Below are 115,343 nucleotides of genomic sequence, written 5' to 3' on the forward strand. Positions count from 1 at the left end.
TTGCTCGCCGCTCCCCCACACCCCGGAGATCGACGAGAACACCACGAACGCGTCCAACGCCCGCTCACCGAGCACCGCATCCAGATTGTCCGCACCCAGCACCTTGGCCCGCATCACCCGGGCCAACTCCTCACCCGAAGTCTCCAACAGAGGCGCCGAGTCGGCGGTGCCGGCCGTGTGCACCACGGCGGTCAGGGGCGGGCCGTCGGCGTCGATGCGCTCGACGACAGCGGCGAGGGCGTCGGAATCGGTGACGTCGCAGGCCTCGACCCGCACCTGCGCGCCGAGCCCCTCCAGCTCCGCCACCACATCCCCTGCGCCCGGCGACGCCAACCCACGGCGGCCGAGCAGAACCACCCGCTCAGCACCCCGCTCCACCACCCACCGCGCCACCCGCACACCCAGACCACCAAGCCCACCCGTCACCAACACCGTCCCCGACGGCGACCAGTCACCACCCGCAACCGCGTCCCGGGCGCCCGGAACCAGCCGCCGCACAAAGACTCCCGACGACCGCACCGCGACCTGGTCCTCACTCCGCCGACCGAGGACCCCGCACAGCCGACCCCCCACACGCCCGTCCAGAACCTCCGGCAGATCCACCAACCCACCCCACAGAGCAGGCAGTTCAAGACCCACCACCCGCCCCAGACCCCACACCGCAGCCAACTCCGGCCGCACCACACCACCAACACCAGACGTAGACACCGCACCACGCGTCACACACCACACCCCACCGTCGACGGTGATGCCCGTGTCCGCCAGAGCCTGGATCGCGGTCAGCACGCTGCCGGTGACCTCCGCTGTCCCGGCAGCCGCGAGCAGCAGTACTCCACCCAGCGGGGTGTCTCCCACGGCGGTTGCGATCCGGTCGGCGAGGGCGGCTCGGCTCTCGTCCGAGAGGTCCAGCGACACGGTCTCGGCACCGGCCGAACCCAGCGTCCCGGCAAGCCAGGTCGACACATCGCGGTCGCTGTCGGTTCCCGTGGTGATCAGGAGCCAGCGGCCGGTGAGCAGGGTGTCCATGGCGGCGCCGAAGCCGGGCGCCGGGCGCCACATGACGCGGTACCGCCATCCGTCGGCCTGGGCTGCGGCGCGCCTGCGCTGCCACCAGTCCGCCAGGGCCGGCAGCACCGCACCGGCCCCCTCCAGCACCTCACCGGCGTCCACGCCGAGCACACGGCTGAACTCATCCACGTCACCGCGCTCGACGACCCGCCAGAAGGCAGCGTCGGCACCGGTGCCGCCGGTCTGCTGCGCCCCGGCTCCTTCCAGCCAGTACCGCTCGTGCTGGAAGGCATACGTCGGCAGCTCGACCCGGCGTCCGCCGGACGTCAGCACCGGCCACTCGACCGGCACTCCCCGTACGTACAGGGCAGCGACGGCCGCAAGCAGCGTGGCCACCTCGGTGTGGCCGCGCCGCAGCGACGGCACGGCGACCGTACGCTCCGCCTCGTCACCCGCCACCTCGACTGCCTCGTCCAGCGGTGCGGATGCGGTCAGGGCCATGCCGCTCAGCACACCGCCGGGACCGAGTTCGAGGAACGTACGGATGCCCGCGCGATGCAGCGCGGAGATGCCGTCGGCGAATCGGACGGTCCCTCGGACGTGGCGGACCCAGTACTCCGGCGAGCACAACTCCTCGGCGGTCGCCAGCTCGCCGGTCAGGTTGGAGACCACAGGGATACGCGGGGCGTCGTATGACAACCCCTCAGCCACGGCGCGGAAGTCGTCCAGCATCGGGTCCATCAACGGCGAATGGAACGCATGACTGACCGTCAGCTGCTTGACCCGCACGCCCTCTTCACGCCACCGCGCCTCCAACTCAGCCACCGCAACCGCGTCCCCGGAAACGACCACCGACGACGGACCGTTGACAGCTGCAACCGCCACCCGCTCGTCCAGCAGCGGCAACACCTCGGCCTCGGACGCCTCCACCGCCAGCATCGCGCCACCCACCGGCAACGCCCCCATCAACCGACCACGAGCCGCCACCAAAGCGCAGGCATCCTCCAGCGACCACACACCCGCCACATACGCCGCCGCGATCTCACCGATCGAATGACCAGCCATGAAATCAGGGACGACACCCCACGACTCCAACAACCGGAACAACGCCACCTCAAGGGCGAAGAGCGCCGGCTGCGTGAACTCCGTCCGATCAATACGACCGGACTCGTCGTCGAACAACACCTCCCGCAACCCATCAAAGTGCGCGCACACCTCATACAACGCAGCCGCGAACACCGGATACGCGCCGTACAACTCCCGCCCCGCACCAACCCTCTGACTCCCCTGTCCCGAGAACAGGAACGCGGTGCGCGGGTCGGTGATCGTCGCGCCGCGAACCACGCTCGTGGACGTGTCGCCCGCTGCGAACGCGCGCAGGGTCTCGGTGAAATCGGCGTGGTTCTGGCCGAGGAGGACCGCTCGGTGGTTGAGGGCTGAGCGGGTGGTCGTGAGGGCGTGGGCCGTGTCGAGGGCGGGCTGGGTGGGGCGGGCGTCCAGGTGGGTCGCCAGGCGGGCGGCCTGGGCGCGGAGGGCCGGTTCGGTGCGGGCGGTGAGCGGCCATGGGAGGAGCGTGGGGGTGGTGGCGGGTCCGGGAGCGGCCGACTCGGGCTCCTGGGGCGCCTGTTCGAGGATGGTGTGGGCGTTGGTGCCGCTGACGCCGAAGGACGACACCGCGACCCGGCGCGGACGGCCCGTCTCCGGCCAGTCCCGTGCCTCGGTCAGCAGTTCCACCGCGCCCGCCGACCAGTCCACGTGCGGGGAGGGGGCGTCGACGTGCAGGGTCTGCGGCAACAGCCCGTGCCGCATCGCCATCACCATCTTGATCACACCGGCCACACCCGAAGCGGCCTGCGTGTGACCGATGTTGGACTTCACCGAGCCGAGGAGCAGCGGCCGGTCGTCGGCGCGCTCCTTGCCGTACGTCGCCAGCAGCGCCTGCGCCTCGATCGGGTCACCGAGTGCCGTACCGGTGCCGTGGGCCTCCACGACGTCGATGTGGTCGGGGGTGAGGCGGGCGTTGCTGAGGGCGTCGCGGATGACGCGGATCTGGGAGGGACCGTTCGGGGCCGTCAGACCGTTGGAGGCGCCGTCCTGGTTGACCGCCGAGCCGCGCACCACGGCGAGCACGCGGTGGCCCAGGCGGCGGGCGGCGGAGAGGCGTTCGACCAGGAGGAGGCCGACGCCCTCGCCCCAGCCGGTGCCGTCGGCCGCGGCGGCGAACGGCTTGCAGCGGCCGTCGGCGGCGAGGCCGCGCTGGCGGGAGAACTCGACGAACGCGCCGGGCGTCGACATGACGGTCACGCCGCCGGCGACGGCCATCGTGCACTCACCGGAGCGCAGGGCGCGCACGGCCAGGTGCAGGGCGACCAGGGAGGAGGAGCACGCCGTGTCCACGGAGACGGCCGGCCCTTCCAGTCCGAAGGTGTAGGAGATACGGCCGGAGACGACACTGGCGGCGGTGGCGGTGGCCAGATAGCCCTCGCCGCCTTCCGGGGCGCCGGGGAGGAGGGCGGCGTAGTCCTGGCCGTTGGTGCCGACGAACACGCCGGTGCGGGAGCCGCGTGCGGTGGCCGGGTCGATGCCGGCGTGCTCGAAGACCTCCCAGGCGGTCTCCAGGAGCAGCCGCTGCTGCGGGTCCATGACGAGGGCCTCGCGCGGCGAGATGCCGAAGAAGCCGGGGTCGAACTCCCCGGCGTCGCGCAGGAATCCGCCCTCGCGGGCATAACTGGTGCCCTTGGCCGGGGAGTCGGGGTCGGGGTCGTAGAGGGAGTCGAGGTCCCAGCCGCGGTCCTCCGGGAAGCCGCCGATGGCGTCGGTGCCGTCGGCGACCAGCCGCCACAGATCCTCGGGGGAACGCACTCCACCGGGGAAACGGCAGGCCATGCCGACGATGGCGATGGGTTCGCCGTCGGCCTCCTCCACCTCGCGCAGGCGCTGGTGCGCGTCGTCCAGGTCGGCCACGACGCGCTTGAGGTATTCGCGGAGCTTTTCTTCGTTAGCCATTGCCTTTTTCACCTGGGGTCGGTCGTGAGCGCGAGGAGGAGGTGGTGCCGTGAGGAGCGGGACGAGGTCCCGGTCAGCCCTGGCCGAACTTTCTGTCGATGAGGTCGAAGAGGTCGTCGTCGCTGGCGTCGTCGAGCTCGTCGGCCAGAGTGGTGGCGCCGGCGCCGGTGGCCTCGTTCCAACGGGTGAGCAGGTCCTTGAGGCGGTGCCCGATCCGGGTGCGGGCCGCGTCGTCGGGAGCGATGGCGTCCAGGACGGAGGGGGTCACGGCCGTCAAAGTGGCCTCCAGCCGGTCGAGTTCGGCCATCAGCGGTACGGCGGGACCGTGGTCGTCACCGGTCAGGTCGGCGTCGACGCGTGCGGCGAGGTCGGTGGCGTTGGGGTGGTCGTACATCAGGCTGGTGGGGAGTTTCAGACCGGTCGCGGCGCTCACCCGGTCCCGGAGTTCGACGGCGGTGAGCGAGTCGAAGCCGAGGTCCTTGAAGGCCCGTCCGGGTTCGACGGCATCGGCGGAGGCGAATCCGAGGACGGCGGCGACCTGCGCGCGGACCAGGTCCAGCAGGGTCCGGCGCCGGTCGGCGGGCGACTGTCCGGCCAGGGTGCGGGCCAGTGCCCCGGCGGTGTGCCGTTCGTCGTCCCGGTCGGTCACCGGGGTGGTGACGGTGGTCTCGGGGAGAGCGGCGAGCAGGGGGCTGGGGCGTACGGCGGTGAAGGAGCGGGCGAAGGCCGCCCAGTCGACGTCGGCTACGACGGTGTCGGCGCCGGACGTGCCCAGGGCGGCGATCGCGGTGCGCGGCGGCAGAGCGCGCAGGCCCCGGCGGCGAAGCTGCTCCCGCGCCTCCTCGTCGCCGGCCATGCCGCCGTCGGCCCAGGGGCCCCAGGCGAGGGCGACGGCGTTCAGGCCACGGGCCCTGCGGTGCCGGGCGAGGGCGTCGAGATAGGCGTTGGCGGCCGCGTATCCGCCCTGTCCTGCGCTGCCCCAGACGCCGGCGATGGAGGAGAACAGCACGAACGCGTCCAGCGGCCGGTCGGCGAGGAGTTCGTCGAGGTGACGGGCGCCGAGGGTCTTCGCCGCGACCAGGTCGGCCAGTTCGGCGGCGCCGGTGGTGGCGATCGGGCTGCTCTGCGGCAGGCCGGCGGCGTGGACGACGGCGGTGAGCGTGTCGCCGTCCTTCTCCAACTGGTCGAGCAGTACTGCCAGTTGGCTACGATCAGCCGTGTCGCAGGCGGTGACGGTGACGCGGCAGCCGCGGGCAATGAGGTCGGCGGCCAGTTCTCGGGCACCGGGTGCGTCCGGGCCGCGGCGGCTGGTGAGGACTAGGCGCTCGGCACCGTTGTCGGCCAGCCAGCGGGCCACGTGACCGCCCAGCGCACCGGTCCCACCGGTGACCAGCACTGTGGCCCGGGGTGACCATGCCGGGGCGGACGCCGCGAGGCCGGACGCCGTAGAGCCGGACGTCGAAGGACCGGATGTCGTAGGGGCGTGCTCCAGGCGGCGGACGAACAGGCCGGCCGGCCGGACCGCGATCTGGTCCTCGGCGCCGTCCCCGATGCCGCCGAGTGCGGCGCGCAGGAGTTCCGCGGCACGTTCGTCGAGGTGGGCGGGGAGGTCCACGAGGCCACCCCAGCGTTCCGGGTGCTCCAGTGCGGCGACCCGGCCCAGGCCCCACACCTGCGCCTGCTCGGGCGCGGTGAGCGGATCGGATGCCCCGGTGGAGACCGCCCCGCTGGTGACGCACCACAGCGGGGCGGCGGTGCCAATGTCGCCGAGCGCCTGGATCAGTGCGCTGGTCAGGGCCAGTCCGGCGGTGAGCCCGGGGTGGGCGCGGCGGGCGTCACCGTCGAGGCCGAGGAGCGACAGCACTCCGGCCGGTTCACGATCGGCGACCGCTTCCCGGAGCCGTACGACGAGGGTGTCCCGTTCGTCGTCCGGGGCGACCCGGACGACGGTGACGTCGACTCCGTGCCCCGTCAGGGCCTGCTCGACGGCGTCGGCGAGACCGGGGTTCGCCGCAGGGCCGCCCTCCGGACGTACGAGCAACCACGCGCCGACCGGGCGCGGACGAGCCCCCGGGGCCGCAACGGGATGCCACGCCTCCCGGTAGCGGAGAGCGTCCAGGTGCGCTTGTACGGAGCTGCGGCGACGCCAGTCCGCCAGTGCGGGCAGCACCGTGCCGAGGGTTTCGCCTTCGGTGTCGGGGAGGTCCAGGGTCGCGGCGAGGCCTTCGAGATCCTCACGTTCCACGGCGTCCCAGAACCGAGCCTCCATGCTGTCGGGTGCCGTCGGTGCGGGGGCGGCGGCTCCGGCGGCTGCGAGCCAGTAGTGCTCCCGCTGGAACGGATACGTCGGGAGGTCCACCGCCCGCCCACGCCAACCGCCGTACACGGACTGCCAGTTCAGTCGGGTACCGCGCGTGTACAGGGCAGCGGCGGCGGTCATCGCGCTCCGAGTCTCGTCCCGACCTCGGCGCAGTACGGGGACACCGCTTCCGGCGGGTACCAGTGCCGACAGCACTGCATCCGGACCGAGTTCGACGAACGTCGCCACACCCCGCCCGACCAGCGCCTCGACACCATCCGCGAAACGGACGGTCTCCCGGACGTGCCGCACCCAGTACTCCGGCGAGCACAGTTCCCCGGCGGTGGCGACCTCACCGGTCAGGTTCGAGACGACCGGGATACGCGGGACGCCGTACTCCAGCTTCTCCACCACAGCACGGAAGTCGTCCAGCATCGGCTCCATCAACGGCGAGTGGAAGGCGTGACTGACCGTCAACCGCTTGACCCGCACTCCCTGTTCACGCCACCTCGCCTCCAGCTCCCGTACGGCCTCGGAGTCACCGGACACCACGACCGACGACGGCCCGTTGACCGCCGCCACGGAAACCCGCTCGTCCAGCAACGGCAGGACATCCGACTCCGCCGCCTCCACCGCCAGCATCGCGCCACCCTCCGGCAACGCACCCATCAACCGACCACGAGCCGCCACCAGAGCACACGCATCCTCCAGCGACCACACCCCCGCCACATAAGCGGCCGTGACTTCCCCGATCGAATGACCGGCTACGAAGTCAGGGGCGACACCCCACGACTCCAACAACCGGAACAACGCCACCTCAAGGGCGAACAGGGCGGGCTGGGTGTACTCGGTCCGGTCGATCAGACCGTCCCCGTCCACCTCCGCGAACAGCACCTCACGCAGGCCCTCGAAGTGCGCACACACCTCGTCCAAAGCCTCCGCGAACACCGGGAAGACGTCGTACAACTCCCGTCCCGTACCCGCACGTTGACTCCCCTGTCCCGAGAACAGGAACGCCTTGCCGCCCGGCGTGATCTGTCCGCGCACCACAGCCGGTGTCTCGCGAGCGTCGGCCAGGGCCTCAAGTGCCGACACGAGGGCCGTACGGTCCTCCGCCCCACCGAGGACGACCGCTCGGTGTTCCAACGGGGCGCGGGTGGTGGCGAGCGCATAGGCCGCGTCGGCCGTCGGCATGGCGGGGTCGCGCAGCAGGTCGGCGACGTGGCGAGCCTGGTCGCGCAGGGCCTTGGCGTCACGCGCGGACAGCGGCAGCAGGAGCTCGGCGGGGCTCGCCGTGTCGCCCGCCCTCGGTTCGACGGTGTCCGGTGCCTGTTCCAGGACGGTGTGGGCGTTGGTGCCGCTGATGCCGAAGGAGGACACCGCGGCACGGCGCGGACGGCCGGTGTCAGGCCAGGGCCGGGCCTCGGTCAACAGACGTACGGCGCCACGCGACCAGTCGACCTCGCCGGTGGGCCGGCCAGCGTGCAGCGTGCGCGGCAGCGAGCCGTGCCGCATGGCCAGGACCGTCTTGATGACACCGGCCATGCCCGCCGCCGACTGGGTGTGGCCGATGTTCGACTTCACCGAGCCCAGCAGCAGCGGCCGTTCGGGATCACGGTCCTGCCCGTAGGTCGCGAGCAGCGCCTGGGCCTCGATGGGGTCGCCGAGGGCCGTACCGGTGCCGTGCGCCTCGACGACGTCCACCTCCGACGGCTCCAGGCCCGCGTTCGCGAGCGCCTGTCGGATCACTCGCTGCTGGGACGGTCCGTTGGGCGCGGTCAGACCGTTGGACGCGCCGTCCTGGTTCACCGCGGAGCCGCGGATCACCGCGAGGACGGTGTGGCCACGGCGGCGGGCGTCACTGAGCCGCTCGACCAGGAGGACGCCGACGCCCTCACCCCAGCCGGTGCCGTCCGCCTCGTCCGCGAAGGACTTGCAGCGGCCGTCTGAGGCCAGGCCGCCCTGTCGGCTGAACTCGGTGAAGATGTCCGCCGTCGCCATCACGGTGGCACCTCCGACCAGCGCCATCTCGCACTCGCCGGTCCGCAGTGCCTGCCCGGCCAGGTGCAGGGCGACGAGCGAGGACGAGCACGCGGTGTCCACCGTCACGGCCGGGCCCTGAAGTCCGAGTGTGTACGCGATCCGGCCGGAGGCAACACTCCCTGTCGTACCGGTCAGCAGATGGCCCTCCAGTCCTTCCGGCTTGTCGGCCGACGACGTGCCGTAGCCGGAGTACGCGGCTCCCACGAAGACTCCGGTCACGCTGCCCCGTACGGACTGCGGATCGATCCCGGACCGCTCGAGTGCTTCCCAGGAGGTCTCCAGCAGGAGCCGCTGCTGGGGGTCCATGGCGAGCGCCTCGCGGGGTGAGATCCCGAAGAAGGGCGCGTCGAACTCCCCCGCGTCGTAAAGGAATCCGCCCTCGGCGGCGTGGGAGGCGCCGGCCCGGGTCCGGTCGCTGCCCAGCAGTCGCTCTACGTCCCAGCCTCGGTCCGAGGGGAACGGTCCGATGGCGTCCACCCCTTCGGACACCACTCGCCACAGGTCCTCGGGCGAGCGCACCCCGCCCGGGAAGCGGCAGGCCATACCGATCACGGCGATCGGTTCGTCCACCGACACGACCGGGGCGGACGGCTGTGTCTCGCCGACGGGATCGTCTATGCCGAAGAGTTCCGTGCCCAGATGACCGCTCAACGCGGCGGTGGTGGGGTGGTCGAAGACCAGGGTGGCCGACAGGCGCAGCCCGGTCGCCGTGTCCAGCCGGTTGCGCAGTTCGACGGCGGTCAGCGAGTCGAAGCCCAGGTCCTTGAACGCCCGCTCCGCATCGATGTCCTCCGGCGCCGCGTGCCCGAGTACCGCCGCGACCTGGGTACGCACCAGTTCCAGCAGCGCCTTGTCCCGCTCCCCCCGGCCCAGCGCGGCCAGGCGCTCGCGGAGATCCTCCCTGCCACCACCCAGCTCTGCCCTGACCCGTGTTCGCGGCGTGGTGACCAACCCCGCGAGCAGCGCGGGCAGCCCCCCGGCGGCGGCCTGGGTCCTGAGTGCGGCACGGTCCAGACGAACGGCGACCGGCACCGGCACGACGCCGTCCCGCGCCACGTCGAACAGCCTCAGCCCCTGAGCCGCGTCGAGCGGCAGCAGCCCACTACGGCTGACGCGCCGAATGTCGGCCTCGTCCAGGGCGCCGGTCATTCCGGTCGTCTGCGACCACGGTCCCCAGGCGACCGATGTGGCGGGCAGTCCGCTGATCCGGCGGTGGGCGGCGAGGGCGTCCAAGTAGGCGTTCGCGGCAGCGTAGTTGGCTTGTCCGGGCGCCCCGATGACTCCCGAGAGGGAGGAGAAGAGCACGAAGGCGGACAGGTCTTGATCGGCCGTCAGTTCGTGGAGGTGGTGGGCGGCTTCGGCCTTCGGCGCCCATACGATGTCCAGGCGCTCGGCAGTCAGCGACTCCACCAGGCCGTCGTCCAGGACACCGGCCGTGTGCACTACGGCGGTCAGCCGCTCACCCTCCAGCAACGCGGCGAGAGCGTTCCGGTCGGACACATCGCAGGCAGCGATACGGACCTCGGCACCGGCCTCGGTCAGGTCCCGGCGCAACTCCTGGGCACCCGGCGCTTCCGGGCCCCGGCGGGAGAGCAGCAGCAGCCGCCGTGCCCCGTGTTCGGCCACCACATGCCGGGCCACCAGCGCACCCAAGCCACCCGTACCACCGGTGATCAGCACCGTCCCAGCGGGGTCCAGCGGGGCCGGGACCGTCAGCACCACCTTGCCGGTGTGACGGGCCTGGCTCATGAACCGGAACGCATCCCGCGCCTGCCGCATGTCCCACGCCCGCAAAGGCAGCACAGACAGATCACCGGCGGCGAACAACTCCAGCAACTCTTCAAGGAGTTCAGCGATCCGGTCCGGACCCGCCTCGAACAGATCGAAAGCCGTGTAATCCACACCCGCCATCTCGCGGATGTCCGTCTTGCCCATCTCCAGGAACCGGCCACCCTCCGCCAGCACCCGCACCGACGCATCCACGAACTCACCCGCAAGCGAATTCAGCACCACATCCATACCGGAGAACTTCTCCGCAAACGACGTATCCCGCGAGGAAGCGATGTGATCGTCGTCCAACCCCAGAGCCCGCAGGGTGTCCCACTTACCGGGGCTGGCCGTTGCATACACCTCCGCACCCATGTGCCGAGCCAGCTGAATCGCGGCCATACCGACACCGCCCGCACCCGCATGCACCAACACCGACTCACCCGCCCGCAGACCAGCCAAGTCCCGCCACGCATACAGAGCGGTGAGGAACACAATCGGAACCGACGCAGCCTGCGCAAACGACCACCCCGCCGGCACCCGCGCCACCAACCGCCGATCCGACACCGCAACCGGCCCAAAGCAATCAGCGACCACCCCGAACACCCGGTCACCCACCGCCAGATCCGTGACCCCCGGACCGACTTCGGTCACCACACCAGCCGCCTCGATCCCCAACGGCACCACCTCCGGATACATCCCCAACGCATTGAGAACATCCCGGAAGTTCACCCCCGCAGCCCGCACCGCAACCCGCACCTGACCCTCGGCCAACTCACCCCCGGCCTCCGCACGCGCCACCAACTCCAGCGCGTCCAGACTCCCCCGCTCCACACTCTCCAGACGCCAGTCCGCGCCTTCACCGGGCACCATCAGCACATCCTGGCTACCGGCTCGCGCCAGTCGTGGGACGGACAACTCGCCGCCGCGAAGGCGCAGTTGTGGTTCACCCGTCGCCAGCGCCGCCGGAAGCGCGGACCACGACTGCGTCGAACCGTCCAACTCCGCGAGCACGAACCGCCCCGGATGCTCACTCTGCGCCGATCGCACCAACCCCCACACAGGTGCCGCGTCCAGCCCCTCCGCGTCACCGGTGGCGATGACCAGCCGCCCGCTGCCGGACCGGCTGAGCCACTCCTGCAGCAACGGCAGCACAGCGGCCGCCGAACCGGGGCCGTCGTCCAGGCGCAGTACGGCGTCGGCCTCCTTCGGCGCCCCGGCAAGGTCGGGTTGGGCTATCAGAACCGGGTCCGCGGCGGACACCGGGTCGGGCAGCGACCGACGGACCCACTGGACGTCGTAGAGCGCCTCCTCACGGCTGACGGGTGCCGCGGGGGCCTCACGCATCACGAGGGAGCCGACCGTCAGTACGGCCTGGCCGGAGCCGTCCACGGCGGTCAGCGAGATCGTGTCGACGCCATCGGCCACGATTCGCGCTCGCAGCAGGCCGGCGCCGACGGCGCTGACGCTGACGCGGCTCCAGCTGAAGGGCAGCCGCCCGCCTCCCTCGGCGAGCGCGTCACCGAGCCCGACGCCGTGCAGGACTCCGTCGAGCAACGCGGGGTGCACTCGGAAGTGCTCGGCGTCGGCACGTCCGTCCTCGGGGAGCTCGACCTCGACGAACGTCTCGCCGTCGCGCCGCCACGCGGCACGCAGCCCCTGGAACAGCGGGCCGTAGACGTACCCGGCGGTGGACAGACGCGAGTAGAGGTCGCCGACGGGCACGGGCTCCGCTCCGGTGGGCGGCCACGTGGTCAGCGTTTCCGGTACCGGGGCGGGTGCTTCCGGAACGGAGACCGCGCCGACCGCGTGGCACGTCCATTCCGTGTCGGGGTCGTCGGCGGTGCGAGCGTGGATGGACAGCCTGCGGCGACCCGTGTCGTCGCCTGAGTCGACCCGGACCTGTACCTGAACCGGCGTGTCAGCCGCGAGAGCGAGCGGCGCGGTCACGGTCAGGTCGTCGAGCATCGAGCAGCCAGCCTCCTCCGCGGCCACGACGGCCATCTCCACGAAGGCGGTACCGGGCAGCAGTACGGCGTCCATGACCTGGTGCTCGGCCAGCCAGGGCTGGGTGCGCGGCGAGAGCACCCCGGTCAGCAGCGTCGTCCCTTCGTCGGCCACCGTCACGCTGCCGCCGAGCAGTGGATGGGCGACCGGCGCCATACCGAACACCGAGGCGTCACCGCCCTTCCCGGCCCGCGGTCCCGACGGCGCCTCCGGCCAGAAGCGCCGTCGCTGGAACGCGTACGTCGGCAGTTCCACGCGACGGGGGTCGGAACCCTCGAAGTACGCCGACCAGTCGGGCTGCGTACCGCGCGCGTACAGCGTGGCCAAGGCCAGGTTGACCGACCGGGGTTCGTCCCGCCCCTGTCGCAGCGCCGGGGAACAGATGGCATCGGGCAGACACAGGGCTGCCATGGTGGTGAGCACGGCGTCCGGGCCGAGTTCGACGAACGTGCCGACGCCGTGGTCATGCAACGCACGCAGACCGTCCGCGAATCGGACGGTCTCCCGGACGTGGCGGACCCAGTACTCCGGCGAGCACAACTCCTCGGCGGTCGCCAGCTCACCGGTCAGGTTGGAGACCACAGGGATACGCGGGGCGTCGTACGACAACCCCTCCGCGACCGTGCGGAAGTCGTCCAGCATCGGGTCCATCAACGGCGAATGGAAGGCATGACTGACCGTCAGCTGCTTGACCCGCACGCCCTGTTCGCGCCATCGGGCCTCCAGCTCCCGTACGGCCTCGGTGTCCCCGGAGACGACCACCGACGACGGACCGTTCACCGCGGCCACGGAAACCCGCTCGTGCAGCAGCGGTAGTACCTCGGCTTCCGACGCCTCGACCGCGAGCATCGCGCCGCCCTCAGGCAGCGCGCCCATCAGACGGCCACGGGCAGCCACCAGCGCACAGGCGTCCTCAAGGGACCACACGCCCGCCACATACGCCGCCGCGATCTCACCGATCGAATGCCCGGCCACGAAATCAGGGGCGACACCCCACGACTCCACCAGCCGGAACAACGCCACCTCAAGGGCGAAGAGCGCCGGCTGCGTGAACTCCGTCCGATCAATACGACCGGACTCATCGTCGAACAACACCTCCCGCAACCCATCAAAGTGCGCGCACACCCCATCCAACGCAGCAGCGAACACCGGATACGCCTCGTACAACTCCCGCCCCGCACCCACCCGCTGACTCCCCTGCCCAGAGAACAGGAACGCGGTGCGCGCATCGACCGCAGCCTGGGCGTGATCCCCCGGCGCTGTCGCCAACTGCTCAAGCAGTGCGGCGAGTTCATGCTGGTCCGCGGCGACCAGTACCGCCCTGTGCTCCAGCGAGTCCCGGCCGGTCGCCAGGGTGTGGGCGATGTCGGTGGGCCGGAGCGGTTGGAACGCCAGGTGGTGTCGCAGTCGGTCCGCCTGGGCTGCCAGTGCGGCCGGGCCCCGGGCGGAGAGCGGGATCACGACCGGGAGCAGGGAAGTGGCCGAGGCATCCTCGTCCGGCGTCGGGGCAGGGGTGGTGGATACCTCCAGCACTACGTGTGCGTTGGTGCCGCTGACCCCGAACGACGACACCGCCGCACGGCGTGGGCGCTGGGTCTCCGGCCAGGTGACCGACTCCGTGAGCAGTTCGAGCGCGCCCGCCGACCAGTCCACGTGCGGGGAAGGGGCGTCGACGTGCAGGGTCCGCGGCAGCAGACCGTGCCGCATCGCCATCACCATCTTGATCACACCGGCGACACCCGAAGCAGCCTGCGTATGACCGATGTTCGACTTCAACGACCCCAACAGCGCGGGCTGGAGCCGCTTCTGACCGTACGTCGACAGCAGCGCCTGCGCCTCGATCGGATCGCCCAACGCCGTACCCGTGCCATGCGCCTCCACCGCGTCCACGTCGGCGGGCTCCAGCCCGGCGTCGGCCAACGCGGCGCGGATCACCCGCTGTTGGGAGGGACCGTTGGGGGCGGTCAGGCCGTTGGACGCGCCGTCCTGGTTCACTGCCGAGCCCCGTACGACCGCCAGCACCGGGTGGCCGAGGCGTTCGGCGTCGGAGAGCCGCTCGACGAGGAGCACACCGGCGCCCTCGCCCCAGCCGGTGCCGTCGGCCGCCGCTGCGAACGCCTTGCAGCGGCCGTCGGCGGCGAGGCCGCGCTGGTAGGAGAACTCGACGAAGGAATCCGGTGTTGCCATGGTGGTGACGCCGCCGGCGAGGGCCAGGTCGCACTCGCCCGCCCGTAGCGCGCGTACCGCCATGTGCAGGGCCACCAGCGACGACGAGCACGCCGTGTCCACCGTGACGGCGGGCCCCTCCAGGCCGAACACGTACGCCAGCCTGCCCGAGACGACACTGGCCGCGTTGCCGGTGACGAGGTGGCCCTCGGTAGGGGTGTCGGTGTCGCGGAGGAGGACGCCGTAGTCGAGGCTGTTGGTACCGATGAACACCCCGGTGCGGGAGCCGCGTACGGCGTCGGGCGCGATGCCCGCACGCTCGAAGGTCTCCCAGGAGGTCTCCAGGAGCAGCCGCTGCTGCGGGTCCATGGCGAGGGCTTCGCGCGGTGAGATGCCGAAGAAGTCGGCGTCGAAGTCGGCGACGCCGTCGAGGAAGCCGCCCTCGCGGGCGTAGCTGGTGCCGGGTCGGTCGGGGTCGGAGTCGTGGAGGGCGTCCAGGTCCCAGCCCCGGTCGGTGGGGAAGGGGCCCACGGCGTCCCGGCCGTCCGCCACCAGGTCCCACAGGTCTTCGGGTGATCGCACGCCGCCGGGGTAGCGGCAGCCGATGCCGACGACGGCGATCGGTTCGCCGTCGGCCGCCTCGGTGACCGCCGTCTCCGGTCGGCCGGTGGTGGGTTCGCCGTCGGGCAGCAGCTGTGCGAGCAGGTGATCGGTGAGAGCCTGGGACGTCGGGTGGTCGAAGACGAGGGTGGCGGGGAGCGCGAGACCGGTGCGAGCGGTGACGCGATCACGGAGTTCCACGGCCGTGAGGGAGTCGAAGCCGAGGTCTTTGAAGGCGCGCCGGGGTGCCACGGCGGCCGGAGAGGCGTGGCCGAGCAGCGCGGCCGTCTCGGCGCGGAGCAGGTCGAGCAGAACGGTGGCCCGGTCGGCGGCCCGGGTCCGGGTGAGGAGAGTCGTCCACGGCGCCCCGCTCTCCGGTACGGCCGTGCCCGCACCGCCGTCGAGGGCGGCCGACGCTGCCGGAACGGTGCTGATCAGCGGGCGTGGGCGGGCGAACGAATAGCCGGGGGCGAAGCGTTGCCAGTCCATGTCGGCCACTACTGTGTCGGCGGCCGTGGCGTGCTGGAGGGCGAGCAGGGCGCGCTGCGGGTCCATCGGGTTGAGGCCGCGGCGGCGTAGATGGGACCTCGCCTCCTCGGTGGCGGCCATGCCGTCGCCCGCCCAGGGACCCCAGGCGACCGCGGTCGCGGGCAGGCCCTGGCCGGTGCGGTGCCGGGCGAGGGAGTCGAGGTAGGCGTTGGCCGCCGCGTAGGCGGTCTGCTGGGCGCTGCCCCACACCCCGGCGACGGAGGAGAACAGGACGAACGCGTCGAGCGGCAGTTCCCTGGTCAGTTCGTGCAGGTGGGCCGCACCGAGCACCTTCGCGGCGGTGATGTCCGCCAGGTCCTGCAGGCTGGTCTCGGCCAGGGAGGCGTACTGGGGTTGTCCGGCTGCGTGGACGACGGCGGTGAGGGCGTGGCCGTCGGCGGCGAGGCCGTCCAGCAGGGCGGCGAGCTGCTGCCGGTCGGCGGTGTCGCAGGCGGCGAGGGTGACCTTGGCACCGAGTTCGGTGAGTTCCGCCGTGAGCCGTTCGGCGCCGGGGGCCTCGGGGCCGCGTCGGCTGACCAGGACGAGGTGCTCGGCTCCGGCCCGGGCGGCCCAGCGGGCGGTGTGCGCGCCGAGCCCGCCGGTGCCGCCGGTGATGAGGACGGTGCCGCGTGGCGTCCAGGCCGGGGCGCTCGAAGCGGGGGCGGGGACCAGGCGTCGGACGTGAACACCCGAGTCGCGTACGGCGAGTTGGTCCTCGGTGCCGAGAACGCCGTTCAGTACGGCGCACAGGTGGTCGGCGGCCGGTTCGTCGAGCCGGTCGGGCAGGTCAAGGAGTCCGCCCCAGTGGCCCGGTTCCTCCAGCGCGAGGGCCTGCCCGAAGCCCCACAGCTGCCCCTGTCCGGGTGCGGTGAGCTGTTCGTCGGGCGCGGTGCCGACGGCTCCGCGGGTCGCGAGCCACAGCGGTGCCGTGACTCCGGCCTCCCGCAGTCCCTTCACGAGAAGGACGGTGGCGGCCAAAGCGCCTGACAGGAGCGGCAGTTCGGGATGCGGGCGGTTCGCCAGGAGTGGGCCGAGGAGGGAGAGCACGCCGTCGGGGGCGCCGTCGGCGAGGGCCGCTCCCAGGCGGGCGGCGTCGGCGGTGGCCGTGGTGTCGGCGGGGTCGGCCGTGACGACGGCGCAGGTGTGGCCGCGTTCGGTCAGGGCGCGGGTGATGTCCTGGGCGAGCGTGTCCGTCGCCTGCCCGTGCGCCCCTTCGGGCTGATCGGGGACGACGAGCAGCCAATGGCGCCGCGCGACCTCCATCACCGGCTGACGGGCTTCCGCCGGTCGCCACTCCACCCGGTAGTACCAGCCGGTGACGGCGGCCCGGTCCCGGCGACGGCCGCGGTAGCCGGCCAGCACAGGCAGCAGACCATCGCCTACGGCGTCGTCGGCGGGGTCCAGCAGCAGCGCCCGCGCCACGGCCTCCGAGTCGCCCCTCTCTACGGCGTCCCACAGTTCCGCGTCGTCGGCGGGCTCCTGCACGGCGGGCGGCAACGCCCAGTAACGCCGGTGCTGGAACGCGTACGTCGGCAGGTCGACACGGCGGGCCCCGGTACCGTCGAAAACGGCCGACCAGTCGACGCCGACGCCACCCGCGTGCAGCGTGGCCAGGGCTGTGGCCAGCGCATGCGACTCCGCGTGGGCGCCGGTCGAGCGGGGGTGCAGCAACGGCACCGCGATGACGGGCGGTTCCGTCGCCGCCAGTCCCTCGCGGACGAGCGCGAACAGCACAGCGCCGGGGCCGACCTCCACGTAGGCCCGTACACCTCGCTCGTGGAGCGTCTGAACGCCGTCGGCGAATCGGACGGTCTCCCGGACGTGGCGGACCCAGTAGGCGGGCGAGCACAGGTCTTCGGCGGTGGCTACTTCGCCGGTGAGGTGGGAGACGACGGGGATGCGCGGGGCAGCGTACGACAGTCCCGCCGCGACTGCGCCGAACTCCTCCAGCATCGGGTCCATCAGCGGCGAGTGGAACGCGTGACTGACTATCAACTGCTTGACGCGCACACCCTGTTCACGCCAATGGGCCTCCAACTCCGAGACCGCGTCCGCCTCGCCGGAGATCACCACCGACGACGGACCGTTGACCGCCGCGACCGCCACCCGCCCATCCAGCAACGGCAGTACGTCCGCCTCGGCGGCCTCCACCGCCAACATCGCCCCGCCCTCAGGCAACGCACCCATCAACCGACCCCGAGCCGCCACCAACGCGCAGGCGTCCTCCAGCGACCACACCCCCGCCACATACGCCGCCGCGATCTCACCGATCGAATGACCCGCCACAAAGTCAGGGACCACACCCCACGACTCCAACAACCGGAACAGAGCCACTTCCAGAGCGAACAGGACCGGCTGCGTGAACTCCGTCCGGTCGATCAGACCGGCGCCATCCGCTTCCGCGAACAACACCTCCCGCACTCCCTCGAAGTGCGCACACACCTCGTCCAACGCCCCCGCGAACACCGGCCACGCCTCGTACAACTCCCGCCCCGCACCCACCCGTTGACTCCCCTGCCCCGAGAACAGGAACGCGGTGGAGCCCTCGGTGACCGTCCCGGTCAGCGTGCCGGGAGCGGTGGTGCCGGTGGCGAGGGCGCGCAGGCCGGACAGGAGGGCGGCGCGGTCAGTGCCGACTACGGCGGCTCGGAAGGGCAGGCCGGCGCGGCCGGTGGCCAGCGAGTACGCGATGTCGGTGGTGGACAGGGGGCCGGTTCGGGCCGTGTCGACGGCGTCCGCGAGCTTGGCGGCCTGGGCGGGGAGCGCTTCCGCGGAGGCGGCCGACAGCAGCCACGGCAGGGTTACCGAATCCTCCGCGAGGCACTCACCCTCCTCCCGCGCGGGCTGCCCGGAGTCTGCCTGCGCGGGCTGCCCGTTTTCGTCCCGCACCGGCTGCTCGGGAGCCTCCTCCAGAACGATGTGCGCGTTCGTGCCGCTCACGCCGAACGACGACACCGCCGCTCGGCGCGGCTGGCCGGTCTCGGGCCACGGGACGGTTTCGTCGAGCAGGGTGACGGCGCCCGCCGACCAGTCGACCTGTGGGGTCGGCGCGTCGAGGTGGAGCAGTCGGGGCAGGGTGCCGTGTCGCATGGCCATGACGGTCTTGATGACACCGGCGACGCCCGAAGCGGCCTGGGTGTGGCCGATGTTGGCCTTGAGTCCGCCGACCCGGAGCGGCCGGTCGTCGGGGCGGCTGCGTCCGTACGTGGCGATCAGGGCCTGTGCCTCGATCGGGTCGCCGAGCCGGGTGCCGGTGCCGTGGGACTCGACGGTGTCGATCTGGGCGGCGGACAGGCGGGCGTTGTCGAGGGCCTGGCGTATGACGCGTTGCTGGGAGGGGCCGTTGGGGGCGGTGAGGCCGTTGGAGGCGCCGTCCTGGTTGACGGCGGAGCCGCGGACCACGGCCAGGACGGGGTGGCCCAGGCGCTGGGCGTCGGACAGCCGCTCGACGAGGAGTACGCCGACGCCTTCTCCCCAGCCGGTGCCGTCGGCGCCGGCGGCGAAGGGCTTGCAGCGGCCGTCGGGGGCGAGTCCCCGCTGCCTGGTGAACTCGACGAACGCCTCCGGGGTGGCCATGACGGCCACTCCGCCGACGAGGGCGAGACCGCACTCTCCGCCGCGCAGGGCCTGGGCGGCCAGGTGGAGAGCCACGAGGGAGGAGGAGCAGGCGGTGTCCACCGTGACGGCGGGGCCCTCGAGGCCCAGGGAGTAGGCGATCCGTCCGGACAGGACGCTGGTGGCGTCACCGGTCAGTGCGTAGCCGTCGCCGCCGCCCTCTCCGGCGCGCACCGCGGTGCCGTAGCCGGCCGGGGACGCGCCGACGAAGACGCCGATCCGGTGGCCGCGTACGGCTGTGGGGTCGAGGCCGGCTCGTTCGAGCGCCTCCCAGGAGGTCTCCAGGAGCAGCCGCTGCTGGGGGTCCATGGCGTGGGCCTCGCGGGGTGAGATCCCGAAGAACTCGGCGTCGAAGTCCCCTGCGGAGTCCAGGAACCCGCCGCGCAGGGTGTCACTGGCACCGGCACGGTCCGGGCCCCGGCCGGAGAGCCGGTCCAGGTCCCAGCCGCGGTCCTGCGGGAAGTCGCCGATGGCATCGCGCCCGCCCAGGGCGAGGTCCCAGAGGTCCTCGGGCGAGCGGACTCCGCCGGGGTAGCGGCAGGCCATGGCGACGACGGCGACCGGCTCATGCGCGCGTGACTCCAGCTCGTCGACCTGGCGCCGGGCCTGGCGCAGCTCGCCGGTCATCCACTTCAGGCGGCTGAGGAGCTTGTCTTCGTTGGACATGTCACGCCATTTCCATGAGTCCACGGGTGCGGGTGCTGGAGCTGTGCCGGGGCACGGGCGCCGCCGGTCCGGGAGCCGGTACGGCGGCGCGGCCGCCGTCAGCCCGTGCCGAACTCGTCCTCGATCAGTGCGAGCAGTTCGTCGGCGGTCGTCGCCTCGCTGACGTCGGCGCCGTCGTCGGTGCGGGGGCCGCCTCCGCCCAGTTGGGCGACGAGGGTGCGCAGCCGGTTGCCGAGCGCGTCCCTGGCCTCGGCCGTGGGGGCGGTGGCGGAGACCACGGACGCCTCCAGGCGGTCGAGGTCGGCGAGGACGTCTCGCCAGGGGTCGGTCTCACCGTCCACGAGGTCGGGCAGCAGGAGGTCGGCGAGTGCTCCGGCGTTGGGATGGTCGAAGACCAGGGTGGAGGGCAGTGCCAGGCCGGTGGCGCGGACCAGCCGGTTCCGCAGGTCCACCGCGGTCAGCGAGTCGAACCCGAGCTCCTTGAAGGCGGTGCCCGGCGCCACGGAGTCGGCGTCCGCGTGGCCGAGGGCGGCGGCCGCGTGATCGCGTACGAGGCTCAGGACCGTGGCCCGGCGTTCGGTGGCGGTCTGTGCGGCGAGTCGCTCCCGCAGCCGGTCGCCGGCCGTGTCGGTGTGCCGATCCGGCTCGGAGATGCCGACCCCGTCCCGGGTGCCGAGCTGTTCGGCGAGGCCGTTCAGCAGCGGGCTGGGGCGTCGTGCCGTGAACAGCGGCAGGAAGGCGGGCCAGTCGAAGTCGGCGGCGGTCAGCGTGGTCTCTCCCGCCGCGACCGCCTCCAGCATCAGCGTCACCGCCCGCTCCGGCTCCATCGGCCGCACCCCGCGCCGGATCAGCTCCGCCGTGGGCTCGCCCCGCCCCATGCCGACCTCACCCCACAGTCCCCAGGCGATCGACGTCACCGGCAAGCCCGTCGTACGGCGCCGGTGTTCCGCGAACGCGTCCAGAAACGCGTTGGCCGCGCCATAGGCGGCCGACCCGGCGCTGCCCCAGACGGTGGAGCCGGAGGAGAACAGCACGAGCGCCTCCAGCCGGTCGCCGAGCACCTCCTCCAGGTTCAGCAGACCAAGCCCCTTGGCCCGGTGCGCGGCGGCCAGGTGGGAGGGTTCCGTGAGGTCGAAGGGGACGGTGTCGATGAGACCGGCGGCATGGAAGACAGCCGTGATCGGATCGCCCTCCTTCTCCACCCGGTCCACCAGGGCCTCCAGTGCTTCACGATCAGCCGCGTCACACGCCTCTACGACCACCTCGACGCCCAACTCCACCAGCTCACCGGCAAGTTCACGCGCACCCGGCGCATCCAGACCCCGACGGCTCGTCAGCACCAGACGCCCCGCACCCTCACGCGCCAGACGCCGGGCCACCTGACCACCGATGCCACCCGTACCACCGGTGATCAACACCGTGCCGTGCGGACGCCAGCCGACCGTCGCCACAGCCGTACCCGTAGCCGTCGCCGTATCCGTCGCGGGACGAGATGCGCGGGCGAGTCGTCGTACGTGAACACCGTTGCCGCGCAAGGCCAGTTGGTCCTCGTCGCCCAGGCCACCGGCCAGTACGGCCGCCAGGTGACGGCCGGTTGTCGCGTCCGGGGTCTGCGGCAGGTCGACCAGGCCACCCCAGCTCTCGGGGTGCTCCAGGCCGAAGACGCGGCCGAGCGCCCACACCTGTGCCTGCGCGGGATCGCCGGGGCACTCGTCCCCGGGGCCGGTGCACACCGCGCCCGAGGTGGCCAGCCACAGGCGGGTTCCGGGCCGCTCGGCGGCCAGCGCCCGGGCGAGGGCGAGCGTCGCGGCGAGGCCCCGGGGTACGCCGTCCGTCTCACCGGGCACGGTGTCCAGGGCCAGCAGCGACAGCACGCCCGCTACCGGACCCGCCTCACGGAGCAACTCCGCGTACGAGGACGGGACGTCGTCCGTGGCCGTCTCGCGCCACACCACCTCGGCGCCCGAGTCCGTCAGCAGTGCCGCCAACTCCCCTGCCTGACCGGTGACTTCGGCGGGCGGTGCGATCACGAGCAACCGGCCCTGGAACAGTCCCCGCGGCTCGGCCGCGCGCTGCCAGGTCACGCGGTAGCGCCAGTCGGCGGCTTCGGGTCGGGGGCGGGTGGACTCCAGCCAGTAGCGGCTGCGCTGGAAGGCGTAGGTCGGCAGGTCGACAGGGGTGGCCGGGCCGGCGGGCAGGAGGGTTGGCCAGTCGACCGGGGCGCCGTGCACGAACGCCTCCGCCAACGACCTCAACAGACGCTCCGAGCCCCCCTGGTCCCGGCGCAGCGTGCCCAGGACGACACCGCCGCCCCGCTCGTCCAGGCAGTCCTGCACGGCCGGTGTCAGCACCGGGTGCGGGCTCACCTCGATGAACATCTCATGCCCGGTGTCCGCCAGTTCACCGATCGTCTCGGCGAGGCGGACGCGGTGGCGGAGGTTGCCGTACCAGTACGCGGCGTCCAGATCGCCGGCCCGCACCCACTCGCCGGTGTAGGTGGAGAGCATCGGTACCTCGGGCGCCTGTGAGGTCAGTCCGGACAGCGCTTCCATGATCTCCGCCTCGACCTCCTCGACCATCGGTGAGTGCGAGGCGTAGTCGATGGCGACCCGGCGGGCCCGGAGACCGGCTGCCGTGCAGACGGTGAGGAACTCGCCCAGTGCCGCTTCGCTGCCGGAGACGACCACCGAGCGCGGTCCGTTGACCGCCGCGATGCCGATACCCTCGGTGAACAGCGGCTCCACGCGGTCGAGGGGCGCGAACACCAGGAGCAGCCCGCCGGTTCCGGCCAGCCGCATGATGGGCTTGGCACGCAGCGCGACGACCCGGGCGCCGTCCTCCAGGGACAGCGCCCCGGACACGCACGCGGCCGCCATCTCGCCCTGGGAGTGCCCGAGCACGGCGGCGGGTTCGACACCCGCCGCACGCCAAACCGCGGCCAAGGAGACCATCACCGCCCACAGCACCGGCTGGACGACGTCGGCCCGTTCCAGCTCGCCGCCGTCACCGGCCAGTACGTCCGTCAGCGACCAGTCGACGTAAGGAGCGAGGGCGGTCTCGCACTGGGCGATGGAGTCGGCGAAGACGGGGCTGGAGACGAGGAGTTCGCGTCCCATCCCCGCCCACTGGGGGCCCTGGCCGGGGAACACGAACACCACCCGGCCTCCGGCGACGGCCTCACCGGTCACGGCACCCTGCGACTCCGCGCCGTCCGCCAACGCCTGTGCCGCTGTGGTGAGTTCGGTGGCGTCCCGGCCCATCAGCACGGCCCGGTGCCCGAACACCTCGCGTGCGGTGACCAGTCCGGCCGCCACCACGTCGATGTCAACGTCGGCGGTGGCGAACCCGGCGAGCCGCCCGGCCTGTCCGGCGAGCGCGGACGTGCCGCGCCCCGACACCACCCAGGGCACAAGACCGCCGAGGTCCACGACAGGGGCTGCCGCGGGCGCTGCCGGAGCGGGCTCGTCGTCCGGAGCCTGTTCGCCGTCCGGAGCCTGCTCCAGGATCACGTGCGCGTTGGTCCCGCTGATCCCGAACGACGACACGGCCGCGCGCCGCACCCGGTCCCCCTCGGGCCAGGCACGGGCCTCCGTCAGCAGCTCCACGGACCCGGCGGACCAGTCCACGTGCGCCGACGGCTCGTCCACGTGCAGGGTGCGCGGCAACCGGCCCGCTCGTAGCGCCAGCACCATCTTCATCACACCGGCCACGCCCGCCGCGGCCTGCGTGTGCCCGATGTTGGACTTCACCGAACCGATCAGTGCCGGAACCTGGTCGGCGCCGCGGTCGCCGTAGGTGGCGAGGAGTGCCTGGGCCTCGATGGGGTCGCCCAACGGGGTTCCGGTGCCGTGGGCCTCGACGGCGTCCACGTCGCCCGGGGTGAGGCCGGCATCGGCCAACGCGGCCCGGATGACACGCTGTTGGGAGGGCCCGTTGGGAGCGGTCAGCCCGTTGGAGGCACCGTCCTGATTGACGGCCGAGCCCCGGACCACCGCCAGGACCGGATGGCCCCGCCTGCGGGCGTCGGACAGCCGCTCCACGAGGAGCATGCCCACGCCCTCGGCCATGCCCATGCCGTCCGCCGCGGCGGAGAAGGCCTTGCTGCGCCCGTCGGCCGCGAGCCCGCGCTGGCGGCTGAACGCCATCAGGCCGCCGGGGGTGGACATCACCGCCGCGCCGCCGGCCAACGCCATCGACACCTCGCCGGACCGCAGCGCGCCCACGGCCATGTGAAGGGCTACCAGAGAGGCAGAGCAGGCGGTGTCGATCGTGACGGCCGGGCCTTCGAGACCGAAGGTGAAGGCGAGACGCCCGGAGGCGACGCTCGTGGCGTTGCCGGTCATGAGGTGGCCTTCGAGGCCGTCGGGGGCGTTGTCCAGGGGGCCGCCGTAGGTGGACGGTCCGGTGCCGACGTAGACACCGACTTGTTCGCCGCGGACGCTGCTCGGGGTGATGCCCGCGCGTTCGAACGCCTCCCAGGTCACCTCCAGGAGGAGCCGCTGCTGGGGGTCCATGGCCAGGGCCTCGCGCGGCGAGATGCCGAACAGGGAGGAGTCGAACTCGGCGACGTCGCGGAGGAATCCGCCGTGCCGGGTGTAGCAGGTGCCGGGGTGGTCGGGGTCGGGGTGGTAGAGGCCGGTCAGGTCCCAGCCCCGGTCGTCGGGGAAGCCGCCGATGGCGTCACCGCCGTCGGCGAGCAACTGCCACAGATCCTCGGGAGAGGCGACACCGCCGGGGAAACGGCAGCTCATGGCGACGATCGCGAGAGGTTCGCCGCTCTCCCGGCCCGGGCCGGTCGCCGCGACGGCCTTGTCCGGCACGGCCGTCACATCGCCGAGCAGCGTCTCGCGGAGGTGGGAGGCGAGCCGCTGCGGGGTGGGGTGGTCGAAGACCAGGGTCGCGGGCAGGCGCAGTCCGGTGGCGGTGGAGAGGCGGTTGCGCAGCTCCACCGCGGTGAGGGAGTCGAAGCCGAGGTCGCGGAAGGCCCGGTCGAGGTCGACGGCGGTGGCGGACTCGTGGCCGAGCACGGTCGCGGCGTGGCCGCGGACCAGGTCGGCGAGGACACGGTCCGCTTCGCCGGGGGTGGTTCCGGCGAGCCGTTGGGCCAGGGTGTGCCCGGCGTCGGCGGGAGCGGCGGTGTCGGCGGCCGTCCTGCGGGCCGGTGCGGTGCGGACCAGGCCGCGCAGCAGGGCGGGCAGGCTGCCGGAGCGGGCCTGGCGGCGCAGTGCGGCCCGGTCGAGGGCGATGGGCACGAGCAGGGGCTGTACGGCGGTGAGGGCGGCGTCGAACAGGGCGAGGCCGCGGGCGGAGTCGAGGGCGGTGACGCCGGTGCGGCGCATCCGGCCGACGTCGCCCGCTTCCAGGTGCCCGGTGAGTCCGGTGCGCTCCTCCCACAGGCCCCAGGCGAGTGAGGTGGCCGGCAGTCCGAGGGCGCGGCGGTGCTGGGCGAGGGCGTCGGTGAAGGTGTTCGCGGCGGCGTAGTTGCCCTGACCCGCGTTGCCGAAGACCCCGGCCGCGGAGGAGAACAGCACAAAGGCGGCCAGATCTTGACGGGCCGTCAGTTCGTGCAGATGCCAGGCCGCGTCCGCCTTGGGCCGCAGGACGGTGTCGAGGCGGTCGGGGTCGAGGGCGGACAGCACACCGTCGTCGAGGACGCCCGCGGTGTGGACGACGGCCGTCAGGGGCCGGTCGGCGGGCACGGAACCGAGCAGGGCGCGCAGGGCCTCACGGTCGGCGGTGTCGCAGGCGGTGAGGGTGGCCTCGGCACCGGCCGGGGCGAGGTCGGCGAGGAGGTCGGCGGCGCCCGGGGCGTCCGTTCCGGAGCGGCTGGTGAGCAGCAGGTGCCGTACGCCGTGCTCGGCGACGAGGTGCCGGGCAACCAGGGCGCCGAGAGTTCCGGTGGCGCCGGTGACAAGGACGGTGCCCTCGATGTCGAGGGCGCGCGGCACGGTGAGGACGACCTTGCCGACGTGCCGGGCCTGCTGGATGTGCCGCAGTGCGTCGGGGGCCCGGCGCACGTCCCAGGTGCGGTGGGGCAGCGGGCGCAGGGTGCCGTCGTCGATGAGGGTGACGACCTGGTCCAGGATCTCGTGGACGCGTTCGTCGCCGCTCTCGCCGGTCTCGAACGCCCGGTAGCGCACGCCGAGTCGGCTGCCGTCGCGGAGGTCCGTCTTGCCCATCTCGACGAACCGCCCGTCCTCGCCGAGCAGCGAGAGCGACGCGTCCACGAACTCCCCGGCCAGGGAGTTCAGTACGACGTCCATGCGCGGGAACACCGACGCGAACCCGGTGTCGCGGGAGGACGCGATGTGGTCGTCGTCCAGGCCCAGCGCCCGCAGCGTGTCCCACTTCGCCGGACCGGCCGTGGCGTACACCTCCGCGCCGAGGTGCCGGGCGATCTGCACGGCGGCCATGCCGACGCCGCCGGCGGCCGCGTGGACGAGGACCTTCTCGCCGGGCGCGAGCGCGGCCAGGTCCACGAGGGCGTACCAGGCGGTGGTGAAGGCCACCGGCACGGTCGCGGCCTTCTCCCAGGTCCAGCTGTCCGGGACGCGGGTCACCTTCAGCGCGTCGGTCACCGCGAGGGGTCCGAAGCCGCCGAAGAGCATGCCGGTGACGCGGTCCCCCACGGTGAGGTCGGTGACACCGGGTCCGACCTCGACGATCCGGCCCGCTCCCTCGCTGCCGAGGAGTGCCTGGCCGGGATACATGCCGAGGGTGATGAGGAGGTCGCGGAAATTGACGCCGCAGGCGCGTACGGCGATACGCACCTGGCCCTCGGCAAGGGGAGCCGTGGCGGTGGGCCAGGGCACGAGGGCCAGGTGGTCGAGGGTGCCGGGGGTGTCCACGGCCAGTCGCCAGGCGGGGGTCCCATCGGGCACGGACAGCGGGGCCCGGGCGGGCACGAACAGCGGGGCGTCGGCAGGCACGGGCAGCGGGGCAGCGGTGGCGGCAGGGGCCAGCCGGGGTACGCGGGCCTCGCCCCGGCGCAGCGCGCCCCGGGGCTCCTCGGTCGCGACGAACCCGGGCAGCGCCTGCCAGGAGCCGGGATGCCCGTCGGTGTCGACGAGGACCAGCCGGTCCGGGTGTTCGGACTGCGCGGTGCTCAGCAGACCGGTCAGCGCGGACGTGACCGGGTCGGTGTCCTGCCAGTCGTCCGCCGGGCAGGCGTCCCGGGTGACGACGACGAGTCGGGTGCCGGTGAGGCGGTCGTCGGCCAGCCAGTCCTGTATGTCGCCCAGGGCACGGGCGAGCAGAGCGCGGGCCGCCTGCGGGGGCGGCCCGTCGGGGACGGGCCAGGAGGTGAGGACGACGGGCGGGGCCGGGTCGAGGGCGGCCAGGGCGTCCCGGTCCGCGAGACGGGGCAGATCCAGGGCGGGGGCGATGCCGAGAGGGTCGTCGCCGAGGACGGCCCAGTGCGCGGTGGGCGCGTCGGCGGGCAGCTCGACCGGTGTCCAGGCCACCCGGTGCAGCCCGTCCGCCGCGGTGGACCGCGCGGTGCCGGAGACCGGCCGCAGGACCAGGGCGTCCACGGCGGCCACGGGGCCGCCCGCCGGGTCGGTGAGGGTGACGGCGACGGTGTCGTCGCCGGTCCTGGCCAGCCGTATCCGCAGCGCCTTCGCGCCCACGGCGGACAGTGTCACCCCGGACCAGGAGAACGGCAGACGCGGCCCGCTGTCCCCGCTGTCCGTCTCCAGGAATCCTGCGAACCCGGCCGCGTGCAGCGCCGCGTCCAGCAGGGCCGGATGCAGCCCGTAGCGGGCGGCCTGGTCGCTGTGTCCGTCGGGCAGGGCGGCCTCGGCGTAGATCTCGTCACCGGCGCGCCAGGCGGCGCGCAGTCCTCGGAAGGCGGGGCCGTAGCCGTATCCCGCGCGGTCGAGGCGCGGATAGAGGTCGTCGACGTCCAGCGGTACGGCGCCGGCGGGCGGCCATTGGTCCGCGTCGGCGGACAACCATTGATCCGCGTCGGCGACCCTGGAGACTGCGACGGGTTCGCCGGTGGTCAGGACGCCGGTCGCGTGCAGGGTCCACTCGCCCTGCGCCTCCTGCTCCGCGTCGCCGTCGATGACGTCAGGGCAGGCATGGATGGTCAACGCCCGTGCGCCGGTGGCCGGTTCGGGGGCGGCGACGCGTACCTGGACGCGGACGGCACCCTGGTCGGGGATGGTCAGGGGGGTGTGCAGCGTCAGCTCGTCGAGCAGGTCACAACCCGTCAGGTCTCCTGCCTGGAAGGCGAGTTCGACGAAGGCGGTACCGGGGAGCAGGACGGTTCCTGCCACCGCGTGGTCGGCGAGCCAAGGCTGGGCACGGGTCGAGAGGCGGCCGGTGAGCACCAGTCCGTCATCGTCGGCCAGGCTCGTCGCCGCCGCCAGCAGCGGGTGCCCGACGGGCGCGAGCCCCAGCCCGGCGGCGTCGGCGGGCCCCCGCCCCGAGCCCTCCAGCCAGTACCTGCGGCGCTGGAAGGCGTACGTGGGCAGGTCCACCCGCTCCACGTCGGTACCGGTGTACAGCGCTGCCCAGTCGACCTGGGCTCCGTGGACGTAAGCCTGTCCGAGGGAGTCCAGGAAGCGCTCGGGGCCACCCTGGTCCCGGCGCAGGGTGCCGAGTGCGACACCACCGCCACGTTCGTCCAGGCAGTCCTGGACAGCGGTGGTGAGTACAGGGTGCGGACTGACCTCGACGAACAACTCGTGCTCGGCGGAGGCGAGTTCGACGACGGCCTCGGCGAGACGGACCCGGTGACGGAGGTTGGAGTACCAGTAACCGGCGTCCAAGTCACCGGCCTTGACCCACTCACCCGAGTAGGTGGACAGCATCGGCACGCCCGGGGCCAGGGACGTCACCCCGGCCAACGACTCGGTGATCTCCCCCTCCAACGCCTCGACCATCACCGAGTGCGAGGCATAGTCGACAGCCACGCGACGGGCCTCGACTCCTGCTTCGGCACAGGCCGCCATGAACACGTCCAAGGCACCGGCCTCACCGGACACCACCACCGACGCAGGCCCATTGACCGCAGCGATCCCCACACCCTCGACAAGCAGGGACTCGACGCGCTCGGCACCGGCGAACACCGAGACCATCCCGCCGGTCCCGGCCAGCCGCCGAATCGCCTTCGACCGCAGGGCCACCACCCGCGCGCCATCCTCAAGCGACAAAGCACCCGCGACACACGCAGCAGCAATCTCCCCCTGCGAATGACCCACCACAGCAGCAGGCTCGACACCGACCGACCGCCACAACGCGGCCAACGACACCATCACCGCCCACAACACCGGCTGGACGACGTCCACTTGATCAAGGCCAATGCCCTGATCCAACACTTCACTCAGCGACCAGTCGACATACGGAGCCAGCGCCGCCTCACACTCCGCGATCGACGCCGCGAACACCGCACTGGACGCGAGCAGTTCACGCCCCATCCCCACCCACTGCGCACCCTGACCCGGAAACACGAACACGACATCCCGCAGGGACGCCGATCCGATCGCGCAGTTCGCGGGGTCGGTGCTCGCGGAGGCGAGTTCACGCAGCGCGGTCACGCGTTCCCGTGTGCTCGCGCCGAACACGACGGCGCGGTCCGGGAAGGTGGACCGGCCGGTGAGCGCGCGGCCGATGGCGGCGATGTCGGTGGTGCCGGTCTCAGCGAGGTCCGCCAGTCGGCCGGCCTGGGCGGCGAGAGCGGACGCGCCGTGTCCGGACAGTACCCACGGGGCCGGGGTGGCGGTGGTGAACGGCCTTGGCACGTCGGGCGTTTCGGGCTCGGAGGCGGCCGGTTCGGGGGCCTGTTCAAGCAGGAGGTGGACGTTGGTCCCGCTGACGCCGAAGGAGGAGACACCGATACGGCGGGGTCGGCCGGTCTCCGGCCAGGTGCGGGCCTCGACGAGCGGGCGTACGGCGCCTGCGGACCAGTCGACGTGCGGTGAGACCTCGTCGACGTGCAGGGTCTTGGGCAGGACGCCGTGTTCCAGAGCGAGGACGGACTTGATGACGCCCACGACGCCGGAGGCGGTCTGGCTGTGGCCGATGTTGGATTTCAGCGAACCGAGCCACAGCGGTTCCTCGCCGGAGCGGTGCCGGCCGTAGGTGGCGAGCAGGGCGTGGGCCTCGATCGGGTCGCCGAGCGTGGTGCCGGTGCCGTGGGCCTCGACGGCGTCGACGTCGGCCGGGGTGAGGCCGGCGTCGGTCAACGCCTCCTGGATGACGCGCTGTTGGGCGGGGCCGCTGGGGGCGGCGAGTCCGTTGGAGGCGCCGTCCTGGCTCGCGGCCGAGCCCCGGATCACCGCCAGTACGCGGTGGCCGAGGCGCTGGGCGTCGCTCAGCCGTTCCAGGACGAGGACGCCGACGCCGTCGGCCCAGCCGATGCCGTCGGCAGCCGCGGAGAAGGCCTTGCAGCGGCCGTCGCGGGCCAGGCCGCCCTGCCGGCTGAACTCGATGAACGACCACGGGGTGCTGAGCACCGAGACTCCGCCGGCCAGCGCGAGCCCGCACTCGCCCTGGCGGAGGCTGCGGCAGGCGAGGTGCAGGGCGACGGCCGAGGAGGAGCAGGCCGTCTCCACGGTGAGCGCCGGGCCTTCGAGGCCGAGGGTGTAGGCGACGCGTCCGGAGGCGACGCTGGTGATGGTGCCGGTGAGGAGGTAGCCCTCCAGGCCGTCGGGCAGAGGCTGGTGACCGCCGCCGCCGTAGCCCTGGAAGGCCGCGCCGACGAACACGCCGGACTTGGTGCCGGCGAGGGTGTGCGGGTCGACGCCGGCGCGTTCGAGGGCCTCCCAGGAGGTCTCCAGGAGCAGCCGCTGCTGCGGGTCCATGGCGAGGGCCTCGCGCGGCGAGATGCCGAAGAAGTCGGCGTCGAAGCCGGCGACGTCGTCGATGAAGCCGCCCCGGTCGACGTAGAAGGTGCCCGGCTTGTCGGGGTCGGGGTCGTACAGCGCGTCGATGTCCCAGCCACGGTCGGCGGGCAGCGGGCCGATCGCGTCGGTGCCGTCGGCGACCAGCCGCCACAGGTCCTCGGGGCCGCGCACCCCGCCGGGCAGCCGGCAGGCCATGCCCACGATCGCGATCGGCTCGTGCGCGGCCTCGGTGAGCGCCTTGTTGGTGCGGCGCAGCCGTTCGGTCTCCTTGAGCGAGGCCCGCAGCGCGTCGAGGATCTGCTCGGTGGACGTGGTCATCGTGGACTCCGTGGCTGGACGCTCGCGATGCGGATGTGGCGGTACGGCGACGGCCTGCGGTGCGGCGCCTCGGGGATGCGGTCGCACGGACGACGGAGCCGCCCCCTGGCTCCGGTGCGGACCCGGATCACACTAGGCAGGGGGTCGGCGCGGACAGCACCCCTATCGGCCCCCCTGACGCCCCATCGATCACCCGGCCGACCTGCGGGTCAGGCACCGGCCGTGCGACCCCGGGCACATCGAAGGCACCGACCATGCACCCCCGGACACACCGAAGACACCGAAGACACCGACCATGCACCCCCAGACACCCCGAAGGTGCCGCCCGTGAAGCCGGACGGCACCTTCGGCGCCGGGGGGGGGGACCGGATCGGCGCGAGACCTGTCGCTAGGCCGGCTTGGCCACCTTGGAGAGCAGCTCGGGGCCGCGCTTGCCCAGGCGGCGGTAGGAGTCGCGGCCCAGGCCCCAGGAGAGCAGGACACCGCTGAGGATGCCGACCGGTACGGCCGCCCAGGTCAGCGCGGTGTTGTCGCCGACCGTGCCGAGGATCAGCAGGACCAGTGGCGGAGCGGTGGTCAGCGCCATGACCGGGACCAGCAGGTTGACCTTGACCTGCCGTCCCGGGGTGGGGGCGCCTCCCGCGTCGAGCGGGAACATGGTCAGCACGGACGTCCATACGATCAGACCCGCGGCCCCGCCGATAAGGGCCGGTTCGCCGCCGAGCACCCAGGGCCAGGCCCAGGTCTGCCCGCTGACCGCGGTGAGCACCAGCGTGAGCAGCAGCCCGATCGGGGCGACGATCAGCAGCCAGGCGTACTGCCGCCCGCGGATGTCGGCTCGCTCGACCCCCGGGGTGACCAGGAGCAGCCACAGGGCGGAGCCTTCGTCGCCGTGCAGGTTGGTGCAGGTGGCGCCCGCGATGAGGGTGAACAGGAGGCCCGCGAACGGCAGCATCGTCGTGCCACCGCTCAACGCCGGGATGAGACAAGCCAGCAGACCCACTACCAAGGCGATCAGCAGGGACAGGAAGCGCAGCATGGACCGCGAGTACAGGCGCAGTTCCTTGCCGATGACGCCGCCGAGAGGAGTGGCAGGGATCAGCGAGGAGCCGGTGACGGCGCGGGCGGTGTGCGGCTTGTTCCTGGCCTTGGACTTGCTGCTGCCGCCCGCGGACATGACGAGACGGCGGCTCAGCAGGGCGGGCCAGATCGCGATCTGGACGACGATCAGCAGCAGGAGTCCGCCCAGGGCCAGCGCGACCATGCCCCAGTCGGAGGTGCGGACGGCGTCGACGGCGACCGCGCCCCACCCGGTGGGCAGGATCCGGACCACGGCCGCCAGCACCGGTGCGTCGCCCTTGGTGAGCTTGGACGCCACGAGCGGCACCAGCGAGGAGGCCAGCGACAGCATGGTGATCACCAGTGCGGCGAGCAGCGCGCCGAAGTCCCGGCCGCGCCGGGAGGAGACGACCGGGCCGAAGATGCCGATGGCGACCTGGGAGGAGACCACGGCGAGCACCAGCATGAGGACCACGGCCGCGGCGCCGATCAGTGCGCCGGCGACTCCGAACTGGGCGCCGTAGGCCACGAGCGAGAGGAAGGCGATGCCGCTGAACAGCAGCGAGCTGTTGACGAACGCGGCCCCGAGCATGGCGTAGGCGAGCTTGCGGGGCGGGATCGGCAGGAGCTTGAAGTAGTCCATGCGCAGGGTGCTGTCGTCACCGGCGAGCACCGGGCCGCTGACCCAGCCGATCAGCCAGCCCAGGCTGAGGATGGCCAGTACGTCGCCGCCGGCGCCGGGGTGGGAGTAGTGCGCGAACCCGGTGAGCAGGGTGCCGACCGCGAGGGTGAGGGCGAACACGGCGAGGGCGAGCAGGCCCCACTTGACCTTGCCGCGGGCCTTGGCGCGGGCGATGGCCCGCTTCATCTCGATCAGGACGCCAACCACGACAGTCCCTCCGCACCGCCGGTGTGGGCGCCGACGATGTGTACGAACGCCTCGTCGAGGGTCTGGTTGCCGCGCACGTCGTCGATGGAACCGGCCGCCTCGACCCGGCCCTTGGCGATGACGGCGATGTGGTCGCACAGTCGCTCGACCACGGCCATGACATGGCTGGAGAAGATCACCGAGCCGCCGCCGGAGACGAAGCGCTGGAGGATGGTGCGGATGGTGGCCGCGGACACCGGGTCGACGGCTTCGAACGGCTCGTCGAGGATGAGCAGTCGGGGGCCGTGCAGCAGCGCGGTGGCGAGGGTGATCTTCTTGCGCATGCCGGTGGAGTAGTCGACGACCATGGTGGACTCCGCCGAGTCCAGCTCCAGCACCTCCAGCAGTTCCTGCACGCGGGCGTCCACCGTCTCGCGGGACATGCCGCGCAGCAGGCCGAGGTAGGTGAGCACCTCGCGGCCGGTGAGACGGTCGGGCAGGGCCATGCCGTCCGGGAGCACTCCGATCAGGGACTTGGCGGCGACGGGGTCGCTCCACACGTCGTGGCCGAAGATGCTGGCCGAGCCGCCGTCGGGACGGAGCAGCCCGACGGCCATGGACAGCGAGGTGGTCTTGCCCGCGCCGTTGGGTCCGACCAGGCCGAAGAAGGAGCCGCGGGGTACGGTCAGGTCGATGTGATCGACGGCCACATGGTCACCGAACTGCTTGTACAGACCGGTGAGTTGCAGTGCGGGCTGGTCGTCGTCCACGGTGGCCGGAGCGAGGCGGGTGGACTCCCGGCCTCCTCGGGATGCGTGCGACATGGCGTTCGTGTCTCCAGACGCTCTTGTGGGGGGAATTCGCGGGCTGTCGCCGTCGGGACGGCGTGCGACGGCCGACGGCGGCATGGGACAACAGCGGGCAGTGGGAACGAAGCGACCTCCGCCGAGCACGAGCGCCTGAACACGATATATCGCGAATGCCCCTCGCAGGACGAGCACCTTCGCACACCGGACCACCGTCGGCATCTCACCTGTACCACCATCGTCGACCTCGGCAGAAGCCCGTCCCGATGTCCTTGCCGACTGCACACGAACAAATTGCTCTCCCCTGACAGAAGGCGCCTTCAGACCCCCTGAACAGGGGTTCTCCGAAGCCCGACCGGGGTCGCACAGGGGTCCGCCCCAGAGGTGACGGCGGGGGCCGGTGTGCGGGCGTAGGGGGAACGGTAAGGGTGTGCCGGCTCCTGCGGCGTGCCTACGGTACGAGCGGGACCCGGCACCCAGGTGCCCCCGGACCACCCCTGTCCGATCAGAAGGAAACCGAGAAATGGCCGAACTCCGATCCTGGCGGGTGACCGAAGGCGACCCGCACGCCGGAGCGCCGGTCGTGCTCGCGGTGGACTTCACCGCGACCGGTCGCCCGGAGGCGGCGTTCGCCGCACTGGCCCGCGGTCTGAAGACCGGGCATGCCGTCTGGGAGAGCCTGGCGCCGCCCCCCGGCGAGGAGCAGGGGATGACCGCGGAGGACTATCTGCTGGGCTGGACCGGCGAGTTGCGGGCCCAGAGCGTCACCGTGTCGCATGTGTTCGGCTACTGCGCCTCCTCCGTCTTCGCCCTCTCGCTGGCCGAGCGGGTGGGCGGCTGGCAGCACACCCCGTCCGTCGTCCTGTTCGACCCGACCGCCATCAACGGCGAGACGGTGCTCCGCTACGGCTTCCGGCCGGTGGTCGACTCCCTGGCCGGGGTACTGGGTCCGGACGACGTGGCGGACGCGTACCGCGAGGGCGAGCAGGCAGTCGCGGACATTCCCGAACTGGCCGCGCTCGCGCAGGAGTTCGTCCACATCTACCGCAGGTTCGGCTGGGCCGCCTTCGAGCGGCTGGGGCTGCGGGCGGACCGGGCCGAGGAGTTGGTCGGCTGGTTCCGCAGCTATCTCCACTACGTCGTGGCCGCCGGCCGGATGCCGGTCGTCACCGGCCTCCCGGACGTCTCGGTGGTCCGCTCCAGCGACCTGCCCGGCAACCTGGACGTCCGCGCCGACCGCGAGCTGTGCTTCGACGTCGACCACGCCGAACTGCTCGGCCGTCCCGAGGTCGCCGAGGCGGTCCGGGACCTGCTCGGCTGACCGGTTCTCCCGCCGCCGCCCGTGCCCTCGTGGTCGCCGACCCGGTCCCCGGCCTCCAGCGTGCACACGTCCCCTTCAACTCACCCCGGTCACCGGCCGATCGGCTCGCGCCCAGGAGTACTGCATGTCGGCATCACCCATGGAATCCGGCCCGTCGCCCGAGATCGAGATCCGGGGCCGTACGGTCCGGACCGACGAGGCCCGGCGGCTGATCGAGGCGCACCCGAGGGTGGCACGGGCCCGGCTGGAGGTGCGCCGCTCCCCCTCCGGGAACGGCGCCGCCGACCGGCTGGTCGCTCATGTCGTCCCCGAGGGCCCGTCGGCCGCCCCCGCCGCTCCGGAGGCCGAGGAGAAGCGGGTCGGTGACTGGAACAGGATCTACGAGTGGGTCTACGGCGACATGGCGCAGGCCGGCGGTCTGGGGGACGACTTCGTCGGCTGGCACAGCAGTTACGACGGCACGCCCATCGAGCGGTCCCAGATGTGCGAGTGGCGGGACGCGACCGTGGACCGTGTCCTGTCGCTGCGGCCGCGCCGGGTGCTGGAGATCGGCGTCGGCACCGGGCTGTTGATGGCCGGTATCGCCCCGCACGTCGAGCGGTACACCGCCACCGACTTCTCCCCCACCGCGATCGCCAGGCTCCGGGCCCAGGTGGCGGACGTGGAGTGGGGTGACCGGGTCGAGCTGCTGGTGGGCCGGGCCGACGACCTCTCCGCTCTGCCCGCGTCGCACTACGACGTGGTGGTGTGCAACTCGGTCGTGCAGTACTTCCCCAACGCCCGCTATCTCGCCGGCATGGTGACCGCCGCGCTCAATCTGGTCCGCCCCGGTGGTGCCGTCCTCATCGGGGACGTACGCAATCTGCGGACGCTGCCGGCCTTCCGCACCGCTGTGATGGCGCCCCAGCTGCCGGTGGATCCTGTCCGGGCTCGGGCCGCGGTCGAGCTGAGTGCGTACACCGAGCGTGAACTGGCCGTCGATCCGGACCTGTTCGCGGCCGTCCTGGCCGCCTCCCAGGACGGCGCCGCCCTCGACCTGCGCGTGAAGCGTGCCGTGCACCACAACGAACTGAGCCGGCACCGCTACGACGCCCTGCTGTACCGCGCGCCTCTCGCGGCCCCGGCCGCAGGGACCGACCCGGTCGAACTCGGCTGGGGCGAGGAGGTGGCGGACATCGAGGTGCTGGAGAAGGCGCTGTCGGCCCTGCCGGGCCCGGTACGGGTGTCGGGGGTTCCGAACGCCCGGCTGCGCCAAGAGGTCGAGGCCGCACGGCTGTTGGAGGCCCTGGCCGACCGGGACCGGATCGTCGCCGCCCTGGACGGCGCCCCGGACGCTCCCGATCCGGAGGAGTTCCACGCGCTCGCCGAACGCCTGGGCCGGGTCGCCGTGCTCACCTGGGCGTCGACCGGCGCCCCCGACCTGCTCGACGTCCTCGTCCTGCCCGGCGGCACGGACGGACCGGTGGCGGCCTACCGTCCGGCGGACCCGTCGCCCGAGGACGTGTCGCGGTACACGAACGACCCGACCCGGTCCGCCGCGGCCGCCGCGTTCACGGCCGCGCTCGCCTCGGAACTGGCCGCCACGATGCCGGCCACGCTGCTCCCCGACGACTTCGTCGCCGAATCCGACGGCCGGCACTGAGCCCACCGGCCGCACCCGCGGCGAGCGCGGACACGAGCCGCCCCGACACGACGTCGCCCCCGCCGGACCTCCGTGGTCCGGCGGGGGCGACGGGCTTGTTCAGCCCAGCAGTTCGGCCACTGCCACGGCGACCTCGTCGGTGCGCAGCAGTTCGGTGTGGTCGACGTCGAAGCGCAGCTCCTGCTTGAACTCCATGTGGGTCTCCTCCAGTACGGAGGAGCAGACGGCGACGGCTTCACCGGTGCTGTAGCGGCCGGTGAAGGCTCCGGAGGCGATCAGGTACGACATGTAGGCCGTGAACCAGGCGACCAGCTCCTCGCCGATGTCGCCCCTCATGCCGCTCCGCTCGAAGGCGGTCTCGCCGAGCCGCCGGTAGAGCGCGACGATCCCGGTCCGGAAGTCCTCCAGGTTCTCGTTGGCCTGCGCGATCTCCCAGCCCTCGCGCTGGGCCGACATGATCTCCTCCTCGGAGAGCATCGACCGCAGGGACTCCAGGACCTTGAAGAAACCGAAGTGCAGGATGGTCCAGGAAGTGACCTGGGTGGGGTCCAGGAGTATCAGCTTCGGCGGCTCCTCCTGCCAGCGGGCCACGCCCTCGGCTATCACGCCGGCGAAGTTGCTGCTGGCGCAGTAGCCGACGACGGCACTCACGTCGCGGCCACTGGCCCGCACCGCGTCGAGCCAGCGGTCGAGGTACTGTTCCGGGCTCAGCCCGGCCTCGTCGCCGACCGGCGGGGCCAGCGTCTCCCAGACCGTGTGGTCGGTGTCCAGCCGGGCCACGAGGTCTCTGAACCCGGCTTCCTGACGGCCGTTGACGGCGTAGTCGACGGTCAGCACGAGATCCTCGCGCCCGCCCTCCTTGAGCACGTCCCAGATCCCGGTCTTCTCCATCTTTCCCTCCATGCGTCGAAGCGTGTGCGGGCCGATCGGCCCTGACCGCCCGGCTGGCTCTCCGGCGGGACGGTGCTTGCGGTCAGCGGACCGTCACCGGCAGGCTCTCCAGCCCCCGCACCGACGGCGAACGCCGGCGCCGGACCGGGCCCGACGGGCGCAACTCCGGCAGCCGGTCGACCAGGACCCGCAGCGCGGTCTCGGCGGCGGTGCGGGCGAGCGCGGCCCCCAGGCAGAAGTGGATGCCCGCGGAGAACGTGAGCGGTTCGGCCGGGTCCTCGCGCAGGATGTCGAAACGCCCGGGTTCCGGGTACACCTGGGGGTCCCGGTTGGCTCCGCCGGTCATGATGACGACCGTGTCGCCGACGGCGATCCGCTGCCCGGCCAGTTCGACCTCCGCGTGCGCCACACGGCTGATGAGATGGTTGGGCGGGTCGTAGCGCAGCGTCTCCTCGACGGCCCGGGGCGTCAGCTCGATGTCGTCGCACAGCAGCTGCCACTGCTCGCGGTTCTCCAGCAGCGCGTGGACGGCGTTGCCGATGAGGTGGGACGTGGACTCGGTGCCCGCGATGGAGAGCAGACTGCACACCCCGATCACCTCGTCCACGGTCAGCCGTTCCTCGCCGTGCGCCCGCAGCAGCCCGCTGACGACGTCCTGTCCCGGCTCCTGGGCCCGGATCTCGACCAGCTCCCGCAGCAGGCCCTTGAGTTCGGCGACCGCGTCCTCCAGCTCCTGGAACTGCTCGGGTGAGGAGTAGCCCTCGAAGACCCGCCCGACGCGTGCGCTGCAGGACGCGAACCGGTCCCGGAAGTCTCCGCGCACGCCGAACACGTCGCAGACCAGCTCACTCATCAGGGGGCGCGCGTAGTCCGTCACCACGTCGAACCGGCCTTCCGCGCCCGCCCGCTCCAGCGCCCGGTCCAGCAGTTCCTGGCACAGGGCCTCGGTCTGCGGGCGTCCGGCCTGGAAGCGTCGGGCTCCGAAGTACGGCGTGACCAGCCGGCGCAGCCGCGTGTGGTCCGGCGGGTCGAGCTTGAGGAAGGAGTCGTCCACGGAGGTGAACTGCGCGATGGTCCGCTCACCGTTCACGTCACGGGTGCCGAACCGGGTGTCGCGCAGGATGCTCCGGGAAATCCGGTAGTCCGGCGTCACCCAGGGGCCGACCCGGCTGCGGTGGATCGGGCCGTGTTCCCGCGCCTTCTCGAAGAAGCGGTACGGGTTCATCTGGCGCAGCAGGACCTGGGCGTAGGGGTCGCCCAGGGTGCTCATCTGCCAGATGAAGACGGCGAGTTCCACCTGCTCCTGTTCCTGCTCCACCGAGATGGCCATCGAGTCTCCTTCACCCGGGAGGGGGCGGACGGGCCGACGCGCCACACGATCCGTGGCGGTGTCACGACGTCCCGGGCTCGCCAGGAAACCCGCGGGAACAGGTCGTCACATCACGGCGTGACGCCGGACGGGGCAGGCCGCCCCGTGGGGAAACGTAACGGCCCGTACGACTGCGGAAGTACCCCTAGACGGCCCCCTACGCCCCCGCCGGGGAGCGGCCGCTCCGCACACCTGTCCGGCGCCCGGCCGCAGGTGGCACGCCCGGTGCGAGGATCCGGGGCGACCCGTTCGCGAACCACGGCACGCCGCCGCGTCCAACGGCCCCAGGAGACCAGAGATGAGAGTCGTGCTCGACCAGAACAGGTGCGTCGGTGCCGGCCAGTGCGCGCTGTTCGCCCCCGACGTCTTCGAGCAGCGGCTGGAGGACGGCATCGCCGAGGTCCTCCAGGACGCTCCCCCGCCCGAGCTGTACGACGAGGTGGAGACGGCCGCCGAGCGCTGCCCGTCCCAGGCCATCACACGGCTGACCGCCTGACACGCACCCGACCGGGCCCGCCCTCACGGTGAGGGCGGGCCCGGTCCTGTGTCGACCGCGGTGTCAGTCGGCGGTGTCAGTCGGCGGTGTTCATCGCCATCCGGACCAGGCTCGCCGCGTCCATGTCGTCGATGTCCTCGGCGTCGTCGGCTGTTTGAGGCGTGTCCTCGCCGGCCAGCAGGGCGCGCAGGGCCGCCTCCATCCGGTCGGCTGCCTCGTCCAGCCGCTCCTCGGGTACGGCCGCCAGCAGCCGCCGTATCCGTTCGTCCACCGGACTCCCGGCGGGCATCCGGTCGGCGGCGGACTCCGGAAGGAGGCGGGCGAGCAGATAGGCGGCGAGCGCGGCGGGCGTCGGATGGTCGAAGACCAGGGTCGCGGGCAGCTTCAGCCCGGTGGCACGGGCCAGCCGGCCCCGGATGTCGACGGCCATCATCGAGTCGAAGCCCAGCTCGCGGAAGGCACGTGCCGGCGGTACGGCCTCCGGCGACTCCAGACCCAGCACGGTGGCGGCCTGCTCGCGCACCAGCCGTGCCAGCGCTCGTTCCCGCTCGCCGGAGGGCATCGCGGCCAGCCGTGCCGGCAGGTCCGGCCGGGCCCCCACGGTTCCGCTGTCCCCCGTCGGCGCCCCGGTGTCCCACTGCACCGACAGCAGTCGCCGTACCTCGTCGATGTCCTCGACCAGCGGCCGGCGCCGGGAGGAGGCGAAGGCCGCGTGGAAGACCTCCCAGTCGATGTCGGCGACGGTCAGCGTGGTCTCGCCCGCCGCGACCGCCTCCAGCATCAGCGTCACCGCCCGCTCCGGCTCCATCGGCCGCACCCCGCGCCGGGCCAACTCCTCCGCCGACTCGCCCTGCCCCATGCCGACCTCGCCCCAGAGTCCCCAGGCGATCGACGTCACCGGCAAGCCCGTCGTACGACGTCGCTGCTCCGCGAACGCGTCGAGGAACGCGTTGGCCGCACCGTACGCCGCCAGTCCCGCGCTCCCCCACACGGCGGCCCCGGAGGAGAACAGCACGAGCGCCTCCAGCCGGTCCCCGAGCACCTCCTCCAGGTTCAGCAGACCGAGCCCCTTGGCCCGGTGCGCGGCGGCGAGATGGGCGGACTCGGTGGCGGTGAGCGGGACGGTGTCGGCGATTCCGGCGGCATGGAAGACGGCCGTGATCGGATCACCCTCCTTCTCCACCCGGTCCACCAACGCCTCCAGCGCCTCACGATCAGCCGCGTCACACGCCTCTACGACCACCTCGGCACCCAACTCCGCCAGCTCACCGGCGAGTTCACGCGCACCCGGCGCATCCAGACCCCGACGGCTCGTCAGCACCAGACGCCCCACACCCTCACGCACCAGACGCCGGGCCACCTGACCACCGATGCCACCCGTACCACCGGTGATCAACACCGTGCCGTGCGGACGCCAGGACTCGGCAGCAGCCGTACGCGGGGCCATACGCGAGGCCGTACGCGGGGCGCGGACCATACGTCGTACCAGAACGCCACCGGACCGGAGCGCCAACTGGTCCTCCGCTCCCAGAGTGCCCGCCAGCACACCCGCGAGCCGCCGACCGGACACCTCATCCAAGGTCACCGGGAGATCGATGAGACCGCCCCAACTCTCGGGGGACTCCAAGCCGAAGGCCCTCCCCATCGCCCACAGTCGCGCCTGCTCCGGGTCACCCTGAGCCGTGTCGCCCGCACCCGTGTACACGGCACCGGCGGTGGCCAGCCACAGACGGGTTCCGGACCGCTCGGCGGCCAGCGCCTGGACGAGGGCGAGCGTCGCGGCGAGGCCCCGGGGTACGCCGTCCGTCTCACCGGGCGCGGTGTCCAGGGCCAGCAGCGAAAGCACGCCCGCCACCGGACCCACTTCACGGAACAACTCCGCGTACGACTCCGGTGAGGCGTCGGCCGTGGGCATCGCACGCAGGGTCACATCGGCCCCCGCCTCCGCCAGGGCCGCCGCGCACTCCCCGGCGAGACCCTCACCCTGCTCCGGGCAGACCAGCAGCCAACTGCCGCTCAGCTCTTCCCCGTCCAGGGCCTCCGCCTCGTCCCAGGTCACGCGGTAACGCCAGCCGTCCCCATCGGAGTGGTTCTGGGCCGGTTCCAGCCAGTAGCGGCTGCGCTGGAAGGCGTAGGTGGGCAGGTCGACATGAGCGGTCGAGCCCACGGGCAGAAGCGCCCGCCAGTCGACCGACGCCCCCTGCACGAACGCCTCCGCCAACGACCTCAACAGCCGCTCCGCACCACCCTGATCCCGACGCAACGTACCCAGAGCCATCCCCCCGCCCTGCTCATCCAGACCGTCCTGCACCGCCGACACCAACACCGGATGCGGACTCACCTCAACGAACAACGCCCGGCCATCAGACGCGAGTTCGGCGACAGCATCGGCCAGACGGACCCGGTGACGGAGATTGCCGTACCAGTAACCGCCGTCCAAGTCACCGGCCTTGACCCACTCACCGGTGAAGGTGGACAGCATCGGCACGTCCGGGGCCAGGGAGGTCACCCCGGCCAACGCCGTCGTGATCTCCTCCTCCAGCGCCTCGACCATCACCGAGTGCGAGGCGTAGTCGACAGCCACACGACGGGCCTCGACACCTGCTTCCGCGCAGGCCGCCAGGAAGACGTCCAGGGCACCGGCCTCACCGGACACCACCACCGAGGCGGACCCATTGACCGCAGCGATGCCCACGCCATCGACGAGCAGGGACTCGACACGCTCGGCACCGGCGAACACCGACACCATCCCGCCGGTCCCGGCCAGCCGCCGAATCGCCTTCGACCGCAAGGCGACCACCCGCGCGCCCTCATCCAGCGTGAGGGCACCCGCCACGCAGGCCGCAGCGATCTCCCCCTGCGAATGACCCACCACAGCAGCAGGCTCGACACCGACCGACCGCCACAACGCGGCCAACGACACCATCACCGCCCACAACACCGGCTGCACCACATCCACTTGATCAAGACCCGAGCCCTGATCCAACACTTCACTCAGCGACCAGTCGACATACGGAGCCAGCGCCGCCTCACACTCCGCGATCGAAGCCGCGAACACCGCACTGCACGCAAGCAGTTCACGCCCCATCCCCACCCACTGCGCACCCTGACCCGGAAACACGAACACCACACCCGAGCCCGACTCACCACCCGAGACAACCCGGGCATGGTCCACGCCATCAGCCAACGCCCGCGCCGCAACGCCGAGTTCGACCGCATTCCGGCCGAACACCACGGCTCGGTCCCCGAGAAGGGCGCGCCCGGACACAAGGGCCGTCGCCACGGACTCCGCGTCGGCCTCCGTCTCGGCGAGTTCGGCGAGGCGCTTCGCCTGGTCCGCCAGTGCGTCGGTGCCGCGGGCCGACACCACCCACGCCACCAGGCCGCCGAGGTCCGCAACCGGGCTGATCGCAGCCGCTGTCGGAGTCGGCTCGTCCTGCGCCTGCTCCACGATGACATGGGCGTTGGTCCCGCTGATCCCGAACGACGACACACCTGCCCGCCGCACACGATCCGCCTCGGGCCACGACCGGGCCTCCGTCAGCAGCTCCACCGCTCCCGCCGACCAGTCGACGTGCGAGGACGGACCGTCCACGTGCAGCGTGCGGGGCAGCAGTCCGTGCCGTAGCGCCATCACCATCTTGATCACACCGGCCACACCGGCCGCGGCCTGCGCGTGTCCGATGTTCGACTTCACCGAGCCCAGCCACAACGGCCGTAGCGGGTCCCGGTCCTGGCCGTAGGTGGCCAGCAGTGCGTCCGCCTCGATCGGGTCGCCCAGTGGGGTGCCCGTCCCGTGTGCCTCCACGACGTCGACGTCACGGGTACTGAGCCCGGCGCTCGCCAGTGCGGCCCTGATCACCCGTTCCTGGGCTGGTCCGCTGGGCGCGGACAGGCCGTTGGATGCGCCGTCCTGGTTGATGGCGGAGGCGCGGAGGACGGCCAGTACGGGATGGCCGTTGCGGCGGGCGTCCGACAGCCGTTCCACGAGCAGCATGCCGACGCCCTCGGCCATGCCCATGCCGTCCGCGCTGTCCGAGAACGCCTTGCACCGGCCGTCCGTCGCGAGACCTCGCTGACGGCTGAAGCCGATGAGAGTGCGCGGTGTGTACATCACGGCGGCGCCGCCGGCCAGCGCCGTGTCGCACTCGCCGCGCCGCAGGGCCTGCGCGGCCAGGTGCAGGGCGACCAGAGAGGACGAGCAGGCGGTGTCCAGGGTGATCGCGGGGCCCTCCAGGCCCAGGGCGTAGGCGATACGCCCGGAGGCGACGCTGGGCACCGTGCCGGTGAGCAGGTGACCCTCTCCGCCGTGGGGCAGATCCCGGGCGCCGGTGCCGTAGTCCTGGTAGTTGATGCCGACGAACACACCGGTCGAGGTGCCGCGCATCCGTGTGGGGTCGATGTGGGCTCGTTCGAGGGCTTCCCAGGAGGTCTCCAGGAGCAGGCGTTGCTGCGGGTCCATGGTCAGGGCCTCACGGGGCGAGATGCCGAAGAAGGCGGGATCGAACTCGCCCGCGTCGTGCAGGAAGCCGCCTTCGCGTGTGTAGCAGGTGCCCTCGCGGTCGGGGTCGGGGTGGTACATGCCCGCCAGGTCCCAGCCCCGGTTGGCGGGGAGTCCCGAGACGGCGTCGCCGCCCGCGGCCACGAGGTCCCAGAGATCCTCCGGCGAACCGACGCCGCCGGGGTAGCGGCAGGCCATGCCGATGATGGCGATCGGTTCGTCGTCGGTGGACCCGGTTCCGTGTCGCCGCGCTCCGTCCGTGGCGGCGGCCGGGGTGTCCGACGGGCTGCGTTCGCCCACGATCAGGGTGGCCAGATGGCGGGCCAGGGCGGGCGCGTTGGGATGGCTGAAGACCAGGGCGGTGGGCAGGCGCAGGCCGGTCGCGGCCGCGAGGCGGTTGCGCAGCTCGACGGAGGTGAGTGAGTCGACGCCGAGGTCGCGGAAGGCCCGGTCGCTGCGGATGCTCTCGGTGTCGCCGCGGTGTCCCAGCACGGCGGCGGTGTGTTGGCGGACCAGGTCGAGCAGGATGGTGTGCTGTTCCGTCGCGGTCCGGTCGGCGAGCCGGCCGCGCAGTGCGGACAGGGCGTCCGCTACTGCGGTGGTCCTCGGTGCGCCGGTCGTCGCCTCGGCCGCCGCCGGGTCCAGCAGTCGGTGGACGTCGGTGACGCCTGCGAGCAACGGGCGTGGGCGTGCCGAGGTGAAGGCCGCCGTGAAACGCTCCCAGTCCACCTCGGCGACCGCGATGTGCGTCTCGTCGTGATCCAGTGCCTGGCGCAGTGCGGTGCAGGCGAGCCCGGGTGTGATGGCCGGCAGGCCGTGCAGGTCCGGCCGTACTTCCAGGCCTTCGGGCAGACAGCCGTCCCAGACCCCCCAGGCCACCGACAACGCCGTACGACCGCGGGCCCGGCGGCGCTGGGCGAGCGCGTCGAGGTGTGCGTTGCCGGCGGCGTAGGCGCCGTGATCGCCACTGCCCCAGACGCCTGCGATGGAGGAGAAGAGGACGAAGGCGTCGAGGGAGTCGTCGTCGAAGAGTTCGTCGAGATGGTCGGCCGCGGTCGCCTTCGCGGCCAGGGAGCGGGCGAGGTCGTCGGGCGTGGCCTGGTCCAGGGCGGCGAGTTCGATCAGGGCCGCGGCGTGGACGACGGCCGTGATCTGATGCCCGTCGGCCCGGGTGCGCTCGACCAGTTCGGCCAGCGCGTGGCGGTCGGCGACGTCGCACTGAGCGAAGGTCACCCGCGTTCCGGCGGCGGCGATGTCCCGTTGGAGTGCGGCGAGTTCGGGAGCGCCGGGGGCACGGCGGCTGGTCAGCAGCAGGTGGTCCGCGCCCTCCGCCGCCAGCCACCGGGCCAGGTGACGTCCGACCGCGCCGGTGGCTCCGGTGACGAGGATCGTTCCGGTGGGACGCCAGGCGCGCACCGGGGGCCGGTCGGTGAGGGGGGCGCGTTCCAGGCGCCGTACGAACAGGCCGGAAGCGCGGACGGCGAGTTGGTCCTCCGTCCCCTCCGCGCCCGGGACTCCGCCGGGGACACCGGCCAGCGCCGTACGGAAGTGGCGCGCGACACGCTCGTCCATGACCTCTGGCAGATCCACCAAACCGCCCCAGCGGTCGGGGTGTTCGAGTGCGGCAACGCGTCCCAGACCCCACACCTCGGCCTGTGCGACGCTCTCCAGTCTCTCGGCCGGGCTGATCGCGACCGCGCCCCGGGTTGCACACCACAGGGGTGCCCGCACCTGGGCGTCACCGAGTGCCTGGAGCAGTACGAGCGTCCCAGCGAGCCCCGTGGACAGGTGCGGTACGCGGTCGTCGAGCCCCGTGGACAGCTGCGGAACGCGGTCGTCAAACTCTTGCTCCGGACCTTCGTCGAGGGCCAGCAGGGACAGCACACCCGCGATCGGGCCGGCGTCGGTCACAGCATCGCGCAGAAGACCGGCGAGCGTGTCCCGGTCCAGCGTCTGCTCCGTCCCCGGTGTGAGCCGCACCAGCGGCGCCACCTGGGCGAGCGCATCGGCGGCGGCCACCGCCGCGCCCGCGTCTCGGGACGGCAACACCACCAGCCATGTCCCCTCCGGCTCGGCGCCGCGACTCCGGTCGCCCTCCGTCGGCTGCCAGGTGACGCGGTAGCGCCATGGGGCTACGGCCGCTTCGTCGCGTCGGCGTCGCTGCCACGCCTCGATGGCGGGCAGTGCTTCGCGCAACGGCAGATCCTCGTCCACACCCAGGCTCTCGGCCAGCGCACCCAGGTCGGTCTCCTCCGACCAGCGCCCCGTACCGGTGTCCTCCGGGTCCGTTTCCGCAAGCCAGTAGCGGTGGCGTTGGAAGGCGTAGGTGGGCAGGTCGACGAGGGTGGCCGACCCAGTCGGCAGTACGGCCCTCCAGTCGACCGACGCCCCCTGCACGAACGCCTCCGCCAACGACCTCAACAGCCGCTCCGCACCACCCTGATCCCGACGCAACGTGCCCAGAGCCATCCCGCCGCCCTGCTCGTCCAGACCGTCCTGCACCGCCGACACCAACACCGGATGCGGACTCACCTCCACGAACAACGCCCGACCATCAGAGGCGAGTTCGGCGACAGCATCAGCAAGACGGACACGGTGGCGAAGGTTGCCGTACCAGTAACCACCGTCCAGGTCACCCGCCTTGACCCACTCACCGGTGAAGGTCGACAGCATCGGCACGTCCGGGGCCCGGGACGTCACCCCGGCCAACGCCTCGGTGATCTCCCCCTCCAACGCCTCCACCATCACCGAGTGCGAGGCATAGTCCACGGCCACGCGACGGGCCTCCACACCCGCTTCCGCACAGGCCGCCATGAAGACGTCCAGGGCACCGGCCTCACCGGACACCACCACGGACTGGGGCCCGTTGACCGCCGCGATGCCCACACCCTCGACAAGCAGAGGCTCGACGCGCTCGGCGCCGGCGAACACGGAGACCATCCCGCCGGTACCCGCCAGCCGCCGGATCGCCCTCGACCGCAAGGCGACCACCCGCGCGCCCTCATCCAGCGACAGGGCACCCGCGACACACGCAGCGGCAATCTCCCCCTGCGAATGACCCACCACAGCAGCAGGCTCGACACCCACCGACCGCCACAACGCAGCCAACGACACCATCACCGCCCACAACACCGGCTGCACCACGTCCACTTGATCAAGACCCGAGCCCTGATCCAACACCTCACTCAGCGACCAGTCGACATACGACCCAAGCGCCGCCTCACACTCCGCGATCGACGCCGCGAACACCGCACTGGACGCAAGGAGTTCACGCCCCATCCCCACCCACTGCGCACCCTGACCCGGAAACACGAACACCACACCCGAGCCCGATCGGGCGATTCCGCTGACCGCGTCCGACGACGTCAGGTCGCCTGCCGCCACGGTGCCCAGGGCTTCCGTCAGCTGCGCCGCGTCACGGCCCCAGACGACTGCCCGGTTCTCCAGTGCGGCCCGGCCGACCACCAGCGAGCGCGCGACGCCCGGCGCGTCGCCGGGGGCGGCCTCGATCAGTCGTCGCGCCTGGTCCGCCAGTGCGTCGGTGCCGCGGGCCGACACCACCCACGGCACCAGGCCGCCGAGGTCCAGTGCGGGAAGGACGTCGTCCGCGGACTCGGTCGGCTCCTGCTGCGCCTGTTCCAGGATGACGTGGGCGTTGGTCCCGCTGATCCCGAACGACGACACACCCGCCCGCCGCACACGATCCACCTCAGGCCACGCCCGCGCCTCCGTCAGCAGCTCCACCGCACCCGCCGACCAGTCCACATGGCCAGACGGCTCATCCACATGCAACGTCCGCGGCACCACCCCATACCGCATCGCCATCACCATCTTGATCACACCCGCCACACCCGCAGCCGCCTGCGTATGACCAATATTCGACTTCACCGACCCCAACAGAACCGGAACCCCACCCACACCCCGCTGCCCATACGTCGCCAGCAACGCACCCGCCTCAATCGGATCCCCCAACCGCGTCCCCGTCCCATGCGCCTCCACCACATCCACCTCACCCCCACCCAACCCCGCATCCGCCAAAGCAGCCCGCACCAACCGCTCCTGCGAAGACCCACTCGGCGCCGTCAAACCATTCGACGCACCGTCCTGATTCACCGCCGAACCCCGCACCACCCCCCACACCCGATGCCCCAACCGCCGCGCATCAGACAAACGCTCCACCAACAACACACCCACACCCTCGGCGGGGCCGAACCCGTCGGCGGTGGCGGCGAACGCCTTGCAGCGGCCGTCGGGGGCGAGGCCCTGCTGGCGGCCGAGGTCGACGAAGGCGCCCGGCTGGGACATGACGGTGACACCGCCGGTCAGGGCCATGGTGCACTCGCCGCGCCGCAGGGCCTGCACGGCGAGGTGCAGGGCCACCAGAGAGGACGAGCACGCCGTGTCCACCGTGACCGCCGGGCCCTCCAGACCCAGGGTGAAGGCGAGCCGGCCGGACGCGACGCTCGACGAATTGCCGGTGATCAGATAGCCCTCGTAGTCGTCGGGGGCGCGATGGGCGGGTGGTCCGTAGTCGGAGGCGAGCGCGCCGACGTAGACGCCCACTCGTTCGCCGCGCACGCGGTCCGGGGCGATACCGGCGCGTTCGAAGGCCTCCCAGGAGGTCTCCAGGAGCAACCGCTGCTGCGGGTCCATCGCCATGGCTTCGCGCGGTGAGATGCCGAAGAACTCCGCGTCGAAGTCGCCGGCGTCGTAGAGGAAGCCGCCTTCGCGCGGGCCGCCCGTGCCGGGCCGGGCGGGGGTTCCGGAGAAGAGGGCTTCCAGGTCCCAGCCCCGGTCGGTGGGGAACGCGGAGACGGCGTCCCGGCCCGCCACCAGGAACTCCCAGAGGTCCTCGGGGCTGTTGATGCCACCGGGGAACCGGCAGGCCATGCCGACGATGGCTATGGGTTCGTGACCGGTCTCCTCCAGTTCCCTCACCCGCAGCCGGGCCAGACGGAGGTCCGCGGTGGCCCGCTTGAGGTAGTCGCGGAGTTTCTGCTCGGTGCTCACTGGGGCTCAGCTCCTTGTCGGGGACCGTTCACGACAGGCCGAAGTCGCTGTCGAGCAGTTCGAACAGCTCCTCGTCGGTGGCGAGGTCGAGGTCGTCGCGGTCGCTGTCGTTCCCCTGACCGTGTGCGGCGTTCCAGGTCGCGAGGAAGGCGTGGATTCGGGTGGTGATGACGCCACGCAGGTCGGTGTCGGCCGGAAGCGCGCGGAGCAGGGACTCAAGCCGTTCGACCTCCGCAAGCGGATGGGCGACGGCCGCGTTCTCGGCGGGCGGGGCGTCCGCGGCGACGGCCGTGCGACCGGTCATGGCGAGAAGGTGATCTGTGAGGGCGTCCAGGGTGGGGTGGTCGTAGATCATCGTCGCGGCGAGGCGGGTCCCGGTGGCCGTGGCGAGGCGGTTGCGGAGTTCCACCGCGGTGAGCGAGTCGAAGCCGAGTTCCTTGAACGTCCGCTCCCCCGCGAGGAGTTCACGGCTGTCGTGGCCGAGCACGGTGGCGGCGTGGGTGCGCACGAGCCGGGTCAGTATCCGGCGGCGCTCCGGGGCGGGCAGCGAGCTGAGGTCGGCCGTGGAGTCGCGCTCGGCGTCGGCGCCGGACCGGCGTGGGACGGCGGGGACCGCGGCCTGGGCGGGTGCCAGGTCGTGCAGGAGGCCGAGATCGTCTCCGGCCGCGGCCCGGGCCCCCAGGGCGGAGCGGCTGAGCCGCACCGGAACGAGGGCCGCCTCGGGCCGTCTCAGGGCGGCGTCGAGGAGGGCGGTGCCCTCGGTGTCGGAGAGCGGCAGCAGGCCGGTGAGGCGCGTCAGCCGGGCGATGTCGGTGTCGTCGAGGTGGCCGGTCATGTCGCCGCGCCTCTCCCAGAACCCCCAGGCCAGGGCGAGGGCGGGCAGGCCGAGGGAGCGGCGGTGGGCGGCGAGGGCGTCCAGGGCGGCGTTGGCCGCGGCGTAGTTGGCCTGGCCGGGGGCGCCGAGTACGCCCATCGCGGACGAGTAGAGCACGAAGGCGGACAGGTCCAGGCCGGCGGTGAGTTCGTGCAGATGCCAGGCGGCGTCGGTCTTGGGGCTGAGGACGCTTGCCAGCCGGGCCGGGTCCTGTGCGGCGATCACCCCGTCGTCCAGGACACCCGCCGTGTGCAGGACCGCGGTGAGCGGATGAGCGGGGTCGACCGTGGCGAGCGCGGCGGCGAGCGTGTCACGGTCGGCCACGTCGCAGGCCATGATCCGTACCTCGGCGCCCTGTCCGGCCAGGTCGGCGGCGAGTTCGCGGGCGGCGGGCGCGTCGAGGCCGCGCCGGGAGAGCAGCAGCAGATGCCGTACGCCGTGTGCGGCCACCAGATGCCGGGCGGCAAGGGCGCCCAGACCGCCGGTGCCGCCGGTGAGCAGGACCGTGCCGTCGGGGGCGAGAGGACGGGGCAGGGTCAGGACGACCTTGCCGATGTGCCGGGCCTGCTGGATGTACCGGAAGGCCTCCGGTGCCCGGCGGATGTCGAACGCACGTACCGGGAGCGGTCGGAGCGAACCGGCGCGGAACAGTTCCAGCAGCTCGCTCAGCAGCTGGCCCAGTCGCTCGGTCGATGCCTCGAACAGATCGAACGCCCGGTAGTTCACGCCGAGTCGGCCGGAATCACGGATGTCGGCCTTGCCCATCTCCACGAACCGGCCGCCCGGACCCAGCAGGGCAGCGGACGCGTCCACGAACTCCCCGGTCAGAGAGTTCAGTACGACGTCCATGGGCGGGAACTTCGCCGCGAACCCGGTGTCCCGCGAGGAGGCGATGTGGTCGTCGTCGAGGCCCAGGGCCCGCAGGGCTCCCCACTTGGCCGGTGCGGCGGTGGCGTACACCTCGGCGCCGAGATGCCTGGCCAGCTGGATGGCGGCCATGCCCACGCCCCCCGTCCCGGCATGCACCAACACCCTTTCCCCCGACCGGAGTCGGGCCAGGTCCCGCCAGGCGTACCAGGCCGTGAGGAACGCGATCGGGACGGTGGCCGCCGAGGCGAACGACCAGTCGTCCGGAATCCGTGCCAGGAGCCGTACGTCCGTGACCGCCACCGGCCCGAAGGCACCGGGAGCGATGCCGAACACCCGGTCACCCACGGCGAATCCGTCGCAGTCTCCGGGGCCGACGGCGGTCACGACGCCGGCGCAGTCGCTTTCGAGCGCGGCGCCCAGGCCGGGGCGCATGCCCAGCGAGATGAGCACGTCACGGAAGTTGATCCCCGCGGCCCGGACGGCGAGCCGCACCTGCCCGGGGCCGAGCGGCTCCCATACGTCCTCGGCCGCGGCGGGCTCCAGCCGCTCCAGCGTGTCGCCGCTGCCGGGTACCAGACGCCACGCCTCGGTATCGGGCAGCAGGAGGGTCGGGGGCACGGGACGCAGCCGCGGTACCAGTACCGCGCCGTCCCGCAGACAGGCCTGTGGATCGAGAGGCAGTGCCGTGGGTGGTACGTGTCTCGGATCCAGGTCCAGCAGCCGCAGCCGGTGGGGCTGCTCCGACTGCGCCGACCGCACCAGGCCCCACACTGCGGCGGCTTCCGGGTCAGGCGGGGCGTCGCCCTCGTCCCGGGCGACCGCACCCCGTGTCACCACGGTCAGCGCCAGGTCGGCGAACCGCTCGTCGGCCAGCCACTGTTGGACCATGTCGAGTGCGCGCGTGACACCGTCGCGCAGCCGCCCGGGCAGGTCGCCCGAGGGGTCGAGGTCCACGGACCGCGGGGCGGACGGCTGCACGCAAAGGGCGATGGAGTGCCCCGGCCCGACCGCCCCGGCCGTGACGGCCAGGCCCAGCTCCGTCAGGTCCCCGAACGTGATGGCCTCGCCGCCTGCCGCCCGCAGGGCCTCGGCCAGTCCCAGCGGATCGGCGCCCACCACCGCGCACGGTCCCGGCGCGGCCGTGGACCCGGAAGGCACCCAGTCGGTGCGGTACAGATCCCGTCCGGTGGCGGGCACGGGCGCGGACTCCGCCGGGCGCAGGGCCAGGGCCTCGGCGGCGACGACCGGTTCACCGTCCGTGTCCCAGACCTCCAACGACACCGACCTCGTGGCGGTTCGGCGCAGCCGTACCCGCAGTTCACCGGTCTCGCCCGCGCCGAGCACGACACCCGACCAGCTGAACGGAAGCAGCAGTCCGTCGTCCGTGTCCCAGCCGGTGCGGTCGCCGAGGAGTGCCGCGTGCAGCGCGGTGTCCAGCAACGCGGGATGTACGGCGTAGCGGCCGGCCTGGGCCAGTGCGGTCCCGGACGGAGTGATCTGCCCGTACACGTCGTCGCCGAGCCGCCACGCCGCTCGCAGTCCTCGGAACGCGGGCCCGTAGCCGTAGCCCCGGTCGGCCAGGTCCTCGTACGCGCCGGAGAGGTCGACGGGATCGGCGCCCTCGGGGGGCCAGGGGAAGTCCGCGCGCTCCGGTCCCGGGCCGTCGCCGATGACCGAGGAGGCGTGCAGCGTCCACCGCTCCGGCTCCTCGCCGACGCCGGTGGCGTGGATCTCCAGTTCGTGGTGTCCGCTCTCGTCGCGGGGGCCGACACGGGTCTGGAGGAGTACGGCATCGGTGTCCGACAGGGTCAGCGGTACGTACAGCGTCAGTTCCGCCACCCGGGTGCGGCCCAGTACCCGGCCCGCGTGGAGTGCCGCCTCCAGGAACACCGTGCCGGGGACGACGACGGTCCCGGCCACCGCGTGGTCGGCCAGCCACGGCTGGGACCGCAGCGTGAGCCGGCGGGTGAACAGCGCGCCACCGTCCGCGAGCCGGGTCGGCTCGCCGAGGAACGGGTGGCCGCCGGTCTCCTCCAGCCAGTACCGCCGGCGCTGGAAGGCGTACGTGGGCAGCTCGGCGGGCGCCGTCTCGGAGGCGGGCAGGACGGCACGCCAGTCGACGGTCGCGCCGTTTGCCCAGGCCTCGGCCATCGAGGCGACGAACCGGTCCGCTCCGCCATGGTTGCGGCGCAGGGTGCCGAGGGCGTGTGCGGGACCGTCCGGCGTGTCCTGGAGGGCGCCGAGCAGTACGGGATGCGGACTGACCTCGACGAACAACCGGCGTCCGTCAGCGGCGAGTTCGGTGACTGCCTCGGCGAGGCGGACGCGGTGCCGGAGGTTGCCGTACCAGTAGGCGGCGTCCAGTTCGCCGGGCTCGACCCACTCCCCGGTGTACGTCGACAGCATCGGAACCCGGGCGGCCCGCGAGGCCACACCGACCAGCGCTTCGGTGATCTCCTCCTCCAGCAGTTCCACCATGGCGGAGTGCGAGGCGTAGTCCACCGCGACCCGGCGTGCCCGGATCCCTTCGATCTCGCAGTGCGCGACGAACGCGTCCAAACCGGCCGCGTCCCCGGAGACCACCACCGACTGCGGCCCGTTGACAGCCGCGATGCCCACGCCCTCGACGAGCAGCGGCTCCGCCTGTTCGACCGAGGCGAACACGGAGACCATCCCGCCGGTACCGGCCAACCGCCGGATCGCCTTCGACCTCAACGCGACCACCCGGGCACCGTCTTCCAGGGACAGCGCTCCCGCCACGCAGGCAGCAGCGATCTCTCCCTGCGAATGACCCACCACAGCAGCGGGTTCGACACCGACCGACCGCCACAAGGCGGCCAGCGACACCATCACGGCCCACAACACCGGCTGCACCACATCGACTTCGTCGAGGTCACCATCGGTGAGCACAGCCGTCAGCGACCAGTCGACATACGCAGCGAGAGCCGCCTCACACTCCGCGATCGACGCCGCGAACACCGGGCTCGACGCGAGGAGTTCACGGCCCATCCCCACCCACTGCGCACCCTGACCCGGAAACACGAACACCACGTCCGAGTCCACGACAGTGCCCGCCAGCACGCCGGAATCCGCCGTTCGGTCCGCCATGGCCTTGAGCCGGGCCGACAGTTCGTCCCGGCTCCGCGCGAGCACGACGGCACGGTCGGCGAACGGCATGCGCGCACCGGCCAACGCCACGGCGGCGGGGGCGAGTTGTGTGCTGTCCAAGGTCCGCGCGTACTCGGAGAGACGCTCGGCCTGCGCTGCCAACGCCGTCGGGCCTCGCCCGGACACCGCCCAGGGCACGAGGTCGCCGAGATCGAGCACCGGCCTCGACGGCTCCACCGGTGGCGTCTGTGGTGCCTGTTCCAGGATGACGTGGGCGTTGGTCCCGCTGATCCCGAACGACGACACACCCGCCCGCCGCACACGATCCACCTCAGGCCACGCCCGCGCCTCCGTCAACAACTCCACCGCACCCGCCGACCAATCCACATGCCCAGACGGCTCATCCACATGCAACGTCCGCGGCACCACCCCATACCGCATCGCCATCACCATCTTGATCACACCAGCCACACCCGCAGCCGCCTGCGTATGACCAATATTCGACTTCACCGAGCCGAGCACGACCGGAGGCGTGCCCTCGTCCCGCTGCCCGTACGTCGCCAGCAACGCGCTCGCCTCGATCGGGTCCCCCAGCCTCGTACCCGTCCCGTGCGCCTCGACAGCGTCGACATCACCCCAGCCCAGTCCCGCGTCCACCAAAGCAGCCCGCACCAACCGCTCCTGCGAAGGACCACTCGGCGCCGTCAAACCATTCGACGCACCGTCCTGATTCACCGCCGAACCCCGCACCACCCCCCACACCCGATGCCCCAACCGCCGCGCATCGGACAAACGCTCCACAAGCAGCATGCCGGCACCCTCGCCCCAGCCGGTGCCGTCCGCCGCCGCGGCGAAGGCCTTGCAGCGGCCGTCCGTCGACAGGCCGCCCTGGCGGCTGAACTCGACGAAGAGCCCTGGGCTCGCGAGTACCGTCGCGCCACCGGCCAGTGCCAGGTCGCACTCCCCGGCCCGCAGTGCCCGCACCGCGAGGTGCAGGGCCACCAGAGAGGACGAACACGCCGTGTCCACCGTGACCGCCGGGCCCTCCAGGCCCAGGGTGTAGGAGATCCGGCCGGACGCGAGGCTGATCGACGTGCCGGTGAGCGCGTATCCGTCGGCGTCGGTGCCGGACTCCTCCATGCGGGGGCCGTACTCCTGGGCCATCGCGCCGACGAACACCCCGGTACGGGTGCCACGGACGCTGTCCGGCGTGATGCCGGCACGTTCGAAGGCCTCCCAGGAGGTCTCCAGGAGCAACCGCTGCTGCGGGTCCATCGCCTTCGCCTCACGGGGTGAGATCCCGAAGAACTCCGCGTCGAAGTCGGCCGCCGCGTCGAGGAATCCGCCCTTGCCGGTGGCGGAGACGGCGGTGCCGTCGGGGCCGGGCGCGAGCAGCCCGGCGAGGTCCCAGCCGCGGTCGGCCGGGAAGTCGCCGACCGCGTCCCGCTCGTCGAGCAGCAGGTCCCAGAGCGCTTCGGGCGAGTCGACCCCGCCGGCGTAGCGGCAGCTCATGGCGACGATCGCGATGGGTTCCCGAGGGTCCGCCACCGAGACGTCGGCGGGTCGGTCCGGCTCACCGACGCCTTCTGTCCCGCCTTCCAGCAGGTCTCGCAGTCGGCGTGCCAGGGCGCGCGGGGTGGGGTGGTCGAAGACGGCTCCCGTGGGCAGGGTGGCGCCGGTGGCTGTGTTGAGTTCGGTCCGCAGGCGGACGCCGAGCTGGGAGTCGAATCCGAGGTCGCGGAAGGAGAGTTCGGGGTCGACGTCGTCGGGTGAGCGATGTCCGAGCAGGGCCGCGGCGTGCGTCCGTACGACACGCAGCAGGTGACGCTCAGCATCTGCGGGGCTCAAGGCGTCCGGGCCGGACGGCTGAACCGGTTCGGCGACTTCGGTGTCGGGGACGGCCGGGAGCTGCGTCCGCGGCGCGTCGGCGGAGCCCGATGCCGTGTCCGCCCAGTGCCGTCTCCGCTGGAACGCGTACGTCGGCAGGTCGACCCGGGTCGCGCCCGTCCCGGCGTACACCGCGCGCCAGTCGACGTCGGCTCCGTGCGCGTGTGCCTCGGCGAGGGAGGCGAGGAATCGTGCCGGGCCGCCGTCGCCGCGGCGCAGTGTGCCGAGGACGGTGCCACCGCCCTCGGCGTCGAGCGCGGCCTGGATTCCGGCGGTCAGCACGGGGTGCGGGCCGACCTCGACGAAGAGCCGGTGTCCGGCCCTGGCGAGGGCGGTGACGGCGTCGTACAGCCGCACCGGGCGCAGCAGGTTCTCGTACCAGTAGCGGCCGTCCGCCTCGCCGGGGCCCAGCCATCGCGTGGTCACGGTGGACAGCATCGGGACGGTGGGTGCGAGGGCCGTCACCGGTGCGAGGAGGTCGGCGAGGACCGGTTCCAGGGGGGCCATCAGCGGGGAGTGCGACGCGTAGTCGACGGCGACCCGGCGCTGTCGTACGCCGCGTCGGTCGCATGCGGCGGCGCACCTGTCCAGGAGGTCGGAGGGCCCGGACAGCACGGTGGCGGCCGGACCGTTGACGGCGGCCACCGTCACCCGGCCGCCGTGGGGGGCGACGATCTCCTCGGCGGTCGCCGGATCGCAGACGAGGGACAGCATGCCGGCGCCGGGACCGGCCACGGCGGACAGGGCACGGGCCCGGAGCGCCACCGTGCGGGCGCCGTCCTCCAGCGACAGGGCACCCGCGACGACGGCCGCGGCGATCTCGCCCTGTGAGTGGCCGACGACGGCGGCGGGTTCCACGCCCGCGGCTCGCCAGAGTTCGGCCAGGGACACCATCAAGGCCCACAGGACCGGTTGCAGGACGTCGCGCCGGTCGAGGACGGTGTCGTCGCCGCGGTGGAGCACGTCGTCGAGCGACCAGTCGGTGTGGGGCGCCAGGGCGGTCCCGCAGCGTTCCATCCACTGGGCGAACACCGGTGAGGTGGCGAGGAGTTCGCGGCCCATGCCGACCCACTGCTGGCCCTGTCCGGGGAACACCATGACCGGGCGGGTGTCCAGCGAGCGGCCGCGGACCAGTCCGGGTGCCGGTAGCCCTTCGGCCAGGGCGTCCAGCGCGGGCAGCAGGTCGGGGGCGGTGCCGGTGACGACGGCCCGGTGGTCGAGGGGTTCGCGTGTGGTGCCCAGGGAGTGGCCGATGTCGGCGGGGTCGAGGGCGGGGTCGCGGCGAAGTGTGTCGGCGAGCGCGGCGGCCTGGGCGCGGAGCGCGGGTTCGGTGCGGGCGGACAGCGGCCACACGGTGAGCCCGTCGAGGGCCACGACCTCGGACGCCCGGTCGGCGCGGGGAGCCGGTGCGGGGGCGCCGGTGAGAATGACATGGCAGTTGGTGCCGCCGATGCCGAAGGAGCTCACTCCGGCGACCGGCGGCACCCGGTCCGGCCAGGGGCCGAGGTCCCGCTGGACGCGGAGCCCCAGCCGGTCCAACGGGATGGCAGGGTGGGGGCTGTCGAAGTGGAGGCTGGCGGGCAGGCTGCGGTGTTTCAGGCTGAGCAGGGCTTTCAGGAGTCCGGCGACTCCGGCCGCGCCCTCCAGGTGTCCGATGTTGGTCTTGACGGAACCGACCCGCAGGGCCCCCTCGCCGTCCCGGCCGCCGCCGGCCGCGGCCCCGAGGGCGGCGGCTTCGAGGGGGTCTCCCGTGGGGGTGCCGGTGCCGTGCAGTTCGACGTAGGAGACGGCCTCGGGACGGATGCCGGCGTCCGCGCAGGCGGCGCGGATCACCTCGCTCTGCGCCTCGGGGTCGGGGGTGGTGAAGGTCTCGCCGCCCCCGTCGTTGTTGACGGCACTGCCGAGCACGAGTCCGTGGACGCGGTCGCCGTCGGCGATCGCGTCGCTGAGCCGCTTGAGTACGACGACACCGCCGCCTTCGCCGCGGACGATCCCGTTGGCGTGGGCGTCGAAGGTGCGACACCGGCCGTCCGGCGACAGCACTCCGGCCCCGGCGACCCTCAGTGCGCTGTCGGGCGCCAGGTTGAGGTGGACGCCCCCGGCGAGCGCGACCCGGCTCTCGCCGCGGCGCAGGCTCTGGCAGGCGAGGTGCACCGCGACGAGGGAGGAGGACTGCCCGGTGTCCACGGTGAGGCTGGGGCCGCGCAGGCCGAGCGTGTAGGAGACGCGTGCGGACAGGACGCCACGGGCGAGTCCGGTCAGGGCGTACGGGTCGGGTTCCCGGTCGCGTCGCAGTGCCGCGTAGTCGTCGGCCATGGCGCCGAGGAACACTCCGGTGGAGGTGTGCCGCAGCAGGCCGGCCGGGAGCCCCGCGTCCTCCAGGGCTTCCCAGCCGAGTTCGAGGACCAGCCGCTGCTGCGGGTCCATGACCGCCGCCTCGCGGGGGGAGATCCGGAAGAACGCCTCGTCGAACGCGTCGACCCGGTCGAGATAGCCGCCGTAGGGCGGGCAGCCGTCGGGGAGCGGGCGGTCCGCGGGCGGGGCGCCGATCGCGTCGGTGCCGTCTCGCAGCAGCGTCCAGAACTCCGCCGGACCGGAGGCGCCGGGGAGCCGGCAGGCCATGCCGATCACGGCGAGGGGCTGGTCCTGTGCGGTGTGTGCCGAACCGGCGTCGGATGCAGTGTTCATGTGTCCTTCCGGTGCCCGGCCGGCACAGCCTTCCAGGCGTCACCCACCAACTCCGGCGACGCGGGATCCGGTGCCTCACCCAGCCGGCGTGTGTTCCCTGTCGGCCCGGCTTCACCGTAGGAACCGCCCCTCGGCGTCCGACACCCCTAGCGGGCCCCGCATGCCCCAGCCGTGCCCGGCTCCCGGGGGCCGCCCACGAGGTGCCCCCTCCAACACGCCACCCCGAATCGCGTCAACTCACCGTTCCGCCCCGCGTACGAAACACTTTCGGAAACCTCCCGGTGACACAGCGCCTTCGCGTACCAATACTGTCCCCATCCAACTCACCTCTCATTGGACGCATTCCGCATCCATGCCCAACCGGCGCCCGCGAGCAGCCGAAACTCACCGCGCGGCATTCCCGCGACCACCCCTCACCGACCTCGCGGTCACCGGTCCCACCAGCGGAGGACCCGCTTTGAAAAGAAAACTCCGGCAGAAGACGCTTGCCTGGACCACGGCCATAGGCATAGGCATCGCATTCACGATCGCCGCCGCCGGAAACGCGTCGGCATATCAGCCGAGTCCGTCGAATCTCTATGTCGCGCAAAACGCGGCCGACTGCAACAAGAGCCCCTGTGTCCTCTACCCGAAGTCCGCGCAGCTGCCGAGCGGCCGGATCGTGGCGACCTTCGAGGACAGCGAGACCGCCCCCGTGGGCCAGACGCTGCCGGTCTACAAGAGCGACGACGACGGCACGACGTGGGCGAAGCTCTCCGACGTCGAGCCGCCCGCCTCGCTGTCGAGCGACTCCCGGTACGCGAAGTACACGAGCAACTGGACGAACCCGTACCTGTACGTCCTCCCGCAGGCCGTCGGGAACCTGAGCGCGGGCACGCTGCTGCTGGCGAGTGTCGTCTCAGGTGACGACTACTACTACGAGGAGCAGAAGGCGGCCGACTCCGGCTGGACCCCCTCCAGCGACGGCGACCGCAAGGACGTGGCACTGGCCCTGTACGCGAGTGTGGATGACGGGGCCACCTGGAGCTTCGAGAACATCGTGGCCGCCGGTGGCTGGCAGGGCGGCAGCGCGGGCAGTCTCGGGCGGGTCTCCACCGCGAACACCCACGCGCAGGTCGATCCCGTATGGGAACCGCACCTCTACGCCTACGGCGGCAAGCTGATCGCCTACTACTCCGACGAGAACGACTACACGGGGTACGACACCTCCACCGGGGCGCCGACGCTCGACCCGGCCAACGACACCGCGACCGACTCGGGCGGCCAGATCCTCGTGCACCGGACCTGGGACGGCACGAGCTCCGCCTGGAGCGATCCGGTGGTCGACGTCCCGGGCACCACGGTGAGCATGGGCGGCGGCAAGACCGAGATCGGCGGTGGCCGCCCCGGCATGACGACCGTCGCGCCGACGACCGACGGCAAGTGGCTGATGACGTACGAGTACTGGGGCGGCGGGACCAACGTCCGGTACCGGATCGCCGACGACCCGCTGAAGTTCTACGCGGGCACCGACGGCGCGATCACCTCGCTGCCCGTGCCGTCCGGCGGGAACACGCTCGCCACCGGCGGCAGCCCGGTGCTCCTGCCGATGCCGGACGGGCGGATCGTGTACAACGCGGCCGGCAGCGGCAGCGTCTGGGTGAACGAGTCGGGCAGGAGCACGGGCACCTGGAAGCAGTACCAGACGTCGATGCCCTCCGGGTACAGCCGCGACCTCCAGTACGTCGAGGGCACCGGACGTATCCTGATCCTCCAGGCGTCCTGGAGCGGCGGGAGTGTCGGTCCGGTGAAGTACGCCGACGTGGATCTCGGGCGGTCGGACGGCACGTACTCCTCGCTCGTCAACCGTCTGACCGGCCAGGCCCTCGGTCCCGCCGGCGGCAAGACGCAGGACGCGAACCTCACGGGCGACACGGCGGACCTCGTCACGAGCGCCGTGGACGCCACGGCCACCGGGCAGCGCTGGCACCTCACCGAGAAGGGCGACGACGTCACCCTGCTCAACAAGTCCGGCGGTCGCGCGGCCGGGGTCTGGACCGGCACCGCGACGGCCGGGCAGAAGCTCGCCCAGTGGGTCGACGACGGCGGCACCGACAAGCAGTGGACCCTCGTCTCCACCTCCGACGGCTACTACAAGCTCCGGTCGGTCCGGAACACCAGCCTGTACATGACGGGTGCCACCGCGGGCGGTGCCGTGACCGTGCAGGCCGCCACCGGCGACGGCTCCCAGGAGTGGAAGCCGGTTCAGGACGCGCTGCCGACGGACTCGACGTTCACGCTGAAGGGAAGCAATTCCGGCAAGTGCCTGGACGTGCCGAACGGGCAGACGGGCGTGCAGGTGCAGATCTACACCTGCTCCGGGAACGCGAACCAGACGATCACGCAGACGACGGCGGGTGAGCTCCGCGTCTCCGGCAAGTGCCTGGCCGCGGACGGTGACGGCACCACGGCCGGGACCAAGCTGATCCTGTGGGCCTGCAACGGCAAGTCCAGCCAGAAGTGGTGGTTCCGTGTGGACGGGACCGTCGTCAACCGCTCCGACGGGCTCGCCGTCGACGTCACCGGCTGGGGCACCGCCAACGGCGCGAAGGTGCAGCTGTGGACCCCGCTCGGGAACGCCACCCAGGTCTGGAGCAGGGCGTAGTCCCATGTCACCGGGTGCCGGCCTCTTGTCGGCCGGCGCCCGGTGCTGTTGGCTTGCGGCGGGGTTTTCCGAACGGAGCGGACGTGGAGTGAGCGTTCAGGGCAAGGGACAGCTGGACGCGCAGTACGGGCTGCTGACGAACATCGCCCAAGAGGCGGGTGTGTCGCTCAGCACCGTGTCCAAGGTGGTGCACCGGCGCCGTGACGTGGGCGCGGGGACCCGGGCGCGGGTCGAGGAGCTGCTGGACCGGTACGGGTACGTCCGCTCCTGGGAGCGGGAGGCCGAGCCGCCGCGGCAGATCATCACGGTGTTCCGGGATCTGTCGGGCCCCTACACCCTGGAGGTCGTCCGCGGGATCGTGGACGCCGCGGGCGAGCTGGGCATCGACGTGGTGACCGGGACCACGAGCCGGCGCTCGATCTCCCAGTGGCTGGAGGAGTGCGTGGCGCTCGGCGCGGCCGGGCTGATCATCGTGATCTCGATGCTGGCCGAGGAGGATCAGCGGCGGATCGTGGAGCAGCGGCTGCCGGTGGTGCTGGTGGACCCGCTCAGCGCGCCGTCGTCGGACATCCCGAGCATCGGGGTCACCAACTGGAGCGGGGCCCGGGACGCCGTGCAGCATCTGCTCGGCCTCGGGCACACCCGTATCGGCATGGTGGCGGGGCGCTCGCACTCGCTGGCCGGATCGGCGCGCCTGCACGGTTACCGGGCGGCGCTGGAGGAGGCGGGGGTCGGCTACGACCCGGCGATCGTGCGCTCCACGGACTTCGACTACGACGAGGCGCTCGCCGCGACCGCGCACATCCTGCGTGCCGAGCGCCCGCCGACGGCCGTCTTCGCGGCCAGTGACGCGCAGGCGCTCGGCGTGCTGGAGGCCGCCCGGCAGCACGGCTTGCGTGTGCCGGACGACCTGGCGGTGATGTCGTTCGACGACACCCTGGTGGCGGCGATGGCCTGTCCGCCGCTGAGCGCGGTGCGCCAGCCGTTCGAGGAGCTGGGGCACGAGGCCACCCGGGTGCTGCTCCAGGTGGCCGAGGGGCGCCCGCCCGCGTCGCCGCGCATCGAGTTGGCGACGGAACTGGTGCTGCGGACCTCTACTTCGGTTCCGCCGGCACCGCATGATGCCGGATGACGCTCGCGTCCCGCTGCTCACCGACGAGTTCGACGCTCACCGTGTTCGGTGTGTCGGCGCTGGAGGAGCCCGCGTGCAGCAGGATCTCGCCGGGTTCGACGATCCGCCGACCGCTCAGACCGATGAAGGCCAGACGGTCGGTGTGCACCTCGAAGTGGACCGTCGTCTCCGCCCCGGGCTCCAACTCGACCTTGGCGTAGGCGAGTAGCGCCCGCACCGGCCGGGTGACCTGGGCGACCGGGTCGGTGTAGTACAGCTGGACCGTCTCGGCGCCGGGCCGATCCCCGGTGTTCGTGACCCGGACGGAGACGGTGAACCGGCCGTCCGTGGGCACCTGTTCGCGGTCGACGACGAGTCCGTCCACGGAGAACGTGGTGTACGACAGCCCGTGCCCGAAGGGGAAGGCCGGGGTGGGGTCGAGGTTGGACAGCCAGCTCTGCCGGTCGCCGAGCGGCGGGTGGAGATAGGTGTACGGCTGTCCGGCGGGCGAGTTGGGGATCTGTACCGGAAGCTTCCCGCTGAAGTTCGCCCTGCCGGACAGGAGTTCGGCGACCGCCCGGCCGCCCTCCTCGCCCGGCAGGAAGACCTGCACCGCGGCCGCCGTGTCCGGCACGAACCGGCCCACGGCGTACGGCCGCCCGCTGCTGACCACGAGCACGACCGGCGTCCCCGTCGCCAGTACCGCCTCGACCAGTTCCTCCTGGACTCCGGGCAGCCGCAGATCCTCGACGTCACAGCCCTCTCCGGAGGTGCCGATGCCGAACATGCCCGCCTTGTCGCCGACCACCAGGACGACGAGGTCGGCGGTGCGGCCGGCCTCCACCGCGGCCGGGATACCGGAGCCGTCCGCCTCGCGGACCGGGCACCCTTGCGCGAACACCCAGTCCGCACCCGGGAGTTCAGTGGAAAGCGCGGATCGCAGCGAGACGGCGTCCACCCCGTTGCCGAGGTCGTCGCGGTCGGAGAGGACGTGGTTGGGGAAGCTGTAGCAGCCGAACATGGTGCGTACGTCGTCGGCGCAGGGGCCGATCAGGGCGATCCGGCCGGTGGCCGGGAGGGGCAGGCCGCCGTCGTTCGAGAGCAGCACGGCGCTCGACCGCGCGACGGCGTGGGCGAGCCGCCGGTTCTCCGGCTTGTCGAGGTCGAGTTCACCGGCGCGCAGGGCGGGCGGCTCCGGGTTCCAGTCGGGGTCGAGGAGACCGAGGGCGACCTTCTGCCGGAGCACCCGGCGTACGGCCCGGTCCACGTCGGCCTCGTCGGCGTCCCCGCGCTCGACGGCCTCGACCAGCGCCGGGCCGAAGCCGCGCTGGTCCGGCAGTTCGACGTCCATGCCCGCCTTGAGGGCCAGTGCTCCGGCGTCGGTCAGGTCGGCGGCGACCCGGTGCGCGTTCACCAGGAACGGCAGCGACCAGTAGTCGGAGACGACGGTGCCCTCGAAGCCCCACTGCTCGCGCAGCACCTCGGTGAGCAGCCGGCGGCTGGCGGCCGGGGCCTCGCCGTCGATCTCGGCGTACGAGTTCATGATCGACCGTACGCCCGCGGCGACCAGTCTCTCGAAGGGCGGCAGGATCACGTCGTGCAGTTCTCGGCGGCCCATGCCGACCGGGGCGTGGTTGCGCCCGCCCATGGAGGCGGAGTAGCCGGCGAAGTGCTTCAGGGTCGCGTACACCCCGGCGCTCTGCATCCCGAGGACGTACGCCTCGCCCATCTCCCCCACCAGGTAGGGGTCTTCGCCGTAGGTCTCCTCGCAGCGGCCCCAGCGGTAGTCGCGGATGACGTCGACGACGGGGGCGAGGCCCTGGTGGACCCCGGCGGCGGCCATGTCGGTGCCGATGGCCGCGCCGACCCGGCGGATCAGGGCCGGGTCGAAGGTGGCGGCCATGGCGAGCGAGGTGGGGTAGATGGTGGCGCCGTACGCGGTGAAGCCGGTCAGGCATTCGTCGTGGGCCATCGCCGGGATGCCGAAGCGGCTCTGGGCGATGATCCGGCGCTGGCGTGCGGCGAGTCGGCGGGCGTGGTCCAGTGCGGGGCGCGGGAGGGTGCCGTAGGGGCGGGTGAGCTGGCCGAGGCCGTGCCGGGCCGTGGTGTCGAGGTCGCCGACGCGGCCGAACAGGTTGGTGCCGGGGGCGACTTCGGGTCCGGCCGGTTCGACGTCCTCCCAGGCGCTGCTGAGTTGGGCGGCCTTCTCCTCCAGGGTGAGGCGGGCGAGCAGTGTTTCGACACGTTCCTCGGGCGGCCGGGACGGGTCGTTCCAGGGGGCCGCGGGGGCGAGATCGGCGTGGTCCGGGGTGGTGGTCGTCATGTACGACTCCTCGTGGTGCTGTTCATGGGCATGCCGAGGGCGGCCGGCGCGCCGTCGCACCGGCCGACTCCCTTCAGGCGTGCGCTACTTGGAGAATCCGGCGGTGAGTCCGGCGACCAGCTGCCGCCTGGCGAGGACGAACACCACCAGCATGGGAAGGGTGGACAGGACGACCGCGGCCATCGTCGCGGGCACGTTGATGCCGAACTCGCCCCGGTAGAGGGTCAGTGCGAGGGGCAGCACGGCCTTGTCGCCGCTCTGGGTGAGGATCAGGGGGAACAGGAAGCCGTTCCAGACCTGGAGACCGTCGTACACGGCGACCGTGACGAGCGCGGGGCGGGCCATCGGCGCCACGAGCGAGAGCAGCATGCGCCAGTCGCCGGCGCCGTCCACGACCATCGCCTCGAAGAGCGAGCGCGGTATGTCGCGCAGGAAACCGACCAGGATCATCACGGTCACCGGCAGCGCGAAGGCCGCCGAGGGCAGCACGATCGCGAGCAGGCTGTCGTACATCTGCATGCGGATGATCAGCAGGTACACGGGGATGATCACGGCCTGGAGCGGGATGGCGAGGCCCAGCAGGTACAGCCGGAAGGCCAGACGGGACCAGCGGCTCGTGTACCGGACGATCGAGAACGCGGCCATCAGCGCGACGACCACGGTGACGGCGACGGTGGCCGCGGTGACGACCACGCTGTTGAGCAGGTAGGTGGTGAAGTCGCCGTCGAGGACGGTCCGGTAGTTGTCCAGGGTCGGGTGGCCGGGCAGGGCCAGCGGGCTGGCGGTGGTGAAGTCCGTACGGCCGCGGAGGCTGGTCACCACCACCCAGTACAGGGGTACGACTGCGAGGGCGGTCCACAGCAGGGTGGCGCCGCCGGTCAGGGTCCGGCGCGCGGTGTTCACATGCCCTCCTGCTGGCTGTCCATCCGGGTGAAGCCGGACAGTCGGGTGGTGAGCAGCGACAGGGCGAGGCCGAACACCACCAGGAGGGTGGCGATCGCGCTGGCCCTGCCCATGTCGTGCGCCTGGAAGCCGGTGATGTACATGGCCAGGGGCAGGACGCGGGTCGCGGTGCCCGGGCCGCCGGTGCCGCCCGACAGGACGTAGATGAGGTCGAAGTAGGTCAGCGAGCCCACCAGCATGAGGGTGCTCGACGTGACGAACGTGTACTTCAGCTGCGGGAGGGTGATCCGCAGGAAGCGGGTCGTGGGGCCGACGCCGTCGATGGCGGCGGCCTCGTAGAGGGAGACGGGGATCTGCCGTACGCCCGCTTGGTAGAGCAGGGCGTGGAACGGCACGAACTGCCAGGCGATCACGAAGATGACGGTGTAGAGGGCGAGTTCGGGCGAGCCGAGCAGGGGCTTGGCCAGCCAGTGCAGGCCGGGGGTGGCGCCGATGCCGAAGGACGGGTCGAGCAGCGCCTGCCAGGTCAGGCCGACCGCGACCGCGGACAGCAGGAGCGGGAGGAACCAGAGCACGGCGAACAGGGCGCGCAGGCGGCCGCGCGGGGCCTGGAAGACGCCGAGGGCCAGGGCGAGGGGCGTCTGGACGAGCCAGCTGACCACCATCACCTTGAGGGTGAGCCACAGCGCCTGCCAGGTGGCGTCGTCGGCCAGGACACTGGCCCAGTTGCCGAATCCGGCCCAGCCGAGGGAGCCGAGCCCGTCCCAGCGGGACAGGCTGAGGACCACCACGCCGACGAGCGGGACCAGCCCGAACAGGCCGAACAGCAGCAGGGCGGGCGCGGCCATCAGGACCCCGCCGAGGCGGCGCCGCCGGGGACGCTCGGCGCCCGGCCGCGCCCGGTCCGGCCGCGCCTTGTGGGCGGCGGCCGGGCGGGGTGTTCGTACGACAGCGGTCATCACTGCGCCGCCTTGCTCATGTTCGTGCCGAACTCCTCGGGCGTGATCTGCCGCAGGAACGACTTGTCGACGTTGGTCAGCAGCGGGTCGGCCTGGTCGGAGGGCAGGGCCTGGTCCCAGGAGAGCTGGAAGCTCGGGGAGTCGCGCACCAGGTCGTAGACGAAGGTGAGCCACTTCTTGTCGTCGGCCGACTTCACCGCCGCGAGCTTGGAGTCCAGGCCGTTGACCGGCGGCACGCTGCCCGCGGCGAGGTAGGCGTCGACCTGGTCGTCGTTCATGACGTACTGCTTCAGATACGTCAGGGCCGCGGACTTGTGCTTGCTCGACGAGTTCAGCGACAGGAAGTTCGAGGGGTTGCCGACGATGCTCTTCGGGTCGCCCGCGCCACCGGACACCGAGGGGAAGGCGACGTAGCCGAGGTCCTTCTTCACGAAGTCGGGCGCGGCCTTGACCAGGTTGGCGTACTCCCAGGTACCCATCAGCTCCATGCCGGCCTTGCCGGTGTAGAGCAGGGCGGTCGACGCGCCCTGGTCGTAGTTGACGGAGGAGGCGTTGTCGCCGAACGCCCCTGCCTTGGCGAGTTCCTGGAGGCGGGTGTTGGCCTCGGTGACCGCGGACGCCTTCCAGCCCGAGGCATCCCCTGAGGCGATCTTCTCGAACGCCCCGGAGCCGCCCTCGCGGTCCAGCAGGTACTCCAGGTACATCAGCGTCGGCCACTTGGAGTTCGCCGCGAGGGACATCGGGGTGACCCCGTCGCCCTTCAACTTCTTGACGGCCGCGAGGAGTTCGTCGTACGTCTTCGGGGGCTCGACGCCGGCGTCCTGGAGGACCTTCCTGTTGTAGTAGAGGACCACCGGGGCGAGGCCGTTGGCCGGTACGCCGTAGACCTTGCCGTCGAAGGTGGCGCTCTTCAGGACGCTGGGCGTGAACCGCAGCAGGTTCGCCTGGCTGTCGGTGAGGGTGTCGACCTTGCCCGCCTTGACGTAGTCGTTCAGCGCGCCGCCGCCCCAGCTGAAGAAGATGTCGGGGGCCTGGCCGGCGCCGAAGGCCACGCGCAGCTTCTGCTTGTAGTCGTCGTTGGCGAACAGCCGCAGGGTGATCTGCTCGTCCGGGTGGTCCTTGTTGTAGGCGTCCACGGACTCCTTGAGGATCGTCTGGTCCGTCAGCGCCCACATCGTCAGTCCCTTGGACGACGAGGTGGTGGACGGCCCGGACGTTCCACAGGCCGCGAGGACGCTGAGCGCCGCGGTCACGGTGACCGCGGCCACGAACGCGCGCCGCGTTCCGGAACGAATAGGGTCGCCTGAATCGCCGAGTACCGGGAATCCGCGCATGCTCTGCCTCTTTCTCTGGGCAAGCCGTGTTTTGTACCAGGCAGATGAGCAGCACGCACGAAATGCTTTCGGCGCTTTCACCGCGGACGGACTGCCTGCTGGACCGGGACACTGACATGCGCTTCAGCCCCGGGACAAGAAGGGGAAATACCTCGGTTACGAAATACTTTCGCGATGAGAGGAGATGAGAGGCAGGGCACGGGCGGCGATCTCGCCCACGGCTCTCAGTGATCCACCGATCAGGCGGCACCGCACCGCTCAAGGCCACACGCCCGGGTGGACCTGGCCCTGGGCCCGGTCGGCGTGGCGTGGCGAGGCGTGACCGCGACACCGGGTCGGCGCCTGAGGACGGTCAGTCCGGGCCCGGGCCGAGCATGCGGCGGGAGAGTTCGGCGAACTGGTTCAGCTCGGGCATGGTCCGGTGTCTGCTGTAGGCGAGGGCGACCATGCGCGGGGCGACGCCCTCAAGGGTCAGGTAGGCGACATCGTCACGGCGGTAGAAGCCGGCCATGCCCGCCGGCATGACGTAGCAGCCGGTACCGGAGGCGACACCCTCCAGGCACTCCTCGATCGTCACCGGAAACCGTCCGGCGTGCGGCTGCGGCGCGAGGGGTTCGCGCGGCAGCCGCCCACGCCATTCGGGGACGTCCTGCGGATGCTGCAACAGGGTCACGTCCCGCAGGTCCTCCACGTGCACGGCTTTGGACTCCGCGAGCGGATGCGTGCTCGACAGCGCCACCACGCGGGGCTCAGGGAAGAGCGGGACCACCTCGAACATGCCTTCAGGCAGCGGCAGTCGGACGTAGCAGACGTCGACCCGACCGTCGATCAGGAAGTCGACCTGGTCGCTGATCGAGGTGTGCACGACCTCGATGTCGAGTTGCGGTGCCATCGTGGCGAACTCCCGCACGATGGGGGTGACGACGATGCCGGGCATGAAGCCGATGGCGAAGTGGTTCAGCTCCCGGTTCGCCGTCCGCACCCGCTGCTGCACCCCCTGGGACATCGCCAGCAAGGGCCGGGCGTCCTCCAGCAACTGGTGTCCCGCCCGCGTCAGTACGGTGCCCTGTCGGTCCCGCAGGAAGAGGACCACGTCCAGATCCTCCTCCAGCGCCCGGATCTGGCGGCTCAGCGCCGGCTGGGTCATGTAGAGACGGCTCGCCGCCCGCACGAAGCTGCACTCCTCGGCCACGGCCACGAAGTAACGCACCCGGCGCATGTCGAGGTCCATGCGGCTCATGCTAGCCACGCCGTCAGGGAGCGACGTCCCGGTTGCGCAGGCTCAGCGCGTACGCGGCTTGCCGGGCCCGCATCAATTCACCGAGAGGGCGATGCTCCTTCGCCGCGATCCAAGGATTGAAGCTGCTCTTCTCGACGGTCCGGGCGAACGCCTCGTCCGGTGCCTGCCGGGGAACCCGCAGCCGCCCCACGGTAAGCCACGGCGCGTCCCAGGGAACCGACGAGTCCTCGATCGGCGTACGGTTCTCGTCCTCGAAGAACTGGGCCTGGAAGAGGAACTCCAGGTCGCCTTCCACGAGTCGCCCATAGATGTCGGCTGCCAGATCCTTACGCGCGCCCTTGTTCACCGCCGTCGACGCGGCGCACAGTTTCAGGCGGGCCGCGTAGTCCCCGAACGTGACCGGCATGATGCTGAAGAACTCATGGGTGGCGAATCCACTGAACGGCTTCGCCATGTCCCGGAAGTTCGCGACTGCGCCGCGTACCATCCGTGGCTTCGTCGCGGCCTTGCGGAGAGCGGCGCCGGGCGCGCTCGTGGAGAGGTCGACGATCTCGACGACGTCCGCGCTGCCGCTGACCTTCAGGGTCTCCTGACTGACGAAAGTGAAGTTCTGCTCGACATCCGTGGACGACGGCGTCGAGGCCCCGAGCACCTTGACCGCGAACCCTCGGATGTCAGGAGCCCGGTCGACGGAGAAGTTCCCGTTGGACAGCCGGACATGCGCCTCGTAAACAGTGGGAAAGGCGAAGATCCCCTGCCTCGCACAGTCGGGAATCCCCTCCTCCACCACCAGGGCCGCCCTCAGAGCGGCCACTTGCTTACGGTGCAGCGCCCTGCCATGGCCCTGCTTCTTCAGGCGCTGACGCTGCAATTCACTGAACACGTGCACCTGTTCGGCGTGTTGGGCGTCCTCACCCGGCAGGATCACTTCGCGCCACTGAGTGCTCGGCATGTTCTTGGACCTCTTCAATATTCAGGACCTCCGCGGGACGGAGGGCGTCTACTGAGCAACACCGATGCCGATATCGCGGACCGTCACAGGAATCTCAGGATTGTCCGGACCTCTTCGCTATCCGCGTCACCGTCTCCCGCAGAGCATTCCGGCCGACGACATGTCCCGCCAATGCCGATCGCCCGAGCCGTCATGCCGATCGGGCATGGCGGCAGCACAGTGCGGGCGAGCGGGAGCCACCGGTCACGTCTCACATGGCGGTCACGTGGTCACCCACCCGAACGACCCCGGCCTCCAGCACATCCAGATACACACCGGGACACGAAACCGGCGCCCCTCCGATACGCCCCCGTCACCCCCGGCACAGCAACGCCGTCCACAGATCGAGGCGATCGGTGAGCCGGGACAGGTCACGGCCCGTGAAGTGCTCCACGCGCTGGATGCGGTAGTGGACGGTGTTGACGTGCAGGTGCAGCGCCTGAGCGGTGCGGGCCCAGGAGCCGTCGCAGGCGAGGAAGGTCCGCAGGGTGTCCAGCAGCGGGGCGGCGGTGGCGCTGCCGGCGTCGAGGAGCGGGCCGAGGACGGTACGGCTGTAGGCGGTGCGTACCTCCACCGGCACCCCGCTCAGCAGGGCGTCGAGACTGGTGAGCCCGGCCACGTCGGTGAGGAGCGAGGCGTCGGGTGCCGTACCCCTGGCGGAGACCAGGGCGTAGCGGGCCTCGGCCAGCGCGCCGGCGAGGTCTCCCGGGCCGGCGGCCGGTGCTCCGGTGCCGCCGTGCAGTCGTACGGTCGACTCGCCCCCGGCGACCAGCGGCCACACCTCGGCGAGGGCCGGATCGCCGGGGAGGACGGCGAACGCGGTGCCGTCCGGGAGGCGCCCCACCGCCGCCGGGCCCCCGACGTGGGCGACGGCTTCCGCCAACGCGCCTTCCGCCAGACCCTCGCGGTCGGCGCCCGTGTCGGCGGCGATCACGCGGAACGGCCCCTCGCCGGACGGCAGTCCGCAGGCTCGCAGCGCGGACGCCACGGCGGTGTCCTCCGTACCGGCCCGGACGAGCAGCGCCCCGAGTTCGTCCGCCGCCTGCCGGTCGGCGGCCCGGCGCCGGGCCTGTGCCGACTGGCAGCGGCCCAGGATCGCGGCGACCTCGTGCAGCATGCGGGGCGGGGCGATGTCCGGGTCGGGCAGGTAGAGGTGCCAGCGTTCGTACGGTGTCGTGGCGGCGTCCGCGTCGACCGGGACCGTCAGTCCGCTGCCGTCGGCCAGTACCGCCAGCGCGTCGGAGGGGGACAGCGCGGGCGTGCCCTCCGTCGCCGCGACCGTACGGCCGGTGGCGGACAGGACGTGGGCGACGGCCGCCCGTCCCAGGTGGGCGAAGGCGGCGGCGAGGATCGCCTCCGGTCCGGCGTCCTGCGCGGCGAGCCGGCTCAGCCGGGCGCGGGCGTTCTCGGGCAGCGCGTGCCGTCGGCTCAGCTCCCGCCACTGCTGGAAGTAGACGGTGTCGGTGACGGCCCGGAACATCACATGGGCCGGGACGGCCGCGACCGGGATGCCGTGCCGTACACACGCCTCGATCAGGTCGTCGGGGACCTCGCCGTGCGTCTCCTCGCCGGCCAGCAGCACGGCGGCGTCCGCGCCGCGCAGCCCCGCCACGAACCGCTCCGCCCTGGCCTGACCCTCCTCCGGCGTCCACCACACCAGCCCGCTGAGCACGACCTCTCCCGGGCGTACGAACCGGGCGGGGTCCTCCAGGTCCGTGACCGTGACCCCGCTGATCTCCCGTTCCAGCAGCGTGTCCTCGGCCCACAACAGGCGCAGGCCGAGGGTCTCGTCCCTCATGAGGTGTTCGACGTGCATGTGCTCCGGCTCCTCGTACGACCGCCGGATCCGGCCATCCACCATCCGTCACTCAGCGAAACCGCATCCACCAGGTGAATACGGCTTCAGGCATGGTAAGTGCCAGATCAAACAAGTGAAACGCCTCTTGGTTGATCCTCCATTGGCGACGCCGGAAAAGTCGGCGTTTCCGTACTGTGAACCAGTCGTCCCGGGCCTGTTCGCGTTGCTTCACTGACGCCCATGGACCTGAACACGGTGACGGAGACACGGGACGCCCGGGACCCCGCGCCCTGGCGGCCGGGCGACGCCTGGCTGGGCGGCGGCACCTATCTCTTCTCCGAGCCGCAGCCGCACCTGCGCCGCCTGGTGGACCTGAGCCGCACCGGCTGGACCCCGGTCGAGACGCACCGGGACGGCTCGCTTGAGATCGCCGCCACCTGCACCATCGCCCAGCTGTCCCGCTTCGCCAAGACCCTCGACGCGCGGGCGGCTCCGCTGTTCGAGCAGTGCTGCCGGGCCTTCCTGGCCTCCTTCAAGATCTGGAACATGGCCACGGTGGGCGGCAACCTCTGCAACGCCCTCCCGGCCGGCCCGATGATCTCCCTCGCCGCCGCACTGGACGGCGAGTGCCTGCTCCAGGCCCAGGACGGTGTACGACGCCGTGTCGAGGTCGCCGACTTCATCACCGGCGCGGGCCGCAAGGACCTCGCCGAGGGCGAGCTGCTGCGGTCCGTCACCCTGCCCGCCCCGGCCCTGTCGTGCCGTACGGCGTTCCGGCAGGCGTCGCTCTACGGGCTCGGCCGTTCCGGAGTGCTGGTCATCGGCGCGCTGGACCCCGTCGACGGCTCGCTCGCGATCACGGTGACCGCCTCGACGGTCCGCCCGGTCCGGCTGTGGTTCGCCCTGCCGCCCGGCGCGGACGCACTGCGGACGGCGCTCGGCTCGGCCGTCGCCGACGACGAGTGGTTCGACGACATCCACGGGCTGCCCGAGTGGCGGCGCCACATGACGTACCGGTACGCGGAGGAGATCCGCCAGGAGGTGACCCGATGAGGGTCGAGGTCAACGGACGCTCCCACGAGCAGGAGCCCCGTCCGGGCCAGTGCCTGCGCACCTACCTGCGCGAGCGGGGCTGGTTCGGCGTGAAGAAGGGCTGCGACGCCGGGGACTGCGGCGCCTGCACCGTCCACGTGGACGGCGAACCGGTGCACAGCTGTCTGTACCCGGCCTTCCGCGCCGACGGCCGCACGGTCACCACGGTCGAGGGCCTGGCCTCCCCCGACGGCGAACTCCACCCAGTCCAGCGGAAGTTCCTCGACGCGCAGGGCTTCCAGTGCGGATTCTGCACGGCCGGCTACCTGATGACCACGGTCGCCCTCGACGAGGACCAACTCACCGACCTGCCCAGGGCGTTCAAGGGCAACCTGTGCCGCTGCACCGGCTACCGCGCCATCGAGGACGCGGTCCGCGGGGTCCGCCACGTCGAGACCCCGGACGCCGGCGAGTCGGTGGGCCGCAACCTCCCCGCACCGGCAGGGCCGCAGGTCGTCACCGGTACCGCGCGCTACACCTTCGACGTCGACGTCCCCGGCCTGCTCCACATGAAGCTGCTGCGCTCCCCGCACGCCCACGCCCGCATCACCGCGATCGACACTGCTGCGGCCCTCCAAGTCCCCGGGGTGCAGGCCGTGTTCACTCATCTCGACGCCCCGGAACGGCATTTCTCCACCGCCCGCCACGAGCACCCCGAGGAGGACCCGGACGACACCCGTGTCCTCGACGACACGGTCCGCCACATCGGCCAGCGGGTCGCGGCCGTCGTGGCGGACACCGAGGCGGCGGCCGAAGAGGGGTGCCGACGCGTCGAGGTGACGTACGACGTCCTGCCCGCCGTGCTCGACCCGGAGGAGGCGATGCGGCCGGGCGCACCGGTCGTGCACGACAAGGACCCTGCCGTCGCCCGGATCTCCCGTCCGCGCGACAACGTGGTGGGCGAGGCGCACGGCGAGATCGGCGACGTGGAGGCGGGCTTCGCGGAGGCCGACGCCGTGTACGAGGAGACCTTCCGCACGCAGCGGGTCCAGCACGCGAGCCTGGAGACGCACGGTGCGGTGGCGTGGTTCGACGAGGACAACCGCCTGACGGTACACACGAGTTCACAGACCCCGTTCCTGACCCGCCGTGCCCTGTGCGCCCTGTACGACCTCCCGCTGGAGAAGGTGCGCGTGGTCGCGGGCCGCGTCGGTGGCGGGTTCGGCGGCAAGCAGGAGATGCTGGTCGAGGACATCGTGGCGCTGGCCGTGCTGAGGCTGCGGCGGCCGGTGAAGCTGGAGTACACGCGCGCCGAGCAGTTCTACGGTGCCACCACCCGGCACCCCTTCACGATCCGGGTGAAGGCGGGCGCCCGCCGCGACGGCACGCTGACCGCGCTCCAGCTGCGCGTCGTGTCGAACACGGGCGCCTACGGCAACCACGGACCGGCGGTGATGTTCCACAGCGTCGGCGAGTCGATGGCCGTCTACCGCGCCGCGCACAAGAAGGTCGACGCCTACTCGGTCTACACCCACACCGTCCCGGCGGGCGCCTTCCGGGGCTACGGCCTCGGCCAGGTGATGTTCGCCGTCGAGTCGGCCTTCGACGAACTCGCCCGCCAACTGGGCCTGGATCCACTGGACTTCAAGGCCCGCAACGTCATCGGTCCGGGCGGGACGATGCTGACACCCGGCGGTCACGAGGAGGACCTGCACATCGCTAGCTACGGCCTCGACCAGTGCGTCGGCATCGTGCGCGCCGCTCAGGCGCGGTACGCGGACGAACCCGCCCCGGAGGGCTGGCTGGTGGGCGAGGGAACGGCCCTCGCGATGATCGCGACGGGTCCGCCGGGTGGTCACATCGCCGACGCGCGCGCCGCCCTGCTCCCCGACGGAAGCTTCGATCTCGCGGTCGGCACGGCCGAGTTCGGCAACGGCACCACCACCGTGCACCAGCAGATCGCCGCCGGTGAACTCGCCACCACCGTCGAGCGGATCACCGTCCGCCAGTCCGACACGGATGTCGTACGGCATGACACGGGCGCCTTCGCCTCCACCGGCACCGTCGTCGCGGGCAAGGCCACCCTGCGCGCCTCCCGCGCCCTGGCCGACCTGCTCCTCGACTTCGCCGCCGCCCACCTGCGCGTCCCGCGCGCCGACTGCCGGCTCGCGGAGGAGGCCGTACTGCACCCGGGCGGACGCCTGACGCTGAAGGATCTGTACGGCGCCGCCCGCGCGGTCGGTGTCGAGTGCGCCGCCGACGGGCACTTCGGCGGCACTCCGCGGTCGGTGGCCTTCAACGCCCAGTGGTTCAAGGTGGCCGTCGACCCCGGCACCGGTGAGATCCGCGTCCTGCGCAGCGTGCACGCCGCCGACGCGGGCAGGGTCATGAACCCGATGCAGTGCCGGGGCCAGGTCGAGGGAGGGGTCGCCCAGGCGCTCGGCGCGACCCTCTTCGAGAACGTCCGCGTCGACGAGCGCGGCGAGGTGGAGACGGCGGCCTTCCGCCGCTACCGGCTCCCCCAGTACGCCGACGTCCCCCGCACCGAGGTCCACTTCATGGAGACCACGGACGCCATCGGCCCCCTCGGCGCCAAGTCGATGAGCGAGAGCCCCTTCAACCCGGTCGCCCCCGCCTTCGCCAACGCCCTGCGCGACGCGACGGGCGTCCGCTTCACCGAACTCCCGCTGACCCGGGACCGGGTGTGGCTCGGGCTGCGGGACCACGGCGTACGGTGATCGCCCGCCCGGGGTGCGGACCGGGCGGCTACTCGTACCGGTACTTCAGCGAGTCCGACTCCGCCTGCTCGATGTCGGCGATCGTCAGCTCCGGCATCCGCAGCTGGGCCAGCGTCACCTCGGCCGACGTCGGCTGGGCGTCCGTCGGCAGCCACTGCTCCGGCTTCCAGGCCCCGCTGCGCAGCAGGGACTTGGGGCAGTGCGGATAGACCTCCTCGATCCCCACCACCAGCGCGCTGGCCGGCGGTTTCCCCACGGGGGTCAGCTGCGAAAGGAGCTCCTGATCGGTGGAGACACAGGCCCGGCCGTTCACCCTGAGCGTCGTGGTACGCCCCGGGATCACGAACAGCAGCCCGGCCCGGCCGGTGGCCATGACGTTCTGGAGAGTGTCCAGCCGCTTGTTGCCGGTCGCGTCCGGTATCGCCACCGTCCGTGAGTCCAGCACGGCCACGAATCCGGCGGGGCCGCCGCGCGGGGAGACATCACAGTTGCCCTCGGCGTCCGCGCTGGCCACCAGCACCAGCGACGAACAGCCGATCAACCGCCGGGTCTCCTCGGTGAGTTCGGTCATCTGCTTGCGTACGGCCGCGTCGCCGGGCAGGGCGTACACCTGGCGCAGCTCCTCCTGGTCGCGTACGGCGTCGAGACGGAGCAGGTCGAAGGCACTGCCGACAAGGGGAAGCGTCATGCACCCGACCCTAGTAGCTCGGCCTTGACAACGTCCGCGCCTGAACGCCGAGTTCGTCCAGCCTCTACGCCGGGTCTCTCACGGGCCAGGGCCGAGCCGGTGCCGCGCCTGTGGAACTCGGGCAACACCCCCAGCGGGCCGAGGACTTGCACGGCGCCGGTTCGACGCACCGCAGGTGTCACGGCCACAGTCGGTGCCGTTGCCAGGCGGTGTCGCGGTCGGGGCGTTCGTAGCGCAGCCGGTGGTGCAGGCGCCCCTTGTCCGCCTGCCAGAACTCGACCCGGCCCGGGACCAGGGTGTAGAGCGTCCACTCGGGGCTGACCAGTTCGGGCTCGGCCTCGATGCGGGCCAGTGCCGTACGGAACACACGGTCGCGTTCCTCGGGGCTCTCCAGGGGTTCGCTCTGGCGGCCCAGCAGTACTTCGGCGCGCGCGGAGGGCGCGCGGGCCAGGAGATCCGCGGCGCTCTGTTCGGGGGACGCTGGCTCGACAGCGCCCCGCACCCTGACCTGTCGGCCCAGGCGCGGCCAGTAGAAGGTGAGCGCGGCTCGCGGCCGGTCGGCGAGTTGGCGGCCCTTGGGGCTGCCGGCGTGCGCCGCGAACTGCCAGCCGTCGCCGTCCACGTTCTTGAGGATGAGCACCCGGGCGTCCGGGCCGCCGTCCTCGCCGACCGTGGAGAGGGTCATGGCGTGCGCGTCGGGCACACCTGCGGCGACGGCCTCCCGCAGCCAGTCGAGGAACAGTTCGACCGGGTCGGCCGGGGCGCCGGCCGGGTCGAACTCCGCCAGCGGTCCCGCGAACACTTCGAGGCCGCGCAGCCACTCCCGCACGCTCGTCGGCTGCTCGTTCATGCGCTCCGGACCTGCCCTTCAGCAATGTCTCGCGGGTCGTTCGGATGCCGGCCGGTGCCGGAGGAGTTGAGATGGTGGACGAGCCGATCGGACATGGTGCGGGGTTTCCTTCCGGAAGGGGGATCAAACCGTGCGGGCGATGCCGGTGGCCAGCCGAAGGCTTTCCCGCACCGCGTGCGGGATGTCGACGACCGGGAACAGCGCGTGCCGTACGGTCCGTTCGGCGTCGACGACCAGGATCAGCCGTTTGTGTCGGAGCCGGCCGGCACCGCTGAAGGTCGGCAGGCGCAGGGCTGCGGCGAAGCGGTGGTCGGCGTCGGAGAGGAGCGGGTGAGGCACCTTCTCCGCACGCGCGAACTCCTCCTGCTCGTAGGCGAGTTGGGTACTGATTCCGCGTACGGCCACGCCCGCCCGCCGGAACTCCGGCCAGGCGTCTCCGAAGAGCCGGTTCTCCAGGGTGCAGCCCGCGGCGCCCGGGATCGTGCCCCAGTCGATGCCCGTGCCGGGATAGGTGAACAGCACGGTCGCGGCGGCCTCCGGTGGGACGACGGGCCCGTCCGCTCCGGGGAGTTGGAGGTCTCCGGGGACACGGCTGCCGACCAGGGTGTGCACGCGGGCGTGCTCGGCGCCGTCCGGGTCGGCGGTTGCGGTGAGGCCGCCGTCGCCGAGCACCCACCGGTCGCCCCAGTCCTGCATGGCGACCAGCACGGGCACGAGTGCGGCGCCGGAGTCGGTGAGCAGATACTCGTAGCGCACCGGACGCCGCTGATAGAGGCCGCGCCGCAGCACCCCGCTCGCGACGAGCCGGCCGAGCCGCTCGGTGAGCACCTTGCGGGACAGGCCGATCTCGGCGGCCAGCGCGTCGAAGCGGACGTGTCCGCGGGCGATCTCGCGCAGCACCAGTACGTTCCACCAGTCTCCCAGGACCGTGGCGGCCTGCGCGATGCCGCAGTTCTCGTCGGCGTTGTGCATCCTCATGGACCCATAGTAGGTTCCCTTTCGGAACTCACTTTGTTTCCGAATGGAACTTAGCGCGCCCGTGACCGCACGGGCCCAGCGTGAGGAGTGCACCGTGACCGCCATCAGCCGGGTCGTCGCTCGGGAGATCATCGACAGCCGGGGCAACCCGACGGTCGAGGTCGACGTGGAACTCAAGGACGGCTCGCTCGGCCGCGCGGCCGTACCGTCCGGCGCCTCCACCGGGGCGCGCGAGGCCGTCGAACTGCGCGACGGCGATCCGGCCCGCTTCCACGGCAAGGGAGTCCGGCGGGCCGTGGACGCCGTGAACGAGACCGTCGCGGACGCCGTGACCGGCCTCGACGCCGAGGACCAGACGACCGTCGACCTGACCATGATCGAGCTGGACGGCACCGACACCAAGTCGCGGCTCGGCGCGAACGCGCTGCTCGGCGTCTCCCTGGCCACCGCCAAGGCCGCCGCGGCCTCCCACCGCCTCCCGTTGTACCGCTACGTCGGCGGAGTCGACGCCCGCCTGCTGCCCGTACCGATGATGAACATCGTCAACGGCGGTGCGCACGCCGACAATCCGCTGGACTTCCAGGAGTTCATGATCGCCCCGATCGGGGCGGCCACCTTCGCCGAGGCGGTCCGCATGGGCTCGGAGGTCTTCCACACCCTGCGCCGCTCCCTGCTCGACGCCGGCCACAGCGTGAACGTCGGCGACGAGGGCGGTTTCGCCCCCGACCTGCGCACCGCCGAGGAGGCCCTGGACTTCGTCGTACGGGCCATCGAGCAGACCGGCTACAAGCCCGGCACCGACATCACCCTCGTCATGGATCCGGCCACGTCGGAGTTCTTCCGCGACGGCGTGTACGACTACACGGGCGAGGGCGTCCGCCGTACTCCGGCCCAACACGCCGACTACCTCTCGGAGTTGGTCGACCGCTACCCCGTCGCCTCGATCGAGGACCCGATGGCGGAGGACGACCACGACGGCTGGCGCGACCTGACCGCCCGCCTCGGCGACCGCTGCCAGCTCACCGGCGACGACGTCTTCTGCACGAACGAGACGCTGTTGCGGGCCGGTATCCGCGACGGCATCGCCAACTCCGTGCTGGTGAAGGTCAACCAGATCGGCACCCTGACGGAGACCCTGGCCACGGTGTCCACCGCCCACCGCGCCGGCTACACCGTCGTGATGTCCCACCGCTCGGGCGAGACCGAGGACACCACGATCGCCGACCTCGCCGTGGCGACCGGCTGCGGCCAGATCAAAACGGGGTCACTGTCCCGCGCCGACCGCACCGCGAAGTACAACCAACTCGTACGCATCGAGGAGGAGCTGGGCAGCCAGGCCCGCTACGCCGGACGCGAGGCGCTGGGGCTGCGCCGCTGACCCGACGGCTTCCGGCGCGGTCACTCGCGGGCCCTCGGACAGGGCCCGCAGACGGCGGGCGGACTCCGGCTCACCGGCCGCCGCGGACCGGCCGACGGAGGTGGGGGTGCCGGTGCGCTCGCCGCTCCCGTCGGGGCCGACGCAGCTCGCGACCGGCAAGCCCGGCACCGAGGCGAGATCCACGACGACCTCGCCCACCACCGCGACGGCGCCGCCCACCACCACGCCGTACCCCGCTCGCACATCGAGGTCTAGGGGTGTCGTTCGGATCAGTCCGGCGTCGCGAGGTCTGGCACGCCCTCCCCCACAGCCTCAAAGGCGCGGGGGGGACCCCCAGCAGCGTTGTCGTCACTCGCCGACTCCCCCACGCTCGAAGCAACCTCGCGCGGGAGGGGCCCCCATCGCGTCACCCGTCGCGGCAGCGGCTCATCGACACAACACCTCCGCCTCGCAGCCGCACGCACCAGCCCCCGCTCGGCTCCGCCAGGACGCACCGCTCCTCACACCCGGCCTGATCCAAACGACACCCCCTGGCCACAGGCCTCCGGCTCGGCGACGCCGGTTCCCCGCGACGGCCGCCCGCGCTGGGTCACCGGTCCCGGTTGTGGCGGCGGATGCCGGCGGCCACGTCGTTCTGTTCGGTTTCCCACCAGGGACGTACCCGGTCGGGGTCGGGAGTGGTGCCGGGTTCGGCGTCCGGTGCGGGGGCGAGTTCGGCGTCCAGTCTTCGGTCGAGGGCCGCGGCCTGGACGCGTTCGGCGCGCGCCCACTGGAACAGGATCGCCAGCAGGAAGGGCAGGGCGACCAGTTCGGCGATGCCGAGCATGGCGCCCCCGCCGATCTGCTGGTCGTGGCGGACGTCCGGCGACCAGGCGGGGGCGTGGTGGAGATACCAGGCGCCCGCGATCAGGGTGCCGTGCGTCATGACGACGATCCCGGGGACCGCGTCGACGACGCCGTCGAGGAAGACCAGCGCCGCCCGCACCGGGTGCGTGCACCAGGACGGCAGGGTCTCCTCCCGGGTCAGCACCGGCACGACGAACAGACAGCCGGCCACCAGCAGGTGCAGGTACATCAACTCGTGCAGCCAGCCCACCCGCAGGGCAGTGGCGAAGTACGGCGTGAAGTACACCGTCAGCTCGGTGGCCAGCACCAGCACGGTACTGACCAGCGGAAACGTCAGGGCCCGTACGGCTCCCCCGGTCATGACCCGGCGGACCCGGGCGCCGGCCCGCTCCGGCAGTGCCCCGACGGCCAGCCGCAGCGGATCGCCGAGCGCGAGGCCCAGGGGCACGACCAGGTCGAGCAGGACGTTCTGCACGGCGGCGGGCCAGAACAGCACACGGCCGTAGACGGCGAGGGAGGACATCGTCGCGACGACCAGCCCGCCCAGCCCGAGGAGCACGAAGACCGCGGTCCTGGCGGGTGACCAGGGCTCACCGCGCCGACGGAGCCTGGTCACGCCCCAGCAGTAGAGCGCGCCCAGGGCCAGGGCCAGCACGAGCGCGGGGACGTCCAGGCGCCACGAGGACAGCAGACGGCCCGCGGTCAGCTCCGCGAGCTGACCGGCCGCCACACGGTTCACCACGTGACCTGTCATACGGACCTCCTCTCCCACGCCCCGCTCCGAGTCGAGACGACTCAGTGGCACAGCCGGACGTTATGCCCCGGACCCCGCGGGCCGGACGGCGGGGTGTGTCACGGGGGGGGCGCCGCACGCGGCCTGGCTCTCGAACGGGCCGGGAGAGAGGCCCGGCCGGGACGCCTTCGGCCGGTTGCCGGGCGACCGGACACACACCGGCTCCGCGCTAAAGGGCCTGACGCCCGCTTTACGTCGGTCTGGCACACTGTCCGAACCCCGCTGCCCCGTGCTTCCGGTGACCCCGGTGAAGGAGAAGTCCGCATGTCCGTGGTCGCCAACCTACGCAAAGTCGCGATCCTGGCGCGCCGCGCCCGCCGACGTGTGGACCTCAGCCACCCGGCCCGCTCCCCGCTCGGCTCCAGTGTCGTCAACTGCGTGATCTACCGGGGCGGGGTCCGCCAGGAGGCCTCCCCCACGGTCGAGGAGTCGGTCGCCCGGGTCCGCAAGATGCGCGGCGACGGCTTCCTCTGGCTGGGACTGCACGAACCGAGCGAAACGGAGTTCGCACGGGTCGCCGAGCTGTTCGGCCTGCATCCCCTCGCCGTCGAGGACGCCGTCCACGCCCATCAGCGCCCCAAGGTCGAGCAGTACGGCGACGTTCTGTTCGCGGTCCTCAAGACGGTCACCTACGTCGAGCACGAACAGCTCACCGCCACCAGCGAGGTCGTCGACACCGGCGAGCTCATGGTCTTCACCGGACCCGACTTCGCCATCACCGTCCGGCACGGCAGACACGGCTCCCTCGGTCCCCTCCGCGAGGACCTGGAGGCCGAGCCGGGACAGCTGGCCAAGGGCCCTTCCGCCGTCCTGCACGCGATCGCCGACCATGTCGTCGACGACTACCTCGCGGTCGCCGACGCCGTGCAGGACGACCTCGACGCGGTCGAGACCGACGTCTTCGCCCCGCACAGCGCGAGGAACTCCGATGCCGGCCGCATCTACCAGCTCAAGCGTGAACTCCTCGAACTCAGACGGGCCGTAGTCCCGCTCGGCCGCCCCCTGACCTGGCTCGCCACGGAACCCTGCCCCGCCGTGGCGCCCGGCATACGTCCCTACTTCCGGGACGTCGCCGACCACCTCGCCCGTGTCATCGAGCAGATCAACGCCTTCGACGGCCTCCTCGACTCAATACTCCAGGCCCATCTGGCCCAGGTGACCGTCGCCCAGAACGAGGACATGCGGAAGATCACCGCCTGGGCCGCCGTCATCGCCGTCCCCACCATGGTCTGCGGGGTCTACGGCATGAACTTCGACCACATGCCCGAACTGCGCTGGCGATTCGGCTATCCCACGGTCCTCGCCGTGATCGCGACCGCCTGCTTCCTCATCCACCGCGGCTTCAAGCGCAACGGGTGGCTCTGACCGGCGGTGCGACCACGGACGTCAGCGGGTGAGCCTCGCGCGGGCGCAGGCGCCGCCGCTGGAAGCCACGGACGGATTCCCGGCCTTCCGGCTGCGGATGTCCTCCAGTGACTCGCGGCGGACCAGGAGCCGGGCGAGGCCGTCTCGTACGCCGACCACCGGCAGGCGACCGACCAGGTTGCAGCCGGAGGCCATGGAGAGGTGGTACGCACCGGCCACGGGTACGGCGAGCAGATCGCCGGGGCGTACGTCGCCCGGACCGGGTCACGGTGCTGTCCCGGCCGACCAGGCGAGGGGCGTACCGGACGCCGTACAGCGCCGGGCACGGGTTGTCGCTCATGCCGCCGTCCCCGGCGACGAACAGCTTGCCGCCGGCGCCCTTCTCCGCCAGGCGCACCGCACGGCGGATGAGGGTGCGTCCGTCGGGGCCACCGGTGAGGTTTCCGGGCCGGAAGTAGGTGGAGAGGGGCGCGTCGACCTTGTCCGGCTGGTAGATGTCGGCGTACGCAGCTCCTCCACGTCCTGCCCGCGCTTGGCGTACCGGGATCCGGGCACGTTGGTGTGGGCGAGTTCGTCGACCAGGGCGACGGCGGGCGCGCGCCGCAGTACGGCGTCCACGTCCCTCTCCGTGAACACGGTGTCCCGGTAGTCGATCTCCGCGCGCGGCACCTGTTCGAGGCCGCGCAGCGCGGAGCTCGCCGCGGGCCATGTCACCCTTGTCATCCTTCGAAGCGATAGCCCATGCCCGGCTCGGTGATCAGATACCGGGGGTGCGCGGGGTCCGTCTCCAGCTTCCGGCGCAGCTGGGCCATGTAGACCCGCAGGTAGTTGGTCTTGTTGCGCTGGGACACGCCCCACACCTCCTGGAGCAGGTGCTGCTGGGTGACGAGCCGGCCGGGGTGGGTGATCAGGATCTCCAGCAGATGCCATTCCGTCGGCGTCAGACGTACGTCGTGGCTGCCGCGGACGACCTTCTTGGCGAGCAGGTCGACCGTGAAGTCGGCCGTCTCCACCAGGCTCGTGCCGGGCGCGAGACGGGTCTCCTCGGTACGGCGGACCGCGGCCCGCAGCCGGGCCAGCAGCTCGTCCATGCTGAACGGCTTGGTGACGTAGTCGTCGGCCCCGGCGTCCAGCGCGGCCACCTTCTCGTCGGAGGCCTGACGCGCCGACAGCACCATGACGGGTGCCCGGCTCCAGCCCCTGAGCGCCCTGATCACGTCCACGCCGTCCATGTCGGGCAGTCCGAGGTCCAGGATCACCACGTCGGGCCTGCGGGCGGCCGCCAGCCGCAGCGCGGTGGCCCCGTCGGGGGCCGCGTCGACCTCGTACCGGCGTGCCTGCATGTTGATCACGAGGGCCCGTACGAGCTGCGGGTCGTCCTCCACCACCAGCACCCGGGTCATGGGTGTGCGCCTTCCCTTCGGATACGGCGGCGGGAGCCGGCGGCGCGCACCGCTGTGCCCGCTCGCCGGCTCCCGCTCGGATCGTCGTGTGCCGCCATCAGCTCTTGGCCACAAGTGCCTTGAGGGCGATGTTGAGTTCGAGGACGTTCACCCGCGGCTCCCCGATGAAGCCGAGCGTGCGGCCGTCGGTGTGCGCGTCGACCAGCTTCCGCACCTGGGCGACGGTGAGGCCGTTCCGCTCGGCGACCCGGTGGACCTGGAGGTCGGCGTAGGCCGGGGAGATGTCCGGGTCGAGGCCCGAGCCGGAGGAGGTGATCGCGTCCGCGGGGACCTGGGAGGGGTCGACGGTGTAGCCGGGCACGGAGTTGTCCTTGACGACCTTCGCCTTCGCCTCCTTCACCGCCTTGACGAGGGCAGGGTTGTCGGCGGAGAGGTTGGTCGCGCCCGAAAGGATCAGCTTGTACTGCGTGTTGAGCGAGTTCTCGCCGAGGCCTCCGGCCGGCCGGGACTGGAAGTAGTCCTGGCTGTAGCCCTGTTGGCCGATCAGCGAGGAACCGACGACCTTCCCGTCGTACGAGACCTCCGAGCCGTTCGCCTTGTCGTGGAAGAGGGTCTGGGCGACGCCGGTGACGGCGAGCGGGTAGATGACGCCGGTCACCAGGGTCAGCACCAACAGGGCCCGCAAGCCCGCCCACAGCAACCGGCCTGTGTTGGATACGGAGTTGTTCATGGCGTCAGCCGATCCCGGGGATGAGGGAGATGAGCAGGTCGATGAGTTTGATGCCAACGAAGGGGGCGATCAGTCCGCCGATGCCGTAGACCGTGAGGTTGCGGCGGAGCATCTTGTCGGCGCTGACCGGCCGGTACTGCACGCCCCGCAGGGACAGCGGCACCAGCGCGATGATGATCAGCGCGTTGAAGATGACGGCGGACAGGATCGCGGAGTCCGGTGAGGACAGGCCCATGATGTTGAGCTTGTCCAGGCCGGGGTAGACGGCCGCGAACAGCGCCGGGATGATCGCGAAGTACTTGGCGACGTCGTTGGCGATGGAGAACGTGGTCAACGCACCCCGGGTGATCAGGAGTTGCTTGCCGATCTCGACGATCTCGATCAGCTTGGTCGGGTTGGAGTCGAGGTCGACCATGTTGCCGGCCTCCTTGGCGGCCGACGTGCCGGTGTTCATGGCCACGCCGACGTCCGCCTGCGCGAGCGCGGGGGCGTCGTTGGTGCCGTCTCCGGTCATCGCGACGAGCTTGCCGCCGGCCTGCTCCCGCTTGATGAGGGCCATCTTGTCCTCGGGGGTGGCCTCGGCGAGGAAGTCGTCCACGCCCGCCTCCTCGGCGATCGCCTTGGCCGTCAGCGGGTTGTCACCCGTGATCATGACGGTCTTGATGCCCATCCGGCGCAGCTCGTCGAACCGCTCCCGCATGCCCTCCTTGACGACGTCCTTGAGATGGATGACGCCCAGCACCCGTGCGCCCTCGGCGTCCTCGACGGCGACCAGCAGCGGAGTGCCGCCCTCGCCGGAGATCCGGTCGGTCAACTCCCGGGCGTCGGGGGCGACTTCGCCGCCCTGCTCCTCGACCCACCTGATGACCGAACCGGCGGCGCCCTTGCGGATCTTGCGTCCCTCGACGTCCACACCCGACATCCGGGTCTGCGCGGTGAAGGCGATCCACTCGGCACCGGCCAGCTCCCGCTCGCGCAGCCCGTACCGCTCCTTCGCGAGTACGACGACGGAGCGGCCCTCGGGCGTCTCGTCGGCCAGCGACGACAGCTGGGCCGCGTCGGCGACCTCGACGTCCGTCACCCCGCGCACCGGCACGAAGGTGGCCGCCTGGCGGTTGCCCAGCGTGATGGTGCCGGTCTTGTCGAGCAGCAGGGTCGAGACGTCACCGGCCGCCTCGACCGCCCGGCCGGACATGGCGAGGACGTTGCGCTGGACCAGCCGGTCCATGCCCGCGATGCCGATCGCGGAGAGCAGGGCGCCGATGGTGGTCGGGATCAGGCAGACCAGCAGGGCGACCAGCACGACCATCGTCAGGTGGGTGCCCGCGTAGTCCGCGAAGGGCGGCAGGGTGGCGCAGGCCAGCAGGAAGACGATGGTCAGCGAGGCGAGCAGGATGTTCAGCGCGATCTCGTTGGGCGTCTTCTGCCGGGCCGCGCCCTCGACCAGGTTGATCATCCGGTCGATGAAGGTCTCGCCGGGCTTCGTCGTGATCTTGATGACGATCCGGTCGGAGAGCACCTTGGTGCCGCCGGTGACCGCGCTGCGGTCGCCGCCCGACTCCCGGATGACCGGCGCGGACTCACCGGTGATCGCCGACTCGTCGACGGAGGCGACGCCCTCGACGACGTCTCCGTCGCCGGGGATGACGTCCCCCGCCTCGCAGACGACCAGGTCGCCGATCTTCAGCCCGGTGCCCGGTACCTCGGTGCCGTCCACGAGTCGCGCGACCGTGTCCGTCTTGGCCTTCCTGAGGGTGTCGGCCTGGGCCTTGCCGCGGCCCTCGGCGACCGCCTCCGCGAGGTTGGCGAAGACGACGGTCAGCCACAGCCAGGCGCTGATGGTCCAGCCGAACCAGTCGCCCGGGTCCTTGAAGGAGAACACCGTGGTCAGCACGGACCCGATCCACACCACGAACATCACGGGCGACTTGACCATCACCCGCGGGTCGAGCTTGCGGAAGGCCTCCGGCAGCGATTTGAGGAGCTGCTTGGGATCGAACAGGCCCGCGCCGACACGGCCCTCGGGGGCCTTGTGCCCCGTGGGCGCGTCCTGGTGGGGCGCAAGGGTGGGAGTGGACATCGCGTCCTCGTGGGGTTCGGTACGAGTGGTCATGACGCCAGCCCCTCGGCCAGCGGGCCCAGCGCGAGGGCCGGGAAGTACGTCAGACCGGTGATGATGAGGATCGCGCCCACCAACAGCCCGGTGAACAGCGGCTTCTCGGTGCGCAGGGTGCCCGCGGTCTCCGGCACCGGCTTCTGCTCGGCGAGCGAACCGGCCAGCGCCAGCACGAAGATCATGGGCAGGAAGCGGCCGAGCAGCATCGCGAGCCCGGTCATGGTGTTGTACCAGTCGGTGTTCGCGTTCAGGCCGGCGAAGGCCGAGCCGTTGTTGTTGGCCGCGGAGGTGAAGGCGTACAGCACTTCCGAGAAGCCGTGCGCCCCCGAGTTGAGCATCGAGTGCGGCGGGGTCGGCAGCGCCATGGAGACCGCCGTGAAGACGAGCACCAGCGCGGGCGTGATGAGGATGTAGCAGGCCGCGAGCTTCATCTCCCGGGTGCCGATCTTCTTGCCCAGGTACTCGGGCGTACGGCCGACCATCAGACCGGCGATGAACACCGCGATGACCGCCATGATCAGCATGCCGTAGAGGCCGGAGCCGGTGCCGCCGGGCGCGATCTCGCCCAGCATCATGCCGAGCATGGTGATCCCGCCGCCGAGCCCGGTGAAGGACGAGTGGAAGGAGTCCACGGCACCGGTGGACGTCAATGTCGTCGACACCGCGAAGATCGACGACCCGCCGATCCCGAACCGGACCTCCTTGCCCTCGTACGCCCCTCCTGCGGCCTGGAGCGCCGGGCCGTGGTGGGCGAACTCGGCCCACATCATCAGGGCGACGAAGCCCAGCCAGATGGTGAACATCGTGGCGAGGATCGCGTAGCCCTGCCTGACCGAGCCGACCAGCACACCGAAGGTGCGGGTCAGCGCGAACGGGATGACCAGGATCAGGAAGATCTCGAACAGGTTGGTGAAGGGCGTCGGGTTCTCGAAGGGATGGGCGGAGTTGGCGTTGAAGTAGCCGCCGCCGTTGGTGCCGATCTCCTTGATGGCCTCCTGTGAGGCGACCGCGCCGCCGTTCCACTGCTGCGAGCCGCCCATGAACTGACCCACCTCGTGGATCCCGGAGAAGTTCTGGATCGCCCCGCAGGCGACCAGGATCACCGCGGCGACCACGGACAGCGGCACCAGGATGCGCAGGGTGCCGCGCACCAGGTCGGCCCAGAAGTTGCCCAGTTCACCGGTCCGCGACCGCGCGAACCCGCGCACCAGGGCCACCGCGACGGCCATGCCCACGGCCGCCGAGACGAAGTTCTGCACGGCGAGACCGGCTGTCTGCACGACATGGCCCATGGTCTGTTCGCCGTAGTACGACTGCCAGTTGGTGTTGGTCACGAAGGACACGGCCGTGTCGAACGACTGCGCCGGGTTGACCGAGTCGAAGCCGAGCGAGCCGGGCAGGATGCCCTGGAGCCGCTGGAGCAGGTAGAGGAAGAGGACGCCGGCGGCCGAGAAGGCGAGGATCGCGCGCAGATACGCGGGCCAGGTCATCTCGGTGTCGGGGTTGGCACCGATGGCCCGGTAGGTCCACTTCTCGACCCGCAGGTGCTTGTCGGAGGAGTAGACCCGGGCCATGTGGTTGCCGAGGGGGACGTAGGCGAGAGCCAGCGCGCCGATGAGGGCGACGAGCTGGAGGACGCCGGCGAGTACGGGACCCATACCTAGTCTCAGAACCTCTCCGGGAAGATCAGGGCGAGGACGAGATAGCCCAGCAGGGCGACGGCCACGATCAGGCCGACGATGTTCTCGGCGGTCACAGCTTCGTCACCCCCTTGGCGACGAGAGCCACCAGCGCGAAACCCGCGACGATGGTGACGACGAAGGCCAGATCGGCCATCGTGAACTCCTGGAGTCGAGATTCGATGAACACGGACGATTAGAGGAAAGCGCCTCCGTGGCCGGATCGGATCGCCTGTTGACGGCTCCCTTACGGCCACGCCCGCGGCTTTGACGGGGCTTATACGCCCCCGCATCTACGCCCTCGCTTCTACGCCCGCGCTTCCTGCTGACGGGGAGGCGGGCGTTCCGGGGTCACGGCAGCCGGAAGCGCAGCCGGCAGATCACCGCGTCCGTCTCCCGCCGTACGGCATGTGCCACCACGGCTCCGCGCTGGTTCTGGAGCAGCCGCTGCCACAGCCGCTCCGGCTCCGTCTCCGGGATCAGCACGGTGACCCGCGTGCCCGGCTCGGCGGCGGCGACCTCACGGACGTAGGCGGCGATGGGGCGCCCGAGGCTGCGCCGGTCGGTGGTGAGCCGGACGAGGGGCACGCCCGGGTCCCACCGCGCCCAGGAGCGTTCCAGGGCGTGCAGGCCCGCCCGGTCCTCGGGGTCCGGGTAGCAGACGGTCACGGCGCGGACCTCGTCGCCGAGGGAGGCCGCCGCGGACAGCGCCTCGGAGGTCAGCCGGGACAGCGTGGACACGGGCACGATCACCAGCGAGCGCTCACGGTGCGGCGGCTCCGGCACCCGGCCGAGTCCGAGCCGCTCGCCGATCCGGCCGTAGGCGCGGTGGACGGTCTCGAAGGCGGTCACCAGCAGCGGCAGGGCGATCACTATCAGCCAGGCGCCCTCCTCGAACTTCTCCACCGTCACGACAACGGCCGCGATCCCCGTGAGCAGCGCGCCGAAGCCGTTGAGCAGCGCCTTGCCCCGCCAACCCCGTCCTCGCTCCTGCCGCCAGTGCCGGACCATCCCGACCTGCGCGACGGTGAACCCGACGAAGACGCCGATGGCGAACAGCGGCACCAGCGTGTTGGTGTCGCCGCCGGAGAAGACCAGCAGCGCGGCCGCGACGACGGCCAGGGCCAGCACTCCGTGCCGGTGCACCTGCCGGTCCGCCTTCAGGGCGAACACGTGCGGGGCGTAGTTGTCGCGGGCGAGCAGCTTCAGCAGCACGGGCAGCCCGCCGAAGGACGTGTTGGCCGACAGGGCGAGCAGGATCATCGTCGCGAACTGGATGACGTAGAAAGCCCAGTTGTGGCCGAGCGAGGCGTCCGCGAGCTGGGCGAGGACGGTAACGCCCTCGACCGGCTGGAGGTGGAACCGGCCGATCAGGACGGACAGGCCGATCAGCATCAGGCCCAGGACCGCGCCGAGGGCGACCTCCGCGCGCTGGGCGCGTTTGACGCGCGGGCGCCGGAAGGAGGGCACCGCGTTGGCGATCGCCTCCACTCCGGTGAGCGCGGCACAGCCCGAGGCGAAGGCTTTCAGCAGGAGGAGCGCGCCCACGCTGGTGGCGTTGTCGGCGAGCACGGAGGCGTGGCCGTCCGCGGTCGCGGTGCTCACCGGCGCGGACCGGAACAGGCCGACGGCGACGAGGACGAGGATCGAGCCGACGAACACGATCGTCGGCACGATGAAGGCCTTCGCAGACTCGACGATGCCCCGCAGGTTCACCCCGGTGATCAGCACCAGCACCGCCAGGCACAGCCACAGCCGGTGCTCGTACAGGGACGGGAAGGCGGAGGTCAGCGCGGCGACGCCGGCCGTCACGGCGACGGCGACGTTGAGGACGTAGTCGAGGACCAGCGAGGCCGCCGCCACCAGGCTCGTGCGCGCACCGAGATGTGTCCTGGCGACGGCGTAGGAACCGCCGCCGTCGGGAAAGGCCGCGATCACCTGCCGGTACGACAGCACCAGCACCGCCAGCAGGCTCGCGATGGCCAGCGTGACCGGCATCGTGAAGCCCAGACCGTGGGCGCCCGCGGCGGCCAGGACCAGGACGATCGCCTCGGGCCCGTACGCCACCGACGCCATGGCGTCCAGGGACAGGGCGGCGAGGCCCGTGACGGCGGTGAGACGATGCCGCTCGCCGGTGTCGGGCGGCTCTTCGTCGGCGGGGGTCGCGCCCGGCTCGGTGATCAGGACGGACATCGGTGCGTGCTCCTTGTTCCTGAGGGCCGCGCCCGGGGGCTGGGGGGGGCGCGGTGCACTCAGGGTGTGGCTGTCCCCGGCCGCGGCCGACGGCTCTTGGCGGCTTCTTCGCGCTGACGGGAGCGACTTTGACGTGGCCTTGACGGGTCGGGGCGCGGGTCCGGGCACGGGGCGTGGCACAGGTCGTGGCACGGGCCGGGTGACTGCGGCATCAGGGTCCCGTCAAGAGGGCTGCGCCCCGGCCCGGCCGGTCTCTACGGTCACCGGCATGGCATCCCGCGGCGAAGCGTGCGAAACCGACGGCACGGCGCACGATCTCCGGTGGGCCCGGGACGTGCGGGACTCGGTGCGCTGCGCCGGTGTGCTCCTCGCCCTGCTCCTCCTGTTCGACTGGGGCGCGGGCCGGCTCACGTTCCTGCGCGGCACGCTGTGGACCACCCTGGCGCTGCTGCTCTTCCTGACGCTGTGTCCGGCCCGCGTGCGCGCCGGTGCGGACTGGCTGTCGTCCCGGTCGCTGGTGCGTGAACGCCGGGTCCGCACCGACCTGTTGGTGTCCGTGCGCTGTCTGGAGGGCGTCTCCGAGCGGCTGTTGCTGCGGGACGCCCTCGGCGGGCTGGTGGAGATCCCCACCGACGTGCTGGTGCGCAACCCGCTGCTGTGGCTCCGGGTGGAGGCGGGTGCCAGGAAGTCGGCGGCGGACGGCACCCTGCTGTGCGGCGCGACCGCGTTGCGCCGCCTCGCCGTGCGGGTCGACCGCGAGGCCGCGCGCTCGGTCTTCAGGGCCTCGGGACTCGAGTGAGACCGTCGCCGCTCAGGCCGGGCCCGCCGTGTCCAGTGCCGCGCCGGTCTGGTCGGCCAGGGTCACCGCGACCAGGCGGGCCTGGAGCGGCGGCAGGGGCCCCGGGCCCGGGGAGAGCATGAAGCGGCCGAGGTACCGGCCGTTGCCGTACACCCGCAGCTCGACCTCGTCCTCGGCCCAACCGCCGCTCACACCACCGTCCTTGAGGAGGCGCGCCGGACGTCCCAGCAACGTCCCGTACTCGAAGCGGCAGGCGCGCAGCCCCAGCAGGGCGACGAGTTCGCCCCGGACGTGATCGACCACGGTGTCCGCCGAGTTGGGGGACCGGGCCAGGTCGGCGGTCCGGTGCAGCAGTTCCAGATGGGCGGCGTCCGTGACGGTGACGACCTCCAGCCGCCGTGCCCGGGCGGCCAGTTGGGACACCAGAGCCCCGACGGCCAGCAGCAGCACGGCGGTCTCCAGGTCCGCCGAGGCGGAGATGTCGAAGGTCTCGTACGGCCTGGTCAGGAAGAAGTCGAACCAGGCCGCCGCCGACAGCGCCGCCAGCGCACCCGCCGTACGACTGCCCAGGGCGGCCACCGCCACCACGACCACGACGAGGACGAGCGCCGCGTTCGTGTGGGACAGCCGCGTGCGGACCGGGACGAGAGCCAGGGCCACCAGGAAGGGCGCGAGCAGGCCCGCCGCCAGGGCGATGCCGTCCCTCGACAGCCGGACTCGCGTGCCGTTCGTGCTGTGCGGCATCCGCCAGGTACTGGTTCCGGTGCTCATCGCGCACCTCCTACGCTCGGCGCACCACAGGGTGCGGGCTCTGCTCGGGCCGGGTGGTCCCGGCCTGTTCCGCGAAGGGCAGCGACACGACCATCGTCAGGCCGCCGCCGGGTGTGTCCTCGGGGGCGAGGGTGCCGTTCATCGCCTCGGTCAGGCCGCGGGCCAGAGCGAGTCCCAGTCCAAGGCCGGTGGTGTTGTCGGTGTCGCCGAGGCGCTGGAACGGCTCGAAGAGGCGCTCCCGGCCGTCGGCGGGGAGCCCGGGGCCCCGGTCGACCACCCGCAGTTCCACCCGGCCCGCCAGGGCGCTGGCGGTGACCAGCACCTTCTGTCCGCGCGGGGTGTGCCGAGCCGCGTTGCCGACGAGGTTGGCGACCACCCGCTCCAGCAGCGGCGGGTCGGCGAGGACGGCGGGGATCTCCTCGATGTCGCGCGCTTCCGCCTCCGGAGTTTCGGCGAGCGCCATCGGGAGGACCTCCTCCAGGGTCGTGGCCCTCAGATGCAGAGTGAGGACGCCGGCCTCCAGGCGGCTGAGGTCGAGGAGGTTCTCCACCAGGCGGCTGAGCTTGGCCATGGACTCGTCGGCGGTGGCGAGGAGTTCGTCGTGGTCCTCCGGGCTGAACTCCACGTCCCGGCTGCGCAGCGAGGTCACGGCGGCCCAGCCCGCCGCGAGCGGGGTGCGCAGGTCGTGTCCGACGGCCCTCAGCAGCGCCGTACGCATCCGGTCCGCGGCCTTCACGGGCTCCACCTCGGCCGCCGCCTCGGCCAGCCTGGCCCGCTCCACGGCCGAGCCCACGTGCGCGGCGAACGCGGCGAGCACCCGCCGCTCGGAGGAGGAGAGCGTACGGCCGCGCAGCATCAGGTACGCGCCCGGGCCGGCGGGCACGGTGGTGGCTCCCCCGCCGTCGGGTGGTTCGTCGACCAGTTCCGCCGAGTCCATGCCGAAGGTCTCACGGGTGCGTTGCAGCAGGGCGGGAATGGTCGCGCCGCCCCGCACGATGCTGCCCGCGAGCGACGACATGGTCTCCGCCTCGGCGGTGGCGCGGGCCGAGCGCCGGGACAGGCGCAGGGAGCGGTCGACGACGGCGGCCACGGTGGCGGCGACCACCGCGAACACCCCCAGCGCGATCAGGGCGTTGGGGTCCTCCAGGGTGAACGCGCCGATGGGCGGGATGAACCAGTAGTTGAGCAGCAGGGACGCCGTCACCGACGCGATCACCGCCGAGGCGACCCCGCCTATGCAGGCCACGCCGACCACAGTCAGCAGGAACAGCAGGGCCTCGCTGGTCAGGTTGAGCGTGCCGCGCAGCTGGGCGAGGACGACCGTCAGCAGCACGGGCAGCACCAGTCCGGCCACCGGACCGGCGATCAGCCGGGCCCGGGACAGCGTGCGGCGCCGGGACGGCAGCAGGGTGCCGTGTCCGGCCCGCTCGTGGGTGACCCGGTGGACGTCGATGTCGCCGGAGAGCGCGGTCACGGTCTCCCCCGTGCCCCGCCCGGTCAGGAACCGCTCCAGACGGCCCCGCCGGCTGGTGCCGAGGACGAGCTGGGTGGCGTTCTCGGCGCGCGCGAAGTCGACCAGGGCGGCCGCGATGTGGTCGCCGACGATCGAGTGGTAGCTGCCGCCGAGGTCTTCGGCGAGCCGCCGCTGCCGGGCCAGCGAGGCGTGCGAGACACCGGCGGCGAGGCCGTCACTGCGTGCCACGTGCACGGCGAGCAGTTCTCCCCCGGCCGACCGGGCGGCGATCCGGGCGGCCCGCCGGATCAGCGTGTCCCCCTCGGGACCGCCGGTCAGTGCGACGACGACCCGCTCCCGGGTCTCCCACACCCCGCCGATGGAGTGCTCGGCGCGGTAGGTCTGGAGCGCCTCGTCGACCCGGTCGGCCGTCCACAACAGCGCCAACTGCCGCAGAGCGGTGAGGTTTCCGGTCCGGAAGTAGTTCGCGAGGGCCGCGTCGACCTTCTCGGGCGGGTAGACGTTGCCGTGCGCCATCCGCCGCCGCAGCCCCTCGGGCGGCATGTCCACGAGCTCGATCTGGGTGGCCCGGCGTACGACGTCGTCGGGCACCGTCTCGTGCTGCGGCACCCCTGTAATCTTCTCGACCACGTCGTTCAGGGACTCCAGGTGCTGGATGTTCAGCGCGGTGACGACGTCGACGCCCGCGGCGAGCAGCACCTCGATGTCCTGCCAGCGCTTGGCGTTGCGGCCGCCGCCGGGGACGTTGCTGTGCGCGAACTCGTCGACGATGACGACCTGCGGGCGGCGGGCCAGCACCGCGGCCAGGTCCATCTCCTCGTACCGCCCGCCGCGGTGGTCGCAGCGGGCCCGGGGGACGACCTCGAGACCGTCCAGCATGGCCTCGGTCCGCGGCCGTCCGTGGCACTCGGCGAAGCCGACCACCACGTCCGCCCCACGAGCGGCCCGGCGCCGCCCCTCGTCGAGCATCCGGTAGGTCTTGCCCACCCCCGGGGCCGCCCCGAGGTAGACCTTCAGTCGTCCGGGCCGTACGTCACCACTCATCGCCGCCGACGCGCTCCGCTCACTGGACCGGCTCCCGCAGAAGGCGGGCCGCCTCTCCCAACCGAAGCGCCTCCGAGCGGCGACGGGACCACTCGTTAGCGCTTCCTTGGCGCCCGGTCCGAGGACCTTGACACTGTCTTGACAGGGCGGCGGGGGTGTTCAAGCCGTGCTGGCCGGGTTGCCGTGAGGCGTGGCGACCGGCTCAGCCCCACCCATGCAGTCCTCCGACTCTGCGCCCTGCCGTTGCTCAGCATGCCGACGGCCCCGAAAGCCGGTGCGCGCCGACAGCCGTACGGCGGTACGACGACGTCTTGCCCCACCTGTTCCTGCGCGGCGCCTACGCCCACCGCCCAGCACTCGTCCCGCGCTCTCGCCGCCCCTCAGCACAACCCCGACGACACAGAACCCGGGCCGCCAATGAAGCCCGAGCTCTGTGCGAAGAGATTGTCAGGTCGTGGGACCGGACGACAGTGCTCGGGCCTTGGCCGCCCAGTCCCCCATCCTCGTGATGGCGGACGTCAGTTGCCGTACCGCGGCGGAGATCTCCTTCACCGGCTTGCGGAGGTGCCTGCTCACCCGGAGCATGCCGACCGCCGAGGTACCGAAGGAGCCGATCTGCCCCAGACTTTCCTGCGCGGTCTCCTCCAGGGACATCAACTGCTCCAGGAATTCCTCCGTTCCCTCACCGCGGTCGTCGGGCGGCGTCATCTCGATGAGCCCCAGCGCGGCCCGGACCCCGCTGTCCAGCGTCGCCATCCGCTCCGCGAACGCGGTCGAGATGGCGTTCAGTTCGCCAGCCGGTGCGCTGATCGTCTCCGCGTAGCGGGCGACGGCGGCAAGCCGCGCACTCACGGGCGCGTTCGCCTGGGCCAGATCGAGCATCTCGGTACTGGACTGCTCGGTCCGTGCTCCGATCGTCTCGACCGTCTTGGTGAGCGCTTCCATGTCCGCGGCCATCTCGTCCAGCCCGTCCTCGATGACGGCGAAGTCGTCGAGCAGACCGGGCGAGTCCTCGTCCTCTCCCTCCCCGCTCTTGCCGACCGCAGGAGCGGAATCCCCTCCGTCACCGTTCTGGAGTCCGCGCAACACCCTCGCCGGTGTGAGGAGTTCGAAGCCGTCCCGGAGCCCGGCCTCCAGGGCGCTCTCGATCTCCATGCGCGCTCCGGTCAGATCACTGCGGGTCCGCCCGTAGCGGATCGTCCTGATCGACGCGATGTCGAAGGGCAGCTGTCCTTGCTCTCCGATGTGGATCGTCGGCTTGCCCGTGATGTGCCGCAGCCCCAGCTCGTACATCACGTTGGGGTTGCCGCCGCTGACGTCCGCGACCACGAGGTCGGACTCGACGACGTATCGGCAGATCTGCTCATTGATGTCACCGGCGTGTGCGATGCCGTCCGCACGCAGGGCGCTGATGCCGTACTTCTCGCAGGCGGGGACGATCACCTGCTCGAAGATGCGCAGGTGGTGCTCGTACGCGACGCGCTCGGCGCTGCCGTGTGCGGCGTGCGAGTTGCCGATCGGGCCCACGGCGAAGCACCTGAGGGGCTGGTCGGGCTCCGGACGGAGCGTCTGTGACGTGATCATGCGGGAACCTCCGATGCGCGAACGTGGGCGTCGTGGGACTGGGCTGCGGACTCCTCGTCGTCCTCCAGCGGGACGGCGTACACCGGGCGTTCCTCGATTCCGAGGGTGCGCAGCAGATAGGCGGTGGGGATGCGGTAGCGTCCGCCGACCCGCAGCACGGGGCAGGGGAAAGTTCCGAGGCGGATCAGCTTGTAGGCCGTCGCGGGGCAGATACCGAACGCCCGGGCGGCTGTGCGCAGGTCGACGATCAGGGGCAGGTCGAGTGCCTCCGCGAAACCGAGCGGCGGGCCGGACCGCGCGCTCACCGGTGGGCTCCCGCAGGACGCAGGACCAGCGTGCCGATGAGGTCGGCCTCCTCATGGCGGCGGGCACGGAACACCAGGTCGGGTAGGCGGCTGCTGGTCCGAGGGCCGTCTTGCCCGCGATGCGGCTCGGCGAAGCGGATCGTGGCGTAGAGGCCCTCACGGCGGGGCGGTGGCGTGATGTGCAGTTGCCACCCCTCGGGAGGGTCGGGCGGTTCATCCGGCGCAACGGTGGAATTGCGGGCCTCGGCGAGGGCGAGGATGTCGACGACCGGGATCTCCCGCGTGACCCTCTTCGCGTAGGCCCACATCCGGTTCACCGCTTCCTTGGTCAGGCAGCCGCCTGCGTCCGGGTTGTCCGGATCCACCGTGTCGAGGGTGGCCAGCACCGCCAGGACGGCCTCCGCCTCCAGATCAGCCTGGTCGAGGCGCCGCCAGCGGCGCAGAATTCGGTGCAGGTTGCGGTACAGCCCGGGGAGGACCAGCCAGACGACGAGCAGTCGTCCGGCGCCGTCGCCGTCCCGCGGCTCCCTCAGGGCCTTGGTGACGGCCTGCCGCCAGACCGCGGAGCCCAGTACCGCGTCGCGTCGGGGGCCATAGAGCGCGCCCCTGCTCTCTTCCAGGGACAGCGAAAGCGCACGGGAGCCGACGTCCACCGTGAGGCACGGCCGTATGGTGTCGGGTGATCCGAGAACGTGCCGGTCGATCCGGGCGAAGACCCTCCCAGGTCCGGTCGCAGTCACGCCTCCTCCTTTCCGGCCTCGTCGGGCCGCAGGTACGTCATGGCGGCAGCGGTTCGGCCGCAGGCATGTGCGAGCTCGGTCAGGGCCCTTTCCACGGCCTCGTGCCATGTCCTGCGGGCCGGCTGCGGCGCGGAGTTGCGGTATCCGAACCGTGTGGCGGGCGCGTGGAAGTGAACGCCGCCGTACACGGCGTGACCGACGTTCACGCCGTAGTCCGCCCACTGGCCGTCGCTCCGCTCACGCCAGGGCGGGGCATCCGAGAGCGCCTTCACCCTGCGGGCCAGGGGCCGGCCGCTGGAGGCGGCACGGGAAGACCGACGGTGAGGCCACCGACGACGTCCCGGCCGACAGCAGCCCCCTGATGGACGCGCTGGGAGAGGGTCGTCCGGCTCGGTGCATCGGCGTCCACCGAGGGCTTCGGCGCCTCTGCCACGGCCGACCGCACCTCGTCCGGCGCGTGACCCGGCACGCGGATCCAGCCGTAGCCACCGAACTCCTTCACTCGCACGTGGACGCGGACGTACTGCCCGGCGTCGAGATCCGGCCGCCCGGACCGTACGACGTCCTGGTAGAGCCGGTCCGACACGATGACCGCGAGATCCGCCGCGGTGAGGGTGGCGAGTACGGATCGGAGCTGGGGTGTGTTGATGTAACGGGCCACGGCGACCGGGGCCGGTCCTGCATGGCCGAGGGCGGCGTCGGCGACCACGCCGGTGTCCATGGCCAGCCGCAGCCGGATCCGCTGGGCGGCCGGGAGGGTGTTGCGGTCTCCGAGGCGGACCGCGAGATGGTGGACGAAGGGGCCCAGCACTGCGTCCTCCGGCGTGGCCTCGGGGAGAACGGCGAACTCCAGGTCGCCCTGCGGCTGACGCGTCCACGCCGTCCGGTCCAGCCCGGACAGCGCAGCCGCCTCGTCCAGCATCCGGACCAGCTCCGACTGGACGGCCGACTGTGTCCGGGTGTCGAGCCGGCTGTACTGCTCCACGTCCGCGGCAAGACACAGCCGACGGTGTGTCGGACCGTCCGGCGGGAGGGAATGAGAGAGAGCGTTCACGACAACTTGCCACCTTCCACATGGGGTTGGATGCGGTGCACGCCAACTGTGGAAGGAAGGGGCGGGAGCGACCAAGAATGCCGCATTAGTGCGGCATTCTTGACATGGCTTCAGGAGATCGGCGCACCCAGCAGCGCGGCCTTGTGCAAACCGGCCAGATCCCGTACATGGGTCAGCCGACAGTCGGTACTGATGATGCCCTTGTCCCGCAACTGCCCAAGCGCTTTGTGCACGCTGCGCGTTCTGGCGCCGGCGAGAGCGGCGAACTCGAGCTGGGACAGGCCCACGTCGATGCGCAGCGAGTTCCGATCAGGCCGCCCGTACGTGGTGGCCAGTTCGACGAGGACACGCGCCAGCCGAACCGGGACCGGATATCCGCCGAGTTCAAGCCGGAGGCGGTCGGAGCGACGCAACCGACCGCACACCATCTGGATGAGCGACAGTGAAATCTCCGGATGGGCCAGAAGGAAGGCTTCCAGCTCGGATCTCGGCACGACAGCGGCGACCACCTCTGTGCAGGCGGTGACCGTAGCCGATCGTGGTCCGACCCCCATGGCCGCCCCCTCACCCACGACGTCCCCTCCGATCCAGATGTCCATGAGCGACATGCGGTCACGGTCCAGCCGGACGGTCACCTTCACGAAACCCTCGTGGAGAACCACCAGGTCCTGAGTGTGGTCGCCCTCATGGATCAATACGTCTCCCCCGGCGTAGTGACGTCGGCTGCCGAGTTGTTCGAAGGCCGTGCGCGCTTCGGGCGGCAATGTGTCGAGGAATGCCATGCGGCCGTTGAGATTCGAACCCTGCGTCATCCTCACAGGACAGCACTCGCTCACCGACGTGGCGAACGTTTCGGCCCGGCCCACGGGGGCGCCGGACGCACGCCGGGGCGCGCGGCAGCGCACAACCGGAGCACCCGGCATAGGCAGATCCGGGCAGGTTCAGTCCTGTTCAGCTTCTGTCGGAGTTGGTGATCGCACCAGCCACGCCGTAAGAGCCGAGGAGCAGCAGTTGGTCCAGCAGATCGAGGATCTCTGACCGACGCGCGGGTGAAGGTGCCTGGACATACGCACGGACCAGCAGCCGGCCGATATGGCGGGCGTCCCCCGCCGCACCGCGGGCGAGGTCCCCCGAAGCGGCTCCGTACACCACGACAAAGCGCCGTACACAGGTGAGAACCAGTTCGTCGACGCGGTCAGGGGCACGTTCGAGCGTGATCAGCAACTGAGACACAGCCATCCCGAAAGCACGGGAGTCGATCAGCGCGATGAGTGTCCGCCGGTAGGGCCTGAGCCGTTGGCCACGCAGCGCGGAGACCACCCCGACGGCGGCTTCCCGCACCTCCTCGGCGGGATCGTGGAAGAACCGGACGAGTGCGTGATGGGCGAGCTTCGCGTCACCGGTGTTCAGGAGGCGTTGGGCACACACGTCAGCGGCCCCCTGCCGCTGCGGGGTGTCGTTCCCGGTGAGCACCTTGGCCAACAGATCGGGGGCCTCCCACTCCATCGCGGCCAGCGCTGCGATCTGGCCACCGACCCGGCGTACCGGCCCTACCGGGGAGTGCAGCATGCGTTCTGTCATCGGTCCGGCCGAGGCGGGGTCTCCGTGCATCAGGGCAATGGTCAGGCGACGGACGTACGGAGACGCCAGCAAGGGGTCGGGGGCCCGTACGAGCACCTCGAAGGCATCGGCCGCGGCAGCCCGGTCGTGACGGATCGAAGCGCCCAGCGTGTGAGCCACGCATGCCCGGACGTCGAGGGACGGATCAGCCGCCAGTCGGCGCAGGTGAGGGACGATCAGGGCAGCGCGGGACCCGTCGGTGTCGTGCAAGAGCAGATCCCCGAGGCTCTCAGCGACGCTGCCCCGTACGGTGTTGATCCCGGCAGTGAGCAGATCACGTGTCACTCCGTTCCCATCCACGCTGAAGGGATTGTCGGCACCGTTCGGACGTCCCGAGTCGAGAGCCCGGCTCAGGAGCGCCTCCACCAAGTCGAGCGGCACGTGGTCCAGGTACCTGTCGAGTGCGTGCCCCAGCCAACGATCTTGTTCCGGTCTGCCCCTGCCTGCGAAATGGCGCACCGCCGCGAAGACGGTTTCCGGGTCGCGGTACGGCTCTGCGTCTCCCAGCCCGAGGAGCAACGAGGCACCGTAGGCCGGGTGTGTCCCGGCGTCGATCCGCAGCGCGAGTCCGGCGAACCTGCCGGGGTCCGCCAGCGTCAGCCTCCGCAGCACGTTGGCCAGCTCACGCGCCCCGCCGGTGTTGGTCATCCAGTCGGTCCGGTCCCGGCTGTGCTTCCGTATGGCCCCCAACCACTGGTCGTCAGTCATCTGCTGGGCGGCTTCCAACGGGATGGGCGACCCGACGAACCCGCCTGTTGCGCCCTCAGGTTCGTCCGGCTCCCGTGTGTCGCCGTGCAGCCTGCGCAGTTCTCCGAGTCGGCGCGTCGCCCGCGCGGAGAGCCGCTCTTCGGGAAGCGCCGTCAGCAGAGTGAACTCGTGCCAGGGCGACAGGTTTTCCTCCGGCGGAAGGCGCAGGTGGAGCAAGAACTGCTCCAGCCGCCCAAAGGTGTTCTCGGGCAGGACATCGCCGATGGCACAGAGGACCTCCCGGGCGCCCCACACCGCATTGGCGGCGTAGCCGGACAACAGCCGGTGTCTTCCTTGGAGAAGGATCTCGGCGGACCACGGGGCAAGGTTCGCTCCCGCCGCGGCCAGTGCCTGATAGAGCAGCCACTGCGCCGACTCGTACGGCTCGCTCGCCAGTTGTTCCACCAGTCCACGCGCTCGCTCGGCGTCCCGGCCGGCCGTGCTTCGCAGAGCTTCGGCCGTGCCCTGGAACAGAGCGTGGCCCAGGTCACCATGGTCGTCACCTGGATGGCGATGCGAGAAGTGCCGATCACGGGCGGGGCACCCCGCACGTACCGGGTAGACGGTCAGCTTCATCACGGTCAGGAGGATCGGCAACATCCGGACGCAGAACTCCTCCGGCGCACCGACAACGGCGGCGGAAACCATCCGAAGGGCTTCGCCGTCCCGAATCCGGAGTACCTCCACCCTGCCTTCGTCGTCGAGCCGGAGTGCGTCGCGGCGTTCCGCCAGCAGTGCACTCAGCAACTCGACCGCCCATAGGGGTTCTTCGGCCGCCAGATCACCCGCGGCGTCCCAGAGGGCGTGTTCTGCTCCGGTGAAGAGGCCCGCCCGCACCCCGTCGAGCAGGAGGTCGAAGAGCGTTCGGCTGCCGGCGAGGTGCGCGTGGGGGACGATCCGGATCAGCCAGGCGCCGTATCTGGAGTCCGCGGCGTACGGTCCCAGGAGGCGAGCCACCCTATCGGGCAAGGTACTGGCGACCGCCGTCAACAGCCTTGCCGCCCGGTCCTGTTCCCTCGTGTCGGCACTGTCGAGCCAGCTCTCGAGGACCCCTTCGTCGTCCGCACGACAGAACCAGGCAGGCGTACCGAGCATGTCGACAAGGCGCTCCTGAAACGTTGGCCGCAGATTCAGTACGCGGGCAACGGCATCCCACTCGGCGGTGGTGGGAGCGTCCAGACCGCGCAACACGTCCTGGGTCAGATGCTTGAGGTGGTAGCGAATGTCCGGACTGGTCAGCAGTGCCTCGACCTCTTCGGCGAACCGCTCCGGGTCGAGATCCCGCAGGTGATCGAGCACCTGTCGAAGCTGCGCGCGGCGGAACAACTCCTGCTCCCCGCCGGTGAGGAACGCAACCAGGCTCTCCTCGCGCCTGAGCCAATCGCGGGCGAACGCGTAGTCGAAGAAGCTCTCGTGGAAGAAGGCCAGTTGATGGCCGTCACACACAAAGACCTGTTCCGACTCCAGCACCTTCCGGGTCACCACGAGGTCGTCCGTGTCGAGCACGCTCTGCGGCACGGACAGCCTCTGGCGCGCGCTCATGGCGGCGACGACGGCCGAGACCGCGTCGTGGAACCGCACGGACGGGCGTCGCGCGCACTCCTCCTGTCTGGTGTCCCAGAAGGCGTCGAAAAGCTGCCGGGTGGTGTGGAGCAGGAGGGCTTCCCCCCTGTCCGCGACCTGCGTGAGGAGGACGAGATGAAGCGGTGAACGCAGCAATGCCCGTTGTGGCGGGGTCAGCCGAGAGGCGTCCAGGCCCATGGGGGTGACGGCGGTCTCGACCTGTGCGTCGGAGAGCTCACCGACCGCGACGCGTGTGCAGCGTTCCGGCGCGGTGAGTCTGCGGATGTGGGTGTCGGCTTCGGCGTCGAACGCTCGGCAGGCCAGGACCACGCACATGGCCGGATGGGCCGCGGCTTCGTCCACGAGATCGGCCACCGCGTCGAAGGTCTCCGGGATACGTCCCGATGCCATGCTGACGGCGTCGAGCTGGTCCACGACGAGGACACACGGCCGCCCGTTGGCCATCGCACCGAGAGCGCCGACCGGGGATATGGGCAGGCCGACACGCTGTCCCAGTTGGTGGGTCGAGCGGAAGGGCTCCAGGCGGTCGAGTCGGAAAGCCAGAACCGGAGTGTCCGACTCGTCGAGGGCGGTGAAGGTCTGGTGCAGCACCGCGCTCTTCCCGCTGCCCGCGGCTCCGGTCAGCAGGACGAGCCGTCGGGCCCCGTTCCTCGCCTCCGTCACGAGGCGGACGGCTTCCTCCCGGGGGATGGTGGGCCGCAGCAGCGTACGTTCAACGCTCGCGGCCCATCGGTGCGTCACCGTTCGCGCAGCGTCGGACACGACGACGGCGTCGGCTCGCGCGACGATCCGCAGCTCATACGGCGCCATCCGGGCGATGAGCGCCGCGGCATCGAGGGTGGTGCCAAGGTTGTCGAGCAGGACTTGACCGAGGGCGAGCGCCGCCAGGCGGCCCGGTGCCCCGGCCAGGACTTGTTCGGCCAGGACGGCGTTGATGCGCACGAGATCCCGTTCATCGTGCCATTCGAACCAGGACCCTCTCAGCATCCTCCAGGCCGTGGCGGTCGAACCGAAGTTGGGACCTGCGGCGAGGGCGTTGAAGGGGCCTCGGAGATCGTCCGTCAACCAATCGGTCTCGAAAGAAGCGAGATCATCCGACCGACGGGCACGATCGGCGAGCTCGGCAAGCTCACGGGCGGGGAGCAGGGAAACGAAGTGGAATTCACGACCCGCCTCGACGTGCGAACGCAGGCTCTCCCACACTCCCTTGTCGCGGAGGGAGGACACATTCCAGCTGTTCGCGTTGCGGTTCTGCCGTTTGACCTGATGAGTCTCCGTCCCGTGGGCATGCTGGTAGACGAACTCGACCCCGTCGCCCAGTGGCCCAACCGGTTCGACGCAGAGGGACGTGCCTGAGCCCAGCAGTACGTACAGGGCGTGCCTGATCGTCCAGGCTCCCTCGTAACGGTTGCCGAACTTGTCCGCCTCGCCACCCGACCGTGGTGCCACCGGCGCCCCCCTGCCCTTCGGCCGAGGGTAACGTCCCGGCTCAGCCCCAGGCAGTCACCGGCACAAAAGAGCTGTCCTGCCGGAACAGATCCGTCCCGTTCGTCCGTTCCACCCGCAGCTGGTAGTTGTAGTGGCGCAGGAAGTACCCCGGGTAGTTGTACGACTCCCAGCGGATCGAGCCCGACGAGGAACCCGTGCGGGCGATGAACGTCGCGTCCTTGGCGAAGGTCGAGCTGCCGTCGTTGGTGTCGAAGCGGGCGCGGAAGTCCCAGTGGCGGAGGTAGTTGCCGGAGGAGTCGCGGAAGGAGTAGCCGTTCGAGTCGGCAAGGCCGGCGACGACGGTGAAGGTGGAGGCCGTCTTCTCGGCGGATGTGCTGGAGCCGGTGACCACCGGGAGGTTGAGGAGCGAGGACTGTGTCTGCCAGTAGCGGGTGGAGTAGTTGGCGGACTGGAAGGAGCGGGTGACGTTCTTCGCGAGGGAAGGGCCTCCGGAGACCGTCTCCTTGATGACCGTGAAGTGGCGCGCGGTGCCGGAGACCACGGGCAGCGCGGTCGGCGTCGACCAGGTCGCGAAGGTGTCGTAGCTGTCGCTGTAGTAGTAGGTGCCGTCGCCGTAGCCGTCGAAGAAGATCCGCCAGCCGCCGTTGTCGAGCTGGATCACGGACGGGCCCTCGCGGTAGCTGCCCCAGCCCGCCCAGTCGCCCGTTCTGGAGATCGTGTAGGGCCCGCCCAGGGCGGACGCCGTCGCGTATTCGATGTACTTGGTCGTCTCGTTCTTCGTGAAGGCGTGGTAGGTCGAGCCGTTCCTCACGATGTACGTGTCAATGTGGTTCGAGCCGATGCCGGACAGCGCCACCGGTGAACTCCAGGCCGTCAGTGCGGAGTTCGTCGCCCGCAGCCGGTACGGCGTGAAGATCCACTCGTCGCTGGTGAGCGAGCAGGACACGATCACGTTCACGCTGCCGTCGCTGTCGACGAACCACTCCGGCGCCCACGCGCGGGACAGATTGGTGATCGGGACCGTGTAGTCGTACAGGAAAGTCCAGTTGGCCCGGTCGGAACTGCGTGCGAAGCCGATGGTGGTGCTGACGTCCTGCCAGGTGTGGGTGGTGTAGGTGACGTAGTAGTAGCCGTCGGTGTGCTTGAGGACGCTCGCGTCGCGGATCCTGTTGCCGGGCGGTGTGTAGGCGGAGGACTTCAGGAGCCGGAAGTCCGTGGCGTCGTCGGACTGGTAGACGTTGACCGTGCCGTCGTTGCTGTTGAGGAACGGCACGATCGTGTACCGGGTGGCCGAGCCGCTGGGCGGGGCGGCGGCGAGGGCTGTACCGGCGAGACCGGGCAGTTCGCCGAGCAGGACGGCCGAGGCCGGCAGCGCGGCCAGGGCGCGGAGCAGGGTGCGGCGGGACGGCTGGGGGGATCGTGTGGTCACGGGCGGCTCTCCCTCGGACAAGAACGCGGCTCGAACGTCCGGCATACCGAACGGAGTTCGGAAAGTCGGTCAGACCGTAAGGGGGTGACCGGAACGCGTCAATCCCCTTGCATGCACAGCCTGTTCCGGCGAAGCGCTTTCCGACGTTACCGTTCGGTAGACGGCGTCGGTCCGGAGCCCTGAGGAGTCCCCGCATGACGTACGAGCGTTCCGCCGGGCTGGTGGCGACCGCCCGAGCACTGGCCGACGGCGAGATCACCTCCCTGGCCCTCGTCGAGCAGACACTGGCACGGATCGCGGCGACCCAGGGTTCGCTCAACGCCTTTCGGGTCGTACGGACCGAGTCCGCGCTCGCCGAGGCGGTGGCCGCGGACGCCCAACTGGCCGCCGGGGCACGGCAACCGCTGCTCGGCGTGCCCGTCGCCGTCAAGGACGACATGGACGTGGCGGGCGAGCCCACCGCGTTCGGCTGCGAGGGCGAGTTCCCCGCGGTCGCCAGGGACGGTGAGGCGGTACGGCGGCTGCGGGCGGCCGGGGCCGTGATCGTCGGCAAGACCAACACCTGCGAGTTCGGGCAGTGGCCGTTCACCGAGGGGCCCGCCTTCGGGGCGACCCGCAATCCGTGGAACCCGCGGCACACACCCGGCGGTTCGTCCGGCGGGTCCGCCGCCGCCGTGGCCGCAGGACTCGTGCCCGCCGCGCTCGGCTCGGACGGGGCCGGTTCGGTGCGCATCCCCGCCTCCTGGACCCACCTGGTCGGCATCAAGCCGCAGCGCGGCCGCATCTCCACCTGGCCACGCGGCGAGTCCTTCCAGGGCATCACCGTCAACGGCACCCTCGCCCGCACGGTCGCCGACGCGGCCCTGCTCCTCGACGCCGCGAGCGGCAACCACGACCTGGACCCGCACCGACCGCCCGCCGTCGACGCCTCGGCCGCGGTTCGCCGCGACCCCGGACGGCTGCGCATTGCCCTCGCCCTGAAGCCGCCGTTCACCGCACTGCCCGCGCGGCTCCAGCCGGAGGTCCGGGCGCGGATCGTCGAACTCGCCGAGAAACTGAGCGAGTTGGGGCACACGGTCGAGGAGGCCGATCCGCCGTACGGGCAGATCGGACTCACCTTCATCCCGCGCGCCACCGTGGGTCTCGCCGAGCGGGTCCGCGAGGCGCCCTTCCCGGCACTGCTCGACCGTCGCACCCGGGACGCGGCCCGGCGCGGCGGCCTTCTCGGCGGGGTCCCGCTCAGGGCGGCGCGGCGCGCGGAGGCGGTCCTGCACCGCCGTATCGGCGGGTTCTTCTCGTCGTACGACGTCGTCCTCGCCCCCACCACGGCCGCTCCCCCGCCGCGCGTCGGCGCCATGCTGGAGCTGGGCGGGCTGGCCACCGACCGGGCGATGATCGCGGCCTGTCCCTACGCGTGGCCGTGGAACGTGCTCGGGTGGCCCGGGGTCAACGTGCCCGCCGGGTTCGTCGGCGAAGGGCTGCCCGTGGGGGCGCAGTTGCTCGGTCCGGCGAACAGCGAACCGCTGCTCCTCTCGCTGGCGGGGCAGTTGGAGGCGGAGCTGCGCTGGCACGAGGTGTGGCCGGAGCCCCGGGTCACCGCGGATTCACCGGCCGGGTAGCCCGTTTCGCTGGCCGAGTCGCGTCCCACGCTCGGCGCGCCGTCCACCTGCTACTCCCCGGGGAGTAATCCGCTCCCGCTGCCGCCCCCGGCAGTAAGCGTCACCTCGCCCTCCCGCCCGACGAAAGCCGTGGTTCTCAGCGGAAGTCTGGGGACCGAAGCAGACGTCATCCGGAGGGAGATCGGTCAATGAGGGCCGGAGAGAAGACCGCTACGACGAGGCCGGGGCGCGGGCGAGCCGTTCCATGGGCGGTGCTCGGGCTGTGGATCGCCGTGATCGCGCTCGTCGGGCCGTTCGCCGCGAAGCTCGGCAGCGTGCAGCACGACAAGGTCACCGACTACCTGCCGGCGAGCGCGGACTCGACGCAAGTGGCGAAGATCGAGGAGAAGTTGCCCGGGGGCGAGACCACCGAGATGGTGCTCGTCTACCACCGGGACGGCGGGCTCAGCGCCGCCGACCGGGAGACCGCGGCCGGGCAGGTCGCGGAGATCACCCGGCAGCACGAGCTGATCGACGGTGCTCCCGAGGGGATTCCGTCCAAGGACGGCACCACCCTGATCTACCCGATCGCCAGCAACGAGCCCGGGGCGGACGAGGAGAAGCAGGACAAGCTCGTCACCGACGTCCGCGAAGTCGCCCAGGACGAAGGCGGGTTGAGCGTCGATGTGGGCGGCACCGGCGGGCTGGACACCGACTCCGGCGCGGTCTACGACTCGCTCGGCGGACCGCTGCTCTACACCACCGTCGCCGTCGTCGCCATACTGCTGATCCTGATCTACCGCAGCCCCGTGCTGTGGCTCGTGCCCCTCGTCGTCGCCGGGATCGCCGACTTCATGTCGATGGGTGTCTCCTACGGCCTCAACCAGGCCTTCGGCACCCCCGTCTCGGGGCAGAGCGCGGGCGTGATGACGATCCTCGTGTTCGGGGCGGGCACGGACTACGCGCTGCTGCTCGTCTCGCGTTACCGGGAGGAACTGCGGCGCATCGAGCGCCCGTACGAGGCCATGATCGCCGCCCTGCGCGGCTGCGGGCCCGCAGTGCTCGCCTCCTCCGGCACCGTCGCCGCCGGACTGCTGTGTCTGCTCGCCGCCGACCTCAACAGCAGCAAGGGCATGGGCCCGCTCGGCGCCGTCGGTGTGATGTGCGCGCTGATCGCGATGCTGACCCTGCTCCCCGCGATCCTCGTACTGGCCGGACGGCGGGTGTTCTGGCCGCTCGTGCCCGCCTTCGGGAGCACGCTCAAGAAGCGGCGCAGCCTGTTCTCGGCGATGGGCAGCTCTGCCGGACGCAGGCCGCTGACCGTGCTCGCGAGCGGTGCCGTACTGCTCGGCGCCCTGGCGCTGGGCTCGTTCAACCTGCCGGGAGCGCTCAAGCAGGAGGACTCCTTCGTCAAGAAGCCGGAGTCCGTCGTCGCGATGGAGACCGCCGCCAAGGCCTTTCCCGGGCAGGGCAGCCAGCCCATCGACGTGATCACCCCGCAGGAGCGCGCCGACGAGACCCTCGCGACTGTCCGCGGCATCCCGGGCGTCGGCAGCGTGGAGAAGGGCCGTACGGGAGACGGCTGGACCGAGATCTCCGTCTTCGCGAAGAGCGCACCCCAGTCGGCGGGCGAGACCGCCACCATCAAGACCCTGCGGAAGGAACTGAAGGGCTCCTACGTCGGCGGGGACAGCGCCCAGCAGATCGACCTGGAGGTCACCAACGCCCGGGACACGAAGATCATCGTGCCGCTCGTCCTCGTCTCCGTGCTGCTCATCCTGATCGTGCTGCTGCGGAGTCTGGTCGCACCACTGCTGCTGGTGGTCGCGGTCGTCGCGGTGTGGGGCGCCTCCCTGGGGATCGGCGGACTGGTCTTCGAACCGCTCCTCGGCCTCAAGGGCACCGATCCGGGGCTCGGACTGCTGTCCTTCGTGTTCCTGGTCGCCCTGGGCGTCGACTACGGCATCTTCCTCATGCACCGGATGAGGGAGGAGTCCCTGGCGGGAGCGGAACCGGCCACGGCTGCCCTCACCGCGCTGCGTACCACCGGCGGCGTCATCGCCTCCGCCGGACTCGTCCTCGCCGCGACCTTCGCCGTGCTGACGAACATGGGCCTGGTGCAACTGGTCCAGCTCGGCTTCGTGATCGCCGTCGGCGTCCTGCTCGACACCTTCCTCGTACGGACGTACCTGGTGACCAGCGCCAGCGTCGCCCTGGGCCGGAAGGTGTGGTGGCCTGGCGTGCTCTCACGGGAGCCCGGACCGGCCGAACCGACCGAGCCGCCACGGCAGCCGGAGACCGTCGGCGCACGCTGAGCACGTTGATCGAACGCCTCGATCCAGCACTTTGATCCGGCGGGCCCGCCCGGGTGCCTCTCCTTCCGGAGGAGCGCCCGGGTTCCCGCACGAGTACCGGAAGATGGAGCCGTGGAAGAACGGGGAACGACCACAGGCGTACGAGACCGGTCGGCGGCGGAGACGGCGGCCGGTGGCGGCGGGTGGTCCCGTCGCGTCGAGCGCATCATGTCCGCCGTCAACCGCGAACCGCTGACCGCACCGCACCGCACCCGCAACGACGCGGTCCTCGCGCTGGGCGTCGCCGTGCTCGCCTTTGCCCTCACCCTGATGGGCAGCGAAGGGGCCCGGCCCGGCCAACTCAGCTGGACGCTGCTGCTCGCCGGGTACGTGCCCCTCGTATGGCGGCGCCGCCGTCCGGTGGTGGCCCTGCTCGGGGTGGTGGCCTGCATGGCTCCGTACTACGCCTTCGACTACAACCCGACCCTGCCTGTCCCGGCGATCGTCCTGGCGCTCTACACCGTCGCGGCGACCGGCACCGTACGCCGCACGCTGCTCACCGGTGTCGCCGTCCTCGGCTCGACAGTGGTCAGCAATGGCATCACCGACCAGGACGAGGCGCTGGACTCCCTGGAGATCTCCGGCTGGATCATCGCGGTCCTGGTTGTCGGCATCGCCGTCCGCTACTACCGCTTGTACGTCGCCTCCATCGTCGAGCGGGCCGAGCGGGCCGAACGCACCCGGGAGGAGGAGGCCAGGCGCCGCGTCGCCGAGGAACGGCTGCGGATGGCCCGTGACCTGCACGACCTGCTCGCCCACAGCATCACGCTCATCGGCGTGCAGACGTCCGTGGCGGCCCACGTCCTCACCGCCGACCCCGAGCGCCTCGACCGCAAGGCCGTAGCCCAGGCCCTGGACGACATCGCGGGGACCTGCCGGACCGCCCGGGGGGAACTGCGTACGACGCTGGAGGTGCTGCGGGCGGATGACACGGTCGTGGGGGCGGGAACAGATCCTGAAGCGGGGACCGGTTCCGTGTCCGGGGCCGAGGACATGCGGGGGCCGCTGCCCGGGATCGACGGACTGGCCGGTCTCGCGGAGTCCGGCCGGGCGGCCGGGGCCAAGGTCGAACTGTCCGTCCGCGCGGACGGCGTCCCGCCCTCTGTGGGCGCCGCCGCGTACCGGATCGTGCAGGAGGCGCTCACCAACGCCGTACGCCACGGGGGCCGCGAGGACCTCACCGTGCGGGTGGGTCTGTGGACCGCGGACGGCGCACTGCGGGTGAGCGTCAGGGACGACGGGACGGGCGACGGGGTGGGCCCGTCCGACGGCCCGTCGGGGTTCGGGCTCGTCGGAATGCGGGAGCGGGCCCGTAGCGTGGGCGGCACACTGGACGCCGGTCCGGGGCCCGCCGAGGGCTTCGAGGTGACGGCCACACTGCCGCTGTCCCGGGAGGGCGAGGTTCGATGACCATCCGCGTACTGCTGGCCGACGACCAGAATCTCGTACGGGCCTCCTTCGCGATGCTCGTCTCGTCGGCAGGCGACATGGAGGTCGTCGCCGAGGCGGGCAATGGGCACGAGGCCGTGGCGCTGGCCCGGTCGGAGCGGGCCGATCTCGTGGTGATGGACATCCGCATGCCCGACCTCGACGGGATCGAGGCGACCCGGCTCATCGCCGCCGACGAGGATCTCGCGGGGGTGAAGGTGCTCGTCCTGACGACGTACGAGACCGATGAGAACATCGTCGAGGCGCTGCGGGCCGGGGCGTCCGGCTTCCTCGTGAAGGACATCAGGCCGGCCGAACTCCTCGACGCCATCCGGACGGTGGCCGCGGGCGAGTCCCTCCTCTCGCCCGGTCCCACCTCGCGCCTGATCGCCCGCTTCCTGCGCGCGCCCAGCACCGTGCCGACATCCGCGGTGGGCGGACCGAGCGAACTGTCCGAACGGGAACGGCAGGTGCTCACGCTGGTCGCGCGCGGCCTCAACAACACGGAGATCGCTGAGGCGTTGGGACTCAGTCCACTCACCGCGAAGACCCATGTCAGCCGGATCATGGGCAAGTTGGGGGCGCGGGACCGGGCGCAACTGGTGATCGTGGCGTACGAGTCGGGGCTGGTGACACCTGGGACTGTCTGAACTCGGGCCTACTTCGGGTCGGGTTGAGGCTGCGTTGCGGACGTGCGGCCGTACGGCCGCACGTCCCGACACCTGGAGACGACGGACGAGTCGGGACGCCTGACATGATCGACAGCAGTCAGTGTTCAGTGTGATGTCAGGCAGGAGCCACCGATGGATGAGACCGAGCCGCTACCCGCCGCTCGTGTATCCGCTTGTGCGGCCGTCGGAGCAGAGCTCTCGTTGCTCAGCGACCGGAGGCTCGGCGATGCGGTGGCTGCCGCGCCGGCACTGGGCTCGGGCATCGGTGGCAGACGGGGCGAAATGAAGGTCGCGGGAATACCTGTCTTCGTCAAGCGAATCCCGCTGACGGACATCGAGATGCGGCCGGAGCATGTGCGCTCGACCGCCAACCTGTTCAGGCTCCCTCTCTATTACCAGTACGGCGTGGGGTCGGCAGGGTTTGGGGCCTGGCGTGAGCTGGCCGCGCACGTCATGACGACCGCTTGGGTTCTGAGGGGCGAGTTTGCCGGCTTCCCGCTCATGTATCACTGGCGCATTCTGCCGGACCGGCCTCCTGCCGACTTCGCTGATGAGTTCGGAGGCATCGAGGGGGCCGTCGCACATTGGGAGGGATCGTCCGCCGTACGTCATCGGCTGGAAGCCATCGGGAAATCCTCCCTCAGCCTGGTGCTCTTCCTGGAGCACGTTCCCCAGACACTGGCGGCTTGGCTCAGCGGCACCGGCGAGCCGGCCGGCACAGAGCCAGGAGGCGACTCCTCCTATCTGTGGGTGGAAGACGCGCTGCTGCGGGGAACCGAGTTCATGAGTTCACGTGGGCTGGTGCACTTCGACGCCCACTTCGCCAACCTGCTGACCGATGGTCAACAGGTGTACTTCGCGGACTTCGGGCTCGCTCTCAGCCACCGCTTCGAACTCTCGGCCGAGGAAGCCGCCTTCCTTGCTGATCACCTCATGTACGACCGCTGCTATGCACCGTGGCATCTGCTGCGCCACCACTTGCCCGAGGCCGTGCGCGGTGGCACGGAACTAGGGACTTTCCTGCGCGAATGGATCGCGGGCCGCCGCCCCGACGGCGTTCCTCCCGGGATCACGGCGATCATCGATCGTCATGCCCCGCACGCCGTCGTCATGGACGACTTCGCCCACCGACTTGTCACAGAGACCAAGCGCACTCCGTTCCCCGCAGCTGAGCTCCGGCAGGCCCGGGCCGGCGGGTCAGCGTCAGCGTCAGCGTGAATCGTGCGCCGCAGTCGTGCCTCACGGCTCCATGCGACTTCAGAGCCGGGGAGGTGCACCGGATCTTCGTGGCCGTGATCTCGACCCTCGGCCAAGATGAGCGGCGTTGGCTAGGCAGAGGTGGCAGTCAAAGGTGACGATTTCGTGGGCGACGCGGAAGTTGCTTGACAGGTACGTCGGGGATCCCACTGCGGTGACCGGGCGGTGGGAGTCGATGGTCGTGGACGTGGTGCTGCGGTACGGGTCGCGGTCCGATGCGGAGGCGCTTCTCCCGGTGTTCCTCGACGATCCCGGAGCGCGCGAGAGGCTGGTTCCGGTATTCGCTCGACATGGAGACATCAGTGTGGCCGAACGCCTACTGGAAGCGGGTGTTGAGGCGGGAAGGTTGCGCGACGGCGTGCCGACCGGTGTGCTGCACGCTGTCGGTTATTTGGGGTGCGAGTCGGCCGAGCGGATGTTGTGGGAGCACGTTGAGGGTTCGTGGCACGAGTCGATGGACGCGTGCCTGGGGTTGCTGCACCTCTCGTGTCGAGGTCTGAGGACCGAGATCGCGGAGGCTCTGGAGCGGTATGTCGGGGCCAGTGTCTTCCCTGAGTTCTTGCCGGTCCTTGCCACGAAGACGGGTGATCCGTCATGGTGGGAAAAACTCGTCGAATGGGGTGAGGGCGGCGCCTCCGCGGATTGCAACAGCGGGCTGATCCTGGGCATCGCCCTGCATGGTGACGCTGCACGCGCCGCATTTACCCGACTGCTGTGGAATCCACACTGGGAGGCATACGGCGGTGGGACGGGATCGGACTACTGGGCGTATGCGGGCGCACGTGTGATGGGTCTCGGTATGCCCGAGCTGTACGCCGATCTGATTGCGCGGTTGGATTCAGAGACGGACAACAAACGGCACTGCATCGACACATTTACCGCCCTTCTGAGTCATTGGGTGGACCGCGAATGGATCGGTTTGCGTATGGCGCCCGTTCCGGATGAGAGCAGTGACGCACTGTGCAGTCTTCTGTTCGAGTGGTCCACGCCTCATGAGGACGACTCCTTGACCGGCCTGGCGAGCCGTGTGCTCGACCACGACGACAGCCTTGTCACCAAGTTGCACCACCTGGAGACGACCTTGCGGAACGAGGCGAGACACGAGCTGGAGCTTCGCGTGATCAGATCTCGGTGACGGGCCGATTCATGCGGTCACAGCAGCCCGTACCGTACGCATAGCTCCGGCCGGTCAGCGGGCCGCAATCGCCCCACTCGGACCGGCTCAGCCACCCGAAGCGAACACAGGGAGGCCAGGCGCCCCGGCCCGTACCCTGTGACCATGGACGATGCGTCGATGGTCGGGCTCATGGGGCGGGTCACGGGGACGATCGGGCCGGGGCTCGTCGGCGAGGTGATCGTCCGGGTGCGGGGCGGTGCCGAGCACTTCCTCGCCTATCCGGCCTCCGGCACGGACCGGATCGAGCGGGGGACGGTGGTGATGGTGGTGGAGTACCTCCCGCCGAGGACGGTCTACGTGCAGGCCGCGTACGACAGTTGAGCCTGTTAACGCGCAGGTGAGAAGCGTTTGTATCAAGGTTTCGACAAGGATTCGTCAGTGTCTTCACCCTGGCTCCCAAGAGGCGCACACTCCCTTCGTTCGGTGCCGATAGGGCACCATGCAAAGGGGGCGCATGCCGATGGTTGTCGGCGTCGTTGCGGGGGTGGCAGTCGCTGCCATCGCCGTTGTGATCGGTCTGTTCAAACTGATGTGGCGTGTCGCGGAACCCAACGAGGCACTGATCATCTCGGGCTCCAACCACAAGACGGAGGGGCTCGAAGCGGGGATGGGATTCCGCATCGTCACCGGGCGGGGCACGCTGGTGCTGCCCGGTGTGCAGGCGGTGCGCAAGCTCTCGCTCGACCTGAACGAGACCGAACTGCACGTGGACTGCGTGACCCACCAGGGCATTCCGCTCAAGGTGCGGGGCGTGGTCATCTTCAAGGTCGGTGACGACTTCGTGTCGATCGCCAACGCGGGGCGCCGTTTCCTCGACCAGCAGAAGCTGATGTCGGAGCGGGTGCACAACGTGTTCGCCGGTCATCTGCGGTCCATCGTCGGCGGGTTGACCGTCGAGGACATGATCCGCGACCGGGAGAAGCTCACGGGGCAGACCCGGGCCGCCTGCGGCACGGAGATGGAGAAGCTGGGGCTCATCGTCGACTCCCTGCAGATCCACGAGATCGAGGACCCGACCGGGTACATCCAGAACCTGGCAATGCCGCACGCGGCCGCCGTCCAGCGGGACGCGCGGATCGCCCAGGCGGAGGCGAACCGGCTGGCCACCGAGGCCGAGCAGCAGTCGTTCGCGCGGATGGCGGAGGCCACCCGGGACAGCGAGATCCTCCAGGCCGGCTACCAGGCCGAGCGGGACAAGGCAGCCGCGAAGGCGCGTCAGGCCGGTCCGCTCGCGGACGCCGGGGCCCGGCAGGAGGTCGTCGTCCAGGAGACCCGGGTCGCCGAACTCGAGGCACACCGCAGGGAGCAGCAGCTCCAGGCGGACGTCCGCAAGCCGGCGGACGCCCAGGCCTACGAGAAGCGCACGCTGGCCGAGGCCGAGCGTGACGCGCGGATCTCCGGGGCCGAGGCCAAAGCCAGGGAGACCGAGCTCGCGGCCGCGGCCGAGGCCACCCGCGTCAAGACGGCCGCGAGTGCCGAGGCCGAGGCCACCAAGGCGCGCGGTACGGCCATGGCGGCGTCGACCCGGGCCACCGGTGAGGCCGAGGCCGCCGCCGCTCAGGCCAAGGGTCTTGCGGAGGCCGAGGCGGCCAAGGCGAAGGGTCTCGCGGAGGCGGAGGCCATCAAGGCCCGTGCCGCCGCGCTCGCCGAGAACCAGGAGGCGGTCGTCGCCCAGCAACTCGCCGAGAACTGGCCGGAGATCGTCAAGGCGGGCGCGTCCGCGTTCGGGAACGTCGACAACATGGTGGTCCTCAACGGCGCGGACGGCATGGCGGACATGTTCGCCAAGGCGCTCACCATGGGCGGCACGGGGCTGGGTCTGGCCCGTCAGCTGCTCGCGTCGATGAACCAGAACGGGCAGCCGGTGAACGGCACTTCACTCAACGGGGTCGCGTCGCCGCCC

The 115,343-nt window shown here is 71.4% G+C and carries 55 protein-coding genes and 2 pseudogenes (2 of these 57 running past the window's edge); 18 read left to right on the forward strand and 39 right to left on the reverse strand.

From position 1 onward, the window contains the following. The 5 genes from G3I78_RS51810 to G3I78_RS08380 all read right to left on the reverse strand — a co-directional run. Positions 1 to 4,014, reverse strand: the start of a protein-coding gene (locus G3I78_RS51810; protein ID WP_239157703.1) for a type I polyketide synthase. Its footprint begins 22,398 nt before the window's first position; the window shows 4,014 of its 26,412 coding nt (coding positions 1-4,014); its start codon is at positions 4,012 to 4,014; its stop codon lies beyond the left edge, outside the window. 73 nt (positions 4,015 to 4,087) lie between these two features. Then, a complete protein-coding gene (locus G3I78_RS08345; RefSeq protein WP_164422192.1) occupies positions 4,088 to 19,705 on the reverse strand; it encodes a type I polyketide synthase in 15,618 nt (5,205 codons plus the stop codon). Between the two features lie 98 nt (positions 19,706 to 19,803). Then, positions 19,804 to 30,873: a type I polyketide synthase gene (locus G3I78_RS51815; protein ID WP_239157704.1), complete on the reverse strand. Its 11,070-nt coding sequence runs from the start codon at positions 30,871 to 30,873 to the stop codon at positions 19,804 to 19,806. Positions 30,874 to 31,261: 388 nt separating this feature from the next. Further along, the gene (locus tag G3I78_RS08375) at positions 31,262 to 32,821 is read right to left on the reverse strand and encodes a hypothetical protein (RefSeq protein WP_164422193.1); all 1,560 of its coding nucleotides are present in this window, start codon (positions 32,819 to 32,821) and stop codon (positions 31,262 to 31,264) included. Further along, positions 32,806 to 33,624: an ABC transporter ATP-binding protein gene (locus G3I78_RS08380; protein ID WP_164422194.1), complete on the reverse strand. Its 819-nt coding sequence runs from the start codon at positions 33,622 to 33,624 to the stop codon at positions 32,806 to 32,808. Before G3I78_RS08380 ends, G3I78_RS08375 begins: the two co-directional genes overlap by 16 nt. A gap of 505 nt (positions 33,625 to 34,129) precedes the next feature. Between G3I78_RS08380 and G3I78_RS08385 the strand changes: the two genes are divergently transcribed. Together G3I78_RS08385 and G3I78_RS08390 are read left to right on the forward strand one after the other, a co-directional pair. Further along, positions 34,130 to 34,927, forward strand: coding sequence for a hypothetical protein (locus G3I78_RS08385; protein WP_164422195.1), 798 nt, complete (start codon positions 34,130 to 34,132; stop codon positions 34,925 to 34,927). A gap of 124 nt (positions 34,928 to 35,051) precedes the next feature. Further along, positions 35,052 to 36,569: a class I SAM-dependent methyltransferase gene (locus G3I78_RS08390; protein ID WP_164422196.1), complete on the forward strand. Its 1,518-nt coding sequence runs from the start codon at positions 35,052 to 35,054 to the stop codon at positions 36,567 to 36,569. Positions 36,570 to 36,668: 99 nt separating this feature from the next. On the opposite strand, the gene G3I78_RS08395 is transcribed toward G3I78_RS08390, so the two are convergent. Further along, entirely contained in the window at positions 36,669 to 37,472 is an 804-nt protein-coding gene (locus G3I78_RS08395) for a hypothetical protein (protein WP_164422197.1), read from the reverse strand. Positions 37,473 to 37,542: 70 nt separating this feature from the next. Beyond that, entirely contained in the window at positions 37,543 to 38,790 is a 1,248-nt protein-coding gene (locus tag G3I78_RS08400; RefSeq protein WP_164422198.1) for a cytochrome P450, read from the reverse strand. A gap of 337 nt (positions 38,791 to 39,127) precedes the next feature. On the opposite strand from G3I78_RS08400, the gene G3I78_RS08405 reads away from it, so the two are divergent. Continuing rightward, complete coding sequence (locus tag G3I78_RS08405; RefSeq protein ID WP_164422199.1) at positions 39,128 to 39,325, forward strand: ferredoxin; 198 nt, start codon at positions 39,128 to 39,130, stop codon at positions 39,323 to 39,325. Between the two features lie 76 nt (positions 39,326 to 39,401). Here G3I78_RS08405 and G3I78_RS51820 read toward each other — a convergent pair whose 3' ends face one another. Next, on the reverse strand, positions 39,402 to 48,836 hold the full coding sequence (locus G3I78_RS51820; RefSeq protein WP_164422200.1) for a type I polyketide synthase: 9,435 nt from the start codon (positions 48,834 to 48,836) through the stop codon (positions 39,402 to 39,404). Positions 48,837 to 48,864: 28 nt separating this feature from the next. Continuing rightward, entirely contained in the window at positions 48,865 to 58,263 is a 9,399-nt protein-coding gene (locus tag G3I78_RS08415) for a type I polyketide synthase (RefSeq protein WP_164422201.1), read from the reverse strand. Between the two features lie 457 nt (positions 58,264 to 58,720). Here G3I78_RS08415 and G3I78_RS08420 point away from each other — a divergent pair, with 457 nt between their 5' ends. Both G3I78_RS08420 and G3I78_RS08425 read left to right on the forward strand, forming a co-directional pair. Beyond that, the gene (locus G3I78_RS08420) at positions 58,721 to 60,907 is read left to right on the forward strand and encodes an RICIN domain-containing protein (protein ID WP_343243685.1); all 2,187 of its coding nucleotides are present in this window, start codon (positions 58,721 to 58,723) and stop codon (positions 60,905 to 60,907) included. Positions 60,908 to 60,995: 88 nt separating this feature from the next. Beyond that, positions 60,996 to 62,039 (forward strand): LacI family DNA-binding transcriptional regulator, encoded by a 1,044-nt coding sequence (locus G3I78_RS08425; RefSeq protein ID WP_164422202.1) that lies wholly within the window; start codon positions 60,996 to 60,998, stop codon positions 62,037 to 62,039. On the opposite strand, the gene G3I78_RS08430 is transcribed toward G3I78_RS08425, so the two are convergent. The 7 genes from G3I78_RS08430 to G3I78_RS08460 all read right to left on the reverse strand — a co-directional run bounded on the left by G3I78_RS08430 (position 62,002) and on the right by G3I78_RS08460 (position 71,584). Beyond that, complete coding sequence (locus tag G3I78_RS08430; protein ID WP_164422203.1) at positions 62,002 to 64,341, reverse strand: glycoside hydrolase family 3 N-terminal domain-containing protein; 2,340 nt, start codon at positions 64,339 to 64,341, stop codon at positions 62,002 to 62,004. The two genes, G3I78_RS08425 and G3I78_RS08430, sit on opposite strands and share 38 nt — an antisense overlap. Positions 64,342 to 64,425: 84 nt before the next feature. Continuing rightward, a complete protein-coding gene (locus G3I78_RS08435) occupies positions 64,426 to 65,244 on the reverse strand; it encodes a carbohydrate ABC transporter permease (RefSeq protein ID WP_164422204.1) in 819 nt (272 codons plus the stop codon). After that, on the reverse strand, positions 65,241 to 66,092 hold the full coding sequence (locus G3I78_RS08440) for a sugar ABC transporter permease (protein WP_203614755.1): 852 nt from the start codon (positions 66,090 to 66,092) through the stop codon (positions 65,241 to 65,243). Before G3I78_RS08440 ends, G3I78_RS08435 begins: the two co-directional genes overlap by 4 nt. Positions 66,093 to 66,202: 110 nt before the next feature. After that, positions 66,203 to 67,471 carry an extracellular solute-binding protein gene (locus tag G3I78_RS08445; protein ID WP_343243686.1) on the reverse strand — a complete coding sequence of 423 codons (1,269 nt, stop codon included), beginning with the start codon at positions 67,469 to 67,471 and terminating at the stop codon, positions 66,203 to 66,205. Between the two features lie 418 nt (positions 67,472 to 67,889). Beyond that, entirely contained in the window at positions 67,890 to 68,768 is an 879-nt protein-coding gene (locus G3I78_RS08450) for a LysR family transcriptional regulator (RefSeq protein WP_164422207.1), read from the reverse strand. A 22-nt stretch (positions 68,769 to 68,790) separates the two neighbouring features. Next, on the reverse strand, positions 68,791 to 69,729 hold the full coding sequence (locus G3I78_RS08455; RefSeq protein WP_203614699.1) for a hypothetical protein: 939 nt from the start codon (positions 69,727 to 69,729) through the stop codon (positions 68,791 to 68,793). Between the two features lie 352 nt (positions 69,730 to 70,081). Then, complete coding sequence (locus tag G3I78_RS08460) at positions 70,082 to 71,584, reverse strand: helix-turn-helix domain-containing protein (RefSeq protein ID WP_164422208.1); 1,503 nt, start codon at positions 71,582 to 71,584, stop codon at positions 70,082 to 70,084. Between the two features lie 222 nt (positions 71,585 to 71,806). Between G3I78_RS08460 and G3I78_RS08465 the strand changes: the two genes are divergently transcribed. Continuing rightward, positions 71,807 to 72,619 (forward strand): FAD binding domain-containing protein, encoded by an 813-nt coding sequence (locus G3I78_RS08465; protein WP_164422209.1) that lies wholly within the window; start codon positions 71,807 to 71,809, stop codon positions 72,617 to 72,619. After that, positions 72,616 to 75,336, forward strand: a complete 2,721-nt coding sequence (locus G3I78_RS08470) for a molybdopterin-dependent oxidoreductase (RefSeq protein ID WP_164422210.1) — start codon at positions 72,616 to 72,618, stop codon at positions 75,334 to 75,336. The genes G3I78_RS08465 and G3I78_RS08470 overlap by 4 nt, the downstream gene beginning before the upstream one ends. A gap of 28 nt (positions 75,337 to 75,364) precedes the next feature. Here the strand turns inward: G3I78_RS08470 and G3I78_RS08475 are convergent, their stop codons facing one another. From G3I78_RS08475 to G3I78_RS08485, 3 genes are all read right to left on the reverse strand, one after another. After that, positions 75,365 to 76,024, reverse strand: a complete 660-nt coding sequence (locus G3I78_RS08475) for an MSMEG_1061 family FMN-dependent PPOX-type flavoprotein (RefSeq protein WP_164422211.1) — start codon at positions 76,022 to 76,024, stop codon at positions 75,365 to 75,367. Between the two features lie 178 nt (positions 76,025 to 76,202). Further along, the gene (locus tag G3I78_RS08480; protein ID WP_164422212.1) at positions 76,203 to 76,874 is read right to left on the reverse strand and encodes a pyridoxal 5'-phosphate synthase; all 672 of its coding nucleotides are present in this window, start codon (positions 76,872 to 76,874) and stop codon (positions 76,203 to 76,205) included. A gap of 123 nt (positions 76,875 to 76,997) precedes the next feature. Continuing rightward, on the reverse strand, positions 76,998 to 77,852 hold the full coding sequence (locus G3I78_RS08485; protein ID WP_164422213.1) for a winged helix-turn-helix transcriptional regulator: 855 nt from the start codon (positions 77,850 to 77,852) through the stop codon (positions 76,998 to 77,000). 94 nt (positions 77,853 to 77,946) lie between these two features. Between G3I78_RS08485 and eno the strand changes: the two genes are divergently transcribed. Beyond that, positions 77,947 to 79,230: a phosphopyruvate hydratase gene (gene eno, locus G3I78_RS08490; RefSeq protein ID WP_164422214.1), complete on the forward strand. Its 1,284-nt coding sequence runs from the start codon at positions 77,947 to 77,949 to the stop codon at positions 79,228 to 79,230. 33 nt (positions 79,231 to 79,263) lie between these two features. On the opposite strand, the pseudogene G3I78_RS51830 reads toward eno, so the two are convergent. Further along, a pseudogene (locus G3I78_RS51830) lies at positions 79,264 to 79,389 on the reverse strand (oxidoreductase); the annotation flags it as partial. Between the two features lie 430 nt (positions 79,390 to 79,819). Further along, complete coding sequence (locus tag G3I78_RS08495) at positions 79,820 to 80,830, reverse strand: cytochrome c oxidase assembly protein (protein ID WP_203614701.1); 1,011 nt, start codon at positions 80,828 to 80,830, stop codon at positions 79,820 to 79,822. A 303-nt stretch (positions 80,831 to 81,133) separates the two neighbouring features. Here G3I78_RS08495 and G3I78_RS08500 point away from each other — a divergent pair, with 303 nt between their 5' ends. Further along, positions 81,134 to 82,234 (forward strand): magnesium and cobalt transport protein CorA, encoded by a 1,101-nt coding sequence (locus G3I78_RS08500; RefSeq protein ID WP_164422215.1) that lies wholly within the window; start codon positions 81,134 to 81,136, stop codon positions 82,232 to 82,234. A gap of 21 nt (positions 82,235 to 82,255) precedes the next feature. Here the strand turns inward: G3I78_RS08500 and G3I78_RS51835 are convergent, their stop codons facing one another. The 8 genes and pseudogenes from G3I78_RS51835 to G3I78_RS08540 form a co-directional block, all read right to left on the reverse strand. Further along, entirely contained in the window at positions 82,256 to 82,453 is a 198-nt protein-coding gene (locus G3I78_RS51835; protein ID WP_239157772.1) for a hypothetical protein, read from the reverse strand. 115 nt (positions 82,454 to 82,568) lie between these two features. After that, a pseudogene (locus tag G3I78_RS08510) lies at positions 82,569 to 82,921 on the reverse strand (hypothetical protein); the annotation flags it as partial. A gap of 32 nt (positions 82,922 to 82,953) precedes the next feature. After that, positions 82,954 to 83,637, reverse strand: a complete 684-nt coding sequence (locus G3I78_RS08515) for a response regulator (RefSeq protein WP_164422216.1) — start codon at positions 83,635 to 83,637, stop codon at positions 82,954 to 82,956. Between the two features lie 97 nt (positions 83,638 to 83,734). Next, positions 83,735 to 84,367 carry a potassium-transporting ATPase subunit C gene (locus tag G3I78_RS08520; RefSeq protein WP_164422217.1) on the reverse strand — a complete coding sequence of 211 codons (633 nt, stop codon included), beginning with the start codon at positions 84,365 to 84,367 and terminating at the stop codon, positions 83,735 to 83,737. Positions 84,368 to 84,371: 4 nt separating this feature from the next. Further along, positions 84,372 to 86,480 carry a potassium-transporting ATPase subunit KdpB gene (kdpB, locus tag G3I78_RS08525; RefSeq protein WP_203614702.1) on the reverse strand — a complete coding sequence of 703 codons (2,109 nt, stop codon included), beginning with the start codon at positions 86,478 to 86,480 and terminating at the stop codon, positions 84,372 to 84,374. Next, positions 86,477 to 88,141, reverse strand: coding sequence for a potassium-transporting ATPase subunit KdpA (kdpA, locus tag G3I78_RS08530; RefSeq protein ID WP_164422218.1), 1,665 nt, complete (start codon positions 88,139 to 88,141; stop codon positions 86,477 to 86,479). The genes kdpB and kdpA overlap by 4 nt, the downstream gene beginning before the upstream one ends. 8 nt (positions 88,142 to 88,149) lie before the next feature. Continuing rightward, positions 88,150 to 88,239: a K(+)-transporting ATPase subunit F gene (gene kdpF, locus G3I78_RS08535; RefSeq protein WP_037659531.1), complete on the reverse strand. Its 90-nt coding sequence runs from the start codon at positions 88,237 to 88,239 to the stop codon at positions 88,150 to 88,152. A gap of 274 nt (positions 88,240 to 88,513) precedes the next feature. Continuing rightward, positions 88,514 to 90,355, reverse strand: a complete 1,842-nt coding sequence (locus G3I78_RS08540; RefSeq protein WP_164422219.1) for an APC family permease — start codon at positions 90,353 to 90,355, stop codon at positions 88,514 to 88,516. A gap of 268 nt (positions 90,356 to 90,623) precedes the next feature. Here G3I78_RS08540 and G3I78_RS08545 point away from each other — a divergent pair, with 268 nt between their 5' ends. Next, positions 90,624 to 91,154: a hypothetical protein gene (locus G3I78_RS08545; RefSeq protein WP_164422220.1), complete on the forward strand. Its 531-nt coding sequence runs from the start codon at positions 90,624 to 90,626 to the stop codon at positions 91,152 to 91,154. A gap of 12 nt (positions 91,155 to 91,166) precedes the next feature. On the opposite strand, the gene G3I78_RS08550 is transcribed toward G3I78_RS08545, so the two are convergent. The 10 genes from G3I78_RS08550 to G3I78_RS08595 all read right to left on the reverse strand — a co-directional run bounded on the left by G3I78_RS08550 (position 91,167) and on the right by G3I78_RS08595 (position 104,955). Continuing rightward, entirely contained in the window at positions 91,167 to 91,925 is a 759-nt protein-coding gene (locus G3I78_RS08550) for a DUF4118 domain-containing protein (RefSeq protein WP_239157705.1), read from the reverse strand. 10 nt (positions 91,926 to 91,935) lie between these two features. Beyond that, a complete protein-coding gene (locus tag G3I78_RS08555; RefSeq protein ID WP_164422221.1) occupies positions 91,936 to 94,443 on the reverse strand; it encodes an ATP-binding protein in 2,508 nt (835 codons plus the stop codon). A 447-nt stretch (positions 94,444 to 94,890) separates the two neighbouring features. Beyond that, positions 94,891 to 96,027 carry a hypothetical protein gene (locus G3I78_RS08560; protein ID WP_164422222.1) on the reverse strand — a complete coding sequence of 379 codons (1,137 nt, stop codon included), beginning with the start codon at positions 96,025 to 96,027 and terminating at the stop codon, positions 94,891 to 94,893. After that, the gene (locus G3I78_RS08565) at positions 96,024 to 96,332 is read right to left on the reverse strand and encodes a helix-turn-helix domain-containing protein (RefSeq protein WP_164422223.1); all 309 of its coding nucleotides are present in this window, start codon (positions 96,330 to 96,332) and stop codon (positions 96,024 to 96,026) included. Before G3I78_RS08565 ends, G3I78_RS08560 begins: the two co-directional genes overlap by 4 nt. Then, positions 96,329 to 97,072 (reverse strand): hypothetical protein, encoded by a 744-nt coding sequence (locus tag G3I78_RS08570; protein WP_164422224.1) that lies wholly within the window; start codon positions 97,070 to 97,072, stop codon positions 96,329 to 96,331. Before G3I78_RS08570 ends, G3I78_RS08565 begins: the two co-directional genes overlap by 4 nt. Then, the gene (locus G3I78_RS08575; RefSeq protein ID WP_203614703.1) at positions 97,069 to 97,278 is read right to left on the reverse strand and encodes a hypothetical protein; all 210 of its coding nucleotides are present in this window, start codon (positions 97,276 to 97,278) and stop codon (positions 97,069 to 97,071) included. Before G3I78_RS08575 ends, G3I78_RS08570 begins: the two co-directional genes overlap by 4 nt. A 62-nt stretch (positions 97,279 to 97,340) precedes the next feature. Continuing rightward, positions 97,341 to 98,057 carry a hypothetical protein gene (locus G3I78_RS08580; RefSeq protein WP_343243687.1) on the reverse strand — a complete coding sequence of 239 codons (717 nt, stop codon included), beginning with the start codon at positions 98,055 to 98,057 and terminating at the stop codon, positions 97,341 to 97,343. Positions 98,058 to 98,236: 179 nt separating this feature from the next. Then, positions 98,237 to 98,938: a Crp/Fnr family transcriptional regulator gene (locus G3I78_RS08585; protein ID WP_164422227.1), complete on the reverse strand. Its 702-nt coding sequence runs from the start codon at positions 98,936 to 98,938 to the stop codon at positions 98,237 to 98,239. A gap of 139 nt (positions 98,939 to 99,077) precedes the next feature. After that, positions 99,078 to 103,526 carry a hypothetical protein gene (locus G3I78_RS08590; RefSeq protein ID WP_164422228.1) on the reverse strand — a complete coding sequence of 1,483 codons (4,449 nt, stop codon included), beginning with the start codon at positions 103,524 to 103,526 and terminating at the stop codon, positions 99,078 to 99,080. Positions 103,527 to 103,566: 40 nt separating this feature from the next. Further along, complete coding sequence (locus G3I78_RS08595; RefSeq protein ID WP_164422229.1) at positions 103,567 to 104,955, reverse strand: AbfB domain-containing protein; 1,389 nt, start codon at positions 104,953 to 104,955, stop codon at positions 103,567 to 103,569. Positions 104,956 to 105,149: 194 nt separating this feature from the next. Between G3I78_RS08595 and G3I78_RS08600 the strand changes: the two genes are divergently transcribed. The 8 genes from G3I78_RS08600 to G3I78_RS08635 form a co-directional block, all read left to right on the forward strand. Then, positions 105,150 to 106,574: an amidase gene (locus tag G3I78_RS08600; protein WP_164422230.1), complete on the forward strand. Its 1,425-nt coding sequence runs from the start codon at positions 105,150 to 105,152 to the stop codon at positions 106,572 to 106,574. 188 nt (positions 106,575 to 106,762) lie between these two features. Next, positions 106,763 to 108,868 (forward strand): MMPL family transporter, encoded by a 2,106-nt coding sequence (locus G3I78_RS08605; RefSeq protein ID WP_164422231.1) that lies wholly within the window; start codon positions 106,763 to 106,765, stop codon positions 108,866 to 108,868. Between the two features lie 111 nt (positions 108,869 to 108,979). Then, complete coding sequence (locus G3I78_RS08610; protein ID WP_343243688.1) at positions 108,980 to 110,317, forward strand: histidine kinase; 1,338 nt, start codon at positions 108,980 to 108,982, stop codon at positions 110,315 to 110,317. After that, on the forward strand, positions 110,314 to 110,985 hold the full coding sequence (locus tag G3I78_RS08615; RefSeq protein WP_164422232.1) for a response regulator transcription factor: 672 nt from the start codon (positions 110,314 to 110,316) through the stop codon (positions 110,983 to 110,985). Before G3I78_RS08610 ends, G3I78_RS08615 begins: the two co-directional genes overlap by 4 nt. A 153-nt stretch (positions 110,986 to 111,138) precedes the next feature. Next, positions 111,139 to 112,224 carry a protein kinase family protein gene (locus tag G3I78_RS08620; RefSeq protein ID WP_164422233.1) on the forward strand — a complete coding sequence of 362 codons (1,086 nt, stop codon included), beginning with the start codon at positions 111,139 to 111,141 and terminating at the stop codon, positions 112,222 to 112,224. A gap of 220 nt (positions 112,225 to 112,444) precedes the next feature. Beyond that, positions 112,445 to 113,398, forward strand: coding sequence for a hypothetical protein (locus G3I78_RS08625; RefSeq protein ID WP_164422234.1), 954 nt, complete (start codon positions 112,445 to 112,447; stop codon positions 113,396 to 113,398). Positions 113,399 to 113,542: 144 nt separating this feature from the next. Then, positions 113,543 to 113,761 (forward strand): hypothetical protein, encoded by a 219-nt coding sequence (locus G3I78_RS08630; protein ID WP_030044637.1) that lies wholly within the window; start codon positions 113,543 to 113,545, stop codon positions 113,759 to 113,761. Between the two features lie 133 nt (positions 113,762 to 113,894). Beyond that, positions 113,895 to 115,343 carry the 5' portion of a flotillin family protein gene (locus G3I78_RS08635; RefSeq protein WP_164422235.1) on the forward strand. The gene runs 27 nt beyond the window's last position, so only the first 1,449 of its 1,476 coding nucleotides appear in the window; the start codon lies at positions 113,895 to 113,897; the stop codon falls past the right edge of the window.

The sequence above is a fragment of the Streptomyces sp. SID13726 genome (assembly GCF_010548375.1).
GTDB lineage: Bacteria > Actinomycetota > Actinomycetes > Streptomycetales > Streptomycetaceae > Streptomyces.

Coding starts and splice junctions, on each gene's coding strand:
- G3I78_RS08345 (WP_164422192.1), bottom strand. CDS start 19,705: ATGTCCAACGAAGACAAGCTCCTCAGCCGCCTGAAGTGGATGACCGGC.
- G3I78_RS51815 (WP_239157704.1), bottom strand. CDS start 30,873: ATGACCACGTCCACCGAGCAGATCCTCGACGCGCTGCGGGCCTCGCTC.
- G3I78_RS08380 (WP_164422194.1), bottom strand. CDS start 33,624: ATGTCGCACGCATCCCGAGGAGGCCGGGAGTCCACCCGCCTCGCTCCG.
- G3I78_RS08385 (WP_164422195.1), top strand. CDS start 34,130: ATGGCCGAACTCCGATCCTGGCGGGTGACCGAAGGCGACCCGCACGCC.
- G3I78_RS08390 (WP_164422196.1), top strand. CDS start 35,052: ATGTCGGCATCACCCATGGAATCCGGCCCGTCGCCCGAGATCGAGATC.
- G3I78_RS08395 (WP_164422197.1), bottom strand. CDS start 37,472: ATGGAGGGAAAGATGGAGAAGACCGGGATCTGGGACGTGCTCAAGGAG.
- G3I78_RS08400 (WP_164422198.1), bottom strand. CDS start 38,790: ATGGCCATCTCGGTGGAGCAGGAACAGGAGCAGGTGGAACTCGCCGTC.
- G3I78_RS08405 (WP_164422199.1), top strand. CDS start 39,128: ATGAGAGTCGTGCTCGACCAGAACAGGTGCGTCGGTGCCGGCCAGTGC.
- G3I78_RS08415 (WP_164422201.1), bottom strand. CDS start 58,263: ATGAACACTGCATCCGACGCCGGTTCGGCACACACCGCACAGGACCAG.
- G3I78_RS08430 (WP_164422203.1), bottom strand. CDS start 64,341: ATGACGACCACCACCCCGGACCACGCCGATCTCGCCCCCGCGGCCCCC.
- G3I78_RS08440 (WP_203614755.1), bottom strand. CDS start 66,092: ATGGCCGCGCCCGCCCTGCTGCTGTTCGGCCTGTTCGGGCTGGTCCCG.
- G3I78_RS08450 (WP_164422207.1), bottom strand. CDS start 68,768: ATGGACCTCGACATGCGCCGGGTGCGTTACTTCGTGGCCGTGGCCGAG.
- G3I78_RS08455 (WP_203614699.1), bottom strand. CDS start 69,729: ATGCCGAGCACTCAGTGGCGCGAAGTGATCCTGCCGGGTGAGGACGCC.
- G3I78_RS08460 (WP_164422208.1), bottom strand. CDS start 71,584: ATGCACGTCGAACACCTCATGAGGGACGAGACCCTCGGCCTGCGCCTG.
- G3I78_RS08465 (WP_164422209.1), top strand. CDS start 71,807: ATGGACCTGAACACGGTGACGGAGACACGGGACGCCCGGGACCCCGCG.
- G3I78_RS08470 (WP_164422210.1), top strand. CDS start 72,616: ATGAGGGTCGAGGTCAACGGACGCTCCCACGAGCAGGAGCCCCGTCCG.
- G3I78_RS08475 (WP_164422211.1), bottom strand. CDS start 76,024: ATGACGCTTCCCCTTGTCGGCAGTGCCTTCGACCTGCTCCGTCTCGAC.
- G3I78_RS08480 (WP_164422212.1), bottom strand. CDS start 76,874: ATGAACGAGCAGCCGACGAGCGTGCGGGAGTGGCTGCGCGGCCTCGAA.
- G3I78_RS08485 (WP_164422213.1), bottom strand. CDS start 77,852: ATGAGGATGCACAACGCCGACGAGAACTGCGGCATCGCGCAGGCCGCC.
- G3I78_RS08495 (WP_203614701.1), bottom strand. CDS start 80,830: ATGACAGGTCACGTGGTGAACCGTGTGGCGGCCGGTCAGCTCGCGGAG.
- G3I78_RS08500 (WP_164422215.1), top strand. CDS start 81,134: ATGTCCGTGGTCGCCAACCTACGCAAAGTCGCGATCCTGGCGCGCCGC.
- G3I78_RS08515 (WP_164422216.1), bottom strand. CDS start 83,637: ATGACCCGGGTGCTGGTGGTGGAGGACGACCCGCAGCTCGTACGGGCC.
- G3I78_RS08520 (WP_164422217.1), bottom strand. CDS start 84,367: ATGAACAACTCCGTATCCAACACAGGCCGGTTGCTGTGGGCGGGCTTG.
- kdpB (WP_203614702.1), bottom strand. CDS start 86,480: ATGACCACTCGTACCGAACCCCACGAGGACGCGATGTCCACTCCCACC.
- kdpA (WP_164422218.1), bottom strand. CDS start 88,141: ATGGGTCCCGTACTCGCCGGCGTCCTCCAGCTCGTCGCCCTCATCGGC.
- G3I78_RS08540 (WP_164422219.1), bottom strand. CDS start 90,355: ATGTCCGTCCTGATCACCGAGCCGGGCGCGACCCCCGCCGACGAAGAG.
- G3I78_RS08545 (WP_164422220.1), top strand. CDS start 90,624: ATGGCATCCCGCGGCGAAGCGTGCGAAACCGACGGCACGGCGCACGAT.
- G3I78_RS08550 (WP_239157705.1), bottom strand. CDS start 91,925: ATGAGCACCGGAACCAGTACCTGGCGGATGCCGCACAGCACGAACGGC.
- G3I78_RS08555 (WP_164422221.1), bottom strand. CDS start 94,443: ATGAGTGGTGACGTACGGCCCGGACGACTGAAGGTCTACCTCGGGGCG.
- G3I78_RS08560 (WP_164422222.1), bottom strand. CDS start 96,027: ATGATCACGTCACAGACGCTCCGTCCGGAGCCCGACCAGCCCCTCAGG.
- G3I78_RS08585 (WP_164422227.1), bottom strand. CDS start 98,938: ATGACGCAGGGTTCGAATCTCAACGGCCGCATGGCATTCCTCGACACA.
- G3I78_RS08600 (WP_164422230.1), top strand. CDS start 105,150: ATGACGTACGAGCGTTCCGCCGGGCTGGTGGCGACCGCCCGAGCACTG.
- G3I78_RS08605 (WP_164422231.1), top strand. CDS start 106,763: ATGAGGGCCGGAGAGAAGACCGCTACGACGAGGCCGGGGCGCGGGCGA.
- G3I78_RS08615 (WP_164422232.1), top strand. CDS start 110,314: ATGACCATCCGCGTACTGCTGGCCGACGACCAGAATCTCGTACGGGCC.
- G3I78_RS08620 (WP_164422233.1), top strand. CDS start 111,139: ATGGATGAGACCGAGCCGCTACCCGCCGCTCGTGTATCCGCTTGTGCG.
- G3I78_RS08630 (WP_030044637.1), top strand. CDS start 113,543: ATGGACGATGCGTCGATGGTCGGGCTCATGGGGCGGGTCACGGGGACG.